At 39.7% G+C, this 115343-nt stretch carries 100 protein-coding genes and 1 pseudogene (2 of these 101 running past the window's edge); 57 read left to right on the forward strand and 44 right to left on the reverse strand.

The genetic code is table 11. From position 1 onward, the window contains the following. The 3 genes from M5E07_RS07865 to M5E07_RS07875 all read left to right on the forward strand — a co-directional run. On the forward strand, nucleotides 1–440 hold the end of the coding sequence (locus M5E07_RS07865; protein WP_252223521.1) for a flavin reductase family protein. 586 nt of this gene lie to the left of the window's left edge; 440 of the gene's 1026 nt are visible here — the last part of the coding sequence; its start codon lies off the left edge, out of view; the stop codon is at nucleotides 438–440. A gap of 24 nt (nucleotides 441–464) precedes the next feature. Then, entirely contained in the window at nucleotides 465–1607 is a 1143-nt protein-coding gene (locus tag M5E07_RS07870; RefSeq protein ID WP_252223523.1) for a fatty acid desaturase family protein, read from the forward strand. A 441-nt stretch (nucleotides 1608–2048) separates the two neighbouring features. Next, nucleotides 2049–3092, forward strand: a complete 1044-nt coding sequence (locus tag M5E07_RS07875) for a 3-deoxy-7-phosphoheptulonate synthase (RefSeq protein ID WP_252223525.1) — start codon at nucleotides 2049–2051, stop codon at nucleotides 3090–3092. Nucleotides 3093–3145: 53 nt separating this feature from the next. On the opposite strand, the gene M5E07_RS07880 is transcribed toward M5E07_RS07875, so the two are convergent. From M5E07_RS07880 to M5E07_RS07900, 5 genes are all read right to left on the reverse strand, one after another. Further along, nucleotides 3146–4321: an MFS transporter gene (locus M5E07_RS07880; protein ID WP_252223527.1), complete on the reverse strand. Its 1176-nt coding sequence runs from the start codon at nucleotides 4319–4321 to the stop codon at nucleotides 3146–3148. 257 nt (nucleotides 4322–4578) lie between these two features. Next, entirely contained in the window at nucleotides 4579–4953 is a 375-nt protein-coding gene (gene gcvH, locus M5E07_RS07885; protein ID WP_116761136.1) for a glycine cleavage system protein GcvH, read from the reverse strand. 70 nt (nucleotides 4954–5023) lie between these two features. Then, on the reverse strand, nucleotides 5024–6052 hold the full coding sequence (locus M5E07_RS07890; protein ID WP_252223529.1) for an AraC family transcriptional regulator: 1029 nt from the start codon (nucleotides 6050–6052) through the stop codon (nucleotides 5024–5026). 142 nt (nucleotides 6053–6194) lie between these two features. Further along, nucleotides 6195–6647: a MaoC family dehydratase gene (locus M5E07_RS07895; protein ID WP_116761140.1), complete on the reverse strand. Its 453-nt coding sequence runs from the start codon at nucleotides 6645–6647 to the stop codon at nucleotides 6195–6197. After that, nucleotides 6647–8500 carry an ABC transporter ATP-binding protein gene (locus M5E07_RS07900; protein ID WP_252223531.1) on the reverse strand — a complete coding sequence of 618 codons (1854 nt, stop codon included), beginning with the start codon at nucleotides 8498–8500 and terminating at the stop codon, nucleotides 6647–6649. Before M5E07_RS07900 ends, M5E07_RS07895 begins: the two co-directional genes overlap by 1 nt. Before the next feature lie 299 nt (nucleotides 8501–8799). Here M5E07_RS07900 and M5E07_RS07905 point away from each other — a divergent pair, with 299 nt between their 5' ends. Together M5E07_RS07905 and M5E07_RS07910 are read left to right on the forward strand one after the other, a co-directional pair. Continuing rightward, a complete protein-coding gene (locus tag M5E07_RS07905; protein ID WP_252223533.1) occupies nucleotides 8800–9027 on the forward strand; it encodes a hypothetical protein in 228 nt (75 codons plus the stop codon). 212 nt (nucleotides 9028–9239) lie between these two features. Further along, entirely contained in the window at nucleotides 9240–9434 is a 195-nt protein-coding gene (locus M5E07_RS07910; protein WP_116761147.1) for a hypothetical protein, read from the forward strand. Nucleotides 9435–9523: 89 nt separating this feature from the next. On the opposite strand, the pseudogene M5E07_RS07915 reads toward M5E07_RS07910, so the two are convergent. Beyond that, nucleotides 9524–10282, reverse strand: a pseudogene (locus M5E07_RS07915) (IS982 family transposase); the annotation flags it as partial. A 58-nt stretch (nucleotides 10283–10340) separates the two neighbouring features. Beyond that, nucleotides 10341–10556, reverse strand: coding sequence for a hypothetical protein (locus M5E07_RS07920; RefSeq protein ID WP_252223535.1), 216 nt, complete (start codon nucleotides 10554–10556; stop codon nucleotides 10341–10343). Between the two features lie 554 nt (nucleotides 10557–11110). On the opposite strand from M5E07_RS07920, the gene M5E07_RS07925 reads away from it, so the two are divergent. Together M5E07_RS07925 and M5E07_RS07930 are read left to right on the forward strand one after the other, a co-directional pair. Continuing rightward, nucleotides 11111–11722 carry a LysE family translocator gene (locus M5E07_RS07925; protein WP_252223537.1) on the forward strand — a complete coding sequence of 204 codons (612 nt, stop codon included), beginning with the start codon at nucleotides 11111–11113 and terminating at the stop codon, nucleotides 11720–11722. 117 nt (nucleotides 11723–11839) lie between these two features. Beyond that, the gene (locus M5E07_RS07930) at nucleotides 11840–12160 is read left to right on the forward strand and encodes a hypothetical protein (protein WP_133243154.1); all 321 of its coding nucleotides are present in this window, start codon (nucleotides 11840–11842) and stop codon (nucleotides 12158–12160) included. 99 nt (nucleotides 12161–12259) lie between these two features. Here M5E07_RS07930 and M5E07_RS07935 read toward each other — a convergent pair whose 3' ends face one another. Next, nucleotides 12260–13546, reverse strand: a complete 1287-nt coding sequence (locus tag M5E07_RS07935; protein ID WP_116761155.1) for a mechanosensitive ion channel family protein — start codon at nucleotides 13544–13546, stop codon at nucleotides 12260–12262. Nucleotides 13547–13832: 286 nt separating this feature from the next. On the opposite strand from M5E07_RS07935, the gene M5E07_RS07940 reads away from it, so the two are divergent. Next, nucleotides 13833–15989, forward strand: a complete 2157-nt coding sequence (locus tag M5E07_RS07940; RefSeq protein ID WP_434087799.1) for a TonB-dependent siderophore receptor — start codon at nucleotides 13833–13835, stop codon at nucleotides 15987–15989. A 55-nt stretch (nucleotides 15990–16044) separates the two neighbouring features. On the opposite strand, the gene M5E07_RS07945 is transcribed toward M5E07_RS07940, so the two are convergent. The 6 genes from M5E07_RS07945 to plsB form a co-directional block, all read right to left on the reverse strand. Beyond that, complete coding sequence (locus M5E07_RS07945) at nucleotides 16045–16581, reverse strand: DUF2058 domain-containing protein (RefSeq protein ID WP_252223540.1); 537 nt, start codon at nucleotides 16579–16581, stop codon at nucleotides 16045–16047. A 17-nt stretch (nucleotides 16582–16598) separates the two neighbouring features. Further along, a complete protein-coding gene (locus M5E07_RS07950) occupies nucleotides 16599–17267 on the reverse strand; it encodes a YoaK family protein (RefSeq protein ID WP_252223542.1) in 669 nt (222 codons plus the stop codon). Between the two features lie 52 nt (nucleotides 17268–17319). Further along, nucleotides 17320–18513 (reverse strand): serine/threonine transporter SstT, encoded by a 1194-nt coding sequence (gene sstT / locus M5E07_RS07955; RefSeq protein WP_252223544.1) that lies wholly within the window; start codon nucleotides 18511–18513, stop codon nucleotides 17320–17322. A 230-nt stretch (nucleotides 18514–18743) separates the two neighbouring features. Continuing rightward, nucleotides 18744–20477 carry a SulP family inorganic anion transporter gene (locus M5E07_RS07960; protein ID WP_252223546.1) on the reverse strand — a complete coding sequence of 578 codons (1734 nt, stop codon included), beginning with the start codon at nucleotides 20475–20477 and terminating at the stop codon, nucleotides 18744–18746. Nucleotides 20478–20555: 78 nt separating this feature from the next. Continuing rightward, nucleotides 20556–20876 (reverse strand): ArsR/SmtB family transcription factor, encoded by a 321-nt coding sequence (locus M5E07_RS07965; protein ID WP_116761168.1) that lies wholly within the window; start codon nucleotides 20874–20876, stop codon nucleotides 20556–20558. A 174-nt stretch (nucleotides 20877–21050) separates the two neighbouring features. Further along, a complete protein-coding gene (plsB, locus tag M5E07_RS07970; protein ID WP_252223548.1) occupies nucleotides 21051–23552 on the reverse strand; it encodes a glycerol-3-phosphate 1-O-acyltransferase PlsB in 2502 nt (833 codons plus the stop codon). Nucleotides 23553–23773: 221 nt separating this feature from the next. On the opposite strand from plsB, the gene rutD reads away from it, so the two are divergent. The 8 genes from rutD (at nucleotide 23774) to cysK (ending at nucleotide 31251) form a co-directional block, all read left to right on the forward strand. Beyond that, nucleotides 23774–24589, forward strand: coding sequence for a pyrimidine utilization protein D (rutD, locus tag M5E07_RS07975; protein WP_252223551.1), 816 nt, complete (start codon nucleotides 23774–23776; stop codon nucleotides 24587–24589). Nucleotides 24590–24929: 340 nt separating this feature from the next. Continuing rightward, nucleotides 24930–26048, forward strand: a complete 1119-nt coding sequence (gene rutA, locus M5E07_RS07980; protein WP_252223552.1) for a pyrimidine utilization protein A — start codon at nucleotides 24930–24932, stop codon at nucleotides 26046–26048. Beyond that, a complete protein-coding gene (rutB, locus tag M5E07_RS07985; protein WP_252223554.1) occupies nucleotides 26045–26800 on the forward strand; it encodes a pyrimidine utilization protein B in 756 nt (251 codons plus the stop codon). Before rutA ends, rutB begins: the two co-directional genes overlap by 4 nt. Before the next feature lie 15 nt (nucleotides 26801–26815). After that, the gene (rutC, locus tag M5E07_RS07990; RefSeq protein WP_252223556.1) at nucleotides 26816–27205 is read left to right on the forward strand and encodes a pyrimidine utilization protein C; all 390 of its coding nucleotides are present in this window, start codon (nucleotides 26816–26818) and stop codon (nucleotides 27203–27205) included. 146 nt (nucleotides 27206–27351) lie between these two features. Next, nucleotides 27352–27807 carry an NADH-dependent FMN reductase RutF gene (gene rutF / locus M5E07_RS07995; protein WP_416333180.1) on the forward strand — a complete coding sequence of 152 codons (456 nt, stop codon included), beginning with the start codon at nucleotides 27352–27354 and terminating at the stop codon, nucleotides 27805–27807. 32 nt (nucleotides 27808–27839) lie between these two features. Then, on the forward strand, nucleotides 27840–29198 hold the full coding sequence (gene rutG, locus M5E07_RS08000) for a pyrimidine utilization transport protein G (protein ID WP_252223561.1): 1359 nt from the start codon (nucleotides 27840–27842) through the stop codon (nucleotides 29196–29198). A gap of 58 nt (nucleotides 29199–29256) precedes the next feature. Next, nucleotides 29257–30096 (forward strand): NAD(P)-dependent oxidoreductase, encoded by an 840-nt coding sequence (locus M5E07_RS08005; RefSeq protein ID WP_252223749.1) that lies wholly within the window; start codon nucleotides 29257–29259, stop codon nucleotides 30094–30096. Between the two features lie 156 nt (nucleotides 30097–30252). Continuing rightward, nucleotides 30253–31251: a cysteine synthase A gene (cysK, locus tag M5E07_RS08010; RefSeq protein WP_252223564.1), complete on the forward strand. Its 999-nt coding sequence runs from the start codon at nucleotides 30253–30255 to the stop codon at nucleotides 31249–31251. Nucleotides 31252–31314: 63 nt separating this feature from the next. Here the strand turns inward: cysK and M5E07_RS08015 are convergent, their stop codons facing one another. The 5 genes from M5E07_RS08015 to M5E07_RS08035 form a co-directional block, all read right to left on the reverse strand. Then, the gene (locus M5E07_RS08015; RefSeq protein WP_252223566.1) at nucleotides 31315–32217 is read right to left on the reverse strand and encodes a hydroxymethylglutaryl-CoA lyase; all 903 of its coding nucleotides are present in this window, start codon (nucleotides 32215–32217) and stop codon (nucleotides 31315–31317) included. Further along, nucleotides 32214–34202, reverse strand: a complete 1989-nt coding sequence (locus M5E07_RS08020) for an acetyl/propionyl/methylcrotonyl-CoA carboxylase subunit alpha (protein ID WP_252223575.1) — start codon at nucleotides 34200–34202, stop codon at nucleotides 32214–32216. The genes M5E07_RS08015 and M5E07_RS08020 overlap by 4 nt, the downstream gene beginning before the upstream one ends. Nucleotides 34203–34221: 19 nt before the next feature. After that, nucleotides 34222–35016 carry an enoyl-CoA hydratase/isomerase family protein gene (locus M5E07_RS08025; protein WP_116761192.1) on the reverse strand — a complete coding sequence of 265 codons (795 nt, stop codon included), beginning with the start codon at nucleotides 35014–35016 and terminating at the stop codon, nucleotides 34222–34224. Nucleotides 35017–35026: 10 nt separating this feature from the next. Further along, entirely contained in the window at nucleotides 35027–36679 is a 1653-nt protein-coding gene (locus M5E07_RS08030) for a carboxyl transferase domain-containing protein (protein ID WP_252223751.1), read from the reverse strand. A gap of 90 nt (nucleotides 36680–36769) precedes the next feature. Beyond that, nucleotides 36770–37966, reverse strand: a complete 1197-nt coding sequence (locus M5E07_RS08035) for an isovaleryl-CoA dehydrogenase (protein WP_116761194.1) — start codon at nucleotides 37964–37966, stop codon at nucleotides 36770–36772. A 143-nt stretch (nucleotides 37967–38109) separates the two neighbouring features. Between M5E07_RS08035 and M5E07_RS08040 the strand changes: the two genes are divergently transcribed. From M5E07_RS08040 to M5E07_RS08060, 5 genes are all read left to right on the forward strand, one after another. Further along, nucleotides 38110–38739, forward strand: coding sequence for a TetR/AcrR family transcriptional regulator (locus M5E07_RS08040; RefSeq protein WP_252223578.1), 630 nt, complete (start codon nucleotides 38110–38112; stop codon nucleotides 38737–38739). A 103-nt stretch (nucleotides 38740–38842) separates the two neighbouring features. Next, a complete protein-coding gene (locus M5E07_RS08045; RefSeq protein WP_252223580.1) occupies nucleotides 38843–40534 on the forward strand; it encodes an AMP-binding protein in 1692 nt (563 codons plus the stop codon). A gap of 97 nt (nucleotides 40535–40631) precedes the next feature. After that, complete coding sequence (gene bioB, locus M5E07_RS08050; RefSeq protein WP_252223753.1) at nucleotides 40632–41624, forward strand: biotin synthase BioB; 993 nt, start codon at nucleotides 40632–40634, stop codon at nucleotides 41622–41624. Nucleotides 41625–41706: 82 nt separating this feature from the next. After that, the gene (locus M5E07_RS08055) at nucleotides 41707–42384 is read left to right on the forward strand and encodes a class I SAM-dependent methyltransferase (protein WP_252223582.1); all 678 of its coding nucleotides are present in this window, start codon (nucleotides 41707–41709) and stop codon (nucleotides 42382–42384) included. Between the two features lie 57 nt (nucleotides 42385–42441). Further along, entirely contained in the window at nucleotides 42442–43239 is a 798-nt protein-coding gene (locus tag M5E07_RS08060; RefSeq protein ID WP_252223585.1) for a thioesterase family protein, read from the forward strand. A gap of 15 nt (nucleotides 43240–43254) precedes the next feature. Here the strand turns inward: M5E07_RS08060 and M5E07_RS08065 are convergent, their stop codons facing one another. Together M5E07_RS08065 and M5E07_RS08070 are read right to left on the reverse strand one after the other, a co-directional pair. After that, a complete protein-coding gene (locus M5E07_RS08065) occupies nucleotides 43255–44244 on the reverse strand; it encodes an ABC transporter substrate-binding protein (protein WP_252223587.1) in 990 nt (329 codons plus the stop codon). A 3-nt stretch (nucleotides 44245–44247) separates the two neighbouring features. Beyond that, nucleotides 44248–44835, reverse strand: a complete 588-nt coding sequence (locus tag M5E07_RS08070; RefSeq protein ID WP_116761208.1) for an ANTAR domain-containing response regulator — start codon at nucleotides 44833–44835, stop codon at nucleotides 44248–44250. Nucleotides 44836–45305: 470 nt separating this feature from the next. On the opposite strand from M5E07_RS08070, the gene M5E07_RS08075 reads away from it, so the two are divergent. From M5E07_RS08075 to M5E07_RS08140, 14 genes are all read left to right on the forward strand, one after another. After that, nucleotides 45306–46646 (forward strand): MFS transporter, encoded by a 1341-nt coding sequence (locus M5E07_RS08075; protein WP_252223589.1) that lies wholly within the window; start codon nucleotides 45306–45308, stop codon nucleotides 46644–46646. Nucleotides 46647–46671: 25 nt separating this feature from the next. Beyond that, a complete protein-coding gene (gene nirB, locus M5E07_RS08080; RefSeq protein WP_252223591.1) occupies nucleotides 46672–49218 on the forward strand; it encodes a nitrite reductase large subunit NirB in 2547 nt (848 codons plus the stop codon). Between the two features lie 14 nt (nucleotides 49219–49232). Continuing rightward, entirely contained in the window at nucleotides 49233–50852 is a 1620-nt protein-coding gene (gene nirD / locus M5E07_RS08085; RefSeq protein ID WP_252223593.1) for a nitrite reductase small subunit NirD, read from the forward strand. A 59-nt stretch (nucleotides 50853–50911) separates the two neighbouring features. Continuing rightward, nucleotides 50912–53692 (forward strand): nitrate reductase, encoded by a 2781-nt coding sequence (locus M5E07_RS08090; protein ID WP_252223595.1) that lies wholly within the window; start codon nucleotides 50912–50914, stop codon nucleotides 53690–53692. Next, entirely contained in the window at nucleotides 53689–54300 is a 612-nt protein-coding gene (gene mobA / locus M5E07_RS08095) for a molybdenum cofactor guanylyltransferase (protein ID WP_252223597.1), read from the forward strand. The genes M5E07_RS08090 and mobA overlap by 4 nt, the downstream gene beginning before the upstream one ends. 128 nt (nucleotides 54301–54428) lie before the next feature. After that, entirely contained in the window at nucleotides 54429–55439 is a 1011-nt protein-coding gene (moaA, locus tag M5E07_RS08100) for a GTP 3',8-cyclase MoaA (RefSeq protein WP_252223599.1), read from the forward strand. 1 nt (nucleotide 55440) lies between these two features. Beyond that, nucleotides 55441–55704: a MoaD/ThiS family protein gene (locus M5E07_RS08105; protein ID WP_252223601.1), complete on the forward strand. Its 264-nt coding sequence runs from the start codon at nucleotides 55441–55443 to the stop codon at nucleotides 55702–55704. 5 nt (nucleotides 55705–55709) lie between these two features. Beyond that, the gene (locus tag M5E07_RS08110; RefSeq protein WP_416252178.1) at nucleotides 55710–56240 is read left to right on the forward strand and encodes a molybdenum cofactor biosynthesis protein MoaE; all 531 of its coding nucleotides are present in this window, start codon (nucleotides 55710–55712) and stop codon (nucleotides 56238–56240) included. Between the two features lie 22 nt (nucleotides 56241–56262). Next, nucleotides 56263–57186: a bifunctional molybdenum cofactor biosynthesis protein MoaC/MoaB gene (gene moaCB / locus M5E07_RS08115; protein ID WP_252223602.1), complete on the forward strand. Its 924-nt coding sequence runs from the start codon at nucleotides 56263–56265 to the stop codon at nucleotides 57184–57186. Further along, nucleotides 57186–58412 (forward strand): molybdopterin molybdotransferase MoeA, encoded by a 1227-nt coding sequence (locus M5E07_RS08120; protein WP_252223603.1) that lies wholly within the window; start codon nucleotides 57186–57188, stop codon nucleotides 58410–58412. Before moaCB ends, M5E07_RS08120 begins: the two co-directional genes overlap by 1 nt. A 42-nt stretch (nucleotides 58413–58454) precedes the next feature. Then, nucleotides 58455–59219 carry a molybdate ABC transporter substrate-binding protein gene (modA, locus tag M5E07_RS08125; RefSeq protein ID WP_252223604.1) on the forward strand — a complete coding sequence of 255 codons (765 nt, stop codon included), beginning with the start codon at nucleotides 58455–58457 and terminating at the stop codon, nucleotides 59217–59219. A gap of 10 nt (nucleotides 59220–59229) precedes the next feature. Next, nucleotides 59230–59913 carry a molybdate ABC transporter permease subunit gene (gene modB, locus M5E07_RS08130; RefSeq protein ID WP_252223605.1) on the forward strand — a complete coding sequence of 228 codons (684 nt, stop codon included), beginning with the start codon at nucleotides 59230–59232 and terminating at the stop codon, nucleotides 59911–59913. Nucleotides 59914–59916: 3 nt separating this feature from the next. Next, the gene (locus M5E07_RS08135; protein ID WP_252223606.1) at nucleotides 59917–60555 is read left to right on the forward strand and encodes an ATP-binding cassette domain-containing protein; all 639 of its coding nucleotides are present in this window, start codon (nucleotides 59917–59919) and stop codon (nucleotides 60553–60555) included. 113 nt (nucleotides 60556–60668) lie between these two features. After that, the gene (locus M5E07_RS08140; protein WP_016168010.1) at nucleotides 60669–61562 is read left to right on the forward strand and encodes a LysR substrate-binding domain-containing protein; all 894 of its coding nucleotides are present in this window, start codon (nucleotides 60669–60671) and stop codon (nucleotides 61560–61562) included. A 65-nt stretch (nucleotides 61563–61627) separates the two neighbouring features. Here the strand turns inward: M5E07_RS08140 and M5E07_RS08145 are convergent, their stop codons facing one another. The 4 genes from M5E07_RS08145 to M5E07_RS08160 all read right to left on the reverse strand — a co-directional run bounded on the left by M5E07_RS08145 (nucleotide 61628) and on the right by M5E07_RS08160 (nucleotide 66762). Next, nucleotides 61628–63439, reverse strand: coding sequence for a monovalent cation:proton antiporter-2 (CPA2) family protein (locus M5E07_RS08145; protein WP_252223607.1), 1812 nt, complete (start codon nucleotides 63437–63439; stop codon nucleotides 61628–61630). 243 nt (nucleotides 63440–63682) lie between these two features. Continuing rightward, nucleotides 63683–63844, reverse strand: a complete 162-nt coding sequence (locus tag M5E07_RS08150) for a hypothetical protein (protein ID WP_165492945.1) — start codon at nucleotides 63842–63844, stop codon at nucleotides 63683–63685. Between the two features lie 231 nt (nucleotides 63845–64075). Then, a complete protein-coding gene (locus M5E07_RS08155) occupies nucleotides 64076–64864 on the reverse strand; it encodes a crotonase/enoyl-CoA hydratase family protein (RefSeq protein ID WP_434087800.1) in 789 nt (262 codons plus the stop codon). 482 nt (nucleotides 64865–65346) lie between these two features. Beyond that, nucleotides 65347–66762 carry an aspartate ammonia-lyase gene (locus M5E07_RS08160; RefSeq protein ID WP_116761238.1) on the reverse strand — a complete coding sequence of 472 codons (1416 nt, stop codon included), beginning with the start codon at nucleotides 66760–66762 and terminating at the stop codon, nucleotides 65347–65349. Nucleotides 66763–66902: 140 nt separating this feature from the next. On the opposite strand from M5E07_RS08160, the gene M5E07_RS08165 reads away from it, so the two are divergent. Continuing rightward, on the forward strand, nucleotides 66903–67775 hold the full coding sequence (locus M5E07_RS08165) for a LysR substrate-binding domain-containing protein (protein ID WP_252223610.1): 873 nt from the start codon (nucleotides 66903–66905) through the stop codon (nucleotides 67773–67775). 177 nt (nucleotides 67776–67952) lie between these two features. Here M5E07_RS08165 and M5E07_RS08170 read toward each other — a convergent pair whose 3' ends face one another. Then, the gene (locus tag M5E07_RS08170) at nucleotides 67953–68888 is read right to left on the reverse strand and encodes a LysR family transcriptional regulator (RefSeq protein WP_252223612.1); all 936 of its coding nucleotides are present in this window, start codon (nucleotides 68886–68888) and stop codon (nucleotides 67953–67955) included. A gap of 89 nt (nucleotides 68889–68977) precedes the next feature. Here M5E07_RS08170 and M5E07_RS08175 point away from each other — a divergent pair, with 89 nt between their 5' ends. Together M5E07_RS08175 and M5E07_RS08180 are read left to right on the forward strand one after the other, a co-directional pair. Then, on the forward strand, nucleotides 68978–69622 hold the full coding sequence (locus M5E07_RS08175; protein ID WP_252223614.1) for an alanyl-tRNA editing protein: 645 nt from the start codon (nucleotides 68978–68980) through the stop codon (nucleotides 69620–69622). After that, a complete protein-coding gene (locus M5E07_RS08180) occupies nucleotides 69619–70257 on the forward strand; it encodes a LysE family translocator (protein WP_116761246.1) in 639 nt (212 codons plus the stop codon). The genes M5E07_RS08175 and M5E07_RS08180 overlap by 4 nt, the downstream gene beginning before the upstream one ends. A 295-nt stretch (nucleotides 70258–70552) precedes the next feature. Here the strand turns inward: M5E07_RS08180 and M5E07_RS08185 are convergent, their stop codons facing one another. The 8 genes from M5E07_RS08185 to M5E07_RS08220 all read right to left on the reverse strand — a co-directional run bounded on the left by M5E07_RS08185 (nucleotide 70553) and on the right by M5E07_RS08220 (nucleotide 80264). After that, nucleotides 70553–72307, reverse strand: a complete 1755-nt coding sequence (locus M5E07_RS08185; RefSeq protein ID WP_252223616.1) for a tannase/feruloyl esterase family alpha/beta hydrolase — start codon at nucleotides 72305–72307, stop codon at nucleotides 70553–70555. Between the two features lie 34 nt (nucleotides 72308–72341). After that, nucleotides 72342–72734 (reverse strand): PaaI family thioesterase, encoded by a 393-nt coding sequence (locus M5E07_RS08190; protein ID WP_252223617.1) that lies wholly within the window; start codon nucleotides 72732–72734, stop codon nucleotides 72342–72344. Nucleotides 72735–72787: 53 nt separating this feature from the next. Beyond that, entirely contained in the window at nucleotides 72788–73324 is a 537-nt protein-coding gene (locus tag M5E07_RS08195) for a DUF3237 domain-containing protein (RefSeq protein WP_252223619.1), read from the reverse strand. Between the two features lie 53 nt (nucleotides 73325–73377). Beyond that, on the reverse strand, nucleotides 73378–74631 hold the full coding sequence (locus M5E07_RS08200) for an OprD family porin (RefSeq protein WP_252223621.1): 1254 nt from the start codon (nucleotides 74629–74631) through the stop codon (nucleotides 73378–73380). An 82-nt stretch (nucleotides 74632–74713) separates the two neighbouring features. Beyond that, nucleotides 74714–75853 (reverse strand): acyl-CoA dehydrogenase family protein, encoded by a 1140-nt coding sequence (locus M5E07_RS08205; RefSeq protein ID WP_252223622.1) that lies wholly within the window; start codon nucleotides 75851–75853, stop codon nucleotides 74714–74716. 74 nt (nucleotides 75854–75927) lie between these two features. Continuing rightward, nucleotides 75928–77814 carry a feruloyl-CoA synthase gene (locus M5E07_RS08210; protein WP_252223624.1) on the reverse strand — a complete coding sequence of 629 codons (1887 nt, stop codon included), beginning with the start codon at nucleotides 77812–77814 and terminating at the stop codon, nucleotides 75928–75930. A 77-nt stretch (nucleotides 77815–77891) separates the two neighbouring features. Next, nucleotides 77892–79343 (reverse strand): aldehyde dehydrogenase, encoded by a 1452-nt coding sequence (locus M5E07_RS08215; RefSeq protein ID WP_252223757.1) that lies wholly within the window; start codon nucleotides 79341–79343, stop codon nucleotides 77892–77894. 87 nt (nucleotides 79344–79430) lie between these two features. After that, a complete protein-coding gene (locus M5E07_RS08220) occupies nucleotides 79431–80264 on the reverse strand; it encodes a p-hydroxycinnamoyl CoA hydratase/lyase (RefSeq protein WP_252218397.1) in 834 nt (277 codons plus the stop codon). Nucleotides 80265–80519: 255 nt separating this feature from the next. On the opposite strand from M5E07_RS08220, the gene mhpT reads away from it, so the two are divergent. The 3 genes from mhpT (at nucleotide 80520) to M5E07_RS08235 (ending at nucleotide 83099) form a co-directional block, all read left to right on the forward strand. Then, on the forward strand, nucleotides 80520–81746 hold the full coding sequence (gene mhpT / locus M5E07_RS08225; protein ID WP_252218398.1) for a 3-(3-hydroxy-phenyl)propionate transporter MhpT: 1227 nt from the start codon (nucleotides 80520–80522) through the stop codon (nucleotides 81744–81746). A 67-nt stretch (nucleotides 81747–81813) separates the two neighbouring features. Beyond that, nucleotides 81814–82290 carry a MarR family winged helix-turn-helix transcriptional regulator gene (locus tag M5E07_RS08230; RefSeq protein WP_252218400.1) on the forward strand — a complete coding sequence of 159 codons (477 nt, stop codon included), beginning with the start codon at nucleotides 81814–81816 and terminating at the stop codon, nucleotides 82288–82290. Between the two features lie 113 nt (nucleotides 82291–82403). Further along, on the forward strand, nucleotides 82404–83099 hold the full coding sequence (locus M5E07_RS08235; protein ID WP_252218401.1) for a GntR family transcriptional regulator: 696 nt from the start codon (nucleotides 82404–82406) through the stop codon (nucleotides 83097–83099). 48 nt (nucleotides 83100–83147) lie between these two features. Here M5E07_RS08235 and M5E07_RS08240 read toward each other — a convergent pair whose 3' ends face one another. Next, nucleotides 83148–84092 (reverse strand): PDR/VanB family oxidoreductase, encoded by a 945-nt coding sequence (locus M5E07_RS08240; protein ID WP_252218402.1) that lies wholly within the window; start codon nucleotides 84090–84092, stop codon nucleotides 83148–83150. A gap of 10 nt (nucleotides 84093–84102) precedes the next feature. Next, nucleotides 84103–85179, reverse strand: a complete 1077-nt coding sequence (locus tag M5E07_RS08245) for an aromatic ring-hydroxylating dioxygenase subunit alpha (RefSeq protein ID WP_252218404.1) — start codon at nucleotides 85177–85179, stop codon at nucleotides 84103–84105. 502 nt (nucleotides 85180–85681) lie between these two features. Between M5E07_RS08245 and M5E07_RS08250 the strand changes: the two genes are divergently transcribed. Together M5E07_RS08250 and M5E07_RS08255 are read left to right on the forward strand one after the other, a co-directional pair. Then, on the forward strand, nucleotides 85682–87028 hold the full coding sequence (locus M5E07_RS08250) for an MFS transporter (protein ID WP_252218406.1): 1347 nt from the start codon (nucleotides 85682–85684) through the stop codon (nucleotides 87026–87028). 33 nt (nucleotides 87029–87061) lie between these two features. Beyond that, on the forward strand, nucleotides 87062–88345 hold the full coding sequence (locus M5E07_RS08255; protein WP_252218408.1) for an OprD family outer membrane porin: 1284 nt from the start codon (nucleotides 87062–87064) through the stop codon (nucleotides 88343–88345). 139 nt (nucleotides 88346–88484) lie between these two features. On the opposite strand, the gene M5E07_RS08260 is transcribed toward M5E07_RS08255, so the two are convergent. The 3 genes from M5E07_RS08260 to M5E07_RS08270 form a co-directional block, all read right to left on the reverse strand. Beyond that, complete coding sequence (locus M5E07_RS08260) at nucleotides 88485–89690, reverse strand: MFS transporter (RefSeq protein ID WP_252218410.1); 1206 nt, start codon at nucleotides 89688–89690, stop codon at nucleotides 88485–88487. A gap of 290 nt (nucleotides 89691–89980) precedes the next feature. Continuing rightward, nucleotides 89981–90382 (reverse strand): rhodanese-like domain-containing protein, encoded by a 402-nt coding sequence (locus tag M5E07_RS08265; RefSeq protein WP_116762980.1) that lies wholly within the window; start codon nucleotides 90380–90382, stop codon nucleotides 89981–89983. Between the two features lie 290 nt (nucleotides 90383–90672). Further along, nucleotides 90673–91095 carry an Lrp/AsnC family transcriptional regulator gene (locus M5E07_RS08270; protein ID WP_252218412.1) on the reverse strand — a complete coding sequence of 141 codons (423 nt, stop codon included), beginning with the start codon at nucleotides 91093–91095 and terminating at the stop codon, nucleotides 90673–90675. Between the two features lie 211 nt (nucleotides 91096–91306). On the opposite strand from M5E07_RS08270, the gene M5E07_RS08275 reads away from it, so the two are divergent. The 6 genes from M5E07_RS08275 (at nucleotide 91307) to M5E07_RS08300 (ending at nucleotide 97967) form a co-directional block, all read left to right on the forward strand. Beyond that, complete coding sequence (locus M5E07_RS08275; protein WP_252218413.1) at nucleotides 91307–91462, forward strand: hypothetical protein; 156 nt, start codon at nucleotides 91307–91309, stop codon at nucleotides 91460–91462. 70 nt (nucleotides 91463–91532) lie between these two features. After that, nucleotides 91533–92762 carry an aspartate aminotransferase family protein gene (locus tag M5E07_RS08280; RefSeq protein WP_252218417.1) on the forward strand — a complete coding sequence of 410 codons (1230 nt, stop codon included), beginning with the start codon at nucleotides 91533–91535 and terminating at the stop codon, nucleotides 92760–92762. Then, nucleotides 92763–93800, forward strand: a complete 1038-nt coding sequence (astA, locus tag M5E07_RS08285) for an arginine N-succinyltransferase (RefSeq protein ID WP_252218419.1) — start codon at nucleotides 92763–92765, stop codon at nucleotides 93798–93800. It begins immediately after the preceding gene. Then, complete coding sequence (gene astD / locus M5E07_RS08290) at nucleotides 93797–95263, forward strand: succinylglutamate-semialdehyde dehydrogenase (protein ID WP_252218420.1); 1467 nt, start codon at nucleotides 93797–93799, stop codon at nucleotides 95261–95263. The genes astA and astD overlap by 4 nt, the downstream gene beginning before the upstream one ends. Before the next feature lie 521 nt (nucleotides 95264–95784). Continuing rightward, on the forward strand, nucleotides 95785–97248 hold the full coding sequence (locus tag M5E07_RS08295; protein WP_252218421.1) for an amino acid permease: 1464 nt from the start codon (nucleotides 95785–95787) through the stop codon (nucleotides 97246–97248). A gap of 248 nt (nucleotides 97249–97496) precedes the next feature. After that, complete coding sequence (locus M5E07_RS08300) at nucleotides 97497–97967, forward strand: hypothetical protein (RefSeq protein ID WP_252218422.1); 471 nt, start codon at nucleotides 97497–97499, stop codon at nucleotides 97965–97967. A gap of 265 nt (nucleotides 97968–98232) precedes the next feature. Here the strand turns inward: M5E07_RS08300 and M5E07_RS08305 are convergent, their stop codons facing one another. Beyond that, nucleotides 98233–99300 (reverse strand): asparaginase, encoded by a 1068-nt coding sequence (locus M5E07_RS08305; protein WP_116762994.1) that lies wholly within the window; start codon nucleotides 99298–99300, stop codon nucleotides 98233–98235. A 304-nt stretch (nucleotides 99301–99604) separates the two neighbouring features. Between M5E07_RS08305 and M5E07_RS08310 the strand changes: the two genes are divergently transcribed. The 3 genes from M5E07_RS08310 (at nucleotide 99605) to M5E07_RS08320 (ending at nucleotide 102424) form a co-directional block, all read left to right on the forward strand. Next, nucleotides 99605–100897 carry a dicarboxylate/amino acid:cation symporter gene (locus tag M5E07_RS08310; protein WP_116762996.1) on the forward strand — a complete coding sequence of 431 codons (1293 nt, stop codon included), beginning with the start codon at nucleotides 99605–99607 and terminating at the stop codon, nucleotides 100895–100897. A 1021-nt stretch (nucleotides 100898–101918) separates the two neighbouring features. Further along, nucleotides 101919–102143 carry a hypothetical protein gene (locus M5E07_RS08315; protein ID WP_252218424.1) on the forward strand — a complete coding sequence of 75 codons (225 nt, stop codon included), beginning with the start codon at nucleotides 101919–101921 and terminating at the stop codon, nucleotides 102141–102143. Between the two features lie 167 nt (nucleotides 102144–102310). After that, nucleotides 102311–102424, forward strand: coding sequence for a hypothetical protein (locus M5E07_RS08320; RefSeq protein ID WP_116763000.1), 114 nt, complete (start codon nucleotides 102311–102313; stop codon nucleotides 102422–102424). Nucleotides 102425–102538: 114 nt separating this feature from the next. Here M5E07_RS08320 and M5E07_RS08325 read toward each other — a convergent pair whose 3' ends face one another. The 3 genes from M5E07_RS08325 to M5E07_RS08340 form a co-directional block, all read right to left on the reverse strand. Next, a complete protein-coding gene (locus M5E07_RS08325) occupies nucleotides 102539–103936 on the reverse strand; it encodes an aminotransferase-like domain-containing protein (protein ID WP_252218425.1) in 1398 nt (465 codons plus the stop codon). Between the two features lie 225 nt (nucleotides 103937–104161). Further along, entirely contained in the window at nucleotides 104162–105166 is a 1005-nt protein-coding gene (gene cydB, locus M5E07_RS08335) for a cytochrome d ubiquinol oxidase subunit II (protein ID WP_252218427.1), read from the reverse strand. After that, nucleotides 105159–106628 carry a cytochrome ubiquinol oxidase subunit I gene (locus M5E07_RS08340; protein ID WP_252218429.1) on the reverse strand — a complete coding sequence of 490 codons (1470 nt, stop codon included), beginning with the start codon at nucleotides 106626–106628 and terminating at the stop codon, nucleotides 105159–105161. The genes cydB and M5E07_RS08340 overlap by 8 nt, the downstream gene beginning before the upstream one ends. A 292-nt stretch (nucleotides 106629–106920) precedes the next feature. Between M5E07_RS08340 and M5E07_RS08345 the strand changes: the two genes are divergently transcribed. The 4 genes from M5E07_RS08345 (at nucleotide 106921) to M5E07_RS08360 (ending at nucleotide 110926) form a co-directional block, all read left to right on the forward strand. Then, nucleotides 106921–107736 (forward strand): hypothetical protein, encoded by an 816-nt coding sequence (locus M5E07_RS08345; protein WP_252218431.1) that lies wholly within the window; start codon nucleotides 106921–106923, stop codon nucleotides 107734–107736. Between the two features lie 962 nt (nucleotides 107737–108698). Then, nucleotides 108699–109376, forward strand: coding sequence for a ribulose-phosphate 3-epimerase (rpe, locus tag M5E07_RS08350; protein WP_252218433.1), 678 nt, complete (start codon nucleotides 108699–108701; stop codon nucleotides 109374–109376). A 28-nt stretch (nucleotides 109377–109404) separates the two neighbouring features. Beyond that, nucleotides 109405–110469, forward strand: coding sequence for a uroporphyrinogen decarboxylase (hemE, locus tag M5E07_RS08355; RefSeq protein WP_252218434.1), 1065 nt, complete (start codon nucleotides 109405–109407; stop codon nucleotides 110467–110469). A gap of 19 nt (nucleotides 110470–110488) precedes the next feature. Continuing rightward, a complete protein-coding gene (locus M5E07_RS08360; protein ID WP_252218435.1) occupies nucleotides 110489–110926 on the forward strand; it encodes a MarR family winged helix-turn-helix transcriptional regulator in 438 nt (145 codons plus the stop codon). A 116-nt stretch (nucleotides 110927–111042) separates the two neighbouring features. Here M5E07_RS08360 and M5E07_RS08365 read toward each other — a convergent pair whose 3' ends face one another. Beyond that, the gene (locus M5E07_RS08365) at nucleotides 111043–114522 is read right to left on the reverse strand and encodes an indolepyruvate ferredoxin oxidoreductase family protein (RefSeq protein ID WP_252218436.1); all 3480 of its coding nucleotides are present in this window, start codon (nucleotides 114520–114522) and stop codon (nucleotides 111043–111045) included. Between the two features lie 203 nt (nucleotides 114523–114725). On the opposite strand from M5E07_RS08365, the gene M5E07_RS08370 reads away from it, so the two are divergent. Continuing rightward, nucleotides 114726–115343: the 5' portion of a LysR family transcriptional regulator gene (locus M5E07_RS08370; protein WP_252218437.1), read on the forward strand. 321 nt of this gene lie beyond the right edge of the window; only the first 618 of its 939 coding nucleotides appear in the window; it begins with the start codon at nucleotides 114726–114728; the stop codon falls past the right edge of the window.

Below are 115343 nucleotides of genomic sequence, written 5' to 3' on the forward strand. Positions count from 1 at the left end.
CATTGAAAAATAAGCAATATCTTAGTGAATCTCTACTTCAGCAGCTCGTACCAGACTATCAACAGCGCGAGTGTTATGCCTGTGGTGCGAATAATATGATGAAGCATGTGCAGCAGCTTTATGCTGATCAAAGCATCTCGCATTTGCTCAAGACAGAATATTTTAAGATCCAGATTGATCAAACACTCGAAGCGCAACCTGTGACTTTCCTCCGTGCACAACAAGAGTTTTTAGCCACAGATAATTTGTTGGAAAGTGCAGAAAAAGCAGGGCTTAAACCCGCACATGGCTGCCGTATGGGAATTTGCAATACTTGTTCTTGCACCAAAGTACAGGGGGTAGTTCGAAATGTGCTCACGGGCGAAATTGATGAGCAGCGTAATACTCAGATCAAACTGTGCATTTCACAGGCGATTAGCCCAGTTGTGATTAATTTATAAAAGTTTAATGTAGGGACAAATAAAATGAATAAACCCGTTAATTTCCAAAGCAATAGCAAATCTCAGTATCTAACAGATGAAGAAATTCAGTCCTTTGGAGAAAAGATCGAAGCCATTCGTCGTGAAACGATGCAAAGTTTAGGTGAACCAGATGCTGCTTATATCTATAAAATCCGAAATTTTGTCCGCTATAGTGAAATTGCCTCACGCGGTATGTTGATGTTCGCTGGCTGGTTACCACCTGTTTGGTTATTGGGGACAGGGCTGTTGGGAATTTCTAAAATTGTTGAAAATATGGAGTTGGGGCATAACGTGATGCATGGTCAGTTTGACTGGCTGAATGACCCAAGCCTAAATGGTGCAAACTATGATTGGGATACCATCGCAACAGGCGATGATTGGAAATATACCCATAACTATGTTCATCATACTTATACCAATATTGTTGGAAAAGACCACGACGTCGGCTATGGCCTAATTCGAGTAAGTGAAAGCCAAGCTTGGGAGCCAAGATTTTTATTCAACATTCCTTTAGCCATTCAACTGATGATTTTTTTTGAATGGTATGTGGGCGTACAAAATTTACATTTGGAAGATGTACTGGCATATAAAACCAAAACATGGCGTGAAGTTTGGCAAGATTCAATCAAATTACGCAAAAAAGTAACGCGCCAAGTGATTAAAGACTATGTCTTTTTTCCATTGATTGCGGGACCAAATGCCATTCCAGTTTTTGCAGGCAATGCCGTAGCCAATGTGATCCGTAGTTTATGGGCATCAGCAGTGATCTTTAATGGACATTTTACCGAAGATGCAGAAACCTTTGAGTTAGACAATACCGAAAATGAAACTCGGGCAGAGTGGTATTTACGCCAAATTCGGGGTTCGAGTAATTTTTCGGGTACGCAAGGGCTACATATTTTAAGTGGGAATTTAAGCCATCAAATTGAGCACCATCTATTTCCAGACATGCCTGCCAATCGTTATGCAGAAGTAGCTCCAAAAATTAAAGCATTATGTGCCGAGTATGGAATTCATTACAATGAAGCCAGTTTCACCAAACAGTTTGCAAGCGTTTGGGTTCGACTCGCCAAATGTTCATTACCCAATGACTGGAAGGAGCAGTTGAAACTGACTATGCAAAAGAAATTGAAGCGATGGGGTTAAAATCTCGATCATTCAATGGATTGATAAGTAAAAGTTGCTCTAGACATAACTATTATTCCTAAAATAAAGGTTGTCAAAGGCAGTAATAAGGCGTATTTTTAATTTCAGATACTTTTTTGATGAAACAAAGATGTTAAAGCAACCTTTAATCGCAAACGCTTATTTTTATTTCTGGCAGTTTAGCTAATTGCCTGAATGCGTTTGGGCAAAATAAAGGTTGCCCACCAGTTGATACCTGATCGGCAACCCCGGTCAGGTTTTTTTATGCTTTGTTTTTTATAATTTTTTTAGGAGATTCACATGTACGCATTTAACACTTCATATTTTAGCAACGGTTATTGGTTTTACTTTAGTCAGCTTATGACTCAATCCTTATCATCCCATAGACCCAAAACGCACAAATAAAAGATCGGACTGAACAACAGTCCAAAGGAAAGACCAATGAATGCTTTAAATACTGCACTACAACATCAAACGAATACACAAGAAGCTCTATTGAGTTTGCCTCAGCAACTCAAAGCACAACTTCCTCTTTCTGCACTACTTGCGGCTCAGATTGCTGAACATCGTCAAATTATTCAAAATATTTTATCTGGTGAAGATTCACGCCTATTGGTGATTACAGGACCATGTTCCCTTCATGACCCTGTCGCAGCTTTGGAATACGCGCAAAAACTACAACAATTACAAGCGCAAGTTTCTGATCAAATTTTTCTAGTCATGCGTGCTTATATTGAAAAACCACGTACCACAGTGGGCTGGAAAGGTTTTATGTACGATCCTGACTTAGATGGTTCATCGAATTTACAATCAGGTTTGGAACAGTCTCGTCAGTTATATTTACACATTATTGAAATGGGCTTGCCAATTGCGAGCGAAATTTTAAGCCCAATGGCTACAGCTTATTTTGATGATTTATTGGCATGGGGAGCGATTGGTGCTCGCACCAGTGAATCACAAATTCATCGTGAAATTTCGAGCCAAATGCCATACAGCATTGGTTTCAAAAATGGTACGGATGGTTCAATTCAAATTGCGTTAGATGCCATTCAATCGGCTTCAAATGCGCATCAATTCTTGGGAATGAGTCAGTCAGGTTTACCTTGTATGCTTCAATCTCATGGTAATCCACTTGCACATTTAATTTTACGTGGCTCAAATACAGGTCCGAACTATCAGGCAGAAGAAATCAACAAAATTAAGGCCAAAACCAAAGGGGTTTTACCTGCTTTAGTGATCGATTGTAGCCATGGTAATAGCAATAAGAAGCCACAATTGCAGTCAGAAGTGCTCCGTCAAATTGTGAGTGAGCGTGAGCAAACAAATGTTCGTGGGGTTATGCTAGAGAGTCATTTGGTCGAAGGGAATCAAAAGATTTCATGCGACATGATTTATGGTCAGTCTGTAACAGATGGTTGTATTGGTTGGGAACAAACTGAACACCTATTGTTAGAAGCTGCACAACAATTAAGAAAACTACAATAATAAAATATTGATTGTAAAAAGCCTCTGAAATCAGGGGCTTAATTTTTTGTATGCTATTTTGTTGTAGTGACCACACAGAATTTATAAAACAATAAGCTCAGTAATACGATGACCGCACATAAGAGATAGGACATGCTATAACCCTGTGCTGTGATTAAAATACCTAAAAGTATTGAACCCAATGCAATGCCTAAATCGTAAAAAGTGAAAAAGGTGGATGTTGCATGACCAATCCGTTGAGGTGCAGCGCGTTGAATAGCCAGCGTTTGCAGGCAGGGTTGCACAGAGCCAAATCCCATACCAATAAAAATAGCTGCAAACATAAATCCAATTAAACTATTGATTTGGCTTAATACAATAAGACCCACTGAAAACAAAGCTAAAGCTGGGTAAATGACATAGCTTGGACCCTTACGGTCATAAATTTTTCCAGTGAAAGGGCGTAGGCTCATCATCGAAATTGCGAAAACAATAAAAAATAGACTGGCATAAGCAAGTAAGTTTTTCGATGCGGAATAGGTCGAGATAAATGACATAATGCTGGTATAAGCAAATGAAACCATCATCGCCATAATAGAAACAGGCAGCGCTTTCTTCTCAATAAAATCATGAATCGAGAGTTGTCTTTTCTGTGGAGCTAGCGTGTTCGAAGTCGTCGTATGAATGGGGATTAAAAAACAGAAGATAAAACCGAGACAGACAATTGCAGCGAGAATACTTGCAACAACAGCATAGGACAATGGTTGAATGAGTGATAAACCAATGAGTGGACCTAAGACAATGCCCAAATTGACTGACATGACGAAATAGCCCATACCTTCGCCACGGCGTGAATCTGGAATGAATTCGTTGGCAATAGGCACAGTGACTGTGGTTAAAATACTAAACCAAATTCCATGTAAAAAACGTAGCCAGAGTAAAACCTCTAGATTATCTGCAAAGATGTAGGCAACGGAAAATAAACAGAACAGAAGCTCAGAGATAAAAAGTGTTTTTTTTCGACCAAACTTTTCAATGATTAATCCACTGAAAGGGCGTACCGCAATAGAAGATGCCATAAATAAAGTCATGGCCAATCCTGCTTGAGCAAGGCTGCCATGTAAGTCTTGTAAAATATAGATGGGCAGAATTGTGGTTTGCGCAAAATAAAAGATAAATAGAAATAAGTTATTGGCTAGACACAGTATAAAAGACTTATTCCAAAGCTGAATTGTAGATGAATGCGACATAATTGACCCAGAAGTAGAAAGGGAATCATGACAATGTGGCTATCACTATTTTTATGTATTCCCTGAGCATACCAAGGTCATGAAGATGAGGTTTAATCATAACCAAGTAAAGATGAAAAATAAAGTAAATTGATATTTTGATATATTTATTTATATTAATGTCTTTTATATTTAATAAAATTATCGTTATTTGATATTGGCAGGTTTTAAATATAAAAAATCAGCCCGAAAGCTGATTTTTAAGAAACAAGGATAACTTAGAGTCCTGCTTCATAGTCCGCACTAGACAACAATGTGTTTACATCATCGATGTTATTTGGTTTGATTTTATAAATCCAACCTTTGCCATAGGGTGCATCATTGACAAAGTCAGGATCATCTTCCAGTGCTGTATTTACTTCTACGACAACCCCAGAAATAGGCGCATGAATGTCAGAAGCTGTTTTCACAGATTCAACAACACCTGCTTGTTCACCAGCAGTCACTTGTTGTCCCACTTCTGGCATTTCGACATAAACTAAATCGCCTAAGGCATCCTGCGCATGGTCTGAAATCCCAGTTACAACAAGATCACCTTCAATTTTCACCCACTCGTGCGTGCTCGCATATTTCAAATCTGAAGGATGATTCATGATGACTCCTTAAAAGTATTCATTTATTTTTGTCATGCTTTATACATGTTTTTACATAAAAACAAAAGGCTTATAGGTATGGATCTTTACGCCAATTACTTGGGCTACGTCCACTCCAACGTTTAAAAGCACGACTGAAATTGGCAACATCACTATAGCCCAGTTCATCTGCAATTTGTTCAAGGGTGTAATCCGTTCGGGAGAGTAGCGACGTTGCATGTCGATAGCGTACTTCATCGACAATCGTTGAAAAAGAGGTTCCTTCGGTCGCTAACTGGCGCTTCAAGGTTCTATCAGACATATGTAAGCGATAGGCCACATTTTCAATACTTAAATAATGCTGCTCTGAATGCGTCAAAATGTCGCGAACCGCCATAGAGAGCCGTCTGCGCTCACCTAAAGCCGAAAGTTCGGCTTCACATTGGTTAATTGCAATTTGACTCGCAATCGGGTCAGCATTCATCATTTTCAATGCGAGGTATTTTTTGTCAAAGCTCATCAATAAATGAGGTTGATCAAAACGAAATTGATGATTTGGGAACTTAGTAATATAGCGTTCAAAACCTTCAGGTTGGGTGAAATCAAAATCAATCTCACCACCTAAATCTGTTACCCCTGTAATGGCTTTGGCCATAGAAATGATACCAATGATTAATGCAATACAAATTTCTGAACGTAAGGGTTCTATATTGACATCACTTCTGAGCTGCAAAGTTGCTTTTTCAGCAAAAGTAGAAAAATAGATTTGTAAGAAGGGCAATCTTAATTGCACAAAGCGGTTGGCGAGGACAAGGGCATCGGTAATATCATTTGCGGTCATAATGGCATAACCAATAAAACCATGAATAGAAATACGCATTTGCGTACCCAAATGATAACCAAGTGTTGATTCACCTGTCAGGGTCAAGGCATGTTGAAGTAATGCATTGGCGACTGAAGTCGAGATTCGAAAATCTGGCTCCGCTAATTTTTCACTATTGAGTTGAAACGGGGCAAATAAAGTATCTGCATTATAACCCCAGCGTGACACGACATCTAAAAGTAACAGACCATAGACTCCAGGAATTCCTTGGTCTTGTCTAGACGAAATAGTATTCATGCGCGATCCATTGCACGTTTAATGTTGTTATATCAATCAGTTTTTATATTGGCATGAAACAGAAGCAGGTGCCTTATAAATTGTTCGACAAACCGAACAAAGCTGATTCTAAAATCATGTGTGATTTTAGAATCATCATCTTTTAAAGATCAGGTCGATAGTTTTTACTAAACACTAAAATTTTGGTATTGCCCAGTAATACCGCTTCACCATTTTGATTGAGTGTTTCGGTGGTGTAACTCACAATAGCTCGATCAGGTTTGGATTTAGACGGTTTAATTTCAGTTATTTCTACCTCAACATGAATCTGGTCACCTGCGCGGGTGGGTCTAGGCCAACGGACTTGAGCTTCGGAACCGATTAAGCCATACGCTACAGGAAAACATTCTGTCCACAATCGCATGGTTACCGCAGAAGTATGCCAACCACTGGCAGCTAATCCTTTAAAAATAGGATGGTTAGCTGCCGCTATCTCGTTGGTATGAAACGGTTGCGGATCAAATTGATGCGCAAAATGCTTAATTTCGTCGACAGTCATTTCATAAGCACGGCTTTTAAAGCGATCACCGACGTGTAGATCTTCCAAATACAACATCAAGCACTATCCTTATTTTTCAGTTCATGTTGTTCAATTAAAAAACCGCCAGTTTGGCGTTGCCATAATTGCGCATAAATACCATTCAAGGCAACCAATTCATCATGCGTACCTTGTTCTGCAATTCGGCCCTGATCTAAGACAATCAGACGGTCCATTTGTGCAATGGTAGAAAGTCGATGTGCAATTGCAATAACCGTTTTATCTTGCATTAAATCATCCAGACTGGACTGAATTGCAGCTTCAACTTCAGAGTCTAAAGCACTGGTCGCCTCATCAAGAATCAGAATAGGGGCATCTTTTAAGAATACTCGTGCAATTGCAATACGCTGACGTTGACCACCCGAAAGTTTTACCCCACGTTCGCCGACATAAGCGTCATAACCTTTATGACCACGAAGGTCGGTCAGTTGTGGAATAAAGTCTTCTGCTTTGGCTTTACGAACGGCATCATACATGTCTGCATCACTGGCATCTGGGCGTCCGTATTTAATATTTTCTGCAACGGTACGATGCAATAGCGATGTATCTTGCGTGACTAAGGCAATACTTTTACGCAAGCTGTCTTGGCTTACATCCTCTATATTTTGTCCATCGATTAAAATACGACCTTGGTTGATGGTATAGAAATGTAATAACAATTGAATCAGCGTAGATTTTCCGGCACCAGAACGCCCGACAATACCAATTTTTTCACCTGGACGTATGGTGAGATTAAAGTGATCAATGACATTTTTTTCATTATAGGCAAAACAGACATCTTCAAACTTAATTTCGCCGTGTTTCACCTCAAGCGTAGTTGCATTCGGTTTATCCTGAATACTAATAGGACGCCCTAATGTTTTCATACCATCTTGAATAGTGCCGACATTTTCAAATAAAGCAGATGTTTGCCACATCATAAATTCGGCAATACTGTTGAGTTTTAAAATCATGGCGGTAGTTGCAGCGATAATCCCCAGCTCTGCACGACCTTCCATCCACAACCATAAAGCTGTTCCAAGTACACCTGCATAAAGTACAATACTGAGTGAGTTAATGCTTATTTCATAACCTGAACCCAATCGCATTTGTTTATATACTGTTCGCATAAACTCTTGCATGGATGACTTGGCATACTCACTTTCACGACCAGCATGAGCAAACAGCTTTACCGTTTGAATATTGGTATAGGCATCGGTTACTCGACCGGTCATGACCGCACGAGCATCGGCTTGTTCATTTGAAATTTTGCTGAGTCGAGGGATGAAATACCACGCTGCGAGCAGGAATAAAGCCAACCAGACCAATAGGGGAATAATCAGAAATGGGGAGATTGAGCCGAGTACAATACTGACTGTAAAGAAGTAGATCAGAACATAAGCCAGCATATCGCCTAAAATCATCCAGAATTCACGCACCGCAAGGGCTGTTTGCATGACTTTGGAAGAAAGTCGCCCTGCAAAATCATTATGAAAGAAATCAAGACTTTGCTGTAATAATAAATTATGAAACTTCCAACGCAGACGCATTGGGAAGCTGCTAAATAGAATTTGGTGTTTAATAATGGACTGAAAGTTAGCAAAAAAGATATTGCCCAGCAATATCATGCTTAGAAGCATTAAATTTTGTCGATGTTGTGCCAAAAACGTATCGGGTTGACTTTTACTGAGCCAATTGACTAAGTCGCCAATTTTGGCATACAACAAGGCTTCAAAACTTGCAGCGCCTGCGGTACAAAGCACTAAAATAAGCAGGTAAGGACGTATGCCTTTGGATGCACTCCAGACAAATGCAAAGAAAGTTGTAGGCAGTGGATCTTTTAAACCTTGACTAGGATAGGGATCTACACGCTTTTCGAACCATCTAAGCATTAATATTAACCTCTTGGTAAAATTGCATAATTTAGAAATAACAATAAGATAAATAAAATTTTCACAAGAAAAAAGTCGGGATTGTATTTTCAAAGATAACGGATTAGGAAGATGAAAACGTTCATTTGTCCTAAATTCATATGTAAAAGTACAACCGAAATTTGTTTGAATTCATTGTAATCCATATCAATCTAACGCACCATCATAAAGTCAGCTAACACGGATGGTGTTGATGTTCACATTTTTGTCATGTTTTTCAATTATAAAAAAGTAAGCCTAATCCGAAACTTTAAAAACACATGAATGATTTATCTGTAAAGAAAATAAACAAGCAAATTGACGAATTTACACAAACTGGAAAAATACCAAGCGAGTTAGTTTTTGGCTATAAAACTTATGCGGTACTCATGCAAGATGATAAATTCGCAGATCAAATCATGAAAGGAAATGAAAATCCAATCTGTAGATTTTATAAAAAACTCAGAATTACTTTGGTTACGGATAAACACTATTTTCAAGTGAAATAACGGGGAATTGAATTGAAAAATAATGATCGGTTATTTCTATAAAAATATATTTTAATATAGAATACTCCGTCAATAATTATTAGAAAAATGTGCAAAGAGTCGTATTTTTTTGGAAAAAAATGATAAAATTTTTATCGATACAGGCTTATTGATAACTTTAATACCCTGTAATTGTTAACTTAAATAATTGAATCAATAATAAAGGTGACAATATGAGAGGATGTGTAGAACGATACGATTCCCAAACACAATTGGGCATGATTCGTGATGAGTGTGGTGAATGGTTCTATTTTGCGGTGGAGCAATGGAACGATCCTAATAATTTACCTATTGATGGTCTAATTGTTGATTTTGTCATAGACGGTGCTGACGTAACTTCTGTTTGGGAAGTAACAAATACGCATTAATTTTATTTTCAGCTTTATCCACTCTTCAAAAAACATTGAATCAGGTCTACTTAGGTAGACCTGATTTATTAATCTACCCCGAATCCTGTTTAAGCCAATGATTCTATAATTTGAATGGTTGGCTTATTTCGGTGATTTAATTGGTATGCACATAAAAATGTATAAATACCCGCTAAATAGCCTGTAACACTTCGGGCTCTAGTCGTCACTAGATTGTAAGTCCCTTTCAGCAAGCTGAATAAAGTTTCTATTTTATTACGTTGTTTCAGATGGTGTTCATCTGCTTTTGAGCACAGTATAGATTGCATGTTCTTTCGATGATAAGTAATTAAATCAGTGCCTTGTACTTTTAATCTGCTCTTTAATTCCTGACTAATATATTCTCGATCAGCATAGAGTTTAACTTCTAATCCTCCGACTAATTGCTCAACCATTCTGATATCTGCTGTATGTCCATTCGATAAAGCTGTACTCACAATCTCTCCTGACGAATTCATCATTCAACGTAGCTTAGAGCCAAAGAACCACCCCATGGAACTTTTTCCACGTGTTACAGTTGCAATTGCTGCTAGGGATTTATGTCGTTGAATCCGCTGATTTTTATAGACAGTTAATGTCGTTGAGTCAATCCATAAATATTGTTTGTATTGACCTTTCATCAAAGCTATATGTAAAGCATGTAGTGCTAATGGATGTATATTCATCAGGTGAATCATACGTTGGTAACAAGGCAAGCTTTTAAATAAATGACTTTTATCCTGTTTCAACTATGAGAAAAATGCTTTGAAATGATTGAAGTGAGAACACTTATACCAAATGGCGATAAAGGTGATTTCTGAGATACTCAGGTGTATAAAAAAAGCCTCAGCAAGATATTGGGGCTTTTTTTATACATCAGTGAACATTTTACTGATTTTTTTGATCTTTTTTCCGTTGTATATCTTCGTAATCCTTCTGATTTTGTTGGCGCTGTTGATCTGGTCTATAGTGTTGATGTTGTTGATGAGCTTGCTTTTGTTGCTGATCCTGTTTGTTTTGATGATATTGCTGATCTTGCTGTTTTTTTTCGAGCTCTTGATCAATTTCTTGTTGCCTATGTTGATCACTTTCTTGATTAGCCATGCTAAATCCATCCATTTTAAAATGAGCTAATGATAAATTTACATATTTATCATTATAAAGCTAGCCACTTCATGTGACATTTTTTTTCATTGTAAAATGCGTGATTTTAAATAAAAATATATGATTAATTAGGATGAAGTTATTTAAATTTTTTTTAAATATAAATTACATTAGCTACTTGATAAAACATATTTTTTTTATTTTAAATGATTTAGGTTTTAATTGAATTTAAGTGTCTGCATAATAATTTTAGTGGTAATTCATATTTTTCAGTATTGTGATGTCCTGAATTTTTTCGGGTACAAGCCGATAAAACTCTCACGGGTGAATTGTCTGTATTAGTTTGGGTTATAAAAAGATATCCAGGACTGCACAAATGGCACCTAGCATGAGGTGAGAGCTCATTAATTGTTGTAACTACGGTTTCCTGTATCTCTCTTACAGAATTTGCCTTGGTATCCATTTATATTAGGGGCTTAAGCAAAATGCTTGCTAAATATGGATGAATCCACTATTGATTGTGCTCATACTTAAAAAATTAAGTTAGATTAGACATGCTTGAAATACTCATCCCTTATACAATTGCAATCGTTATTTTGACCATTACCCCAGGTTTAGATACCACGTTAATTATTCGTACAGCCACACTTGAAACCCGTCAAAAGGCTTTTCAAACGGCATTAGGCATTAACTTCGGGTGCATGGTATGGGGAATAGTTGTTGCATGTGGGTTGGGGGCATTATTGGCAACCTCTGAACTTGCTTTTAATGTCTTAAAATGGATTGGAGCTGCTTATTTGGCTTGGCTAGGATTAAAGTTGTTGGTCAAGCCACGTAGTAATCTAGAAAACAACATGGACATACAAAGAACAACTAATTGGTTCTTAAAAGGATTTTTTTGCAATATTCTTAATCCCAAGGTTGGGCTTTTTTATATCACTTTTTTACCGCAGTTCATTCCAAAAGATGTAACCCCATTTATTTGGATTATGGGACTGGTTGCCATACATGTTGTGTTAGGGTTCCTGTGGTTAAGCATACTTATTGTTATGATGCAGCCAATTTCTAGGTTTCTTAAACAGCCAAAGATTGTGCGATGCTTAGATCAAATTACAGGAGCTATTTTCTTGTTATTTGCCCTAAAGCTTGTAATGAGCAAGCGTTAGTTAAAGTTATGAAACAAAATAAGAAGGCAATACTTTTATTTTAGTCCAACAAGAAATTACAGCAGCTTCACACTCTGCTTGTTAAAATGTGACTAAAGCACATAAAACAGGTGCATTATGAAAAAAATAATAATGTGTTGCTGTTGTTTGTATTCTGGAGCGGTATTTGCATCTGTTCAAGATAACATTAGCTTTTGCCAAGCAATTGCGATTGTTGCAGGGAATGTGATGCAAGAAAGACAAGATGAAGTTCCGCTCAGCCTCCAGAAAAGTATTGCTCTTGAATATGAAGACGGGGCAAGAGAGCTGTATGAGGCAATTGTAGAAGATGCTTATGATTTACCTATACTTCTCAACGAAACCCAAAAGCAGCAAGCTGTAGAAAGTTTTAAATTAGAATATTTTGATTATTGTGAACATGCCGAAGCCAGTGAATAATTTTCAGGTAGAATAACTTAAATCAAGTATTTTTACTGTTTCCTTGAATAGTACATTTGAGTTAAAAAATCCCCTCACAAAAAGTAAGGGGATGCATGATTAAATATGGGATTTAGTACGGTCTAGCAGATAGTCATTCGGTGCATGTACTGAATGTTGTGCTAAAACGTTCATGTCTGAACCTGAAGGCGCTTGGTAAATTCTTAAACCGAACTCAGGTAAAATTGCAATTAAATGATCGAATATATCAGCCTGAATGGCTTCATAGTCTTTCCACACCGTAGTATTGGCAAAACTATAAATTTCCAGAGGTAGACCTTCGCTGGTTGGTTGTAATTGACGCACCATAATGGTCTGATTTTGTGCAATACCTGGATGTTGTTTTAAATAAAACTCAACATAGGCGCGAAACGTCCCCAAATTAGTCAGACGACGTTGGTTATAAACGGCCTGATTTGAGAGTTGCAAATTAAACTCTTCTATTTCTTCTTGTTTGGTATTTAAATACTGATCTAAGAGTAAGAATTCCTTCAATTTCTGTTGTTCTTCCTTATTCATAAAGTGTACGCTACTCTGATCAATAAAGATCGCGCGTTTTATACGACGTACACCTGCTTGTGCCATACCACGCCAATTTCTAAAGGTATCCGTCACAAGTTTATTGGTGGGAATGGTGGTAAAAGTCTTGTCAAAGTTCTGAACGGTGACTGTATGTAATGACATATCAATGACATCACCATCTGCATTTAACGAAGGCATTTCAATCCAATCTCCAATGCGAACCATGTCATAAGATGAAATTTGTACAGAAGCCACCAAGGATAAAATGGTATTTTGGAACACCAACATCAATACGGCTGCCATCGCACCAAAACCAGCGAGTAGTGTAAAGACATCTTTTTTCAAGAATGTGCCAATAATCATCAAAGCACAGACCACAAAAATGACCAGTTTCACCAACTGCAAATAGCCTTTAATCGGCTTGTTTCTGGATTTGGGATTGCGTTGATAAATCGCATTAAAGATATTTAAGCTTTCACCGATGGCAAGCGCGAAGGTGAAAAAAATAAAAGCTTGTGTCGCCATTTGTACCAAGCTAATAATTTTCACGGATAAATGAGGGATTGTCACAATACCATTCATGATGACTATGGCAGGAACAATATTGGCAATTCTACGAATGACATTATGTTGAGTCACGATATCGTGATTGGTAAATTTTAGTTTGGAGATGACTTTACGAATACCGCGAACAACAATTTTTTTCGCAATAAAATTGGTTAAAATCGCGAGTAATATCAATAGGCTTAAAGATAAAGACATATCTAACCAAGCATATTGATTTGACCACGCTGTAATACGTTCAATAAAAGTAAAATGCTCCAAAGTTTTCCTCAATTCCAATTTTTAATCGATTTATATTTTATAAATTAACAGCTTCAGAATGAAGTTGAATAACATTTCTTAAACACACCATAATTTTTTCAAGAGTCTCTAAAGGCTAAAAAACCGCCTGAATTTTTCTATTTTGATTAAAATAATTAAACAAATATAGAGATTTATTTAAAATATTTACATAAGATAAATAATAAGTATTCTCATTATTGATGACTGGCGCTAGAATGTGCCGCAAATTTAAAGTATTTCCTCCCAAAATCGAGTTTACAACCTAGTGAAATCATTACATCCACTGAGCCTAAGCATTAAAGTTTTTTTAGGATTGACCACTACACTCAGCCCAATATGGGTTTATGCAGCCGAAATACAGACATCTGAAATATTAGAAACCATTCATTTAACTGCAAAACAATCGGAACATAAGAAAATAGGGCAGCAAACTGCAAGTACCTTAAAGGGAAAACAAAAGAATTTAGAAACACCGCAAACGGTGAATGTGGTTTCAAACCAATATATTGAAGATTTTAAGCCTGCAACTTTAGATGCAGCATTGACTCAAGTCAGTGGGATTACGCAAGGCAACACTTTGGCGGGGACTCAAGACACGGTAATGAAACGGGGTTTTGGTGATAACCGTGATGGTTCTATCATGATTAATGGTATGCCAATTGTACAAGGTCGTGCAATGAATGCTGCAGTTGATCAAGTTGAAGTACTGAAAGGACCAGCATCACTTTTATATGGCATTATGGACCCTGGTGGCGTGGTCAATGTGGTGACGAAAAAACCACAACGTGAACAAGCATCTGAAGTTTCTATTTATGGTTCAAGCTTTGGAAATGGAAAAAATGGTTTAGGTGGTAGCGTGGATACCACAGGTGCTATTGGTCAGAGTAATTTTGCTTACCGTTTCATTGCAGATTATTCAGACCAAGATTATTGGCGCAATTTTGGTTATAACCAGCAAACTTTAATTGCACCTTCATTGGCGTGGGATAACGGTCAAACTCAAGTGAATCTAAGCTATCAATATCGTGATTTTGATGTGCCTTTTGACCGTGCGACAGTTTTTGATCCGACAACCAATAAGGCATTGCCTATTTCAAAATACACGCGTTTAGATGAAGCTTTTAACCAAACCAATGGTGAAGATCATCTGGCTCAGTTGAGTATAGATCATCAAATCAATGATCAATGGTCAGGACATTTGGGTTATAGCTATAATTATGAGACTTATGATGCGAATCAATTACGTATTACCAAACTGAATACCAGTAATCATACAGTTACACGACGGACTGATGGCACATTGGGCGCAGAAAGTGTTGATAGTGCAGGCCAAGCGTATTTAGAAGGGCACTTTAATGCGCTCGGATTTAAACATGACCTTCAAATTGGTTCTGATATCGAATACCGAAAATATTATCGACCAAACATGGTTCGAGGTGAAAACAGCACACTTGATTATTTAAATCCTGTTTTTGGCAAAGTGACTGCATCTAGCACTATTGATACGAATGCCAGTGAACAAACTGATAAATTGCACACTTATGGCTTCTATTTACAAGATGCGATTCATTTAACAGATCAGTGGATTGCCGTTTTAGGTGGTCGATATACACATTATCAGCAAATGGCAGGACGGGGACGACCTTTCAGCATTAACACCAATACCAATGATGATGCATGGTTACCACGTGCAGGTTTGGTCTATAAATGGAATGATCAGTTATCTGTATACACCAGTTATACTGAGTCATTGAAACCAAACTCTTCAATTGCGCCGTTAAGTGGCGGTCAAATTGATTCAGATGTACAACCTGAAAAAGCCAAATCCTATGAGGTTGGTTTGAAATATGAATTAGATGATCGTCTAAAGGCCAATTTTGCTTTATATGACATTAAAAAACGCAACGTACTGGCCAGTGTAACCAACACTACAACGGGTGAGAATGAGTTACATACCTCTGGTGAAGTGGGGTCTAAAGGTTTGGAATTTGATCTGACTGGTCAAATTACCGATCAGCTTGATGCTACATTCACATACGCTTATACAGATGCCAAGGTATTACAGGATGAAGATACTGATTTAATTGGCAATCGCTTAAATAATGTGGCCAAAAATACCGCTTCTTTAAGTTTTGCCTATGATTATGGACAACTAGGCAATGGCAATTTACGCATGGGAGTGAGTGGTAATTATGTTGGTAAGCGAGCAGGCGATACTGAAAATAGCTTTACTTTACCAGACTATACGGTCGCTCATGCTTTTGTTAGTTATGACACCAAAATTGCCAAGCAAGATATTAACTTTAAATTCAATCTCGATAATCTCTTTGATACGACCTATTACACAGCCAGTGTCAGCAATTTAACGGTTTCACAAGGTGATGCGCGTCAGGCGGTATTAAAAGCAACGATGAAGTTCTAAAACATTAACCCTTGAACTTCAGACTAAAAAGGGCGTCATCATGACGCCCTTTTGATTACCACATTAAATCATCTGGAATGACATAAGCTGCATAAGGATCTTCTTCATCTGTCACTTGCTCATTCTTTTCAGAATTGTTCACAATAATGAAGCCCGTCATTTTTTCATTAATACGATCTGCCAGTGCTTTAGGCAAGTATGCATAGCTGTCTAGATCTTTCGCAATCACTAAACTGCCAGATACCAATGCGTTATACACTTGCTGCTGTAAATACACTTTTTTGATTTTGGTTTCATCAATGAATTGATAGACCACATCACCAGCAACATCTTTAATTTTATGTTGTTGAATCATTTGCACAATTGCAGCTTTTAATTCTTTCTCTTGTAAAATACTTTTCTTTTCTTGCTCAAGAGCTTGGTCTTTTGCCATTTTATCTTGTTTGTCTTGAGCAATTTTTGCTTTGATATCAGCATCGTCATTTTGTCCAGTGCGTTGCTCATGCACCGCCTGTTTAGACAGTTTTTTTGCCTTTTTATTGTCTACCAGACCCGCTTTTAATAACTGTGCCTGTAAAGCATTTTTAACCATAATAAATTCCAAAAGGGTTAATGATGACGATATTGAAAGTAAATGATCCAGTACACCAGACTTAAGCAGAAACTTAAAGCGACTGGAATGAGATACGCGTTTAATTTTAAATAAGGATAAATCAGGCTTGCAACCAGTCCACCTAGCAGAAAGCCAAATAAAATGAGTAAATGCAAAATTATTCGCCGCCGCCCAACTTTTAAACCGATCAATCGGTAGCCTAAGGCAAGCCCCAAGTCGGTGAGAACACCAGATAAGTGGGTGGTACGAATAATAGTCCCCTTATAATGGCTGACCATTGCATTCTGGATTCCCATAGCCGCACAAGCCCACAACAAAGCATAACGCGGTAAATAAGGCAAAATGAGCCAACACAGTAGGATAAAGAGAGCAACTAGACTCAGTGGAACACCATAGCGTCGACCCAGTTGGAACGTGCTATTTCCAAGTATAAGTCCGCTATAGCAAGACCCTGCGACATAGCAGAGGATAACCAGAAGGAGATAGAGAATTGAAGCAGGGTCCCAATGGACAATTGCCATCGATAACATACTCACGTTTCCAGTCATGTGAGAAACAGACTGGTGCAATACTGTCACCAGTCCGAGTACGTTAATCATGCCCGCATTAATTGCGAGAAAGAATGCCCCTAGTTGCATCCAAAACGGTAAAGTTTGAAATGGCATATCGCGATACAACCATCCAATAAATGTCTAAATTATTATTTATAAAATAATATTAACGTGACGCACGATCAACTGCTACCGTAAATAAAACATCTGTAGATGAGTTTAATGCAGTTTCAGTTGAGTCTTGTAGAACACTAATAACCATACCAATAGCGACCACTTGCATTGCGATATCAGAAGAAATACCAAATAAACCACATGCAACTGGAATTAACAATAATGAGCCACCTGCAACACCCGATGCACCACAAGCCGAGATTGAAGCCACAACAGATAAAATTATCATGGTGGTAAAATCAACTGAAATACCTAAAGTATGAACTGCTGCTAAAGTTAATACCGTAATGGTCACTGATGCACCTGCCATATTGACTGTCGCACCTAAAGGAATGGCAACACTGGCTGTAGCTTCATTTACTCCTAAGCGTTTTGCTAAATCAAGATTGACTGGAATATTTGCAGCCGAACTACGGGTAAAGAATGCAGTAATCCCACTTTCACGTAAGCATTGCAATACAAGCGGATAAGGATTTTGACGAGTTGTTAAAGCAACCAAAATTGGGTTAATCACCAACGCAACAAAGAACATTGTTCCAAGCAATACCGCTAAAAGATGCGCATAAGCAGACAAGGTTTTTAAACCAGAATCTGCAAAAGTTACAGCGACTAAACCAAAAATACCGACTGGTGCAAAGTTAATCACAATACGGATGACATGATTCACTGCATTCGCCGCATCTGCAATAAACACTTTGGTGCTGTCATGTGCGTGACGGAAAGCTACACCTAGTGCAATCGCCCAAGCTAAAATACCAATAAAGTTGGCTTCGCTAATTGCTGTAACAGGGTTTGCAATAAAACTTAAAAGTAAATTCTTTAAAATCTCTGCCAAATTTCCTGGTGGTTGTAATTCACCTTGTGCCGGAACGTCCAAAAATAAAGTACTTGGGAAAACCAAGCTCGCAGCCACAGCACTGAACGCAGCTAGCAACATGCCCACTGCATATAAGATCATAATTGGGCGAAGGTTTGCACTATGTCCAACTTTAAAATTGGAGATGGATGCCATGACCAAAACGAAAACTAAAATAGGCGCAACGGATTTTAGGGCCTTAATAAATAAGTCACCTAAAAGGCTCAAATAAGGAGCAGCATTAGGGAATACAAAGGCAACGACCATCCCTAAAATAATGGCGATGAGGATTCGCGTAACTAAACTTAAACGCGCAAAAGCTGAAAACATAGGTTAGCCTTGTCAGTATTACGAGGGCAGAGAGTTAAAAATTAAGTGTGCAATTCTATACCTAAAATTTAAAATGGATAAAAGATATTTTGATATAAAAACTAACTTATTCTTTTTAAAGTTGATATTTTCTGATTTAAAACGAGGAAAAACCGAATTTTATTGCAAAAAATTGATTTTAGAATGTCGTTCATCTGAAATAACAGCTTTGAAATTATTTACTTAGCTTTTCAAGTTAAACTTAAAAATTCTGGATTTAAAGCCTGAATGGCTTGGTAATGGGTTAAATGAATACGTCCATCTAACTTCTCATAAAGTCGGGAATGAATGAGTTTATCCATTACAGGTCCCTTGACTTCGGAAAGATGTAGTTCGATATTGAGTTTATGCAGTTCGGCATCTAATTCTTCTAATACTTCCAAGGCACTATAATCAATACTACTTACTCCAGAGCAATTTACGATTACAAATTGCACATGTTTCTTTTCACTGACCGCATTAATAAAGAAGCTTTTAAAACTACTGGCATTTAAAAAGTTCAGACCTTCATCAATCCGCAGGGAAAGAATCGTGTCTACTGTTTTGACGGGATAGCGTTGTTGATTCCGAAAATGCTGTGTACCTTCAACCAATCCAATGACAGCCATATGCGGACGACTAATACGCCAGAGCATTAACAGAAAGGTTGAAATAACCCCTAAAATTAATCCTGTAGAAATATCGATGCAAATCACCCCAAAAAATGTAATCCACATGGCAATACCATCTGCTTTAGAATAATGCCATGTTTCAAAAAAGGGTTTTAAATCAACTAATTTCCAAATTGAAACTATAATCGTTGCAGCGAGAATAGCTAAAGGGAGGTTTTTAAAAAATCCAGTAAAGAATAAGCTGACAACCACTATAAAACAGGACGATAAAATACCAGCCATTGGCGTTTTGGCACCAGCATCGGCATTTACGACGGTACGTGACAAACTTCCAGTGACTGGAAAAGCAGAGCTTATGCCTGCACTCAAGTTGGAAAGCCCGAGAGCAATCAGTTCCTGATTGCTATTTAAAGCGCTACGTTGTTGTAACGCTGTTGCCTGAGCAATTGAAAGTGATTCGACAAAGCTAATCATGGCAATCATGCTTGCGCCAGGTAGAAGTTGTAGCACTAAATCCCAACTCCAGTTCGGAACACTTAAAGGTGGGAAGCCAGATGGGATTGCACCTACCGTTTTAATTCCAACATTTTCAAGTTGTAAAACAGAAACCAAAGTAATAGACAAAACCACGAGAAGCAGCGGTATCGCTTTAATCAAAAAGCCTGAAAATTTAAACCGTTGTTGGATATGACCTAAGTTTAGCAATTTGGGTATATAAATTAAGAACAGCATGGCTGCCACGCCAAATAGCAAAGTGCCCCAATGTGTTTGGTTCGCATGGTGGTAAAAGCTAACGATCAGTTCAAGAATGTTATTGGATTGTAGTGGTATATCCAGTAAGAACTTGATTTGCCCCAAAGCAATGAGTAAAGCCGATGCAATGATAAAGCTATGGATGACAGGGTGGCTGATCAGTTGGATGAGAAAACCAAATTTAAAGATGCCCAATAAGAAAGAAATAATCCCGACCATCATTGCTAGTAAACAGGCTGCTTGAATATATGCTTCTGAACCTGCCTCAAAAAATGGCGTCAGTGTGGCAAAGGTCATCATCGAAATAATGGCCACAGGGCCAATCGAAAGTGTCGGACTACTGCCAAAGAATGCATAAACAATCATGGGCAACATGCTGGCATACAAGCCTGTAATTGGAGGTAAACCTGCGAGCATTGCATATGCCATGCCTTGTGGCACCAGCATGGCAATTACAATGACCGAGGAAAGCAGATCAGATTTAAAGTTGGAAAAATTGTATTCTGCAAGCCAAGTAGAAGCTGGAAAATATTTTGAGTATGATTTCTTTGAATTAGACATAGGCTGATCTAAAGCGTAATTTTGAATATATTATGCACAGAAATCACAAGAAGAAAGAAAATAGAATAATGATTTTATTTAACTTAATACAGTCTTGGTACAATACAATTCATATAAGGTTTGCAGCACCTGTACTAATTTTTCATCTTTAATCGAATAAAAAATTTGTTTGCCATCACGGCGTGTGCTAACCACATCACTTTTTCTTAACATCATGAGTTGCTGAGACAGCGTAGGCTGGGTAATTTGTGTGATTTGTTCAATTTGCGAAACATTCAGTTCTTGTTTTGCCAAATGACATAAAATGAGTAAACGGTCCGTATTAGCCAGTGATTTTAAAATACTCACCACATGTTCAGCGGAATTTCGCATCGATGTAATTTCAAAATCATTTTCCATTGGTACATCTCATTAAAATCAGCTCACTATTATAAGCGTACAATGTGCAGATTACATGTAGCTAAAATTTCAATCTAGATGGTTTTTAATGAAAACAATTATCAGATTTTCTTATAAGTAATGCTGATTACAGCATGCAATTTGATTAAAATTACATGCTGTAATTGATGGCGCTTAACTTTTTTTTACTTTTACACTGTCATAGAAATGTTTAAGTTCTTTTTCATTAAATAGGCTTGCATGATCAAATGCATCTTGGTGATCTTGCGCATACCATGCTAAACGATGTTGCATTTGGGGTACAAAATCTGGAGCTAGTAGCAGATGTTCACGGGTAATTTCGGCAAGTCCTAGCTTTTTCAAGGTCGTTAAATAGCCTTTTAAAGTAGCACTGTCAAAATAGTAGCCTTGAGTAATGACTTTGTTTTGACTTAATTGCTGCAATGCGGCTTTTGCCATTTTCTCAAACACTTTTTCTGAGAAGGTTTGCGTATTTGCATAGTGAGTGATTAAGCTCTGCATCACAATAAAGTTATTTAAGCTACGCTCAGACAACGCTGCAAGCGTTTGTAATCCTGCGACATGGGCTGGCAATTGCGCGACTTGCGTTGCATCACGCTCAATCCATTGCGAATCCACAAAATGATCTAAAATAGCGTAGATCTGCATTTCGACATCTTCTGGTTGCCATTTTAAGAAGAATTCTTCTTGAATAAATGGATATAAAGACTGTACCAATTGAATTAACTGAGAAACCTCAATTTTTTCATAATGTTGGATAATACGTGCAACCAGAGCAGGTAAAATAAAGCAATGCAGAATGTTATTACTGAAATAGCTCAATAGAATTTTTTGGCTCTCAGCAACGCGAACCCATGTTTCTGAATTTTGATGATGGATTTCAACTTGCTTTAACTTTAAGGCGTATTGAATGATTTCTGCACTAGAAAGTTCAGAAATAATCATTCGATCATCATAACGGTTGTGTTGCAGTAATTTCCGATATTGATCAAGCGCCGTAACTAAACTTGATTCAGTCAATTGATGTTCTGGTGCGTTCAGTAAAATTAAAGAAATAATAGAAATCGGGTTTATCACCACAGCTTTATTGATATTTTCTAAAATCGATTGTGCTGTTTGATCGACTGTATTAACCACTGAAGCAGGCAGTTTATCATTGAGTTTTAGTTTAATTTTTTCAGCATCTTGCTGTTTTAATACATCATCCAGAAAAATAGGTTCGCCAAAGTTAACATACACTTGACCAAACACTTTCTCAATTTTACGCGCTGAACTTAAAATTCCCCAAAGTGATTCAGCTTCTTTGGGTTTACCACTGAGTTCATTTAAGTATGAAGTGCCTTCCAATAGTTTTTCATAGCCAAAATAAGTCGGAATAAAAACAATAGGTTTGGAATTCCCTCTTAAATGGCTTTGAATGGTCATCGACAACATGCCTTTTTTGGCTGGTAACAATAACCCCGTACGTGAACGTCCACCTTCAATAAAATATTCTAAAGGGGTATTACGCATTAGTAGACTATGTAAATATTCTTTAAATACCGAAGTATACAGTTCATTACCATTAAAGCTACGGCGAATAAAATAAGCACCCGCACCACGAAAGAGTTGACCTACAATCGGTAAATTCAGGTTAATACCTGCGGCAATGTGCGGCACCATCAAACCACGGTTAAAAATTACATAAGACAGCAATAAGTAATCAATATGGCTACGGTGGCAGGGGGTATAAACAATTTCATAGTCCTGAGCCAATTCACGTACTGTATCAAAGTTATGAACTTCAATGCCGTCGTAAAGTTGAGTCCATAATTTGGTTAAAGCAAGATAGCCAAAGCGTAACGTGGAATAGGAAAAGTCAGACGCAATTTCAGTTAAATAATGACGTGCACGGTTTTCAGCTTCAAACATACTGATATTTTCATCAATACTTTCTTTTCGAATGGCATGTTTAACGCCATCACTAATTAAAAGGTTATTAATGACATTACGACGGTCTGATAAGTCTGGCCCTAAAATTGCCTCTTTATATTTATTAAAGTTGGTATTCAGCTCTTTCATTATGTGGTGAGCAGGCGAGAAATTTGGACTCACTTCCTTTGCTTCAGTAAGTAACTTTCTTAAGGAAAGTGGCTTATGAAACTCTAGATAGTTTTCACGACCATACAATGAAATATTCATGGCTTGTTTGAGTGGAGATGGTGTTGACCATGCATCAGCAAATAAGGCTTTATACCAAGAATCTTCGTATTCTGGTGCACGTCCCCACAACATAGTCACAGGCACTAAATCGACATCCAATTCTGGGTTTTTATCCAGAACTTCAATTAAATGAATAAGTTTTTCAGGATAATGTAATCCTTGTTTAAGATGGTTCTTTTCATTCAAAACTAAAATGGAATCTTCTTCTTGAACCGTTCCAATCTTTAAGGGCTGATAGACTGAAGGTAGCTGTCTCTTTTGCGCTTCATGATCAATCAGTACAGTATTACTGAGCGAGGCATCTTGTAATACATAGCAAATAGGGGTGTTGGACGAAGCTGAATATTGCTGTTCCAGTTCAGAGGTCGTGCCTAATACTTGTGGACTCACCACTTTATTTAGAATTTTCTGTGTGAGTTGACGATAAAATTGGCGATAACCTTTATTGGACATTGTTATTCCTATGAACCATGTTTCGGAGATTATTTTGTTCAATCTTGTCTAAGAATACAAATGCTTTTGTTGCTAAATAGAACATAAAGCATGTAACAGATCGTATCTTTAGAAAATACGACAATAAAGATCAAAACGTTTTTTGAATCATTGAAGAAAAGTAAATGGGCATATTTCTTGCTGAACCCAAGAAAGTACATTTTTCTTAGAGATCAATCATTATGCATTATCAGGTTTTTTCTTCACAAAAAATATCCGCTGAATATATCATTTTATCGGCAGGTTTAGGTGGACATGGACAGTTTTGGACATCGCAAATACAAGCACTACAACAACATTTTCATGTGGTGATTTATGATCAAGAGGGCTGTCATAAAAATGCGGCCATCCTTAATGAAGACTATAGTATGACCCACTTAGCCAAACAGGTCATGGATTTATTATCTATCTTGAATATTCAAGAATTCCATTTTGTTGGGCATGCGTTGGGTGGTTTTATTGGGGCGGAACTGGCTGTTTTACTTGAAAAATCTGAAAAAACCATGTTGTCTCTCACGGTTATCAATGGCTGGCAACAGTTAGATGCACATACATTCAAGTGCTTTAGTACACGAATCGCGTTATTACAATATGCAGGTGTCGAAGCGTATGTCCGAGCGCAAGCATTGTTCTTATATCCGCCAGCATGGATTTCTGCACATATTTCAGATTTAGAAATTCAGGAAAATAAGCAGATCGAACAATTTCCTCCTTTACTTAATGTCTTCACTCGACTGAATGCTTTAATGCGTTATGAATTGAAGGCTGAAACGATTTCGAGTTTAAATAAAATTCCACTGTATTTAATCGCGACTGAAGATGATTTCTTGGTTCCTTATCAACAAAGTTATCAATTAAAACAGCTATTTCCACATGCTGAATTAGATGTGCTGCCGCATGGCGCGCATGCAGTAACGGTTACGCAACCTGAAATATTCAATCAATTGTTATTAGAAAAACTATTGAAGAAACCTGCTGAAAATTTAGCTGCGAGTTAACAGACGAGATTCATCTCTAGCACTCTATAGGTTGATATAAAAATTCAAAAAGGCACTACTTAACTCAGTGCCTTTTTCTTTTATTTATTTTTCCATTTGGTCAAAAAAGTGCACACATTTAGATCATGACTCACAAAAAAAGTGCATGTGAAAAATAGTTAATTTACCCTTTGGTAAAATACGTAAACTTTATAATGATTTTAAATTATTGATATAAATAGAAAATATAAAGTTGGCACACTCCATGCACTCATAAAATTAAGAATATAAAAATTTATACGCCAGAAAATAACAGGGTATAGGTTTTTAGAAATTTCATAATTGAATGAGGATGTAACACATGAAAATAGGTGTCTTTTGCCCAATAGGAAACAATGGCTGGTTACTTTCTGAAAATGCGCCACAGTACATGCCGAGCTTTGAACTCAACAAAAAAATTGTACAACGTGCTGAGCATTATGGTTTCGATTTTGCCTTGTCAATGATCAAACTGCGTGGCTTTGGTGGCAAAACTGAATTCTGGGATCACAACTTAGAAACCTTCACACTTATGGCAGGCTTAGCTGCAGTTACCAGCAAAATTAAAATTTATGCTACCGCAGCAACTTTGGTGATGCCACCTGCAATTGTTGCACGTATGGCTTCGACTATTGACTCCATTTCAAATGGTCGTTTTGGCTTAAATGTCGTGACTGGCTGGCAAGCGCCTGAATATACGCAAATGGGCATGTGGCCAGGTGATGAGTATTTTGGTAAGCGCTATGACTATTTATCTGAATATGTGCAAGTTCTTCGTGAACTGTGGGCTACAGGCAAATCTGATTTCAAAGGTGAACATTTTGAAATGCAAGATTGTCGTGTCAGCCCAACACCACAAGCGGATATGAAAATTATCTGTGCAGGTCAATCGGATACTGGGCTGGCATTTTCTGCGCAATATGCAGATTACAACTTTGTCTTTGGTAAAGGTTTAAACACACCAACCGCTTATGCAGAAATCAATGATCGCCTAAAAGCACATACGGATAAAACAGGACGTGATGTTCAAACTTATGTGTTGTTTATGGTGATTGCTGCTGAAACTGATAAACAAGCATTGGCAAAATGGCAAAGCTATAACGATGGCGCAGACATGGAAGCAATTAACTGGCTGATGAATCAAGGTGGTAAAGACACTACTTCAGGAACCGATACCAATATTCGTCAAATGGCATCGAGCGTATCTCCCGTCAATATCAACATGGGCACCTTGGTAGGTTCTTATGAAAAAGTCGCAGCCATGTTGGATGAAATTGGTGAAATTAAAGGTACAGAAGGCATTTTATTAACTTTTGATGATTTCGTTCAGGGCGTCGAGGATTTTGGTCAAAAAATTCAACCGCTTATGCAATGCCGTCAAGATGTTGTGATGGATCTGGCGGAACAAGCACCTGTCACAGTTTTGGAGAAATCAGCATGAGCCAAGTCAATACACATACAGTTATCAGCGATTTTACTGAAGCCACAGGGCAAGGCAAAACCTTAAAAGCAGAACCTGAAAATATTCAGTTTGCACCTGAACAAACGGCCCTAATCGTCATTGATATGCAGAATGCCTATACCTCAATGGGTGGCTATCTGGATTTAGCTGGTTTTGATGTTTCAGTGACCCAACCTGTGGTGCAAAACATTAAAAAGGCAGTTGAAGCAGCACATGCAGCCAATATTCAAGTAATTTACTTTAAAAATGGTTGGGATGATCAATATGTCGAAGCGGGAGGACGTGGTTCACCGAATTTCCATAAATCCAATGCGCTCAAAACCATGCGTAAGCAACCTGCACTTCAAGGCAAATTACTGGCAAAAGGTGGTTGGGACTTTGAGCTGATCGATGAATTACAACCTTTAGCGCAAGACATTGTCATTGAAAAACCTCGTTACAGCGGTTTCTTCAATACCGCATTGGACAGCATGTTACGCGCCCGAGGAATTCGTAATTTAGTCTTTGTTGGCATTGCGACCAATGTTTGCGTGGAATCGACCTTACGAGATGGCTTTTTCCTCGAATACTTCGGGGTGGCATTAAAAGATGCGTGTTATCAGGCGGGTTCAGCAGAAATTCAAGCTGCAAGCCTCTACAACATCAAAACCTTCTTTGGCTGGGTGTCCGATACGCAAAGTTTTGTCGACACTTTTGTTCCCAATACCAACCCACTTGCAAAATCTGCCTAATACGGAGCGATCACGATGCCGAAACAAGTCATTATTCCAGCAGGAACATCAAAACCTTTAGCACCCTATGTTCCAGCCACCAAGGCAGACAATATTGTGTATGTCTCAGGCACATTGGCTTTTGATGAAAATAACAATGTGGTTCATGTCGGTGATGCGGCTGCTCAAGCACGACATATTTTAGAAACCATTCAATCAGTATTGAAAGAAGCAGGTGGAAGTCTGGATGATGTGACCTTCAACCATGTTTTTGTCAAAGATTGGGCGGATTATGCTGCGATTAATCAAGTCTATGCCGAGTATTTTCCAGGGGATAAGCCTGCACGTTACTGCATTCAGGCGGGTTTGGTGAAGCCCGATGCCCTCGTTGAAATAGCCAGTGTTGCCCATGTCGCTACTGCTTAGGTAGTAGCGAGATCAGCCCCGATAGGAGAATAAACATGAATGCAGAATTACTCAAAAGTTTAATCAAAGAAGAATGTTTAGAAAAAATCTATAACACGCAAAAAACCACGCATATTGAAGTCGATCAGAAAGCATTCCGCGAAGGCATGTCAAATCTGGGCGCTGCGGTGAATGTGATTACTACTTCTGGACCCGCAGGTGTCGCGGGTTTTACCGCCTCGGCTGTGTGTAGTGTGACTGATACACCACCGACGTTGTTGGTATGTCTCAATCGTTCTGCATCTGTATTTGAGACTTTTAAGACCAATAAAGTGTTATGTGTGAACACCTTAGCTTCACATCAGATGACACTTTCCAATGTTTTTGGTGGCAAAACGCCAATGCCTGAACGCTTTGCTGCGGGTCAGTGGGAAACGTTGGCTACTCAGGCGCCTGTTTTACAGGATGCCTTGATTAGTTTTGACTGTGAAATTGTGCAAAGCATGAGTGTGGGGAGTCATGATGTTTTGTTCTGTCAGGTCAAAGCGATTCAACACAATCAGGGCTTAAATGCGTTGATGTATTTTAACCGTGCTTATTGTGAACCACACCGTATGTGCTAAAGACCAAACCCTATAAGAAGGAGGGGAAACCCATGCAAGAAAAACAATCGTGGTTTCCAAAATTTAAGCCTTACCAAGGCGACTTAGATACAACACCTGTTCAAATTGATGAATATCTCCCAGTCGGTCGCAGTATCATTCTAGGCTTACAACATGCTTTTGCCATGTTTGGAGCAACGGTACTGGCGCCTTTGTTGATGGGCTTCGATCCTAATTTAACCATCTTTATTACAGGGATAGGCACGATTTTATTCTTCCTGATGACGGGGGGTCGTATGCCAAGTTATCTGGGCTCAAGTTTCGCCTTTATTGGGGCAGTCGCGGCCGCAACAGGTTACGCAGGTGCAGGTTCAAATCCGAACATCGCTTTAGCCCTTGGGGGAACAATTGCTTGTGGTCTGGTGTATGCAGGTATTGGTCTTGTGGTGATGAAGACGGGAACAGGTTGGATCGAAAAGTTGATGCCGCCGATTGTCACAGGTGCCATTGTCATGATCATTGGTTTGAACCTTGCACCCATTACCATTAAAAGTGTATCTACCAATACATTCGATACGTGGATGGCGGTGATTACCATTGTCTGTATTAGTGCTGTTGCAGTGTTTACTCGCGGCATGGTGCGTCGTTTGTTGTTACTGATTGGGCTGTGTTCTGCTTATTTTGTATACTTCTTGCTTGCGAATGTCATGGGTTGGGGTAAACCGATTGATTTCTCAATCATTGGCAATGCTGCATGGTTTGGATTACCGACGTTCCATGCACCCATCTTTAACGCAAATGCTATGTTACTGATTGCACCTGTCGCGATTATTTTAGTGGCGGAAAACTTGGGACATTTCAAAGCAGTTTCAGCCATGACAGGGAAAAACCTGTCGCCGTATATGGGCCGCGCATTTTTCGCAGACGGTGTGTGTACTTCTTTATCCGCTTCGGTTGGTGGTACAGGCATGACCACCTATGCAGAAAATATTGGCGTAATGGCAGTCACCAAAGTCTATTCAACCACCATTTTTGTAGTCGCAGGGATCTTCGCTATTTTACTTGGTTTATCACCAAAATTTGGTGCCGTGATTAGCACCATTCCAGTCGCATTGTTAGGTGGAGCATCTATTGTCGTATTCGGTTTGATTACCGTCGCTGGAGCAAAAATCTGGGTCGATAACAAAGTTGATTTTACCCAAAACAGCACCTTAATTATTGCAGCCGTGAGTTTAATTATGGGTGCAGGCAACTTCAGTTTACACATTGGATCATTTGACTTGGGCGGTATTGGTACTGCAACACTGGCAGCAATTCTACTCAACCTCTTCTTAAACCGTGGTGAAGAGACTGTAGCAAAAGTTCAAAGTGTGGAAAGTGAAGCGAACAACAGCGTTGTGCAAGGTTCTTAATGAACCTGAATGGAGAGATCAATTGAGTCAAAGTATTGCTTTTATTGGATTAGGTGCGATGGGTTGGCATATGGCTTCCCATCTTCCCAAGCTCGGTTTACCCGTGTATGTCTGGAATAGAACGACCGAAAAAGCCGAACAGCATGCACAGCAATTTGCTACACAGGCTGTGAGTTTGGAACACGCCGTGCAAGCCGATTTTATATTTTCCTGTTTGCCAACCAGTGCGGATGTTGAACAACTGATTGCTGAATTTCAACCCAAAAAGGGCAGTATCTGGATTGACTGTACCAGTGGTGTGCCAGATTCAGCACGCAAGTTATCTCAGCAGCTTGAGCAAAATCAGGTTGCATATTTAGATGCACCTGTGTCGGGTCAAACGATTGGCGCGGAACGGGGGACCTTAACCGTGATGTTAGGTGGAGATGAACAAGCTTATCAGCGTGCTTTACCGATTATTTCTGCATTTGCAGGCTTGGTTGAATATGTTGGATCTAGTGGTTCAGGGTTTGCGGTGAAAGCAGTGAATAATGTGTTGATGGCCACCCATTTGTGGGCTTTGGCAGAAGGACTCACTATTCTGAAGCAGCGACAGGTTGATGTTTCAGCGGCATTGAATTGTATTAATCATTCAAGTGGTAAAAGTACGGTGTCTGATTCGATCATGGCGCAAAAGGTATTGAACCGTAGTTTCCCTAAAACCTTTGCTTTGAATTTATTGCAAAAAGATATTGGTATTGGCTTAGATTTAGCACAACAACAGGATTCAAACGTGCCAATTTTTGAAAGTATTCAAGCGCTGTTTAAGGAGATTCCAAAAGCGCAAGCTGAGCAGATAGATTTTACTGCGGCTGTGTCTGTACTCGAACAATGGAACCAAACGATATTAGAAGCCTAAAGTTGCAATGGCATAGGGAAATGCCGAAATCTAGATCTTCACGAAGAAGGTTTTTAAAACGAAATCTACAGAAAATGCTCAGTGTCATCTGTATTTCAGCAAAATTGGTTGTATCATGATTCTGTTATAAATAGTCAATAAACTTAGGGATATAACATGAGTACTGATTCAGCCTTTCCAACACCAAATAATTTAGGTATCGCAGTTTATAGTAACAATGCCGAAGCGATTGGTAATACACCATTAGTACGCATTAATCGTGTCATTTCGGGTGGTGCAAATGTATTTGCCAAAGTTGAAAGCCGAAACCCTGCTTTTTCAGTGAAATGTCGTATTGGTGCGGCACTGATTGCCGATGCAGAAAAACGTGGCGCGTTAAAAGCAGGTATGCATATTGTAGAACCGACCAGTGGTAATACAGGAATTGCTTTAGCATTTGTTGCTGCGGCAAAAGGCTATGAGATTACTTTAACCATGCCAGCAAGCATGAGTATTGAACGTCGTAAAGTGTTAAAAGCATTGGGTGCAAACTTGGTATTGACTGAGCCAGCGAAAGGGATGAAAGGTGCAGTAGACGAAGCAGTACGTTTAGCCACTGAGCAACCTGAACATTATTTCCTTCCACAACAATTTGAAAATCCAGCCAATCCACAAATTCATGAAGACACGACAGGCCCTGAAATTTGGGCAGCGACCAACGGTCAGGTCGATATTTTAGTGGCAGGTGTAGGTACAGGTGGCACAATTTCAGGGATTTCACGTTTCTTTGAAAAAGTGAAAAACCAGCCAATTTACTCAGTTGCAGTAGAACCTGCTGAATCTGCAATTATTGGACAAACCAAGCGTGGTGAAGCGATTACTCCTGCACCGCACAAAATTCAAGGCATTGGGGCAAACTTCATTCCAAAGAATTTGGACCTCGATTTGGTGGATGAAGTTATTGCGATTACTAGCCAAGATGCAATTGACTGGGCGCGTAAAACTGCGACTCAAGAAGGAATTTTAGTGGGTATTTCTAGCGGTGCAGCGATGGCAGCGGCAGCACAGTTGGCAGCGCGTCCTGAAAATGCAGGCAAGAACATTGTGGTGATTTTACCTGATAGCGGTGAACGCTATTTATCTTCAGTTCTATTTGAAGATATTTCTGCTGATTAAGTTGGTTTGATCTGTATAAAACGTAAATCAGCCGCTGAATAAGCGGCTGATTTATTATTTTTATTAAGCACAACGCGTTTGCAAATAGGCATTGGCATAATTCGAGGGATTTTTTCGGTCTAAACGTTGACTAATGTTTTGACTGGCTTGCATCAGCGCATCAACATGAATCCCTGTTTCAAAACCCATGCCATTGAGTAAATACAATAAATCTTCGGTACTGACATTCCCAGAAGCACCTTTGGCATAAGGACAGCCGCCTAACCCTGCAATTGAAGAATCAAAAACACGAATACCTTGTTCTAAGGATTGATAAATATTGGCGATGGCCATGCCGTAGGTATTGTGAAAATGTCCTGCCATAAATTGAGCATCCAATTCACTTAAACAGGCTTCCCACATGTTTTTGACACGGTTAGGGGTAGCTGTACCGATGGTTTCACCCAAAGACACTTCATAACAGCCCATATCAAATAAACGGGTCACGACTTTGCTGACTTGTTTCGGATCAATTGCACCTTCATAGGGGCAATCAACCACACAAGACACATAGCCACGAACTTTAATGTCATGTTCTTTGGCGGCTTTTAGAATATCGGCAAATTTTTCAAAGCTTTCATCAATTGAACAATTAATGTTTTTTTGCGTAAAGCTTTCAGAAGCTGCGGTAAAAACCGCAACCTCTTTACAACCGACAGCCAAAGCAGATTCAAAACCTTTCATATTCGGCGTGAGCAAACTGAATTGAACATTCGGGTCTTTGGGCAATTGAGCATACAGTTCATCACTCAATGCCATTTGCGGCACCCATTTGGGTGACACACAAGAACCGACTTCAATGGCTTTAAGTCCCGTTTGCATTAAATCCAGAATCAGTTGTTTCCGATCTTGAAGGGTGAGTGAGGTTTTCTCATTCTGCAAACCGTCCCGCGGACCGACTTCGACAATTTTTACAAATTCAGTCATGCCACTTCCTCTGCTAAAGCCTGAAATTCCACCAGTTCATCACCTGCTTTGACTTGATCACCAGGTTGGAAGTAGGCTGAAGTAATTACACCATCGCGTGGAGCACGAATAGCATATTCAATTTTCATGGCTTCTAAAGTCAGTAAAATGTCATCCTTTTTCACTTGTGAATTGGCTTCTACCAAGACTTGGGTAATCACGCCCGGCATTGGCGCTTTCAGATTGCCCTCATTTTGTTGAGTATCGTCATGACCATAGTTTGGACGGATATAAGCAAATTTATGCGTTTGCCCATTTTCGAAAACAGTTAAATGGTCTGCATCAATGCTAAATGCCAATTTTGATTGTTTGCCATTCAGATTGAGTTGGGCTATATGTGCATCTAGCAGTTGACCTTGAATAGGGTATTCCTGCCCCTGATAGTGTGCAATAAAGCCGTTATCGATAGCAGTAAAACGTACCTCAATAGCTTGTTGATTCAGTTGCAATTTTATGCCGTATTGAGTCTTCACATTGACACGCCAAAGCGGTGATGATGACCAAACAGGATTTGCATTTCGCTGCTGATGAAAACGCTTCAATAGTTCAATAAATGCCGCTGATACAATGGTTTCGGATGAAGCAGCTTCCGCATTCATTAAAAACGCATCTTCACGTTGAATCAGATTGGTATCCAGTTTGGCATTTTTAAATGAATCACAGCGAATGATACGGTCCAAGAAGGCAATGTTATTGCCTAAGCCTTCGACATGAAACTGACCTAAAGCATGATGCATTTGGACCAATGCCGCTTCACGGTTTTCACCCCAAACAATTAACTTGGCAATCATTGGGTCGTAGAACGTGGTAATTTCATCGCCTTCAACAATTCCACTATCCACACGGACATGCTGATTTTGATTTGGATAATGTAAATAACTAATTTGACCAATCGCAGGAAGGAAGCCTTTTTCAGGTTCTTCTGCATAAACTCGCGCTTCAATTGCATGACCATGAATTTGTAATTCATGTTGTTGCTTCGGTAATGGTTCACCATAAGCGACACGTAATTGCCACTCGACTAAGTCTTGCCCTGTAATCATTTCTGTTACAGGATGTTCTACTTGTAGGCGCGTATTCATTTCCATGAAATACGCCGTACCATCTTGTTCCACAATGAATTCAACCGTACCTGCACCGACATAATCTACCGCACGTGCAGCATCAATTGCAGCTTGACGCATCGCCTCCAGTTTATGCTGTGGCATCAGTGGAGCAGGTGCTTCTTCTAATACTTTTTGGTGGCGACGTTGTACTGAACAATCACGTTCGAATAAGTGTACATAATTACCGTGGGTATCGCCAAAAACTTGTACTTCAATATGACGCGGTTGTATCACATAGCGTTCAATCAATACATCATCATTGGCGAAGCTTGATTTGGCCTCACTTTTACAAGATGCAAGGGAACTTAAAAAGTCAGCTTCACGTTCAACCAAACGCATCCCTTTACCACCACCGCCTGCGCTGGCTTTAATTAACACAGGATAACCAATTTGGTCTGCTTGCTGTTTTAGGAAAGCTGCATCTTGATTGGTGCCATGATAGCCAGGCGTAAGTGGGACACCTGCTTTTTCCATAAGTGCTTTAGAGGTTGCTTTTAGACCCATAGCTAAAATGGCAGCAACAGGAGGACCAATAAAGGTAATGTTATTTTTTTCACAAGCTTCTGCAAACTGGTCATTTTCAGACAAAAATCCATAACCCGGATGAATTGCTTGTGCGCCAGTAGTTAGAGCCGCTTGAATAATACGGTCAATCTGTAAATAGCTTTGAGAAGCAGGGGATTCACCAATATAAATGGCTTCGTCTGCTTGTTTGACATGTTGTGATTGAGCATCGGCATCTGAATAGACGGCAACTGTCGCAATGCCCATTTTTTTCGCAGTGCGAATAACACGACAGGCAATTTCACCACGGTTTGCAATTAGAATTTTTTCAAACATTGTTCTGTCCTTATTATCGTTATGCCGTTGCCTTAATCCAAGCTGGGCTATGTTTGTTTAAAAAAGCATTCAGTCCATTTTTTGCTTCTTCACCTTGACGCACATGGGCAATATGTTGCGCGGTTTTAAGCAATAGGCTTTCATCGACACTTTGTTGATTCACCATTTGAATCAGTTGTTTCGACGCAGCTTGTGCTTCAGGTCCACCCAATAATAAGGCTTGTATCATGTCATCAATTTTGGCATCCAGTAATTCAGGTGTGGTCACTTCATGGACTAAACCAATTTGTAGCGCTTGCTCAGCCGTAATACGTTCTGCTGTGAGAAAGTAACGTGAAGCCTGACGTGCGCCAATTGCACGAATTACATACGGGCTAATGGTTGAGGGTGCCAACCCCAAACGGACTTCTGACGTTGCAAATTTTGCATCTGTACTGGCTACACAAATATCACAAGCAGAAGCGAGCCCCATGCCACCACCAAAGGCGATGCCTTGTACACGGGCAATGGTTGGTTGCTTTAAAGTTGCTAAGCTTTGCAGCATTTTCGCAAGTTTTAAAGCATCTGCTTCATTGTCTGCTTGAGAGGCTTGTCCTGCTTGTTTCATCCAGTTTAAGTCAGCACCAGCAGAAAAGCTTTTACCACGACCCGCCAAAACCACCACGCGAATATCATGACGTTCATTCAACTGTTGAAAGCAGTGATGTAGTTCCTCAATCACTGTCGTGTTGAACGCATTATGAAGTTCAGCGCGATTAATCCAAACCGTTGCTACTTGCTGTTGCTGTTCGAGTTGTAAAAATTGATAGTCCATTTTTCACCCCTTACATGCGGAACACGCCGAACTTGGTTGGTTGAATTGGCGCCGTCAGTGCCGCAGCCAAACTTAAACCCAACACTTGACGAGACTGAGCAGGATCAATTACACCGTCATCCCACAAACGTGCAGAAGAGTAATATGGATGACCTTGACGTTCGTATTGATCACGAATGGGTTGTTTGAATTCATCTTCTGCATCGGCAGACCAAGATTCACCTTTTTGTTCAATTTGGTCACGTTTGATGGTCGAGAGTACACTCGCTGCTTGTTCGCCCCCCATCACCGAAATCCGAGAATTTGGCCAAGTCCACAAGAAGCGTGGCGAATAAGCACGACCACACATACCGTAGTTTCCAGCCCCAAATGATCCACCAATAATCAAGGTCAGTTTAGGTACATTGGCTGTGGCAACCGCCATCACCAGTTTGGCACCGTGTTTAGCAATCCCTTCATTTTCGTACTGACGTCCGACCATAAAACCCGTGATGTTTTGTAAGAACAATAATGGAATATTGCGTTGTACACAGAGTTCAATGAAGTGCGCGCCTTTTTGCGCTGACTCAGAGAATAGAATCCCGTTGTTGGCAATAATTCCAACAGGCATACCGTAAATTTTGGCAAAGCCCGTAATTAACGTTGTTCCAAAACGTGCTTTAAATTCGTCTAAACGCGAACCATCGACAATACGGGCAATAATTTCACGCACATCAAAAGGTTTACGGGTATCACTTGGCACAATGCCATAAAGTTCTTCGGCAGGGAAAAGTGGTTCTTCAATTCCTTCTGCTGTTTTATTCGGTTGAATATTTAAATTCGCTACAATATTTCGCGCAATCTGAAGGGCATGTTCGTCATTCTCTGCCAAATGGTCAGCGACCCCAGAAAGGCGAGTATGCACGTCGCCACCACCAAGGTCTTCACTGCTGACCACTTCACCTGTCGCAGCTTTTACCAATGGTGGACCACCCAAGAAAATAGTGCCTTGGTTACGTACAATAATGGTTTCATCCGACATGGCAGGAACGTAAGCACCACCTGCGGTACAACTGCCCATTACCACTGCAATTTGAGCGATACCTAAGCTCGACATACGGGCTTGGTTATAGAAAATACGCCCAAAGTGATCACGATCTGGAAACACTTCATCTTGCATAGGTAAATACGCACCGCCTGAATCCACCAAGTAAATGCAAGGTAAGCGGTTTTGTTCTGCAATTTCTTGTGCACGTAAGTGCTTTTTCACCGTAAGAGGGTAATAAGTTCCGCCTTTCACCGTTGCATCATTGGCAACGATCATGCAGGTGACACCATTCACTTGACCAATCCCAGCAACTACGCCCGCAGCAGGAACATCATCGGCATAGACTTTATGTGCAGCCAATTGCCCAATTTCTAAGAAAGCTGTACCTGCATCAATCAGTTGATCAATACGGTCACGTGCCAACAATTTGCCACGAGCAATATGTTTTTGGCGCGCATTTTCACCACCACCTAAGGCAATTTTTTGGCTGATTTGTTTTAAATCTTGTACCAAATTCAACATCGTTGCCTGATTGTTTTTAAATTCTTCACTGCGGCTGTTAATTTTGCTTTGCAGTTGATTTAAATCTGTAGTTCCGCCAGCAAAAGTGATGTTCTGATTGGTTTGTTTTGGCATTTTCACCAGATTCAACTCTTCATGACTGCTTTGCATTTGGGTTTGTAATTGATTCATAGAAACTTCCTTGTATAAAGTGAGCCAGAAGCGTTAAGCCGTTTCGTTAAATAATTCACGACCGATTAACATACGGCGTATTTCAGAAGTTCCTGCACCAATTTCATAAAGTTTTGCATCACGCCACAAACGACCTGCTGCAAACTCGTTGATATAGCCATTGCCACCCAATGCTTGAATGGTTTCACCTGCCATCCACGTTGCTTTTTCAGCAGCATAAAGAATGGCACTAGCAGCATCTTTTCGTAAGCTACGGCTATGTTCAGCTTTGTCGCATTCAGCACCCACCGCATACACAAGCGCTTTACAAGCTAACCAAGTTGAATACATATCGGCAATTTTGCCTTGCATGAGCTGGAACTCACCAAGTGCTTGTCCAAACTGTTTACGATCATGAATATAAGGAATCACGGTGTCCATGCAGGCATCCATAATGCCTAGAGGACCAGCACTGAGTACCGCACGTTCATAATCCAGACCGCTCATGAGCACTTTTACGCCATTTCCCACACCGCCGAGTACATTTTCTTTTGGCACTTTAACGTTGTCGAAAAACAATGGATACGTATTTGAACCACGCATCCCCAATTTATCGAGATGGTTCCCATGGCTAAAACCAGGCATATCTTTTTCAACCAAGAATGCCGTCATGCCTTTAACGCCTGCTTGTAAATCAGTTTTGGCATAAACCACCAAGACATCGGCATCACCACCATTGGTAATCCACATCTTTGAGCCATTTAATAGGTAATGATCGCCTTGTTCTTCTGCTTTTAATTTCATGCTGACCACATCAGAACCTGCATTTGGTTCAGACATTGCCAATGCACCTACAAATTCACCAGAAATAAGTTTAGGCAAATAACGTTGTTTTTGTTCTTCATTACCATTTCGCTTAATTTGATTCACACATAGGTTAGAATGTGCTCCGTAAGATAATCCTATAGCGGCAGATGCGCGTGAGATTTCTTGCATAACAATAATATGCGCTAAATAACCGAGGTTAGAACCACCATACTCTTCGCTTACTGTTAAACCATGTAAGCCCATGTCACCCATTTTCTTCCAAAGGTGTGCAGGGAATACATTGTCACGATCCACTTGTTGAGCAATTGGTGCTATTTCTTTTGCACAAAATGCAGCAACTGAATCACGCAGTGCGATCAAAGTTTCATCTAAACCGAAACTTAAGGTTTGTAGGCTAAGTTGTAATGGAACGTGTGCGTTCATGCTGTTCATCCTGAGGTTATATTTGTTGTCCAATAAGCATTGTTGTTGTGCTTGTAGTTTTACAATACATCTATTTTTTAAAAAAGTGAACTAAAATTCACAAAATGATTTACAATTCATTTTATCTGGATGAGAATAAGATTATGAGTTATAAAAGATCGACATTGATGCAAGAGCGAATGGAACAAAATCGACAGTCGATTTTGCAATCTGCGCGAGAACTTATTGCTCAAGGGGGATTTAAAGATGCCCAAATTCAAGCGATTGCGGAACGTGCAGGCGTTTCTAGTGGCTTGGTTTACCGCTATTTTGATAATAAAAGTGAAGTCTTAATTGAAGTGTTGTCTGAAGCGATTCAGCATGAAATTCATATTTTGAATACGATTGCGAGTAGTGGAGAGCTAACGGCACAACAAAAATTACATAAGGCTGTCACGACCTTTGTTAAGCGGGCACTCAATAGTCCTCAACTGTCGTATTCACTCATGTTCGAACCTGTAGATCCAATTGTTGAGCATGAGCGTTTTCGCAGTAAACAGTTAATTAAACAAACAATTAACGAGATTCTTGCCGAAGGGAAAGTCAATGGTGAGTTCGGTTTTGAAGATTTAAATACGGTGGCGTTATGCATTGTCGGAAGCATGACTTTTGTCGTAATTGAACCTTTAAATCCATCTCGTAATGTCATGTTTGATCAAAACTACAAAGATTACTTTGTGAAACAGGTTGCAGACTTTTGTGTACAAGCTGTGCAATTACAGGAACGTAATTAAATAGTCTTATATGCAAAGGAGGGAAATCCGTACAAAGTAATCTCTGTGATCAAAATAAAACAGTAAGAATCAGAATTACAAAGAATCAAGGAGAGTGATTCAAATGACACAGGTACGGTTAAGCTATGCGTATGGAACCAGCAGTCAACCTTTATTAGGCATGACCATTGGTGAAAAATTTGATCAGGCATGTGCGCAATATGCAGATCAGGATGCTGTGGTCAGTGTGCATCAGAATGTACGGTTAAGCTATCAAGAGCTACAAGCACAGGTGAATGCTTTTGCTTGTAGCTTACTCAAACTGGGGTTCAAAAAAGGCGATCGTCTTGCCATTTGGTCACCCAATTGTGTGGAATGGACTATTACTCAATTCGCTGCATTTAAAGCAGGTATCATTCTTGTTAACCTAAATACTGCGTATAAAAGCAATGAACTTGAATACGTGCTGAATAAGGTGTCGTGTAAAGGTTTAGTTATTGCATCGCAATTTAAAACCACAAATTATCAAGAGCTTTTAACCAAAATTGCACCTGAGCTGCAAGAAGCTGAAGATAAAATCTTAAATGCGCTACGTTTACCTCATTTAAAACACGTGATTAAAATTGATGAAGCAGTGCATACAGGTATTCATCGTTTTCAAGATCTGTTGGGACAACCTACCGCAAAACAACTTAATCATTTAGAAGTGGTTGCAAGTGAGTTGCAGTTTGATGAAACCATTAATATTCAGTTTACTTCAGGAACGACAGGTAACCCGAAAGGCACCATGCTCACGCACAATAACATTTTAAATAATGGTTATTTTGTGGGTGAAGCGATTCATTTAACTCCGCAAGATCGCGTGTGTATTTCAGTACCATTATTTCACTGTTTCGGCATGGTGATGGGGAATTTAGCCTGTATTACACATGGTTCAACCATGGTCTATCCATCGGCTGTATTTAATCCATTAGACACCTTAAAAGCCATTCAGCAAGAGAAATGTACAGCAGCTTATGGTGTGCCCACCATGTTCATTGCCACTTTAGAGCATGAACAATTCAACGACTTTGATTTGAGTAGTTTACGTACAGGCATTATGGCAGGTAGCCCGTGTCCGCGCGAAATCATGCAACGTGTCATGGAGCGAATGCACATGACGGAAATTACCATTTGTTATGGCATGACCGAAACGGCACCTGTAAGTGCGCAAAGCTCGACCAGTGATACGGTTGAACAACGCGTCGGAACAGTAGGTCGCGTACATCCGCATTTAGAAATCAAAATTGTGGATGAAGCAGGCAAAGTCGTACCGCGAGGCAAGCTAGGGGAATTGTGTGTTCGTGGTTATTCAGTCATGTTGGGTTATTGGGAAGATGGTGAAAAAACCCAAGAAGTGATTGATAACGCACGTTGGATGCATACAGGCGACATCGCTGAAATGGATGATGACGGCTTTGTAAAAATTAAAGGTCGTATCAAAGATGTGGTGATTCGTGGCGGTGAGAACCTGTTTCCGAAAGAAATTGAAGATTTCTTATATACCCATCCAGATGTCAGCGATGTACAGGTCATTGGTCTACCAGATGCACGTTATGGTGAAGAACTATGTGCCTGTATCATTTTACATGAGCACCATGAAACCACGGAAGAAAGTATTCGACGTTACTGTGCCGAACATATTTCACACAATAAAGTACCACGTTATGTGCGTTTCTTTACCGAGTTTCCAATGACCGCTTCAGGTAAAGCACAAAAATTCCGACTTCAAGAATTTATGCGTAAAGAGCTGAATTTACTGGAAGATATTGCATAACGTGATCTTCCGACTTGGAGTTTCCCTTTACTCTGCTTCAGGGTAAAGGGAGAAAACGAAAAAGTCTGAATAATTCAAACAGAATAAGGAAATCATGATGGAACTTCGTCACGATTGGACTCGCGCAGAAATACAAAATCTATATCAGCAACCCTTTTTAGATTTGGTTTTTCAGGCACAACAAATCCATCGACAAAATTTTAATGCGAACCAGATTCAGGTCAGCACTTTATTATCGATTAAAACAGGGAAATGCCCTGAAGATTGCAAATACTGCTCTCAATCTGCACGTTATGATTCAAAACTAGAAGCAGAAAAGCGTATTGCTGTAGACAAAGTGATTAGTGAAGCCAAAGAAGCATTAGCGTCTGGTTCTTCACGCTTCTGCATGGGTGCTGCATGGCGTAACCCGCATGAACGTGATATGCCTTATGTACTAGAAATGGTTCGTGAAGTAAAAGCTTTAGGTTTAGAAACTTGCATGACTTTAGGCATGTTAAACCAGTCACAAGCTGAACGTTTAAAAGATGCTGGACTCGATTACTATAATCACAACCTTGATACTTCGCGTGAGTATTATTCAAATATCATCAGTACCCGTACTTTCGATGATCGTTTAAATACGCTTGAATATGTACGTGGCGCAGGCATGAAAGTCTGTAGTGGTGGTATTGTTGGTTTGGGTGAAGACACTGCTGATCGTATTGGTCTATTACTTGAACTTGCGACTTTACCTATTCACCCAGAATCTGTACCAATTAACATGCTGGTTCCAATTGAAGGCACCCCATTGGCAGATGTTGAAAAACTTGATGTGACTGAATGGATTCGTACCATTGCTGTTGCACGTATTATTATGCCAAAAAGCTATATTCGACTTTCTGCGGGTCGTGAATCATTGACTGATTCAGACCAAGCCTTGGCATTCATGGCTGGTGCAAATTCCATTTTCTCAGGTGAAAAACTGCTGACGACGCCAAATGTCGCACAGGGCAAAGATCAACAATTATTTCAAAAATTAGGTTTAACGGTTGAAAAGACAAAACCATCCATTGCGGAACTGACTTTGGATGCAATGTCGGTGGCTTAAGCAAAATCTGAAAGCAGTACGCAATGATGAAAAGCATTTAGCACATTCATATCGTCTGCATAACAATTAAATAGAGTGCAATATGGCGAAAGACTTTAATAACCAACAAGTAGTGGATGGATACGATGAACATATCCGCAAGCTTATTCCAGGCTATGAGTTAACGCATCAGCAAATCGATGCCATTTTAACTCATCATTATGCCGAACAAGAACATGTAGACATTCTGGTGGTGGGCTGTGGAACAGGATATGAAATTCAATATTTGGCGCAAAAGCACCCAACTTGGAACTTTACTGCGCTAGATCCATCACATGTCATGTTATGTAAGGCAAAGCAGCATCTAGAAAAGCAAGGTGTTTTAAGCCGTATTCGCTTTATTCATGGCGATACAAAATCCATTGGTACAACTCATACTTTTGACGCGGTATTATCTATTCTGGTGGCTCATTTTATTCCATTGGAATCAAAGCAAAACTTTTTTAAAGACATTTTTACTCAACTAAAGCCCAATGGAATGCTGCTGACTTATGACTTAATGAAAGAAACAGAAGCACATGAGATTTTTGTACTGAAGCAACTTTGTGAAAATAATGGCTTAACCACAGTTCAAAGTGAAAAAATGGTTGAACGATTACAGCAAGATTTTTTTCTTGTCTCTCCACGAATGGGGCAGCAGCTCTTATCCAATGTTGGGTTTAAAAAAGTTAAAACCTACAGCCAAATTCTAAATTATTACGGATTTTGTGCAGTGAAATAATGCCCATTGAAACAACAAACTTAATTAAGGAATACACAAAAGAATAAGGATATGAATATGCCTGCTTATTATCGTTTAATACAACGCGAACAACATGCGGATGGAAGTGTAACTGCACATTATCAATCAAACATTCATGCGCAAGGTGCTTGGAATCCGCATGAGCAACATATGGCGCCCGCAACAGGGGTGATTTGTGCAGAGTTGGAACAGTTTTTACCTCGAGATGACATGCGAATAGGGCGCATTAGCCTCGATATTTTTGGTTTAATTGGATTTGGCGATTTTAGTATTACCACCCGTATGATTCGAGGTGGAAAAACCATTGAGTTGATTGAAAGCGAAATGCAAGCCAATGGTAAAACCTGTATTGTTGCCCGTGCATGGAAAATGCTTACACAGGACACGCATAGTATTGCGGGACTTGAAGACCAAAAAGTTCAGCATCCAGAGCAATTACCTATTTGGGATGGCATGAAATGCTGGCCAGGTGGATATATTCAGAGCATTGAAACCCGTACGGAAGCGTCCCGCAGAGCAGGAAAAGGACTCGTTTGGCTCACCAACCCATGTAATATGGTGGAAGGTAAAACCACGTCAGATTTTGTCAAACTCATGGGTATGGTGGATACTGCAAATGGTGTTGTGCCACGCCAAGACCCCCAAGCGGGCTGGGCATTTCCAAATTTAGATTTACAAATTCATCTGTATCGCATTCCTCAGGGACAATGGTTAGGTTTAGACGTCGAACAGCAATATGGTACAGATGGCATTGGTTTGACCAGTGCTGTCCTGCATGATGTACATGGCCCTTTTGGTCGCAGCGAACAAATCTTAACCTTGCGAAAACTCTAATCTAAGCCATAAAAGCTAAAGTTGAATGATACATTGCTGACTTAAGTTTTTAAGCTCAGCATGATCCACTTGAACATTGCTCCATTTCGCCATTTGCTGAATCAGCCATTCAAAATCTTCAACTTTAGGGATGGCTGTATCATGTATGAAATTTCGAATAATATTTTGAATTTTATAAAATTCTTGAACATGGATACGATCTGAACATTCAAATTGTAAAACTTCATATTCAGTTAATAATGCCCAAATTTGGCTAAAATTCTGCATGGTTTTGATTTCACGCTGGGCTTTTTCAATGGCTTGAGTAATTGCTTGTAAGGTATTCGGATGTGCTGTAGCCCATTCTTTGGTCACAGCTAACACTTTATCGGCAATTTCAGGAATGATATTCTGGCTAGAAGCCACGATCTGACTCAATCCCAAGACTTCACCTTGAGTATTCCAAGGCTCCCCGACACAGAAACCATCAATCACATTATTGCTCAATGCTTCTACCATATAAGGTGGCGGTAAAATTCTGAGTTTAATGCTTTGGGCTAATTCTGCATCTGCCAATGCGAGCCATTCACGAATGCAAAAATGATGAATGGAATTGGCAAATACATGTGCCAATTGAATATTTTGTCCGTTTTGAATCGCTGTAACAACTTTAGCCGCGACTTCCGTTGCGGTGTCGTTATGGGTAATGCCCAGATCAAAACATAATTTCTGACTTAAACTGATATAAGCGCGATTTACACTTAAAACCAAAGGTGTTTGAAACGGAATGCCAATATGATCTGTGCCTATTGAGGCTGCGGGTAAAATACCTGATAAACAGTGTGCTGCATCTAATAATCCAAAAGCCAAACGGTCTCGCAGACTGGCCCAAGAGGCTTCTTTAACCAGTGTGACATCTAATCCAAGCTCATCAAAATAACCACGATGTTTTGCCCAAAGTATAGAAATACAATCAAGCAATGGAATATAGCCAAGTTGAATATGTGTTTTTTCTAATGTAGACATGGCTTAATCCTTCAACTTGGTTTGTAGTAATTCTTGCGCATCGAGAAGGCGACGTGCCATTTCTCCCATAGTAATTCGATGGCTCATGGCATTTTTACGGAGTAATTGAAATGCTTGATCTTCAGTGAGTTGATGCAGTTGCATCAAAAGAACTTTGGCTTTCTCGACATCTTTACGATCTGCCAGTTTATTCTGGGTTTCCTTTAAATCTGTCAGTAATTTCTTATGCTTTTTGAATTGCTCAATAGAGATCTCTAAAATACTGTCCAATTTTGCAGGATCAATACCATCGACAATATAAGCGGTAATTCCAGCATCAATGGCACTTTTAATCATCTCTTTTTGGCTGTTTTGGGTAAACAGCACCGTAGGTAAATCAAACTGGCTCACACAACTTTCAATAATGTCACGGTGTGGATGATCCATATCCAGCAAAATGACATCGGCCTGTAAGTGCTCTAATTTGAACATATTTAAATGATCGATGGTTAAGCAGGCCACCACGTCAAAATCGTGCTGAAGCAGTGAATCTTTTATATAGTTGGCACGATCTTGATCATCATCAATCAGGGCAATTTTAAGCTTTGGCATATTTGAGCTATCGCTATTGGGCTGCTAATCAGGGCAGAACTGATGTTTATTTTGTAGCATTAACAAGCAATAAACATGCCGATGTACCATTTTGGTGATTAAACATACAAAACAATACAAATAAGCACATCCTAAAATTTATCTGTGCACCATTACAAAGCAAAATGTGCAATTTAGTGGCAGAAGCTCAAATTCCGATGTTTTTCTAGTAATTATCCAATACTTGAGATTGAACATAATTTCAGCTTTAATATAAGAAAACATAGTTATTTATAAATTTATAAAAATAAAACAGCAACTTAAGTTAATGGTATTAATATTGGCATAGCAATTGCATTATCCCTTATGAGTCAAAGACGACTCTTAAAAATTTGCAAGACGGCCAACGATGTCCGTTCTGATCGACCTGTAAAGCAGATCACTCTGCCGAGTGGGAATTTATATACGTTCAGTTCAGGAAGGAGAGGGTTATGTCTTCAAATTTATATGAGAAAAAAGCCACAACAATAAGTCTTTTTAATTTTAAGACTTCAGCGATGCGGGCCTTCCACATGAGTTGGCTCGCCTTTTTTGTCTGTTTTTTTGCATGGTTTGCCTGTGCACCACTCATGCCTGTGATTGCAGGCGAATTCCATCTGACTAAAGATCAAATCGCGAATATTAATATTGCAGCCGTTGCGATTACGATTTTGGTTCGCTTGATTGTTGGTCCACTCTGTGACAAATACGGTCCACGCAAAACTTATACTGCATTACTTATTCTTGGCAGCATTCCTGTATTTGGTGTTGCATCGGCCAACAGTTATGAATCTTTTTTATTCTTTAGGCTGCTCATCGGTGCAATTGGCGCAAGTTTCGTCATCACTCAATACCATACCAGCATTATGTTTGCCCCGAATGTTGTCGGGACTGCAAATGCAACTACTGCGGGTTGGGGAAATGCGGGGGGCGGTGCCACACAAGCTTTAATGCCACTGCTACTTTCAGCTTTAGTGATGTTCGGTGTAGAACAAGCTATGGGTTGGAGAATTGCCTTACTGGTTCCTGGCGTCATGATGTTGATTGTGGGCGGGCTGTACTGGAAATACACACAAGATTGTCCGCAAGGCAACTTTAAAGAATTACGCGCTCAAGGCATTCAAGTTGGTAGCGAGAAAAAAGGTGGCTTAAACATCTTAATGCATGCAGCCCGTAACTATCGTGTCTGGATTCTATTTGGCTCTTACGCGGCATGCTTTGGTATCGAAATTTTTATTCATAACATCGTCGCCATGTACTACGTGGAAAACTTTGGCTTTGGACTAAAAGAAGCAGGTTTGGCTGCGGGTATTTTCGGACTTTTGGCACTGTTTGCTCGTGCTTTGGGTGGCATTATTTCTGACAAAGTGGCAACCAAAAAGGGTTTGGATGGTCGTACTAAAGTCTTATTCGGCATGATCCTTATGGAAGGTCTGTTCCTAATTGTATTCTCACAAATGAACACTGCGATATTGGCCATTTTAACCATGACAGTATTTGCTTTGTTTACCCACATGGCTTGCGGCGCAACCTATGCATTGGTGCCATTTATTGATCGTGATGCCTTAGGCGGGGTTGCAGGCATTATTGGCGCAGGCGGCAACGTGGGTGCGGTTGCAGCAGGTTTCCTCCTCAAAGGTGTCTTAGATATTCAAACTTGCCTCATGGTTCTGGGTGGACTGGTGGTGATTGCAGCAAGTTTTGTGCTCATGATTCGCTTTTCGGTTGAACATAAAGAGAAAGAACAACGTCTATTTGAACAAGCCGTGCTTGATCGTAACAACATGGCATAAGTAAAAAAAATTAAGGAGAAAGAATATGAAACTACTTATGATTGGTCACGGTATGGTCGGGCACAAGTTCATTGAGAGTGTACTTGAGCAGGCAGGTGACGAAGTAGAAATTACCATTTTGGCAGAAGAACCACGTTTGGCGTATGACCGTGTGCATTTAACCGAATACTTTTCTGGTAAAACTGCCAAAGATTTATCACTTGCACGTGCAGACTTTGCCGATGCCTATGGAATTGACCTACGTTTAAATACCAAAGCGACTGCAATTGATCCAGAAAATAAATTGGTGACCACCAATCATGGTGAAACACTTAGCTATGACAAATTGGTTTTAGCCACAGGTTCTTATGCTTTTGTACCGCCAATTCCGGGTAATGAACGTCAAAACTGTTTTGTTTACCGTACCATTGAAGACTTAGATGCCATTAAAGCTGCCAGTTTAAATGCAAAAACAGGGGTGGTGATTGGTGGTGGCTTATTGGGACTAGAAGCCGCAAAGGCACTTTGTGACCTGAACCTAGAAACGCATGTGGTGGAATTTGCGCCACGCTTAATGGCCGTGCAAATTGATGACTTAGGCGGCAAAGTACTACGCACTAAAATTGAAAACCTCGGGGTTAAAGTTCATACCCAAAAAGCCACCCAATGTATTGAAGATGGGTCATCCGCAGTTCATGTAATGAAATTTGGCGATGGCTCAGAACTCGAAACGGATATCGTTTTATTCTCGGCAGGTATTCGCCCACGCGATGAACTTGCACGTTTAAGTGGTTTAGCCATTGGTGAACGTGGCGGTATTGTGATTAATGATTATTGCCAAACCAGTGATGAAGATATTTATGCCATTGGTGAGTGTGCGCTTTGGAACAATAAAATCTTTGGTTTAGTGGCACCGGGCTATGACATGGCACGTATTGCAGCCAAGCATGTGATGCAGCAAGAATGCAATATTTTCGCTGGTGCAGACATGAGCACTAAATTGAAGTTGATGGGGGTAGATGTCGCATCTATCGGTGATGCACATGCCATGACTCCAAATTCGTTAAGCTATTTCTATGCCGATGAAGCTGCATTGGTATATAAAAAAATCGTAGTCAATGCAGAAAAAACCCAACTTTTGGGTGCTGTATTGGTGGGTGATGCCAAAGAATATAGCGACTTGCTACAAATGATGCTGAACGGTCTGGCATTACCCGAAGTACCTGAAAGCCTCATCATGCCAGGGTTTACGGACTCAGGCGCCAAAGCAGGCGGTAGCGGTGTCGATTTACTGCCAGACAGTGCCACCATCTGTTCATGTAATAACGTGTCGAAAGCCGATATTTGCCAAGCCATTAGTGACGGCTCGACCTCTTTGGGTGCGTTAAAGAAATGTACCAAAGCTGCGACAGCTTGTGGGGGGTGTGCTCCTTTAGTAACGCAGGTATTGAAGTCTGAATTACAACGTCAAGGCGTCACGGTCAATAATCATATTTGCGAACACTTCCCATACTCCCGCCAAGAGCTGTATCACTTGGTTCGTGTGAATGAAATTAAAACCTTTGACGATTTGATTCATCAGCATGGACATGGTTTGGGCTGTGATATTTGCAAACCAACGGCTGCAAACATCTTGGCATCTTGCTGGAATGATTTCGTACTTGAACCAAGTCATGCAGGTTTACAAGACAGTAACGACTACTACTTAGGAAACATCCAAAAAGATGGTTCTTACTCCGTTGTACCACGTATGGCAGGGGGTGAAGTCACGCCAGATGGCTTAATTGCTGTAGGTCAAATTGCCAAAAAATACAACCTGTACACCAAAATTACGGGCGGGCAACGTGTTGATATGTTTGGCGCGCAAGTGCATCAATTGCCGTTGATTTGGGAAGAGTTGAATGCCGCAGGTTTTGAATCTGGTCATGCTTACGGCAAATCATTACGTACGGTTAAATCTTGTGTTGGCAGTACATGGTGCCGTTATGGTGTGGATGATTCAGTCGGTTTGGCCATTTTCCTCGAAAACCGCTACAAGGGTTTACGCTCCCCACATAAATTAAAAATGGCAGTTTCGGGTTGTACCCGTGAGTGTGCAGAAGCTCAAGGTAAAGATGTTGGCGTGATTGCCACTGAAAAAGGTTGGAACCTCTATGTCTGTGGTAATGGTGGCATGAAACCACGCCATGCAGAATTGATTGCATCTGACTTGGATACCGAAACTCTAATTCGTTATATCGACCGTTTCTTTATGTTCTACATTCAAACAGCGGATCGTTTACAACGTACCAGTGTATGGCGCGACAACATGGAAGGTGGTTTAGACTATTTAAAATCCGTGATTATTGAAGATTCACTGGGTTTAGCCACAGAACTTGAACGTCGTATGCAGCACATTGTTGGGACTTATCAAGATGAATGGCGTACCGCAGTTGAGAACCCTGAAATTCGTAAACGTTTCCAAACCTATATCAATGCCAATGCTGAACAGCAAGCTGATCCACATATTCAATTTACTCAAGAACGCGGACAAATTCGCCCATTAAACAGCGCAGAACGCGCTGAAGACCGTATTCCAATGGTTGAAGCATAATAAGGAGAACTCAAATGACCATTTTAAATGATAAAAATATGCTTCCAGATCAAAACTGGGTTGAAGTTTGTGATTTAAATGACATCACCCCGAATACGGGCGTAGGGGCTTTGGTTGAAGGACAAGCGATTGCTTTGTTCCGTGTTGGTACAGAAAAACGCGTTTATGCGTTGAGCAATAAAGACCCTTTCAGCCAAGCCAATGTCATGAGCCGTGGCATTATTGGCGACTTGCAAGGTGAACGCGTTATTGCATCGCCCATTTATAAGCAGCATTTTAGTTTAGCCACTGGACGTTGCTTAGAAGATAAAGATCAAAAACTATTGGTGTTCCCAACCAAAATTCAAGATGGCCGTGTTTGGGTGTGTCCAACAGCACAAAAAACCTATATCACCAACAATGGGCCTTCTTCAGAAAAAATGAAGTTGGTTTTGGTTGGAAATGGTTTGGCAGGTATGCGTTGTCTTGAAGATTTATTGGATATGGCACCTGATCGTTATGAAATTACCGTGATTGGTGAAGAACCATGGGGCAACTATAACCGCATTATGCTATCGCCCGTGTTATCAGGTGAAAAAACGGTTGAAGACATAATGTTGCACCCACATGCGTGGTATCACGACAAAGGTATGCGTTTTATTGCAGATGATCCTGCCGTGAAAATAGATCGACCACGCAAACAAGTACATACTCAAAAAGGCATTGTGGTGGATTATGACCGACTCATTTTAGCCACTGGGTCTAAACCTTTTGTGCCGCCAGTAAATGGTGCAGACCTAAAAGGCGTCGTAAGTTTCCGTGATATTTATGATGTCAATACCATGTTGGAATATTGTGAAAACAAACGTAATGCGGTGGTGATTGGTGGGGGTTTACTCGGTTTAGAAGCTGCTTATGGCTTAAAACGCCGTGGCATGAATGTTACCGTTTTACATTTAATGAATCGCATTATGGAACGTCAACTGGATGATCGTGCCAGTCAAATGCTTCGTCATAGTATTGAGCAAAAAGGGATTCGAATTATTACCGAAGCCAATACTGAAGAGCTAATCGGTACAGATGGTCAAGTCAGCCAAGTACGTTTAAAAGACGGCAGCGTGTTAGATGCAGATTTGGTGGTCTTTGCAGTCGGTATTCGCCCCAATATTAGTTTGGCACAAAGTGCGGGACTCAGAGCCAACCGCGGGGTGATGGTGAATGACACCATGCAAACTTTTGACCCAAGTATTTATGCAGTGGGTGAATGTATTGAACATCGCAGTCAAACCTTTGGTTTAGTCGAGCCTTTATGGGGACAGGCTTTTATTTGCGCGAGTCACTTGGCAGAACATGGCAGTCTGACCTTTAAAGCCCCAACGGTTCCAACCCAATTAAAAGTCAGTGGTGTCGATGTGTTTTCGGCAGGGAATTTTGAGCCTAAAGATGATTTTGAAGACATCATTTTAAATGACGAAAAACGTCAAATTTATAAGCGCATCATTATTCAACAGGACAAAGTCATTGGAGCCGTCTTGTTTGGAGATACGGAAGATGGCGCTTGGTATGCCGAATTAATTGCAGATCAAACCCCAATTTCCAATATTCGCAATAAGCTGCTTTTTGGTCGGGATTTTGCATTAAAAAAAGTAGGCTAATTCAACAACCATTATATTTTTGCTGCCATGAGTTTTAAGGCAAGAAGAGGGAGCATCGTATGACCAGTATTCCATTTGTGGAACTCCAAAGTTCGACTGCTCCAGTCACCGTGAGCACAAAAACCACCTGTCCGTACTGTGGCGTGGGTTGTGGTGTAGTCGCACATGTTAAACATACGGCGCACGGTCAAGTTGTTAGTGTAGAGGGGGATGTGTCACATCCCTCCAACTATGGAAAATTGTGTATTAAAGGCAGTAATTTGGCGGATACCATCGGGTTAGAAACGCGTTTATTACAGCCCATGCTCGGAAGAAATACACAGCAAAAAATAACAACTTGGGATACCGCACTCAATCAAATTGCGCAGCAATTCCAAACCTGTATAGAGCAATATGGGGCTGAAAGCATCGCATTTTATGTATCGGGGCAATTACTGACCGAAGATTACTATGTGGTGAATAAGTTTGTGAAAGGCTACTTAGGGACAGCCAATATTGATACCAATTCCCGTCTATGTATGTCGTCTGCTGTGGCAGCACATAAACGGGCTTTTGGTGAAGACATTGTTCCTGCCAGTTATCAGGATTTTGAACAAACGGATATGGTGGTTCTGGTTGGTTCAAATACAGCATGGTGCCATCCCGTATTGTATCAACGGATTATGCAAGCCAAAGCTGAACGCGATATTTTTGTGGTTGTGGTTGATCCGCGTTTTACCAGTACTTGTGAACAAGCCGATTTACATTTGCCAATCTTACCGGGGCAAGATATCGCTCTATTTAATGGACTCCTGCAATATTTGCATCAACATGGATGTGCAGATCAATCCTTTATTGATGCATATACGCAAGGCATTGAAGCTGCTTTGCAGAGCAGCCAAGCAGAACAAAATCCAGAAGATGTCGCCCAACAAACAGGAATTACACTAGATAAATTACAACAGTTTTATGCCAAATTTGCACAGACTGAACGAGTAATGACCTTATTTTCAATGGGGGTCAATCAGTCTTCACAAGGCGTGAATAAAGCCAATGCCATTACCAATTGCCATTTATATAGTGGGAAAATTGGTAAAGTTGGGGCAGCACCATTTTCAATGACAGGTCAGCCGAATGCGATGGGTGGCCGTGAAGTGGGTGGTTTAGCCAATATGTTGGCAGCTCATTTAGATATTGATAATCCTCAACATCAGCAATTGGTACAAAACTTTTGGCAAAGTCCAGTCATTGCCAAATCTGCTGGATTAAAAGCAGTTGATTTATTTGAAGCCGTTGAAAGTGGCAAAATTAAAGCACTTTGGATTATGGCCACCAATCCCGTGGTGAGTTTACCCAATGCAGATCAGGTCAAACGTGCCTTAGAAAAATGTCCTTTTGTGGTGGTTTCGGATATTTGCCAAAACACCGATACGACAGCATTTGCCGATGTTTTACTGCCTGCTTTAGGCTGGGGAGAAAAAGATGGCACAGTAACCAATTCTGAGCGACGTATTTCCAGACAACGTGCATTTTTAGATGCACCGGGAATTGCCAAAGCAGACTGGTGGACAGTTTCGCAAGTGGCAAAAAGAATGGGATTCTCTGGTTTTAATTTTGAAAATGTCAGTGAAATTTTTAGCGAGCATGCACAACTTTCAGCCAGTGAAAATGTACCCTTAGCACAACGTGATGAATCAAAGACCTTCCGTTATTTTAATTTACAAGGTTTAACAGGGCTAACAGGACAAGAATACGATGATCTCAACCCCATTCAGTGGCCAGTATGGGATAAACAGCAGTCCATTGAAACGGTACGACAGATCTATTCCAATGGGCAATTTAGCCATCCTGATGGTAAAGCCAAATTTATTGCTGTAGAAAACATTGCTCCTGTAAATGCCTGTACCAGTGAATATCCTCTGGCTTTGAACACGGGTCGTATCCGTGATCAGTGGCATACCATGAGTCGAACAGGATTATCGGCCAACTTAAGTACGCATCGTGCAGAACCATTTTGTGAGATTCATGCGCAGGATGCTTTGAAATATGGCTTGAAAGAAGGTGACTTGGTCGAAGTTGCATCGACTTGGGGACGCTGTGTTTTAAAAACTGCTATTTCTCAAGGTATTCGTCGTGGGCAAGTTTTTGCCCCCATCCATTGGAACGATCAGGTCGCTTCAGATGCCCGCATTGGTCGCGTGGTCAATCCTGTGGTAGATGCTATTTCAGGTGAGCCAGAATTTAAGCACACACCCGTGATGCTGCAACCTTTTTATACGCAATGGCAGGGCGTATTTTATGCCCGCAATGAGTACGCCGCTATGGTCAAGGCCTCTATAGAGGCCTGTGTGTGGTGGACCAAAGTGACCACTGCCAAAGCTGTTCGTTATGAACTGGCAGATCGCCGTAAATACGATGACATTACCAAACATTTAAAAGAACTTTTACCATTTCAAGATGAAAGTTTTGAATGGCTAAATGTCGATGATCATTCGGCACAAATCAGTCATAGCATCGTCTTAAAAGATGGCATTCTGATTGCCAGTTTATATATTGCCCCACGTGCTTTATTGCCAGACCGAGATTGGGTTGCAGGGTTATTTAAGCGTGAGCGATTGAGTGCCATGCATCGTAAAGCATTATTGGCGGGTCAACCGATTTCGATGAACAACAATGAAGGCCCATTGGTGTGTAGTTGCTTCAAAGTGGGTAAAAATCGAATTATTGAAACCATTAAAGAGAAAAACATTAGCAATGAAAAGCAAGTTACAGCTTGCTTAAAAGCTGGAGGCAATTGTGGTTCTTGCTTACCTGAAATTCGCGGCTTAATTAAAGCCTGTCAAACGGAGGATGTGGAATGATTCAAACTTATCCTGCCACTGATCTTGTCATTCTTGCAGGAGGACAAGCGCGACGTATGAATGGGATGAATAAACTTTTACAAACCTTTGATGATCAGATTCAACTTTTAAAAATTCATCAAACCCTAAAGCATAAAGTGAATTCTATCTGGGTGAATAGTCATCGTGACTATTCACTTTACCGCGCATTGGTACCGAGCATTGCCTATTATCAAGATGAGGAATCTGGATTTTTAGGTCCACTGATGGGCATGAAAAGCGCTTGGACACATGTCTCATCGGACTATGTTCTATTTATTCCGTGTGATGTGACCTATATTCCATCCCGTGTGCTTGAGAAACTTCACACCGTACTGGCAAAAAACGCACAGGCAGAAGTAGCTTATGTTGAACTGAATGGACGCGCACTATATCCGTTCTGTTTGTTAAAGCGTAGTGCACTAAAGCAACTACAACAGCATATCGAACTAAAACAGTTCAGTCTGAAAAAGTGTTTTGCTGAACTGCACCCTCAAGTCGCAAGGTTTAATCATAAAAACCTATTTTTTCACAGTATTAACTCACTCGATGAACTACAACAGTACCAACAATTAAAATTTCTTAACTAAACCCAGAGATAGCACAAAGTTGGAACACTTATTGCTACTTAATTCATAGTTATTAGCACAATGAAAGTGCAATCAGTAAATAAGCACAATCTTTGTGCACTCGGTCATTCCCACATGGAATAACACGCATGACAGTATCTATGGTAGAAACCCGTGCTGCATTTATAGATCAATTTGGTCGCAGCAAGCGTAAACTTAGAATTTCAGTGACAGATCGCTGTAATTTTAAGTGTGTCTATTGCATGCCTGAACATCCTGAGTGGATGAAGAAACATCAAATTTTGAGTTTTGAGGCATTGTTTCAGTTTTGCCAATTTATGGTGCAAAACGGGATTGAACATATTCGTATTACAGGTGGGGAACCTTTAATGCGTCAGGGTGTAGTGCATTTTGTTGCTGAGTTACAAAAGCTGAAAAAAATCGGACTGAAACAAATTTCGATGACCAGCAATGGTCATTACTTAAAAAAATATGCGCAAGATTTAAAACGTGCAGGGCTAGACAATATTAATGTCAGTTTAGACAGTTTAGATGCGGCACAGTTCTTTCAGCTCACCCAAAAACAACTTCAGCCTGTATTGGAAGGCATTCAGGCGGCTTTAGACGTCGGTTTACCAATTAAAATCAATAGCGTACTGATACAAGGAAAAAATGAAGATCAAATTATTCCCTTGGTGCAATGGGCAAAAGACCTCGCTATTCCACTGCGTTTTATTGAATTTATGCCTTTAGATGGAGACCGACACTGGAACGCTGACCATGTGGTCAGTGAACAGCAAATTTTAGATACGCTTGCAACCAAATTCAGCATAAAACCTTTAACAGGCAATACTCGAAGCCCAGCCAGACAGTATTGGGTCGATGGGCATCAAATCGGGATTATCTCCACCATTACCCATGCTTTTTGTGGTGAATGCGATCGTGTCCGACTGACTGCTCAAGGTGAATTTTATAACTGTCTATTTGCCACACAAGGGCTAGCGCTTAAAACTGAAATTGAGCAACTTCAGACGAAACAAAATGCAAGTCTGTTACAGCAGAAACTTGAATCTTATATCTGGAACAAAAAAGCGGGGTTTCATGCCATTCAGGCACAGCAAACCTATAGAAAAATTAGTATGCACATGATCGGAGGTTAATATGTTGCAATCAAATTCAACCATCCAAATTAAAATTGAAGCTTATGGTGCAGTTGAAAAATTATTGCCTGCAAATCTTGTGATTTACAGCCCACCCCATAGTGATATCGGGGCAGCCTTAAGCCAAGTCATGACACTTTATCCTGAAGCAAAAAACCTGATTGAACGCTGTGCTTGCGCAGTGGGTGAAGACATTATCCCGCGTCATTTCGTTATTGAACATGCAATGACCCTCGTATTGCTATCGCCAGTGGCGGGAGGTTAAGTCTGATGAGCCTGAAAAATTTCCCACGAGTTCAAACCACCGCATTAACGCAAAGTGATTTTGATGGTATTCAACATTTTCCTGAATGTGGTGGTATTGGCATCTTTATCGGGACAGTACGTAATCACCATGAAGGCAAAGCGGTCAAAGCATTGAAATATACCGCTTATGCACCCGTTGCCGAAAAAATGATTCGTGCCATTGAGCAAGACATTCAAGCTAAATATCAAGTGTCTTATGTTCGGGTGGTTCACCGCATTGGTGCTTTAGATATTGGCGATACTGCAATTATTGCCATGGCTTATGCAGCACATCGCCGAGAAGCCTTCCAAGCCTGTGAAGAAGCAGTGGAACGGGTTAAGCATGAAGTCCCTGTCTGGAAAGAAGAGTTTTATGCAGATGGTTCGAGTCAATATGTAGAAGGTTGCTGTATCCGTAAAGATTATGAGGATGTAATCCCCGAAACAACGCCTGTTCAGTCACATACTCATCATGGATCATGTTCACACCATCAAACAAAAATGGCTTCTGTTTAATATTTAGCAATAGGAAAGCGTCATGAAAAATGTAGGCATGAAAGCCGAAAGCTATAGAACCGCAGTAGCAACAGGTATTTTGTATGCGCCTGCACATTGTATTGAACTGCTCCGTAATGGCAATACTGAAAAGGGCGATGCACTAAAAACTGCCCGTATCGCAGGAATTCTTGCAGCAAAGCGTACCGATGAACTGATTCCCTTGTGTCATCCCTTACCTATTTACCGTGCAGATGTGGAATATGAACTATTCGAGCAACATGTCTTCATTACAGCAACAGTTGAAACGATTGGTCCAACAGGCGTGGAAATGGAGGCATTAACCGCGGTGAGTCTAGCGGGATTAACACTCTATGACATGCTCAAACCACATTGCGAACCAGAAGATTTATGCTTAGACCAATGTAAACTGGCGAAGAAAAAAGGGGGCAAGTCTCATTATACTCGCGCGCTAAAAGATGCCATTCCTGCTTCAATCATTGTCCTCTCCGATACGGTTGCCGCAGGCAAAAAGCCAGATACCGCAGGCTTAAATGTGTTGGAAATCCTTCAGGAAGCCAATTTTAAAGAGATTGCGTATCAGGTGATTCCAGACAGTCCTGAACAACTGTTGGCATTAATCGAACAGCAAAAAAATCATTATCCTCTTATTCTGACCGTGGGTGGAACGGGGCTTGGTCCGAAAGATCTTACCGTAGAAACCTTACAGCCATTAATGAAACGTGAAATTCCGGGGTTAATGGAAGCCTCTCGGAGTTTTGGTCAGAAACGCACACCTTATGCAGCGCTTAGCCGTGGTGTTGCAGGTTATATCGACCAGAGTTTAGTGATCACTTTACCGGGAAGCCGTCAGGGTGCGAAAGAATCCCTCATTGCAATTCAACCTGCATTAATTCATCTGTTTGATGTACAGAAAAATATTCCCCATGCAGGAGGGTATCAATAATGTCGGGTTGTGGTGCTGAAACAGGATTGATGAGTGTAGATCAAGCCCTTGCGACTATTGTAGATCGGGTTCATGCATTAGCCAGTGAAAGTATTCCATTGCGACAGGCATTGAATCGATACTTAGCAGCAGATATTCACTCTGAAATTGATTTGCCCTTGTTTAGTCAAAGTGCGGTTGATGGTTATGCCATATGCAGCAATCAGTCAGTCCTAGAGAATTCCAAGTTTGAATTGATTGGTGAAATCCGTGCGGGGCAAGATCAAAACTTGCAACTTGAAAATGGACAGGCACTACGTATTTTCACAGGCGCAAAAATCCCTGAAGGTACAACAACCGTTGCACGGCAAGAAATTGTCACACCATTGAGTCCTGATCAAATTCAAATCAATATCGCCTTAGAAATGCATGCCGATATTCGTGATATAGGAGAAGAATTGAGTCGTGGACAATTACTGGCAAACCAAGGACAGCATTTAAGTGTTGGGGCAATCGCTGCACTGGCGATGGCAGGAGTTCAACAGGTTGAGGTCTATCAATTTCCCAAAGTTGCTGTGGTCATTACTGGAGATGAAGTCGCTAAATCGATAGATGATTTTAGTACGGGAAAAATTTTTGATGCGAATGCCCCGTTAATCCAAGCATGGTTTGAACAACAGCAGCAAAACGTCAACATTTATCATGTCGAAGATACCGAACTGGCGCTACAACAATTGATTCAACAACTCAAACAAGAGTGTGACGTGATTTTGACCACAGGTGGGGTTTCGGTCGGAGACTATGACTTTGTGCGACCTGTGGCATTAGCGCAAGGCTTTCAGCAAATCTTTTGGAAAGTGAAACAGAAACCCGGTAAACCGATGCTATTTGCAGAATATCAGCGGTCATCAGGCGACTTTTGTTATTTATTAGGACTGCCGGGTAATCCTGCTGCTGTATTTGTTGGTATGCAAATTTATGCCTCAACCTTATTACAGGCATTGCAAGGGCAGCCCAAGTTACCTAATTGGTTCAGTGCAACTCTGAAACAATCGGTTAAAAGTGATTCGAGAGAACGTTTTCTAAGAATGTATGCTTATTTTGAACAAGGGCAATTATGGGTCGAAAATTTATCGAAACAGCAATCACATATGTTGAGTAATTTGATGAGTGCCAATTGTTTGATTCGAATACCCGAAAATCAGGTTTTAAGTGCAGGATCAACGGTACAAGGGCTTTTCCTTTAACTTCACGATAAGATCATCTCTAAATGGAGGAGTTGTCATTCAATGAAAATTAAACATGTATTCATGATTGTCATAGCCTCTATTTTGAGTATTCCTACACATGCCAATACGGTAAAAGTCTATGCCGCAGCTAGTTTAACCAATGCTTTAACTGATATTTCCAAACAGTATCAAGCACAATATCCAAAAACTAAAATTGTGCCTGTGTTTGGTGCATCTTCTGCCTTAGCCAAACAGATAGAAGCGGGAGCAAGTAGCGATATCTATTTCTCTGCGGATCTAGACTGGATGAATTATCTGGTACAAAAACAGAAAATTAGCGGTAAGCAAGTCCGTCCTTTTTTATTGAATCAATTGGTGACAATTAGCCCGCGTCAATTAAATATTCCGTTTCAAGCCAAACCACAATTTAACTTTGCAGGGGCATTTCAGGGATACCTGTGTACAGGGCAAATGGAATCGGTTCCTGCGGGGAAATATGCCAAGCAAAGTTTAATTAAACTGAATTGGTTGAATGCGTTGAAAGGTCGAATTGTAGGAACTGATGATGTGCGCGCTGCTTTGGCATTTGTTGAACGTGGGGAATGTGCTGTTGGAATTGTCTATAAAACTGACGCACTCATTAGCCAGAAAGTTAAAATTATTGGGACTTTCCCAGCCAATTCACACCATCCGATTATTTATCCCATTGCACTGACTCAGCAAGGCGTAGCAAATCAGGATGCCAGACTATTTGAACAATATGTGCGTACTAACAGTCAAGCAAAGCAAATTTTTCAACGCTATGGTTTTGTTTTAAAACAATAGGACTGAATCCATGTTAAGCCCAGAGGAACTCAGTGCATTATATTTATCAGCCAAAGTCGCGTTATTTGCGACCTTGCTGAGTTTGCCTTTTGCCATTGCTTTGGCTTGGGTTTTAGCACGTTATGAGTTTCGGTTTAAATTTTTGTTAGAAGCCATCTTACAAATGCCAATGGTCTTACCGCCCGTAGTTTTGGGCTATTTACTCTTGGTTTTATTTGGGCAACAAGGCTGGATTGGGCGCTACTTAAATGAACTGGGTATTCAAGTGGTTTTTAACTGGAAAGGCGCCGTACTCGCCTCGATGATTGTGGCTTTTCCCTTGATGGTACAACCCATTCGTCTGTCTTTTCAATTGATTAATCAACAGCTTGAACAAGTGGCGGCAACTTTAGGAGCAAGCCCGATACGGGTGTTTTGTAGTATTAGTTTACCTTTGGCAATTCCCGGCATCATTATTGGGAGCATCTTATGTTTTAGCCGTAGTCTGGGTGAGTTTGGGGCAACCATTACTTTTGTTGGCAATATTCCAGACGAAACACGCACGATACCGATTGCAATTTATTCATTTCTGCAACAACCCAACGGTGAAGAAATGGCAATGCGCTTAGTTGCACTTTCTATCCTGTTGGCCTTTAGTGCATTAATTGCCAATTATGTGATTTTGCAGAAATATCAAAAACGATTAGGAGTTTAAGTCATGTTGAGCTGTAAATTCCATTATCAACGAGCTGATTTTAATTTAGATATTCAACTTGAAATGCAGCACCCAATTTTAGGCATTGTCGGTTCATCGGGAAGTGGTAAAACCACCTTGCTCAAAAATATAGCAGGATTACTCAATCCGCTATCGGGTGATATTCAATTGGGTTCTCAAACTTTATTTGCTTCATCTCAGAAAATTAACTTAGCCCCTCATCAACGGCAAGTCGCTTTAGTCTTTCAACAAGCTTTGTTATTCCCACATTTAAATGTTCAACAAAACCTAAAATATGCAGAAAAACTTCAAGATCCTCAAGATATCAAATTTCACTCTGCACAAATTATAGAATTACTAGAATTAGAACATCTGATTCAACGCAAAGCCCATCAACTTTCAGGGGGCGAAGCCCAGCGTGTTTGTATTGGACGTGCATTATTGTCGTCACCCAATTTATTACTTTTAGATGAACCACTTACAGGTTTAGATCGTCAACTCAAGCAACAAATATTGCCTTTCTTAAAACGCATTAAAGATGAACTGGATTTACCTATGATTTATGTCACGCACCATATGGATGAATTAAAAAGTTTAGATGCGGAGATTCTCACCATGCATGAGGGAAAATTATTGGCTTAGAGTCTTAAGAAAATACATACAATCACAGAAAAAGATAGAATTTGATATTGGCGTAAATCTGAAAAAAAGCGATGATATGCGCTTATTGAAATAAAATCAGGATTTCTATTTTAGTGTTCGAACTTGACTGTAAACTTCTCAGCATTTTTTTCTATGTGTATAAATTTAAAAGTGTTTCGGTTGCTGCAGAACAACTCTGCATGAGCCAACCTGCGGTCAGTAATAGCTTAAATAAAATTCGTCAACATTATAACGATCCGTTATTTTTACGTATTGGCAATGAAATGATGCCAACGGAACTTTCCAAACAGCTCTTTCCTTTGGTGAGTGAAGCCTTAAACCGAATTGAATTAATTAATAATTTCACCATCGATTTTGATGAAATGAATTCACATCAGCAATTTAACATTGCGATGACGGATGTATCACATTTAGTGTTGCTGCCAAAGATTTCACAATACTTAAAACAGCATGCCCCCCATGTAAGATTAAATGTACGCCCGATTACCTCTGAAACCAGTTATCAAATGGCAAATGGCGAAATTGATCTGGCAATTGGTTTCTTGCCGCACATGGAAAATGGCTTTTATCAACAATTGTTATTTGAACAATACTATGTGGTGATTGCCGCGAAAAACCATCCTCGTTTAACGCCCAATCATTTAACCATTGAACAGTATTTGGCAGAGTCACATATAGATATTGATGCTGGTATTGGTCATTATCATATTGAAAATGAGCTGTTAAATTTAGATCTAAAACGCAATATTATCATGCGCTTACCAAGCTACTTGGGTGTGGGTTTGGTGGTGCAAGAGTCCGATGCGATTGCCACTGTGCCTTATTACCTGAGCGAAGTATTATTGTCGCGCGGTAATTTACAAATTTTTAATGCGCCTATTTCATTTCCGACGTATAGCGTAAAACAATTTTGGCATATGTCATGTCATCATAAGACCAGCCATCAATGGCTAAGACAAATGTGCCATGAAATTTTAGCGCGATAAAAATTTCTAAAAATAAAAAGAGGTCTCATTAGGCCTCTTTTTATTTATGAATTTTATAATTTTGATTACTGTTGTGTGTCGCATTCATTAATAATTTGCCCTGTATGCTTAGGCGTGATTAATGGTGCAGTCGGGCGTGGGCCTGTGTACTGTAGGCCAATTCCTGCATAAACATCATCTGCTGCAACTTCTGTTTCAAAGCGTTCTTTATCACGTTCTCGGATTTCACGACTAATTTCTTCAACCTCGGTTAGGTCAACGCCAAGCTCTTCTAAAATCGCACCACCAAATACCATGGCTGACTCAAAAGTCTCCCGAATCATGTAATCCACATTTTGTTTGGCCAAATGTAAGGCATGCTCACGGTCATAGGAGCGTACCAACAGTTTAGTTAAAGGAAATTCATGCTGTACCAACTCTACAATTTTATTGGTGGTGTCTTTATGGTCTACACACACCACAATCGCTTCAGCGGTGTCTGCTCCTGAGGCATGTAAAATATCTAAACGGGAACCATCACCATAGTAAATGGTAAAACCGAAACGTTCCGCGTTTTGAATCATGTCAATGTCATTATCAATAATCGTGACATCCACCCCTCGTGCGAGTAGCAATTGACTGGTCACTTGCCCGAAACGACCAAAACCAATCATCAGGACTTTAGCCGAAAGACCATCTGCAATGCAGATATTGTCTAATGAAACTTGTGCTGTTTTTTGGGTAAATCGTTTAAATAAAATACCTAGAATTGGTGTAAGAATCATCGACAAAACCACAATGGCAGTGAGATTTGAACGTTCTACAGCACTAATCACTTGTGCGCTCATTGCTGCTGTGAACAGCACAAAAGCAAATTCACCACCTTGCGCCATCAGTAATGCACGATCAAGTGCTTCGATATGCGGGCTTTTGGTTAAACGCGCAGTAAGATAAATCATGACCGCTTTAACAAACATCAATGCAATGACGGCACTGAGAATGAGCGGCCAGTTATTTTTCACCACGTTTAGGTCTAGGGACATGCCAACGCCGAGGAAAAATAAGCCAAGTAAAATCCCACGAAATGGCTCAATATCAGCTTCAATTTGATGACGGAAGGTTGATTCTGAGAGGAGTACGCCCGCTAGAAAAGCCCCCATTGCCATAGAAAGCCCACTGATTTGCATGAGTAAAGCTGCACCCAATACCACCAATAATGCCGCTGCGGTCATCACTTCACGCGCTTTCGCGGCAGCCAATAAACGGAATAGGGGATTGAGTAACCAATAGCCAGCAGCAATTAAGCCTGCAATTGAAATTAAACCTATGCCAATGTTTTGCAACCGTACTGAGGTACTTTCAACGATATGATTCGGCGCAATAAACGCCACAATCGCAAGTAAAGGTACAATCAGCAAATCTTCAAATAAAAGAATAGAGACAATTTTTTGTCCGCGAGGTTGTGCAATATCGCCACGATCGCCCAAAAGTTGCATTACAATCGCGGTGGAAGTGAGGACAAAACCAGCCGCACATACAAAACTCACTTGCCAAGGATAACCATAAATTAAGCCAACACCAGTCAGTCCAAGTGAACACGCGATAATTTGCAAAGTTCCGAGTCCAAAAATCTCCTTTCTTAAACTCCATAAATGTGAAGGACGCATTTCTAGCCCAATCACAAACAGATACATCACAATACCCAGTTCAGCGATGTGTAAAATTGATGCTGAATCATAGAAAAAAGCCAGACCAAATGGCCCAATAATTAATCCTGCAATTAAATAGCCCAATACCGAACTCAGCCCCAAGCGTTTAATCACTGGCACAGCGATGACTGCAGCAGTCAGCAAGATTACTGGGGAAATTAGACTGATAGAATCCGCTTCTGCACTCATATATTTCACATATTTATTGAATTATTTTGAAAAATATTAACTGATTATGCGGTCATAGGACATCATAATTTGAGCTTGAATCAGATTGAAGTGCAGAACTATAGACGCCAAATTGGCTTTAAGAATATTTGATGAGTCTGATTTAACATCATCATTTGTATTGCATCAGAATCAAATTTGAAGATTTCGATTCTGATGCAAATATCACGCAGGGTCGTGTTAGAGTTATTTTGTACTGTGATATCAAGGCATAAATGCAGAGTCGGCATTCACCACAAAAATTACACAGATACAAAAAAATGCGCAGTATAAGAAAAACCAAACAATCATTCGCTTAAAGGCTTTATCTGAAATAGAACTGTCCGCATATTTTTCTGGCTTTCTTGAACCTTGATCATCATTCATCACAAAACTCACTCTATTATGGCTTGTAATGATTATGGCTAAGTTTTGCAGACTGAAGTAGATACACTTTTTGCATAAAAAACTATAACAGAAGAAAAGAATTTCAAACTTCTGTTATGTTTTTTCATGTGAGCGATCCATGTTTTAAAGGCATTTTATGACTTAAACCTTATCTGGCGTGAAGTATCTGTCTTTTATTGAATAAAGGTTTCGGGTCTTGAATAAAGCATTCTATTTTCCTTTAAACTCAGGTTTTCTTTTTTGTACCATTGCCATAACACCTTCATGTGCATCTTCTGACTGGAACAAAGCAGGTAAGTAGGATGCTAAATTTTGTAAGGCATACGCTGTGCCTTTTTGTTGTGCTTCCTGAGCAGAGCAGATTAAAGCTTGAACTGCCAAAGGTGCTGCTGTAGAAATTTCCTGAGCAATTTGAGTTGCTCGAGCAAGCTGTTGACCGCAAGCAACTTTCTCAGAAATAAGATTTAAAGCTAAAGCAGTGGCTGCTGTAAAGTTTTTCCCGGTCAATAGGTATGGCATCGCTTTTTGCCAACCTGCTGCTTGGACAAAGCGCACTGTGGCTCCACCAAAAGGCATAATGCCACGCAATACTTCCATTTGTGCAAACGTACAATCTTCACTGGCAATCACAACGTCGGCATTTAACATCAGCTCAATTCCTGCGGTAAAACAGGTGCCTTGTACAGCAACAACGACTGGCTTGGTTCTGGGTTTACCACTTACTCCCCAAGGGTCAATTTGATCCGCCGTAAAATTAAAAATACCTTGAGCCAATTTATCTTGCAGTTCAAGCAAATCTAGGCCTGCTGTAAAATGATCACCATGTGCAAAAATAATTGCACATCTTAAAGATGGGTCTGCTTCATATTCAGTGAGTGCCTGAGATAATGCCAAGATCATATGACTATCAAAAGCATTTCGTTTACTGACACGGTCTAAACCAATGAATAAAAGATGATCTTGGACTTCACGACTTACGGTTCCATTTATTTTATTCATCGTCATACACCTGAGTTATTTTGTTTAATAATGTTCTTTTATTATGGAATGACTTTGATGAAGATAAAGTGAAAAACTGTATGCAAATGATATAAATCGGCTCCACTGCAAAAATTACAGTAGCATATAAAATTGTTTTTAAAGTCCGATTAATATTAGCTCAATTAAGTGGATTTTGCTTCTGGGAAGGTACAACCGCTTTTAAACCTGCCAAAAAAAAGGTTTTAAAATGTTGAGCCAATTGCTTGGCTAGTATGGGATATAGGATATGGGATGCATATTTTGGCAGCTTGGCTATTTCGACATCGCTTATCCTAAGAGTGAAGAGCAGTTTTCATATTCCTACATTCTGTAGAGCTTTTATTGATTTGAATGAAAACTCAATGGCGATGCAACTTTTGCTTATTGAATTGATTGGGTAATACAGACAAAAAAAGGAACTTATGACTAAGTTCCTTTTTTTGAGCTATTACATAAAAATATTATGTAGATTGCTTAGGATGTACCATGTTTTGTACTGAAAGTACATCTGCTAAAACTTCATCAGAAAGCAAGTTTTCAGCTTTAATGAGCGCAAGAATACTTTGACCAGATTCGTTCGCTTCTTTGGCAATACGAGTCGTCGTTTCATAACCAAGGTATGGGTTCAATACAGTAATAATACCAATTGAGTTATCTACCAAGTGTTGGCAATGTTCAGCATTCGCAACAACATTTTCAATACATTTCAATTGGAACATACGCATTGCTTTACCCAACAAGTCAATTGATTCGAAAAGTTTAAAGGCAATTAAAGGTTCCATTGCATTTAACTGTAACTGACCCGCTTCAGCAGAAAGGGTAATCGCTAAGTCATTTGCAATAATTTGGTAACACGCCAAGTTCATTGCTTCAGGAATTACTGGGTTCACTTTACCTGGCATGATTGAACTACCTGGTTGGCGTGGTTCTAAGTGAATTTCATTTAGACCTGCACGTGGACCACTCGACAATAAACGTAAGTCGTTGGCAATTTTAGCAAGTTTAGTCGCCGTACGTTTTAAGAAGCCTGACAATAGAACGAAATCGCCCATGTCTGAAGTTGCTTCAATTAAGTCAGGAGAACTTGAAATGTTCTTTTGCGTAATTTGCGACAACGCTTCAATTGCATGTAAACGGTATTCAACTTCAGTGTTAATACCTGTACCAATTGCTGTACCTGCTAAGTTCACAACACTTAATGCATTCGGCATGATGCTGTAAAGCATATTCAAGTCATTTTGTAAGGTATTAGCAAATGCACCAAACTCTTGACCTAAAGTCATAGGCACAGCATCTTGTAACTGGGTACGACCCATTTTTAAGATATGCGCAAATTCTTCAGATTTCGCACGGAAGCTGTCAATTAAGCTTTGGAACGGTGTGTTAAGTTGATCTAAAGAAAACAATAAACCGACTTTAATGGCTGTAGGGTATACGTCATTGGTTGACTGTGACATATTTACATCATTATTTGGGTGTAAATATTTATATTCGCCTTTGGCATGTCCCATGTATTCCAAGCCAATATTTGCAATTACTTCATTTGCATTCATATTGGTTGAAGTACCAGCACCGCCTTGAATCATATCAATTGGGAATTGGTCATGATATAAATCATTCATCAACTGCTGGCAAGCATGTTGAATTGCATTGTATTTATTTTCTTCTAATTTATTTAGTTTAAAATTTGAAACTGCACATGCAGATTTAACCATCGCCAACGCTTTAATGAAAATTGGGAAATGGCTTAATTTATTCGGACTTAAATTGAAATTTTCCAATGCACGAAGTGTTTGTACACCGTAGTAACAATGGAATGGGACTTCTTTAAAACCGAGTAAATCTTTTTCAGTCCGTGATTTAATTTCAATATTCATTAAGAAATGCTCTATAGCGGGAATAATTTTATCTTAGAGCGAGAAGACCTAGCCTGACTAATGTAAAAAAATATTTATTCATGCATTTTTTGCATAACACTGTATAATTATTAACATCGCTTAGATTATGGACAGCGCAAATGTCATTGGAAATTCGTTGGATTGAGGATCTACTTGCTTTAGAACAAGAAAAATCTATCTCAAAAGCGGCCGAACTCAGACATGTAACACAATCTGCCTTTACACGCAGAATTCAAGCTATTGAAGATGCTTTAGGTTTTCAAATTTTAAAACGCTATAGCAAAAATGTTGACTTTACGGATGCTGGTCAAATTCTGTTGTCATCTGCAAAAAATATACAAAATCAATTAGATACAACAATTAAGTATCTGGAAAAAAATATTAAAAACAATGAACTTTCTATTAAGTTCGCAGTATCTCATTCATTAATTACCCAGTTTTTTCCCAATTTCATTCACAATTTATATACAGATATTAAAGATCTGCAACTTGAAATTATTGCAGCCAATATGAAACAGGGCATGCGACTATTGAAAGAAGGTTCATGTGATTTCTTAATTTGCTATTGTGATGAAGAAACTTTAAAACAGTTAGACCATGCAATTTTTGCATTTCATAAAATTGTGAAAATGGAAATTTTACCTGTTGCTTCTGCACGTGATAAATATGAAAAATACAGTTTAGAGCAAAATTTTCCGTTGTTGTCTTATAGTAAGCAAGCTTATTTAAGAAAATGTGTTGATCGTGAAATTGAAGATAAACTGGATTATCGAATTTTATATGAAACAGACAATGCTGGAGATCTAAAAGCTTTGGTTTTACAAGGACTAGGCGTTGCTTGGTTACCTAAACTTTTAGTAGAAGAAGAAATTGCTGAAAATAAATTGCGCGTCTTAGATGGTTATCACTTCTTTCAAGATGTTTATCTTATTCGCAGTAAAGTTATATATTCTCAACGTATGGACTATATCTGGAATACTTTAATTAATTAATAATATTTAGGCATTGTATAAATCATTTTTTATCTATTAAATTTTTATTTATACAATGCCTAATTTTAATATTTTGAGCATAAATAACACACATTAATCTTTATTTTTTGTCGGTGTTCACATTTCTAAATTTCCCCATTGATTGCTTTATCGTACAACTTTTTGAATGTTTTTTTATCAATCTGGTCTTAACAATGTGGGTTCTTGTTCCAATTTTTGAGCAAGAAATTCAATTAATACTTTTAGTTTTGGTGGCAAATGTTTTGTCGCAGGGTATAACAGCCATGCTCCACCACTATAATAGGTTTTAAAATACCAGTCTGGCAAAACTTGAACTAACTGCTTATTTTTCATTGCTTTATTTGCTACAAAGAACGGCAAACTGGCAATTCCAAGATGCTGTAAAGCAGCATCAAGTCTTACTCCAGTATGATTCGCTGCGTAGCGACCTTTGACATGGACTGAAAGGCTTTTGTTTCCTTGTTGAAATTTCCATTTTGAATCAATTGCTTGCTCACCCAAATAGATACACTGATGTTCTTTCAAATCGTGTGGATGCTGAGGTGTACCAAACCTTGATAAATACTCAGGGGTTGCACAAATTACATGGTCTATTTCTAAAAGTTTCCGCCCCATCAAACCATCATGTGGCTTTTCCGTAATACGAATAGCAAGGTCGACTTGATCTTCAATTAAATCAACATAACGATCTTCTAATAGTAGTTGAATATCAATTTTAGGATAAAGTCTCAAAAATTCAGGCAAATAGGGGTGAATTAGATAATGCCCAACTGCCTTAGGCACACTCATTCGAATTTGACCTTGAGGTTCTGAGTGAAATTTTTCCGAACTTTCCATCACAGCTTGAGCCGCATTTACCATATCTAGACATCGATCATATACGGCTTGCCCACTTTCACTTATGCGTAACTTACGGGTGGTTCTTTGTAGTAGTCGGGTCCCTAATGCTTTTTCTAGGCGTGAAATCGCTCGACTGATTGCAGAAGGCGTTGTTCCAAACTGACGTGCCGTTTCAGAAAAACTGCCTGTTTCAACCACTTTTACAAATGTCACCATTTCATTCAGTAAGTTTAAATTTTGATTTGTGCTCATGAGGCAAAAGTTATTTGATAATTTTCTGGATTATCACCCCATAGACAAAGTTATACAATTTTTTCATATTTAGATACTGTTGTTATTTCATGGTAAAAAATCTTTATTTATCTGGTGTTACTGAAAGTTACGTCGAAGTTGTGGCTTGTACTTTACTGGAAAATGGTCAATTTGAAATTAAATTAGAGAACACGCCATTTCATCCTCAAGGAGGAGGGCAACCGAGTGATACTGGATATATTGCAGAAAGTGAAGTTTTGCATGTGGCATTTAAAAATGGAGCCATTGTTCATCTATGTAACCGTGCTGTAGCTTTAGGTCAGGTATATGCAAAAGTTGATATTCAATCCCGTCAACTCCATAGCCGGTTACACAGTGCAGGACACTTAATTGGGCATATTATTGAAACTTATGGTTGGCAGCCAATCAAAGCACAGCACTGGCCCAATGATGCAAAAGTGCAGTTTTTAGCAACTGAAAAGTGTGAGCTTCTAGATTCTATTTATTTACAAACCTTGATTCAGATGTTTGTAGATGCCGATTTACCAGCAAAACTTACGCTTAATGAAGCTGGATTTCGTGAAATTCAGTTTGGTGAATTGAATGCTTATCCTTGTGGTGGAACACATGTCCAATCTTTATCTGAAATTGGCCCTGTCGACATTCTTAAAATGGAAATGAAGAAAGGGAAACTTTCTGTACATTACGCTTTAACTACAGGTATTTCTGGATGAGTGTGTATTACCATGAATTTCTAACCTTAGCGCTCATACATTTTCTTGCAGTGATTATTCCAGGTCCCGATTTCATTATTAGTGTGCGGCAAAGTACTCAACATGGTTATCGGATTGGTTGTATGACAGCCGTGGGAATTGGTTGTGGCATTTCCGTTCATGTGTTTTATACCCTCATGGGGGTTGGACTGGTTCTGTCACAAAATCATATTTTCATGAGTCTTTTTCAAATCATTGGTGCCTTATATTTACTCTATTTAGGCTGGAATTGTTTGAAAGGAGGGTCGAGTCCAATTGAAATCAACACGGATGTTGCTTCTGGATACACAAAAATGTCTTATCATCAGGCATTCATGACAGGTTTTTGGACCAATGCGCTGAATCCTAAGGCAACCATTTTTTTCTTGGCCATTTTCACCAGTATAGTCAGCACAACAACGCCGTTATACATACAGATACTGTATGGTGGATGGATGTGTCTGGTGAATACTTTGTGGTTTATTGTTGTCAGTTTGATTTTTACGCGGCCTAAAATCAGATCAGGCTTTCTAAAATATAATTCTATTTTAGAAAAAGTGATGGGGCTATTATTGGCAGCAATCGCAATACGGTTAATTTTAGGGATTGAGTTCTAATCATCAATAAAGCACAACGATATGATAATACGATTGAAATAAACTCAAATCTTTAAAATTCAACTAGGTGAGAGGTTTTAAAACACCTAGTTTTTCAATTCAGATTGTTTGATAGATGCAGTCAAGAGTCTAAACTCTTCTAAAATTTTTGACTTTACACCGACAAGATCGAACGTTCGGGGGAGAAGTCATGTTTGAGGAAGATTTTTAGCCATTCATTATAAATAGTCTTAGCCTGACACAAAGAAAGAGCTAATTTTTCGCTCTTTCTTTGTGTCTAAACACTTATTTTTGATTACAATTTACAGCTAAAATTCTCGGCTTGCTCACTGTCGCCCTGACTGTTATAACGTGCAATCAAAGGATATGGACAAAGTGGACGAGTGCGGTTTGCTGACCAATCGGTAGGCAATTCAGTATTCACTTGCCCACTGGCATTGCCTTCACCCCGTGCGCCAGCAATGATTCGATCTGGTGCCTGACCATATTCAACCCAGTTAACCAATGCTGTTAATGCATCAAACTGATCGGTTGCGATGCCACCACGAGAGTGATTCATACCCGGAACACGAAAAAAACGGACAAAACTTAGAGCATTGCCAGAGGCATTATTTTGATATTTTTGCAGTAATTTATCGTACCAGTTCTGGGTATCATCTACAGAAAATACGCCATCGGCAGTGCCCTGAACTACAATCATTTTGCCACCACGTTGATGCAACTGATCCAAATTTAATTCGTCAGGTGGAATCATAAAAGACATCGCACTTTCTTGATAGGTTTCATTCGTTGCCGATAATTTTGCATAGTCCACGTCAAAATTAAAATTGAAGGCAAATTGTCGAGAGTTTTGCATCATGCTTGGATCTGGTGGAACCTGAAAAATAATTCCGACAGCCACAGGGTCACGCGCTGTACCGACAGAGGAGTCAAACTTCCAACTGGCCCAATTACTGCCCATCAGCCCAGGGTCAAATGGTTGTGTGGCATACAGTGCCTCACCAGTCGAATTGACGGGACCACGATAAATATTTACAAGCACGTCAATTTGATCTGTAGATAAACAACTTCCATCTCGTGTGCTAGAACATACTGGAACATCGCGGTGAATATCAAAAGCAGTACGACAAGCTTCCACATCTTGGACTAGGCCATCGTTAACACCATCTAAATCATCGCATTGATTTAAAATGGATTGCGCTAACAGTTTGCGTTCCGATAGCGTGAGGGCTGTACTTAAATCATTTTCATCCGTAGCTACACGGCGCAATTGTTGTGCGGTATAGAGTTGAGCCGCAGCAGCACGTGGTAGATGAAAACCCGGCGTACTGGCAAGAATACCGTCATACTGATCTGCTAGACGGGTTACAGCCATCATGGCATGGCGACCACCGTTTGAGGTTCCACCTGCATAAGAACGGTCTGGCAGTTTTCCATAAGCAGCTTGAATCAGATTTTTTGCCATGGGGGTAAGTTTGGTAATCGCACCGTACCCGTAGTCAATTCGAGCTTGTGGGTCTAAGCCAAACAAAGGATTTTGTGAAGCGTTGTGTCCAGCATCGGATGAAATAACAGCAAAGCCATCATGTAAGGCATTGGTCAATGGACCACCGCTGCCCACTTGCCCCGTTGCTGTGGCAATATTGCCATCAGTTCCACCATTACCCTGATAAAGAAAGCGACCATTCCAGTCTAATGGTAAGCGCATTTCAAAACCAATTTGATAGCTTTGACCATCTACGGGACTGACGCGTGGATACATATAGCCTGTAATCAAGCAGTGTGCCGCAATATCTTGACCTGCAACTTTTAAGCTACCTGCCGTTTCTAAGCTTGCAGAAGTGATATTGGTGTTTGAATATTTAAACCCTTGTAAATCCGCGCATGAACCTTTTAAGTTGGTTCCGACGGCTGGAGCAAGTTGCGGAATTGTGGCTGTAGCTTGTGTCGTATTTGGGCTGTCATTATCGCCACAGGCTGAAAGACCAATACATAAGGTCAATACGCTTAACGGTATGAACCCATTTTTTTGTTTTAAGTTTTTTTGCATGATTGAAGTTCCATATCAAACAATGTCGTATAGGTTAGGGGCTAAGTACCATGAAATTTGCGGTACTTCTGGCAATGAGTTTGTCGTTTTGCCATGCTTCGCTTTCAAGGCTAAGAATAGCTCTGCCTTGTTTGGTAAAGCGACATTTGGTGAGTACAGTTCCCACTTGGCAGGGACGTAAAAAATCCATAGTCAGGTTAATAGTGGTTGCTGGGGTTTGATGATTGGCAAGATAAGCAAATAGCCCCATCACATCATCCAACATGGCGCAGACCATCCCGCCTTCTACACTTCCTCGAGGATTGGTAAAGCTGTCTAGCGCCACGTAGCTAATTTCCAGTTCAGTTTGATCTGCATTCCATTGAATATTGTGACCTCCCAGATGATGGTGGATGGGAGGCAGGTGTTCTAAAGTTTTCAGCGTCATTTCGAAAGATCCTTGTTTCAAATGAAGATGAGAAAAATGAATAATTTGCCTGATCACTGAAGCGTGTAAGCGTCATAAATTACGGCTTTGCCTAAACGCATGGCACTCCCGACGGCTACCGTTTGGTTCAACCAAGCATATTGGGGTGAGCTGGTTTCAAATTGCATGGTGATTTTGAAATAGTATTTGTTCGGATCGACATCTTGACCCTCTGCAAGTTGTTTCAATACTTCGGTTGATCCATATCGATAACCTTTGGTTTGAAGATAAATCAGCGCGCTATCTTCAGTTTCAAGTAGGTAGCGAGTATCAATAATGGCGAGGCCTTTGCTATCGACAATTTGCCAGTCGGCACCATTATTTAAAATGCGACCTTTAAACGCGTTGCCTACAAATGATCCACCCGTGATTGGAATAATGCGGCGTTTGCCACCATCACTGGTATTTCCCAGCTCCCAAACAGGCGCATTCAGATCGACACTAAAAGTAGCCAAAGGTTTAAGATGAAGTGCTGGTGGATGGTATTGAGTCTCAGCATAGGTCTGGCTGAATAAGCTCAATCCAAAGCAAAGACCGAGTATGTTTTTCATCAGATTTCTCTCGCAAAAAAGAGGTTCTGGCAGCAGCAGAACCTCTGTAGGCATTATTTAAATTTCCATGTGTAGTCGATGTTGAAGCGTGTTTCATTGGACGGTTTGATGTTGGCGGTCGAGAGCATATTGTTGTCATACATCGCGTAACGGGCACGTAAACCTAGATTTTTTAATGGTCCGTTTTGTACGGTATAACCAATGTCGAAATCGGTTTCATGTTCTTTTAAATCGGTTCCACCCAAATTTGGCGCATAAATATTGTCACCTGTGGTGTAACGGGTCATAAAGCGTAAACCCGGTACATAGTTTTTGAAGTCATATTCATAACGGAAGCTGTAAACACGCTCTTTAGGGTTCAAAAACTCCGCAGGCCAAGTGTCAATTAGCAGCCCTGTTTCTCCGCCTGTTAAATAGGGAAATGCGGTGTCGCCATTATGATGGAAGGTCGCCAAAATAAATTTGTGGTTCTGGTGTTTCAGTTCAAAATAACCATGAATCAGATCATTATCCACCAAACCAGCTTTGGCTTGACCTTCATCACGGCTGCGGTAGTAACGTAATTGTGAACTTAAATGATTGTTCTCATTGAATTTGTGATTATAGGTAATCCCAAACATAGATTGGTCATATAAGTCTTCGACATTCATATAAAAACTGGTGAGTTTAGTATCGGGGATGAGCTGGTAATGTCCTCCCAAATAATAGAGCCCATCTGTTTCTGCACTTTTAAAGCGCCCATTTACGCCTGATATTTTAATGTTTTCGTAATTGGTTGAATCACGATGATTAACCTTGTCGATATAAGCCGATTGGAAATCGAGATTTTGAATATCTTTCGATTCTAAGGAAATGCCTCGATAGGTTTGTGGTAATAAACGGGCAGGTGAGGCAACCAGTACAGGATTCATTGGTCGAAGTGTTCCAACCTTTAATTCAGTTTTACTGATTTTAGATTTACCTGTGACCCCAATTTCTCCATAACCAGAAGCAGGTTCATTGGTCACAGTATCCCGCGGTAAATTTCCTGTTCCTGCATAGTCCGCACTGGCATCCAGTTTAAACCCAGCCGTCGCTAAAATATCCATCCCAAAGCCAATTGCTCCTTCGGTATAGCCTGAATTGGCTTTTAGAATAAAACCTTGCGTCCAATCTTTAGCGGCTGGGTATTTGGACTGTTCTTGATAATCGCGGTCAAAATAAAAATTTCGTGTAGTTAAATCGACTGTGCTGTTATCAATAAAGCTACCTGAAAATACTGAACTGGAGAGCATAAGGGTAGAGTACATCCATAATTTAGTCTGCATTGCATTTCTTCCTGAAATATCATTGTTGTTTTACATTCAGACCTCGGATCGAAGTCTGTTCTTCATTTCTTGTTTAAACGAATTATTTTCCGAGCATTTCCCGCGCGACAATTTCTTTCATAATTTCATTGGTGCCACCGTAAATTTTTTGCACACGAGCATCGACAAAGAAACGTGAAATTGGGTATTCCTGCATGTAGCCATAGCCACCAAACAGTTGCAGTAATTGATCAATCACATCGCATTGAGTATCGGTAATAAAGCATTTCAATGCAGCGACATGGCTCACGCTTAAAGCATCTCGACTGTATTGTTCCGCACATTGATCGACAAAAGCCTGAGCCGCTTTGGCCTTAATTTGTGTGTTGGCCAATACAAAACGCGTGTTCTGCATGTGGCTTAAAGGCTGACCAAAGGCTTTACGTTGCTGGACATAATCACTTGTGATTTCAATAGCACCTAAAATCGAACCCAAAGCCATCATAGAAATACTTAAGCGTTCACGAGGTAACTCCTGCATCAGGTAGGCAAAACCTTGACCTTCTTCTCCCAATCTTTGACTCTTGGGCACTTTGACCTGATCGAAAAATAACTCAGCAGTGTCTTGAGCATGGAGTCCAATTTTTTTCAAAGATCGCCCTTTTTCAACACCTTCTAATGCAGCATCAACCAATAACAGGGAAATGCCTTTTGCTCGTGCTTCAGGATTAGTCTTTGCCACCAAGACAATCAGGTCAGCATGTATCCCATTGGAAATAAAGGTTTTTGAACCATCCACCATATAATGATCTTGATTCAGAATAGCCTGAGTACGAATGGCTTGTAAGTCTGAGCCTGCATTGGCTTCGGTCATGGCAATGGCTGTGACGACTTCGCCAGTAACCATTTTGGGGAGCCAATATTGCTTTTGTTCTTCACTGCCTAAGTTTTGGATATATGGAGAAACCAGTTCATTTTGTCCACCGATTGCAACGGCTAAAGAGGTAAAACCTGCTTGCGCAGTTTCCTGTACTAACATGAGTGAATAGTGCACAGGAGCACCGTAACCACCATACTCTTCAGGAACATCGACACATAAAAAGCCGTTTTCACCCAACTGGTTCCATAATTGTCTTGGAATCAGACCATCTTCTTCCCATTGTTCATAATGTGGAGCGACATATTCTTTTAGAAAGCGTCGATAATTATCGCGAAACAGTTCAAATTCAGTATCTTGTTGCATACTTAACCTTTTTTTGGCAAAAGTAAGGGTAAAGCCCAAAATAAATTGAGCTTTTTTACTGTTATTTCAGTGATTTAGTTGTTTAAAGTTGGAATTCGAATAATCAGCGAATTCTCGGTTTGTTTTTGATACAACTCTTCAATTTTCTCGGCACGACGCTTAATGATATTGCCTTGATTGAGATTGCCTTTATCGGTGACTTCACCCGCATCCAGTTGCGGTGGTTCAGTTTGCAGATACAGCATAGAGACGCGATTGGAACTTCCTGTTGCATCTTTATTGTAGTGCATTAAAAATTGACGGAACCATTGCTGGATTTTTGGGTGTTTCAAAATTTCTTCAGCGCGATGTTCTGATAAAGACAGCCCTGCATAATCGGCACAGGCATCCAGTTTCGGAAAAATTAAAAAGCCAATTGCGTTTAGGTTAGACCCCGTAATACAGACATCTTGAATCAGTAAATTTCCTTGAATTAGCACTTTATTGCGTAAGGTGCCAACATTTACAAACGTGCCTGTATTGAGTTTAAAGTCTTCTGCAATACGGCCATCGTACATCAAGCCCTGAGTTGGATCATTGACATCGACCAAGCGAACCGCATCTCCAGTATGGAAAAAGCCTTCTTCATCAAAGACTGTACTTTGCTGATCTTCATTTAAGCGCCAATAACCTTTCATGACGTGTTTGCCACGGACACAAAATTCAAGTTTGTCGCCATAAGGAACTAATTTAATTTCGCAGCCGGGTGCTGGGTAGCCAATAAAGCCTGCCATAACACGCGGGCCTGTGGTAAAGGCACAAGAGGGCGCTGTTTCGGTCATGCCAAGTCCACTCATAATGCGGATTTTTTCACCGCAATGTTGTTGTGCAATTCGGTCTAGTCGGTTCCAGCCTGCTTCGGATAAAGCAGCACCGGCAAAAAATAAAATTTTCACTTTGGCAAAGAAGCAGTCACGCAGTTCAGCATCTTTTTCCAGTGCATCGGTGAGTTCTTCCCAACCTTTGGGTACATTTAAATAAACTGTGGGTGAAATTTCTTTTAAGTTTCGAATCGTCTCATCGAACTTGCCTGCAACAGGTTTACCATCATCGATATAGATAGTGCCGCCGTTATATAGGGCGATACCGACATTATGGCTACCGCCAAAGGTATGATGCCAAGACAACCAATCGAGCAATACAGGCGGTGTTTCTTCAAACTCTGGGAAAGTTTGTAATAACATTTGCTGATTTACACTTAACATCAAATGTGTAGTTGGGACAGCTTTCGGTAGTTTAGTCGAACCTGAGGTAAACAAAAATTTGGCAATTTGATGTTCATCTAAACGTTGATAATGCTCCTGCACATTGGTGACAGGCGTATCTAAAAGTGATTGAAATGAAGTGCAACTTTGTTCACCTAAAATCCCTTTATTGGTAACAACTTCGATCTCCGTTTGGGTGCAACTTTGAATAGCTTTGGCAAAGGCTTGACCATCATTGGCATAGACCATGCCCGGAGTAAGCACATCGAAAACATGTTTGAGTTTACCAAAATCTTGTGAAATCAGTGAGTAAGCAGGGGATATGGCAGAAAATGGAACACCAGCCAACATCGCAGCCATCGACAGCGTTAAATGCTCAAGATCATTGCCCGATAAAATAAGTAAAGGGCGCTGTTCGCTCAAATTGCGATTATGTAAGGCTTGGGCAATATGCCATGCACGTTGTAAGGTGTCAGCATAATTGAGCTTGACCCACTCACCTTGAGCATTTCGTTTTGCCGCAAAAATATGCTCTGGTTTAGTTTGCGCAAAATGAATCAGACGATCAGTCAGTTTTTGTGGGTAATTTTTAAGTTGTTCTTTGGGATGAAGATACAAGACCTGATCTTTGTAAACATAATCGACATCATGACTTCCCAGTTTTACAAAGCGCTCGCGATCTTGTGATTGAGTGGCATTCATTTGCATTGGTTTCACTCCATGGAAAGCGCATCACTGCGCTTTATATTTTTGCTTCATGCATTTTTATTGAATATTAAGGTCAAATCCAATTACTAAATTGGATAATGACGCGGTTGTGTTTGTATGGTGATCCAACGCAATTCTGTAAATTCTGCAATCGAAGCCTTACTGCCAAAGCGCCCGTAGCCACTGGCTTTGGTTCCACCAAAAGGCATTTGTGCTTCATCGTGTACGGTTGCACCATTAATATGACAAATGCCTGAGTCAATTTGTTTCGCAACATCCAGTGCTTGTGCAATATTTTGACTAAACACGGCAGCAGATAAACCAAACTCACTGTCATTGGCAAGGGCAATGCCTTCTTCAATACTGCTAAAGCGTTGTACCGTGCAAACAGGGCCAAAAGATTCTTCACGATATAGCAGCATTTCGGGTTGAATATTTAAAACCAAAGTTGGTTGCATGGTGGTGTTTTGTATATGAATGCCAAGCGGTAAATTTGCACCTTTGCTTTGCGCATCCTCTAGTAAGTGTCGAATGCGATTTGCTGCACGTTGGCTTTCCAATACACCAAGAGCATTCCCTTTAAAGGTTGGATTTCCTGCATGAATGGTACGGGTCTTTTCAATCAGTTTTTCAACAAATTGATCGGCAATCCCATCTTGAACAAGTACACGTTCAGTGGACATACAGATTTGCCCTTGGTTGAAAAAAGCACCAAACGCAACTGCATTAACAGCTTCATCAACATCAGCTTCATTCAACACTACCACAGGCGCTTTTCCACCAAGTTCGAGTAGAACTGGTTTTAAATATTTGGCCGCTGTTTCTGCAATAATTTTCCCGACTTTAGTGGATCCCGTAAAATTAATTCGTTTGACCGCAGGATGAGAAATTAAGCGTTCCACAATTTGTGGTGCATCTTCAGCAGCATGAGTAATGACATTTACCACACCATCGCCAAGACCTGCTTCATGCAACACTTGACCAATTAAACGCTGTGTTGCAGGGCAAGCTTCGGACGCTTTGAGTACCACTGTATTACCGCAGGCTAGTGGCATCGCCAACGCACGGGTGGGTAAAATCACCGGCGCATTCCATGGCGCTATGCCAACCACAACCCCACACGGAACACGGATCCCCATTGCCATATTGCCCAGCACATCGGACGGAATAAGGCTGCCATCCATTTGTGTGGTCATGGCTGCTGCTTCACGTAACATATTGGCAGCAAGGTGGACATTGAACCCATACCATGTCGCAGTTGAACCTGTTTCACGCATCCCAATTTGAATAAATTGATCCGTTCTGGCATCCATCAAGTCCGCTGCTTTGAGTAAACGTAAGCGGCGTTCAGTAGGAGAAAGTTTCGACCAAATAGGAAAAGCCTTTTCCGCAGATGCTATTGCTAAATCAACATCGGCTAATGTCGCAGCCGCTGCAATACTGGCGACTTGACCATCAATCGGACTGATCCGTTCAAACGTTGCCTGATTCGATGCATCGACAGATTGCCCGTGAATCAGCAATTGCACCTTATGAATGTTTGATGTGTCTACAGATTCATCTTGTTTTAACTGTACATTGTGCATGGGTTGTATCCTTACTTAACCATTTTAAAAAACCAGAAATTAGCCAGTACGCTTGTAGCTTTGTAAACCCGGTTTAATAGATTTTTCATCTAGGAACTGTTTCAGACCTTCTTGGCGTCCGCCTTCGGTATCGCGATGGTTACATTGATCTAACTTGGCATATAAATAATCTTCATTTTGATCCCAAGTGAGTTCACGACAGCGTTTAAAGCCATTTTTAGCAGTACGCAATACCACAGGGTTTTTCTCTAGCAAAATATTAGCAAGTTCAGTGACTTCGGCTTTAAGTTGAGCCAAAGGTACACTTTTATTGACCAAGCCCATATTTTCCGCCTCTTTTCCACTAAAAGTCTTGCCCGTCATAATGTAATACAGCGAGGTACGGTGTCCAACAGTATCTGCCATTGCTTTACTGACCAAGTTACCCGGTGGAATCCCCCAGTTAATTTCAGATAAACCAAAGGTTGCTTCGTCTGCTGCAATGGCAAGATCACAGGCCACTAAAGGGGAGAAGCCACCACCGAAACACCATCCATTGACCATAGCGATGGTTGGTTTTGAATACATACGCAATAATTGCCACTGCCAGCGACAAGAATCACGACGGATACGTTCTTGTACAATTTCTGGTTGACTATCTACTTCACGGAAATATTCTTTCAAATCCATGCCTGCTGTCCAAGAGTCCCCAGATCCGGTTAATACCAACACGCGAGCGTCTTGATCAAGTTCTAATGTTTCGAGAACATCAATCATTTCACGGTTCAATGTTGGGCTCATGGCATTTTTCTTTTCTGGGCGGTTAAAAATAACCCATGCAATACCATTTTCAATTTGTACATCAACAGTTTCCCAACGGTTTTCATATGTCATGTGCTTGCTCCTTGAATGACAGTCTGGTTGTTCTTCACCTAAATTAATATCAGTTAAACTTACATTCAAGTGTTTTTTGAATTATTTTGCATAAATTTTTTATACTATTGAAAAATATAATTAAAATAATTTTTATAAAAAATAAATGAATTTTGGTATTGATTTTTAAATCAGCCTAACTGATATTTTATAGGTGTTCGATGAACAGCACAAAACAACAAGATTTCATGGAAATATCAAAAGAAGGATTTAGTTATGGATAAAGTGCATCAGCCCTCGGGAAGGGCCAAACTCACTTTGCTGTTATGTTTTGCAATCGCAATTTTTGAAGGTTTCGATCTTCAATCTATGGGAGTTGCCGCCCCACGTATGCGTGCAGAATTTATGTTGGATAATGCCCAAATGGCTTGGGCCTTTAGTGCAGCGATTATCGGAACTTTACCAGGTGCGATTATCGGTGGGCGGCTTTCCGATTATATTGGTCGTAAAAAAGTATTAATTTTCAGTATTTTGCTCTTTGGCGTCATGTCGTTAGTAACTGCCTTTGCTGCAAATTATGAACTCCTGTTAGTCATTCGTTTTCTGACTGGATTGGGTATGGGGGGTGCTTTACCCATGATGATTACTTTGGCATCCGAGGCAGTTTCATCTGACCGTAAAGGTACCGCAGTCAGTATTATGTACAGTGGTATTCCATGTGGTGGCTTACTCACTTCTGTGGTTGCGATGCTTTTGGCTGGCGATGCAGAATGGCGTCATATCTTTTATGTGGGAGGAATCGCACCAATTCTATTAATCCCACTATTGATGAAATATCTACCTGAATCAACGGATTACATAACCCATAAAACCCAATCGGCAACGCCTTTTTTTGAAGTGTTATTTGCTAAAGAAAGAAGAATGTCGACCATTCAAATTTGGATCAGTTTCTTCTGTACGTTGGTGGTGTTGTATTTCTTGCTGAATTGGCTGCCTCTATTGATGGGTGCGCAAGGTTTAACCAAACTGCAAGCCAATTATGTGCAAATGGGCTATAACATTGGTGGTGTTTTTGGCTCAATTTTGATGGGCATGATGTTAGACAAAATGCGCATGAGTTTCGTAATTAAATTTATTTATCTCGGCATTTTGGTATCCTTGTGTTGTCTGTCTTTTTCTCCAACCGTAGCAGTGCTAGCACTCTCAGCAGTGGGTTGTGGGTTATTTATTGTCGGTGGACAGTCTGCATTATATGGACTTGCTGCCATTTATTACCCAGCAGAAATGCGAGGCACAGGTGTAGGTGCAGCCGTAGCTGTTGGTCGAATTGGGTCTTTTGCAGGTCCACTCCTTGCTGGTTTTTTACTGTCATTGGGGCAAAGTGCTACGATTGTGATTGGTTCAAGTATTCCAGTGATTCTGATCGCAGCGATTTCTGCTTTGATGCTTGTCAGAAAGCCTAAACAGCCTGTACAGTTAATACAAAGTACGACAGCTCGTTAAATACAAAGAAGTATGAGAGTCCAATCTCATACTTCTTTTTTAGTTTTAGATTTTATGATGAAAAATTATGATGCGTTCAAATACCGTTGATAAAAAAACAGAAGATGGCCCACGTTTAAGCTATACCATCGCACGTATAGACCGAGTAATTAGTAAATATTTAACAGAACATTTAAAAGATTTAGACATCACTTTACCTCAGTTCACCGCACTCTCTGTTTTGGCCTCTAAAAATAATTTATCGAATGCTAAACTCGCAGAACGTTCATTTATTAAGCCACAATCGGCCAATAAAATTTTGCAAGATTTATTGCAACAGCAATGGATTGAGAAAACCCCAGATCCAACCCATGGTCGTCGTATTTTGCTTACAGTGACAGAAAGTGGTTTGGCTAAATTAACCGAGTGTAATGCGGTAGTGGAAGCGTTGGAAACTAAAATGTTGCAGGGGATCGATATGAACTTGGCTTATTTAATTCGCAATAATTTAGACATTATGGTCAATAACTTAAAACAATCCAAAGTTGAAGCAGCTTCAGAGTGAGCCAAGATGAGGCTTTAATATACCCATGCATAGATGTAGATGTTTTCTCTGTTAGAAATGTATTGTCACTTGATGATTGATCTTGCTAGCATGACTTTGAAATCTTTGAACAAGTGTGGCTAGGGATGTCTTCAGGGCAACAAGTTTTAATTAAATTAAGAAAAATGATTATCGCGGGTGAGCTTGAAGGCGGCAGTCGCATTGCTGAAATTCCAACAGCAGAGTTGCTTGGGGTATCCCGTCAGCCTATTCGTATGGCCTTCCGCTTGCTGGAACAAGAAGGGTTGTTAATTAAAAACCCGACACGCGGTTATACGGTACGTGAAATCTCAAATGAATTGATCAATGATGCTTTGGAAGTTCGTGGAGTACTGGAAGGTTTAGCTGCCAAAACCTTAGCAGAACAAGGTTTATCGGAACAGCAGCAGCAAACTTTAAAAAACTGTATAGAACAAATAGAGCAACTCTTTGCAGAACACACTGAATTTGGGGATGAGGAATTAGAGCGTTATCATGAATTTAACGTAATTTTCCATGACACGATTATTCAAGGTGCGCAAAATATTGCGCTTATTCAGGCCTTAGCAAAAAACAATCAATTGCCTATGGCTTCCGTTCAAGCCATTACCTATGACGAATCACGCGCTTTATCTGAATACCGTCGCTTACACTACGCGCATTTGCAGCATTGCTCTATTTATGAAGCTTTACTCCAGCGTCAATCAGGCCGTGCCGAAACTTTAATGCGAGAACATAGCAGTGTTGCGTTGTTGGGGGAGACGGTCAAAAACATATTGACTGAGGTGTAATGAAAAACTCCCGCTCAATCAGTTTGAGCAGGAGTAAAACGAGTGTTCCTATAGCTCAATCACCAAATGTTTAGATTTAGCGCGAGAGCAGCAAGGTGTGAACTGATTGTTCAAGGCACGTTCTTCGTCCGTCATAAATACGTCCCGATGATCTGGAATACCAGAAACAACACGGGTAATACAAGTACCACAGATGCCTTGTTCGCAGGATACAGGCACATCAAAACCATGCGCTAACAAGGCATGAGTTACAGTCTGTTCTGGGTGAATTTCAATTCGCTGTCCTGTGCCAGCAATTTCCAAAGTAAATGCTTCATCATTTTCCTGCTTACTTTGCTGTGCTACAAAATGCTCTTGATGCAGTTGTTCAGGTTGCCAACCTGCTGTTTCAGCCGATTGCATGACAAATTGCATAAAGCCTGTTGGCCCACAGACATACAAATGTTTGCTCGCATCGGGTTGTTGCAATACGTTTGCCATATCACATTCAGTATCAACCTGATTTTGAATGTGAAAATGAATCTGTTCTGGAAAGAGTTGGGTTAAATTGCCATAAAAGGCGATCATTTCATGGCTACGTACAAAATAATGCAATTCAAATGGAATGTTCTGTGCTTTTAAACGGTAAGCCATTGAAAGAATAGGGGTAATCCCAATACCTCCTGCAAACAATACAGCTTTTTTTGTATTGTCATGCAATGCAAATAAATTACGTGGCTGTCCAATACTTAATACATCACCTTCTTGATAGTCATTATGTATGCAGCGAGAACCACCACGTGAATTTTCATCGTGTAACACCCCAATCACATAGCGATTGTTTTCACTCGAACAATTAGAAAGTGAATATTGCCGTGTAAGTCCATTTTTAAGATGTACATCAATATGCGATCCAGCCTCAAATGACGGCAGGATCGAACCATTTGTGGAAATAAGTTCAAAGGCACGAATAGAAGGGGTAAGCTGATGAATTTTATTGATAATCACGTCCATGTTTTTATCCTTAAATCACATGAATATTTGGAAATTTAGTCACTTCAGGTTTTACCGCAGCCTGTCTTTCTTCATTCAGTAAGCGCTCAATAATTTTGCGTGATTGAACTCCACCAGCATCAATGTTCAACATCAGTAATTTGCGCTGCGGATTATTGAGAATGTTTTGTTGTTGTTGCTCTAACATTTCTAAATCTTCCGTAAAGATTTTGCCTTGTCCTTCACGAATTTGATCCGTCAATTCTGTATTTTCAGGCTGGAAGTTACGTGCCATGCCCCAAAAATACCAATGTGAAGTCTCAGTTTCAGGCGTAATAAAATCCACCACGATTGAAGACACTTTTTTGTCTTTAGGGGCGTCATAGCCACCATGACCTGCATGTGCAACACCTACTTCAATATGTACATTACTTGGGGCGAAGAAATGACAACGCTGCCAACGATCTACAGGGATATCATCTGCGAGCTTATTACCACGAAGTGCCATTTGCCAAAAAGGAGGAGCAATCACATTGTCCATATAGCGTTCGGTAATGACATGATCACCCTCTACTTTGGTGATTGGCAGTGATTCATCAATTTCTTTTTGACCAATGCTGCTAGAGTGTACATAGGTTTCATGGGTTAAATCCATGAGGTTATCAATCATTAGGCGATAGTCACAATGAATGTGGAATAAGCCACCTCCATAGCTCCATTCAGGATGATCTGCCCATTCTAGTTCGGGAAGTTTGGATTCATCAGCTTGATCTTTATCATCAGGCCAAACCCAAATAAAACCGAACTTTTCCACCACAGCATAGGCTTTATTGCATGGGAAACTGTTCACGCGTTGTGCTGGCATTGCTACAGTTTTTCCTTCACAGCCCATGACCAACCCGTGATAGCCACAAACCAAATTACCATCTTCAACATAGCCGAGTGAAAGTGGTGCACCACGATGCGGACAGAAGTCCTCGACAGCAGCCACTTTGTTTTCTTTGCCACGGTAAAAAACTATTTTTTCACCGCAGATAGTGCGACCTAATGGCTTGTCTTGGATTTCTTCGGGGCGGCATGCAACATACCATGCATTTTTTATGAACATTATGATGACTCCGTGTCAATTATTGGATCCAATTTATGTCGATTTAATGGTCTTGTCAAATGTCATCTGGCATTTTTTATGATTTTTAGTTTGTAAGTTATTGGTTTTAGCAAGTTACATATTTTATGAAGCTCACTTTATGGATCCATTTTACCGTTAGATTTGGATTCTTGGTTTTCTGACAAATGGATCCATACATCGTGATTTTGAAACTTTTAAAATCATTTTCGCCTTTATGCTAATAATCATGCCTAATTAATAATTTGATTTATATGAGTTTTTAACTATGTGATAAAAAACCAAATAAATTAGTTGATTTTATGGATCCAATTATACAGTATAGAAAAAGAGCAGGATGCTTCATAAAAATGATCTGTCCATCGGATCACTTTCATTCTTAATTATCCCTTCTAGGCAATTATGGATATGGATATGCATAATCACCCAATGTTGTGTTCCCACATGGTCGTGTGTATTTCCGTTCCTAATTGGGAGTTACACAATGCAAAGAAATGTTTTAGATGAGATTAACCATAATAAAATGAGCCGTTACCAATGGTTCGTGATTCTGATTTGTCTATTTCTGAATGTCATTGATGGTTTTGATGTCATGGTGATGGCGTTCACAGCACCTTCAGTATCCGCAGAATGGACTTTGTCTGGTGCAGAAATCGGGATATTACTCAGCGCAGGCCTATTTGGCATGGCCGCAGGTTCCATTTTTTTGGCACCGTTAGCAGATAAAATTGGTCGCCGTTTCTTAATTCTGATTTGTTTGATTATTGCAGGATTAAGTATGTCCGCATGTGCATTGGTTCAAAATCACATGATGTTGGCTATTTTACGTTTTATTACAGGTGTTGGCGTTGGAGGGATTCTGGCGAGTAGTAACGTACTGGCAAGTGAATATGCAAATGCACGTTGGAGAAGCCTAGCCGTAAGTTTAATGTCTACAGGTTACGGCATTGGGGCAACTTTAGGTGGTGTATTGACGTTTTTCTTAATTGAACATTTAGGTTGGCGTTCAGTTTTTCTAGCAGGTGGTATAACAACGCTGATCATGTTCATCTTTGCTTTGTGGTTATTACCAGAATCGCTTGATTATTTATTGGCAAAAAAACCTGTACGTGCGCTGGAAAATACCAATACGATTTTGCAACGTATGCAGTTGAAACATTTACAGGTGCTACCAGAGTATGCGCAAGTTGAACAGCAAAAGGGCAGTGATGTAGCAAAACTGTTTCGCGGTCATCAGGGAGTTCAAACCTTATGTTTATGGTTCGCCTTTTTCTTGGTCATGTTTGGTTTTTACTTTGTGATGAGTTGGACACCTAAAATTTTAATTGCGATGGGCATGTCGCCAGATCAAGGCGTCAGTACAGGAATTTTAATCAGTATTGGTGGTATTTTTGGTGCAGCGATTATTGGGCTTTTAGCTTCACGGATTAAAATTTTCTACGCGCTCAGCTTATTTTTAGGCTTAACAGCACTCTGTATATTCTTATTTGTTGCCGTTTCATCACAAGTCAGCATTGCACTACTGGTGGGTTTATTACTGGGTACACTCATTAACGGCTGTGTTGCGGGACTTTATTCAATCTCACCGACCATTTATGAGGCAGAGATTAGAAGTCGTGGTGTAGGTTATGCAATTGGGTTTGGGCGAATTGGCGCCATTTTATCTCCAACCATAGCAGGTCTATTTTTAGATCAAGGTATGAAGCCACAGTATCTTTATGTGTACTACGGCATTGTATTTATCTTGGCAATTTTTTTGATTTTAATCTTGGGTCAAGCGGTGTATCGACATCAAAAAACTCAAAATTATTCACTCAATACATCCATCTAAACATCTGTTTTAAAATTAAAAGTTGAGATAAAAATGAAAAAGACATCTTTATGGATGGGGATCTGCTTGTGCCCAATTTTTGCCAACATGGCACATGCGCAGTTCATTGCAGATAGTCAGGCCGAAATTACATTGCGAAATTTCTATTTTGATCGGGATTATAAAAAAGATCCTTATCCTTACACTGCTGCTCGAGATTGGGCTCAGGGTTTTATCTTTAAAGGACAATCGGGTTATACCGATGGAACCTTAGGATTTGGTGTAGATATCCTAGCAATGGCTGGTTTTAATTTATTGGGAAGTCAAGCAGATGATTACGCACGAACGGGCTTATTGGCTGTCAATTCGGACAATTCAAGAGACGATTATTATGGAAAAATTGGTGTAACTGGAAAAGTACGATTGAGTAAAAATGAACTTTATGTGGGAGATCTGGTTCCACAACTTCCGACAATTTTTTCTTCTCCAGCAAGATTATTCCCGCAGACTTATCGTGGTGTGAGATTGGTTTCTACAGAAATTCCTAAGCTGCAATTGGAAGGGTTTTATGTTGATAAAGTCCGCCAACGCGATTCTATTCGCTATACCGATGTGGGTATTGATAACATTAATCATCGTTTTGATCGGGCTGCAACGACTGATCATTTCTATACGCTTGGGGGAGTTTACCAACTCAGTGATGCCTATCGCATCCGTATGTATCATGCTGAATTACAGGACATTTACCAACAGCAATTTCTGGGTATTCTAGGTAAGCATCCTATTTCAGATCAGTATAATTTCTTAACGGATGTTCGCTTTTTTAACAGTAATGATACGGGAAGTGAAAAAATAGGCGCTGTGGATAATCGTCACTTAAGTGGGTTGTTTGGTCTCAGCATGCAGGGGCATACGCTCTCGATTGGCTATATGCAGTCTTTTGGTGATACAGGTCTGCCATTTTTATCGGGTGCGGAAAGCCCAGTTGTGCTTGATTTTATGAGTTCGGATTACTCCAACAAAGATGAAAAAGTGGTTTCTTTACGTTATGACTATGATTTTAAAAATGTTCATCTAGGTGAAAATTCGCTCAATGGTCTGCGTTTTATGACGCGTTATGCCAAAGGGGATGACATTGATTTACTAACATACGGTGACCGACGTTTTGAAGAAGAATCCTTAGAGTTTGAGCTCGGTTATCGCATACCAGAAGGGCGTTTAAAAGGCTTGGGGCTTAGAACGCGTTTTTCTCATTATCGAAATGATATGCCAACCAATATGACCTTCCATTCTACGAATGAAACACGTATTAATGTGGATTATAGTTTTAAATTTTAATACAATTTTCTTCTAGTTTTTTAAAAGATAGCTTATTCATATTACATATGAATAAGCTATCACACACCAATTCAACTTATAAAATTAACTTATATAAATCAACAACTGAGTCAAAAATCAATTTACCAAGAACAAAACTTCATTCGGTTTTTGACATTGTCCTATAAAAACCCAAGATACCCAAAACAGGACCCAATAAAAGAATCCAGGCAGAATCTAAACCTATCTGATCAAAAGCATAGGTCGTAAATGCAATGGATACGATGGTTATCGCAAAGCCAATAGAATTCTGAATAGAGAGTGCTGCACCCAGTTTTTCTGGAGGACAGGCAACCGAAGCCTGTGCAGAAAATTGTGGTGAATCTGCAATGACAGATGCACTCCATACAATTAGAACAATCAGCAATGACCACGCAGGTAAATAACGCCAAGCCAATGCAAAAATCAGACAACATAGACCAGAGAGAAATAAAGCCCCCATAGCAACGCGATCACTGCCATACTTCTTTGACCAATATCCACCTAAAATACAGCCTATAGCACCACATGCCATAATTAAAAATGTCGCCAATGGCACATTCGATAAGCCGAGGGCTTTTAAAACACCTGAATGAGCAATAAAAAGAGGCAAAATGGTCCAAAAAGCATATAACTCCCACATGTGACCAAAATATCCGAGTGCGGAGGCTTTAAATTTTTTGATTTTAAAGACTTGGAATGCATTTCCAGTCACTATTCTTTTTTTAACGACCTGCGCAGGTTGGTCATCACCCAATATAAAAATAAGCAATGCAGCAACTAATGCCAAAATGGATGAGAAAGTAATCACATAATGCCAGTTTAAATTGGCTGATAAGCCATTCAGGGCATGGGGTAATGCCGTACCCAATGTAAGCATGGCAACCAAAAGTGCTAAAACTGCTCCGGCTCGATGAGGTGCCCATTGCACCACCAACTTCATCCCAATGGGGTAGATGCCAGCCAAACACAGACCCACGCAAAAGCGGTAGATCATGCCATCGATTAAACCCTGTGCTAACCATGCAAAACACAAATTAAACAATGCACCCAACAGTGCTGCACCCGTAAAAATAGAACTCGCTTTAAAACGATCTGCAAAACCCGTAAAGGCAATCAAGAAGGTTCCAAGAATAAAACCTGCTTGTACAGCATTGGTTAGCCAACCGATATCTGCAACTGTAATATGCCATTCTTGAATTAAATTGGCTGCTGCACTATTTGCACTAAACCATAACGATGTCCCAAAAAGCTGGGCAAAAGTAATAATCAGGATTGCATGTGAAGAAAAGAAGTGATGGGCTTTACCGTGCATCTTAAAATCCATACTCGCTATCCTTAGCTTGTTCGTGTGAATAAGGTCCTTTTTAGACCAATACGATTCTGTTCTTATGTAAATAAAACTTTCATTGCCTTATTCATTTTATCGGTATTTTATTATTGTAAAATCTGATTTTCATCATAAAAAATATAAGCACTGCTATTGAAACGACTTATGATAGAGAGTGATACAGTCAAGATTTAATCATGGAAATACAGGTGATTAAATCCAAGAATGATTAGAAAAGAATAGAAGAAACTGGACTTTTAGCATTAGAACAATTTCTTCTAGATGTCTTAACCCGCACAACCACAATCGATACTCGTTCCAGCACGAGCATTATCACCCATCGTTTGGTAGCCATCTCGTTTCCACCAGTCCAAACCACCAATTAGTTCTTTGACCTGAAAGCCTAAAGTCGACATTTTCAGCGCCGTTTTGGTCGAGGCATTACAACCTATACCATCACAATAAGTGACATACAACACAGTTTGATCCAAATGAGCTAATGTCTCCTGCGTAATACTTCGATGCGGAATATTAATTGCATTTGGAATGTGCTCATGTTGATAGGCTATAGCACTGCGTCCATCAACTACAATAATCTTTTGTCCCTGACTTAATGCTTCAAATAAATCCCAAGAGTCCATTTCATAATTTAACTTGGCTTGATAAAACTCTAATTGTGATACTGTCATACTTATATTTCCTTGCAACTCATAAGATTATCTCGCTTACATCCTAACATTGCTTTTCATTTTCTAAAGTATTTTAAATACCATCTTCTTCATTCACCCCAACAGGTTGTTTTAATGGTAAGAAAACTTCAATTAAGGGCACTATTTCATTGTTTAAAATACTTAATAAACAACTGATCAAAGTAGAAAAATTTTAATTTATAAGAAAAAAATAAAACCTAAATTTTATCTATATTTAGAGTTCTTCAGCATTTTGATTACGAGAATATCCAAATTAAGTTTTATTAACATTAGGTTTTAAAAGTCGAGAGCAAGATACTCGTTTCACTATTATAAATACCAGAAATGCATCGAATTCTTTCTAAGACTTTATCAAAATTCTCTAGCGAATCCGCTTGAATTTCAACCAAAATATCCCATTTCCCATTGGTTTTATGTAAGCGTTCAACGGCTGAATCTAAACGTAATTCACTAATGACCGATCTGGCTTTAGTACCTTCTACCATGATGCTCATCCAAGCACGAATAATATTTTTCTCTACATCTGGACGGTATCGCACAGTATATCCTGTGATGATGCCAGAGGACTCCATATAGTCAATTCTGCTCTTGATGGTTGGACGAGATACCCCCGTTTTTTCCGCCAAATCTGTGACAGACATTCGAGCATTTTCTTTTAGCAAACCGAGAATTATTTGGTCTATTTCGCTCATTTTGCATCCTGCAATTGTCAATTTGGAAAAAAATAATTCATTTTAGAAAAAACTACAAATTTTTTAAGTCATTTTGATCCTTAATAATAGAAAAATGCGCTAAGCCTGCTGATGATTCGGTTTTATTTCAGACTTAAATTTAGTTAGAGATCCAAAGTCTCGCTAAAGGGTTTTAAGCGCAGATGGAAGCTTAGGTCGTTAAGGAAAAAAGATGACTAACACAGAAAATTATACTGGCAACGCGATTGTAGGTTCTTTTCCTCAATCCAGAATTTCACGCGGTCTAAAACCGTCTTCGTCATTTTTTATTTTCTATAACGCTTATAGCTACACGGAATTAGGGCACATCGCACTGCCACATGAATGAATATCTAGACCCATTTCAGTAAGCCACTAACGATAAAACGAATTTAAAACCTATTGGAGAGAATAGCAAAATGAATAACTTAGCAGTGACGCGTAAAAACTTTAATGATTGGATGGTTCCAGTTTTTGCCCCAGCAAATTTTATCTTAGTGCGTGGTCAAGGTTCTCAGGTTTGGGATCAAAATGACAAGCAATATATTGATTTTGCAGGTGGCATTGCAGTAAATGCATTAGGTCATGCACATCCAGTGGCAGTTCAGGCCTTAACGGAACAGGCGACTCAACTTTGGCATATTGGCAATGGTTATACCAATGAACCTGTTCTTCGTTTAGCAAAGCAGCTCGTTAAAAACACATTTGCAGACAAAGTTTTTTTCTGTAATTCAGGTGCAGAAGCAAATGAAGCTGCTTTAAAACTTGCACGCAAAGTCGGTTTGCTCAGTGGTCATGCAAATAAAAATCAAATTGTTGCGTTTAAGAATGCATTTCACGGCCGTACTTTATTCACTGTGACCGCAGGTGGTCAGCCAAAGTATTCTCAAGATTTCGCACCGCTACCAGAAGGTATTCAACATACTGCATTTAATGATTTAGAGCAGGCAAAAGCCGTGATCAATGAAAATACTTGTGCCGTTATTGTTGAACCTATTCAAGGTGAAGGCGGCGTACTTCCTGCTGATCTTGAGTTTTTAAAAGGCTTGCGCCAACTCTGTGATGAACATGGCGCCGTCCTGATTTTTGATGAAGTCCAAACAGGTGTTGGGCGTACAGGCTCTCTCTATGCCTATATGAATACAGGTGTTACTCCTGACATTCTAACCACTGCCAAAGCTTTAGGGGGTGGCTTCCCAATCGGCGCGATGATTACCACAAATCAATACGCCAATATGTATGCAGTGGGTGATCATGGCACAACTTATGGCGGCAACCCATTGGCTTGTGCAGTGGCAAATGCGGTATTCGAATTTATCAACACGCCAGAAGTTTTAGAGGGTGTTCAGCAACGATTTGATTATTTTGTCACTGGTCTAAATAAGATTAATGCGAAATTCAATGTTTTTGAGCAAATTCGTGGTCAAGGTTTACTCATCGGATGCGTCTTGAAAGGAGAACATGCAGGGCAAGCCAAAAATATTGTCAATTTAGCAGGTGAGCAAGGCTTACTGGCGCTGGTTGCAGGTCCAAATGTTGTTCGTTTTACACCTTCACTCATTATTCCATTTGAAGATATCGATGAAGGGTTAAGCCGTTTTGAGCAAGCTCTTGAAAAATTTTCACACGAATTGAAGGAGTGTGCATAAATGATGATTATTCGTTATATCCGAGAAGATGATATCAATGACATCTATCAGCTTGCTGAAAAAGCAGGTTATGGGCTTACTTCATTACAGCCCAACTTGGAAATTTTGGCAGCAAAACTGAAACGCGCTTGCGATACCGTGCGCGGCAAACTGAGCAAAGCAGATCAAGGCTATTTCTTTGTTTTAGAAGATACCAGCATTAACAAAGTAGTTGGGCTCTGTGGGATTGAAGTTGCTCTGGGCTTAAGTGAGCCTTGGTACAACTTCCATGTGGGCACTCAAGTACATTCTTCAAAAACACTCAATGTGTATAAAGCACACCAAACCTTGTTTTTAAGCAATGACCATACTACGTGTAGTGAATTATGTACGTTGTTCCTCGATCCTGATTATCGTAAAGAAATGAACGGGAAGTTTCTTTCAAAAATCCGCTTCTTGTTTATTGCAGCATTCAGAAATATTTTTGAAAAACGCATTGTTGCAGAAATGCGCGGATATTCGGACGAAGTCGGCAACTCTCCGTTCTGGGATGCAGTCGGACATAAGTTTTTCAATATGGAATTTAGGAAAGCTGATTATCTTAGCGGTACAGGACAGAAGTCTTTTATTGCAGAACTGATGCCACGCTATCCGTTATATGTCGATATGTTGCCTGCAGCAGCTCAAGAAGTGATTGGCAAAGTCCATCCCAATACCTTACCTGCTTATAAATTATTGTTAGGTGAAGGTTTACGTTTCCAAGGTTATGTCGATATTTTCGATGGTGGCGCGACTTTAGAAGCTGATGTAGAGAACTTACGTTCAATTAAAGAAAGTACTGTTCTTCCAATTGAAATTGTTGAAGCAGCAACTTTGAATGAAGCTGAACCGTATTTAATTTCAAATGACCATTATCAAGACTACCGTGGCCTTTTGATTCAGCATGATCCTGAGCAAAAAAACATACAGTTAACGCAAGCGCAGGCTGAGCAACTCAAAGTAGCTCAGGGTGATGTGGTTCGTGTGTTGTCCTTAAATCCGAAGGAACACAAAGCATGATTCAGGGCAAACAATTTATACAAGGACAATGGCTGAATGGGCATGGTGCAGAATGGATCAAAACAAATCCAATCAGCAATCAAGCACTCTGGACTGCTCAAGCAGCCAACCAAGAGGATGTCGAAAAAGCCACACTTGCTGCACGTCAAGCCTTTCCTGCATGGGCGAAATGCGCATTAGAACAACGTATCGAGATCATTGAACGTTTTGCAGCATTATTGGAGCAGAATAAAACTCGTCTGGCGGAAGTCATTAGCCAAGAAACCAGTAAACCCCTTTGGGAAACACTGACCGAAGTTCAGTCCATGATTGCTAAAGTGGCAATTTCTGTACGTGCTTACCATGAGCGAACGGGCGCTAGCCAAACTGTCATGGCAGATGGCGTTGCATCATTACGCCATCGTCCGCATGGAGTATTGGCTGTATTTGGACCTTACAATTTTCCAGGTCATTTGCCCAATGGGCATATTGTTCCCGCCTTAATTGCAGGAAATACCCTCGTATTTAAGCCCAGTGAATTAACCCCATGGACTGCTGAAGAAACAGTAAAACTTTGGCAGCAAGCAGGTTTGCCTGATGGTGTTTTAAATCTGGTACAAGGGGGGCGCCAGACAGGTGAAGCACTGGCAGCTTCAGCACAAATTGATGGTTTACTTTTTACAGGTAGCGCCAATACGGGTTATCACTTGCATAAACAAATGGCGGCTAGTCCAGAGAAAATTCTTGCTTTAGAAATGGGAGGCAATAATACACTCATTATTGATGAAGCTGTTGATGTAGGCGCCGTGGTTCATTTGGCGATTCAGTCTGCTTTTGTTTCAGCAGGGCAACGCTGTACGTGTGCTCGCCGAATTTTGGTGAAAGAAGGTGCCAATGGTGATGCCTTTGTTCAGCGCTTTGTTGAGACTGCACAAAAATTAGTAGTAGGTCACTGGAATCAACAACCACAGCCATTTATGGGAGGGGTGATTTCATCTCAAGCTGCCGATCTGATGCTGAAAGCACAACAACAATTATTAGCTCTAGGGGCGACTGCGCTGTTAGAAATGACGCGTCCTAATGCTGAAAGTTCACTACTTACGGCTGGAATTCTTGAGGTTACAAAAGTTGAAGTCCCCGATGAAGAATACTTCGGACCTTTAACCACTATCTGTCGTTATAAAGACTTTGATGAAGCCTTAAGTCTTGCAAACCAGACCCGTTTTGGGCTGTCTGTGGGTTTGGTTTCACCAAATCGGAACTTGTTCGATCGCTTAATTATTGAAGCGCGTGCAGGAATCGTGAACTGGAATAAACCATTAACGGGTGCATCCAGTGCTGCACCTTTTGGAGGTGTAGGGGCTTCTGGGAATCATCGTGCAAGTGCTTTCTATGCAGCCGATTATTGTGCGTGGCCTATAGCTTCATTAGAAAGTGACACAGTTATTTTACCTGAGAAGCTTTCACCTGGTATTTGCTTATAAATATCAGGGTTTATAAATACTCAGGATATTCATAATAGAATTGGTAGTTTTTATTTTAAACTATCAATTCTTAAAATAAAGATCACTAGACTAATGGATAATTGCAACTATTTACTCGAATATTTTTTAGCTAAATGTACATTTTTAATTAAACAAGTGCTTTTAAATTAAGCAGAAATAAAGAGCAATTAAACAAAAAAGTCTAAAGTGTGCGGTATGATCCACCAGAAATTTTATTCAGTTAAATATGCTACTAAACCATATTTAACCTGATTATTAATTAGTCATTTATTTGAATTTTTATTGGAGTGATTATTGGGTTTTAAATAAGTCATATTTAAGTCATCCATTTAATTAAAAGCGATCAAGCAAGACTTAAGAAAGCAGAATAAATGGATTTTTACTCTCAATTATTTAAATTAATTTTATGTTGAATTTAAATAAATAAGATTATTCATTATGTGGGTTAAGTCGTTATTAAAGGATTTGTAACGGTTGTTATAAATTGGAGTAAACATTACATGAGTAAGAACAAGGGAAAGCAATTTCTAGAAGGAGACCTTCTTGGAAGTCAGCACATGACTGAACAAGATGAAGAAAAATTGCAACGCTCATTGACAAATCGTCATATCCAGATGATTGCCATTGGTGGTGCAATTGGTACTGGATTATTTATGGGTTCTGGTAAAACACTGAGTATTTCAGGAACTTCGATTATTCTGACCTATTTAATTATTGGATTTTTCTTTTTCTTTGTTATGCGTGCAATGGGAGAACTATTGCTTGCAAATACAAATTTTAAAACCTTCGCCGATTTTGCGACCGCATATTTAGGCCCATGGGCAGGTTTTTTTCTAGGTTGGTCTTATTGGTGTAACTGGATTATTACCGCTATTACCGATGTTATTGTAATAGGGGGGTATATGCAATTCTGGTATCCCGATATGCCTGTATGGATACCTGCGTTTGCTTCACTCGCCATTTTGACCATATTAAACTTTGTTGCAGTAAGAATGTTTGGTGAATTAGAGTTCTGGTTCTCCCTAATTAAAATTGTTGCGATTATCTTATTTATTGTCGCGGGGCTGTATTTAATTAGTACCCACTATGTTTCTCCAAATGGTGTGACAGCATCTTTCTCACATTTATTTGAAAGTGGCTCCATGTTCCCATACGGTTTAACTGGTTTCTTGGCTGGCTTCCAAATTGCTATTTTTGCTTTTGTCGGTATTGAATTGGTCGGCACCACTGCTGCTGAAACCAAGGATCCACACAAATCACTCCCTAAAGCCATCAACTCTATTCCATTAAGAATTTTGTTGTTTTATGTAGGCTCATTGGTTTGTATTATTGCTGTGACGTCTTGGGCACAAGTTTCACCAGAAAAAAGCCCATATGTAGAAATGTTTACCCATGTTGGTTTACCCATTGCAGCAGGCCTAATTAACTTTGTTGTTGCAACATCAGCTCTTTCTTCTGCAAATAGTGGTATTTTTGCGACCAGCCGTATGTTATACGGTTTATCTTTAGAAAATGATGCGCCTAAAAGCTTTAGCAAGTTGTCAAAACGTAAAGTTCCGATTCGTGGTTTAGTTTTCTCTATGGTGTGCGTAACACTTGGAACATCAATTCTATTTATTGTGCCAAATGTCATGACTGCATTTACGATTATTTCTGCATTAACGTCAATTTTATGTATTTTTACATTTATGTTGATTGTACTTTCTTATATTGCATATCGTAAAAAAGACCCTGAATTACACCTCAAATCAAATTATAAGATGCCTGGCGGACTCTTCATGGCATGGTTTACTATGTTGTTCTTGGTTTTCACGATTGTCATTTTAGCTTTAGATCATGATACTTTAATTGCACTTGCACTTTCTCCAATCTGGTTTGTGGGTCTCTTTATTGGTTACCGCTATAAAAAGAAAAAAATCTTAAAGCTTAATCTATTAGATCAAGGCAAGGTAGATTACGTTTAAAACGTTTCTCTAAAATTGATTTGAATAAATAGCTAGAACGAGATGCTCTAGCTATTTTTTTAATGAATAAACTCTAAACTCTAAACTTTAAATAAGATACTGATATGAATAAAGTCACCTAAAAATAAGGATAAAATTCAATAAGATTTGTTTTATTTAAAATTATTTCAGCTCTTCTTTTTCTGAAAAAAAAGGCTTAGAGTATCTCTATAACAATAATCTTCTCAAGGATCGCGGGGAGTCAGAAAATGAACAATATCCAGAAAATAATTTATGCTTTATGTTTCATTGGCCCATTTTTTTCTATAGCTCAAGCAGAAACCTTATCTGAACATTCTGATTTGGCAAGTATTACGGCTAGCTCTGGAGAAAGGGAATCGAATCCATTAGATCAGTATGCAACAGACACCACAACATTTTCTAATGCAGCGTTATCTATCGCGTCCTTTTCTGCCTTGGCTCAGTATGAACGTGCTAGTAATAAAAAAAATGAAAGCATGCAAATGCCCCCCGAAATAAAAAATTTAGAAGAAACAAAAGCAAATGCAGCAAACTCTGTCTTTCGCCGATACAACTATCTATTGACCAGTCGCTCAGCAGATTATAGCTCGAAGACCAATTATTGGTGGAATGCCAGTAATTATAGTTGTATTGCAACAGTTACATACAATGGACGAATTAATGCTGTGAATAGAGTCAATTCTTCTGATTGTCAGTGACATTTTCAGTCTTGATAGAGCAGGATGAGTAAGATTTAAATTATTTTTGCTGAGTGGCGATTGGCAAAATATTACAAACTTTAAAAAATATATTTTTTAGATACAAAAAAAGGGCTAGAAAATAACAAAAAACATCACAAAAAAGGCTTCTTAGAAAAAGGCCGAGTGATTGAAAATATGAAAATTAAAAAAATAAAAGGCAGATTCATCTAATTTTTGCTGAATCTGCCTTTGATGTTTTAGATCAATAACGTTAATTTAACGCTTAGTAGTTCCAGAACATGTTTTGAATTTCTTTTGCATCATTGGTTTTGGTTAATGCTAAAGCCATTAAAAGACGGGCTTTTTGTGGATTTAAATCATGTGCTGCAATCCAACCATATTTATCATCAGGTTGTTCGGCATTACGAAGTACAAACCCTTGCGCAACACGTGATGAACGTACAATTTGAAGACCTTGTTCATCATGTAATTTTCTTACTTCAGGAACTAGATAATTCGCCATTGAACCATTACCCGTACCTGCATGAATAATCGCTTTTACGCCAGCTTTAGCAAAAGCTTGGTATGCATCAGGCATCATATTGTCCGAACCATACACAATCTGTACACCTGGTAATGCATCGCCCTGAATTTTTTCGATATTAAATTCAGAATTATTGGTATGTTTTTTTACAGAACTTCTGAACCAGTAAGGTTTGCCTTCAACCAAAGTTCCCAAAGCACCCCATTGGCTTACAAAGGCATGGGTATGAATGTTGATTCCTTTTGTAACATCACGTGCAGCAAAAATCGAGTCATTCATTAGCACCATTACGCCTTTGTTTTTTGCTTCATTAGATGAAGCAAGCGCAACTGCACTATACAGATTTAAAGGACCATCTGCCGATAGAGCAGTGGATGGACGCATAGAACCTACCAATACGATTGGCTTGTCTGTATGAACAACTAAATTAAGAAAGAATGCTGTTTCTTCCATGGTATCAGTACCATGAGTAATCACTACGCCATTCACTGAAGGTTTCTTGACCAGATCATTCACTTGACGGGCTAAAGACAACAATTCCTTGTCTGTAATACTTTCAGATGCAACTTGAAGTGCCTGAATACCTGTAATATTCGCCAAATCGTTTACTTGAGGAACTGCTTTAATTAGCGCATCAACAGGTACTTTTGCAGCACTATAAGTTGCGCTGTTCGTTGAACTTGCACCCGCGCCTGCAATAGTGCCACCAGTAGCAACAATAACAACATTGTTTTTTGCATAAAGCGACATAGATGATGCAAGGAGGGTAAGTGCCAAGCCGCACGATTGGAGAGTTTTACTTATCATTAACCAAATCCTAGTTCTGTCAATTCCACTAATTGTAATGTTTGATTTCAACAAACACATTTCATATTTAAGTTTCTTTAATTCAAACAGTCATTGGCATTTTGTATAAATACTTAACAATCACTATGCATTTTTTGCATGGATAAATACTTTTTTGCATTGTTAATTTGAATTGATATTGTTTAGATTCTGCCAAGCACCCCTAAGTCAAATGGATATTTGGCATAGTAGGAAGAAAATCATAACATCCTATAAAACAATAGGATGTTTTTATCGATTTTAGGGTATTAAAAGGAAATTTTATATGAATCAGAAGAAACTATTAAAGTTTATTCTAGTTGCCATGGTATCAGGAATATTAATTGGTTGGCTTTTTCATAGCAATTTGAGCATTACTCAGGCTGAAAACATCGCTTCATATTTTAAGATTCTTACAGATGTATTCTTAAGATTAATTAAAATGATTATTGCACCATTGGTATTTGCGACGATTGTCTCTGGTCTCATCTCAATGGGTAAATCATCATCTTTAGGTTCAATTACACTTAAAGCAATGAGTTGGTTCATTGGCGCTTCACTTATTTCTCTACTTTTGGGTATGGGTCTAGCCAATTTATTTCAACCTGGCGCAGGTATGAATCTCCCAATACCTACTGCACCAGTTGATGTAGGTGTAACAGCAACGAATCTAAGCTTACAAACCTTCATTACGCACATTTTCCCAAAAAGCTTCGCTGAAGCCATGGCGAATAATGAAATTCTACAGATTTTGGTATTCTCCATTTTCTTTGGTTCTGCATTAGCATACGTCCATCATCAGCAAGATGAAGGTACGGTAATTGCAAAAATTATTGATGAATTGTGCCGTGTCATGTTCCGTATTACAGATTATGTCATGACATTTTCACCAATTGCTGTATTCGCAGCAATTGCATCGGCCATTACCTTAAAAGGCCCGCAAATTATTCTCGACTATAGCGTTTTTATTGGCGAGTTCTATGCAAGTTTATTGATTCTTTGGGTAATCATTATTGGTGTTGGCTATATTTTTCTTAAAAAGGATGTTTTCCGTTTACTTAAAACAGTACGTGAACCAACCCTTTTAGGTTTTGCCACTGCAAGTAGCGAATCAGCTTATCCAAAGCTTATGGTTGCTTTAGAAAAATTTGGTGTACCTAAGCGTATTATTAGTTTTGTACTGCCATTAGGTTATTCATTTAATTTAGATGGCTCAATGATTTATATGTCTTTTGCGGTGTTATTCATTGCACAAGCCTATAACATTGAATTAAGTCTATCTCAGCAAATCTTAATGCTTTTAACCTTGATGATTACCAGTAAAGGAATTGCAGGTGTATCTCGTGCTTCATTGGTGGTTATTGCGGCAACATTGTCGATGTTTAAACTACCAGAAGCAGGCATTTTGCTTATTCTAGCAGTTGACCATTTCCTAGATATGGGACGTACCGCAACCAACATTATTGGTAACAGTGTTGCAACTGCTGTAATTGCTAAAACTGAAGGCAATAAAGTTGAAGAGCACGAAAGCGTTTTGGCGCAACCGCTCATTCCAAATGATCAAAATGCATCATCCTAAGCAATCAAAATCATTGTATTGTTGAAAAGACATCGCTTAGGCGATGTCTTTTTTTTATAATAAAAAACAATAATTTACAATAAGGTTCAAGGGTTGGTGCTAAACGTTTTCACTTTTTCTTATTATAGAATAAGATAAGCAGCACAAGAATGATCGCCATGATGAATGTAATAATAATTGTTTCCATAGCTTGACCTATTTGGTATAGATTCACTCTAATTTTAACATAGACTTAAAGACTCAGACCACTTTTTCCTTGAGAGTTAAGTTTTAAGTTACACCCATGTTTATTTGCCTTTACACTCAATGCTTTCATCAGATTGATCTCTGTTTAGAGTTAATTCCAATAAACAGTAAGAACATTGAATAGATTTTTATATAATAAATTTGCTAGAGAAATAAAAACTCGTTGATTACATAATATGTGGGATAAGTTAGACCTGAAGTGTGTTGTAAGTTACTCTGCATATTTTACCCTATACTGCCCGAATCACGGATAGCCATTGATTTAAGACACGAGAGAATAGAACCCTCTGTTGAGTGACCATACAAAGTGTATAAGACTGCTCCTTATGTTTGGTAGTCTCTAATTCTTTTGTGTAATTGATGATCACTTTCTCCAATTTTTATCAATTAATTCGGAATTTATAGAGTAAAACTTATGTTACATAAGAATTTTTTCTGTTTAACTCAGCATTGCCGAAAGTCGCTTAATTACATATGTGTTCTCATTCCTATGATTACACAGCTTTTTTGCAGTATTAAAACTTAAGAATAGTCATCTATTCAAAAGCACGCTGTGCTAGCAATGAGCTTAGGCAAGGTCCACATTCAATATAGACTTCTTTTATGGCTGTAAAATTGTTAAATTAATAAAGTAGGTTTAATCACAAAATGATCAAAAATAGAGAGCTGTATCAATAAAATTAACTGTGAATCACTACAGGTGATGAAGACAAAAACTGAGGATGTTGTTCAAAACAACGCCTCTAAATTTATTCCGTGACTTAGAATATTCCTTATGTCAAATTTTATCATTATTGCTAAGCAATCGGGCAGAGAAGTGTATTATGGCACTCGCGAATGTAAGCAAACCATACTGGGTTCGCTTCCAGAGTGGTTGACTAGCTTAAATGATGGTAATTGTTATTATACGGAAAAAAGAGCAAAGGAATTGGTGCTACTTTTGCAGTCCCATTATCAGAATTCTGATCAAATCACGGATATTTCTGTTCAAGAAATATAAAGCATTCTATCGATTATTTTCCAGATACAACAATAAGCCAAAAACCAATGTTTTGAATGATATACATATCCTATCTGTTATATTGATTTCAGCGTGAACTGTACCTATTGTTAAATTTTATAGGTAGTAAAATAACCACAAAGTTAGCGCAGCTCTAGGTATTCACAATGAATTTTTTACTTAAAAAAAATAAGGCATGGTTTGTATTCTTTATCATTACCTTATATTCATTTCTCGGGTTCTTCATCGGCTTCATTATCTGGGAATATTTTTTAAACTAAGCTCTCCTTTTACTAGCAAGACAAAGCCCGCTTATAAATAGATAAACACTTTACATATTTATATTGCTCGGAACGAATCGAGTAAATCTTTATATATTTGCTGAGCAAAATGAGCTATCGCTCTGAAATCTGGGCGATCAAAATATCTAATTTTTTGATCATTTCATCGTTCATTTCGAAAGAACAGTTGATACGAATATGGTTTTGCTTTTTATTTTTTCGATAAAAAAGAATACTGGGTGCCACACCAATATCATTCAAAATCAGTTTTTCATAAATGCGACTGCTATCGATATGTTCTGGTAGGGTAATCCATAGAAAATAGCCTGATGGATAATAACTGACCTGACAGTCTTCGGGTAAAGCCTTTATTAGATATTGATAATATTGGTTTTTTAACCGTTTCAGTGTATTTCTCAAGCTTTTTAAATGTTTTTCGTAATGGCGATGCGTCAGATAATCTGCCAGTGCATTTTGAATAAAGGAGTTTACCGAAATGGTGCTCATTAATTGTACATGCTGTATATGTTCAGAAAATTTTCCCGCATAGACCCAACCTACACGAAAGCCCGCACCCAGCGTTTTAGAAAAAGAAGAGCAGTGTAGTACCAAATTTTGCTGATCATAATATTTCATTGAAAGTGGCTTTTTTTGATCGTAATAAAGCTCCTCGTAAACATCATCTTCAATTAAATAAATTTCATGCTCATGTAAGAGTTTTGCCAGTTCAAATTTTATGTCTTCATTCACCGTAAATCCAATTGGATTGTGGCTATTCAGCATAAGCAAACAAACTTTAATGGGGTAGGTTGTGATTGCTTTTTTAAAGGCTTCCAAATCTAAGCCATGTTCGGGATGCTCTGGAATAGTAATGACTTTTAAACCCAAATTTTCAGCAGCTTGCCATGCACCATAGAAAATAGTTTCTTGTAGAAGAATATAATCGCCTGCTTGAGTCATGGCTTTCAGTGATAGATTTAATGCATCTAAGCCGCCAGAAGTAATGACGATGTCTGAAGGATCGGTTGGAATGCCTTGCATGCAATAACGTTGGGCAATCTGTTTTCTTAATTCATAATTACCAGGAGGCAAACTCGGCGTTTGCTCATAGCTAATACGGTGCTTCGCCTGTTGCGCTAAGGTTTGCATCAGCTTAGGGGAGTAAAGTAATTGACTATTCGGAAATGCGCTCCCCAAAGGTACAATTTTTTCAGATTGAATTGATTTTAAATATCTAAAAACCAAAGAGTTGATTTCTATTTTTTCATTCAAAACAACTTTTTTGGCCAAGGCAACCTGTAACGGATTTTCAGCCACAAAATAGCCTAATTTCTCTTTTGAATAGATAAGTCCTTGTGCTTCGAGTTCTTGATATGCATTCATGACAGTAATCAGGCTAAATCCTGATGCTTCGGCTTGTTGGCGTAAAGAAGGAAGCTTTTCGTGTGGCTTCCAAGTCCCCGTTTCAATCAGATGTTTTAGACTTAGTGCAAGTTGTTCTGATTTATACATAAGGTGTCATGCTCATATAAGAAATGGATAGCTGTATTCACACAGCTATCCAAAGTTTAAAGTAGGAGGTTTATGATTAATATGCAAAGCTTAACAAAAGTCTAAAGAATCCAGCAATTAAGCTAAGTGATAAGAAACCTAAACACCATAATAAAATGAACCATGCTGTTGGACTTAATCGATTTTGCAATTTTTGCATTGGATTTTGCATTGTCGTTATCTCCATTAATGATAGCCTTCATCACCTATACGCACTTTGTCACGAAATACCCAATAGGACAAAAAGGTGTAGATCAAAATAATTGGAATTAGAATGATGGCGCCCACCAATGCAAATTTCATACTGGATTCAGGTGCCGCTGCTTGCCAGATGGATACAGAAGGAGGAATGATATTTGGCCACAAACTAATCACAAAGCCTGTAAATGCGAGGAAGACTAAACCTAGTGTGAAAACAAAAGGTTGAACGTCTTTTTGTTGAGCACATGCTTTAAGAATTAATCCAGATAAAATCAGAACCAAAACAGGCACAGGGCTAAAATAATAAAGATTCGGCAGGCTAAACCAACGCTGCGCAATTTCTGGATGGCTCAATGGTGTATACAAACTGACCGCACCAAAGACAACCAATAAAACCATGATCAGCTTGGGCATCAAGCCATACATTTTGTGTTGTAAATCTGCCTCGGTTTTCATAATCAACCATGCACAACCTAAGGCTGCATACATAATTACAACGCCAAACCCGACAAATATTGAAAACGGTGTTAACCAATCGAGTGCACCACCACTATAAATGCCATTCTGAGTTTCAACCCCTTGAATATAAGCACCTAAAATGACACCTTGGAAGAAACTTGAGAAAAAAGAACCACCAATAAAAGCCAAATCCCAGAGGTATTTAGTACGATGTGCTTTAAAACGGAACTCAAAAGCCACGCCTCTAAAAATCAATGCCACGACCATCAGAATGATTGGCATATACAGTGCAGATAGAACCGTTGAATAAACCAAAGGGAAGGCGGCAAATAATCCTGCTCCGCCTAAAACCATCCAAGTTTCATTGCCATCCCATACAGGTGCAACCGTATTCATCATTACATCGCGTTCTGGTTGCCCTTGAATGAATGGGAAAAGAATACCTATGCCAAGGTCAAAACCATCCATGACCACATAAATTAATACACCCAACCCAATAATACCGACCCAAACTAAAGCCAAATCAATCATGGTGCTTCTCCTTGTGATCAAGGTTATTATCGTTTGGCAGGCCTTCAGTTGTATCGATAGCTTCATCAACCGCACTTAAAGGTCGCATTGGTGTTTTAAAATGCCCCACACCTGCGGGATGCGTATCTATGCTGTCTATAGCGGTTGGACCAGCTTTGATCAAACGCAACATGTAGTAAATGCCTGCACCAAATACAACGGTATAGACCAGTACAAAAATAATTAAACTGATACCCACTTGATTAGCGGTGACCGTCATGGACAAGCCATCTTTGGTACGCAAAACTCCATAGACCACCCAAGGCTGACGACCAACTTCTGTTGTGACCCAACCTGCAAGTAAGGCGATGTAACCCGTTGGTCCCATAATCGTGGCGAACTTATGAAACCAACTGCTTTCATAGAGGTTGCCTGTTTTACGCAGCCATAATGCTGTGAACGACATTAAAACCATAAGTATGCCTAGCCCAACCATAACTCGGAAACTCCAAAATACAATTGGAACATTCGGGCGGTCTTCAGGGGCAAAATCTTTTAAACCTGTCACTTTGCCATCTACAGAATGGGTGAGAATTAAACTACCTAAATTAGGCACACCAATCTCCATCATATTCCGTTCATTTTCCATATCAGGTAAGGCAAATAACAGTAAAGGCATGCCATGATCATGATTGGTTTCCCAATGACCTTCTATCGCAGCCAATTTGCTCGGTTGATGCTCTAAGGTATTCAAACCATGTTGATCCCCAATCGCTACTTGCAGACAGGAAGTTGCAAGCACCATCCATAGGCCCATCGAAAAGGATTTTTTTACCAATTCATCACGGCGCCCTTTGAGTAAATGCCATGCAGCAGTGCCCACCACCAATAATGAGGACACAAGGAATGCTGCCGTTGCCATATGTGCAAAGCGATATGGGAAAGAGGGATTAAATACAATAGCCCACCAGTCAGTAGGCACAATAATGCCATTTTCTATGGCAAAGCCTTGTGGTGTCTGCATCCAACTATTGGATGACAAAATCCAAAACATGGAAATACAGGTTCCAATAGCGACCATAAGGGTTGCAAAAAAATGGGCTTTAGGATGCACACGTCCCCAGCCGAACAACATGATGCCTAAGAAGCCCGCTTCAAGGAAAAAAGCACTGAGGACTTCATAAGTGAGCAAAGGCCCTGTGATGGAACCTGAAATTCGTGAAAATTCACTCCAGTTGGTGCCAAATTGATATGCCATGACGATGCCAGAGACAACGCCCATAGCAAAAGCCACAGCAAAAATTTTGATCCAATACTTGAAGAGATCTTTATAAATCGGATTTTGAGTACGTAACCATTTCCATTCAAGCAGGGCTAGAAAGCAGGCTAAACCTATCGAGGTGGCTGGAAATATAATATGAAAAGAAACGGTGAAAGCAAATTGAATTCTAGCCAGTTCTAGCGCAGTTAACCCAAGGCTCATAGGAACCTCCACTGCAAACCATAGCAAAGAGGGTTGAGAGAAACACAGCGTAGTGCAGTGTAATGACAAACTATAGATCGTTTCATAAAAACTACCTACTTTGAATAATTGCTTAGATTTTGCAGGACAATAAACTCAAGCTGTAGGTACAAAATGCCAATAATAAAAATATAACAGAACTAAAAAGTTCTAGCATTTCTGTTATATTTTTATTTATAGTTTTTTGTAGCTACTTATGACAATCAAATAAGATGAAAATAGGTCGAAATAAGTCAATTTGGTCGGTCATGAAATGTTTGTAACTCAGAGTTTAAACAGTATTCCTGAAATTGTTGAAAATGAAATTTTTTCCGAAGTACTGCAAAAGAAGCTTGCGCAACACTATGTCAACTTAGAGGCAACATTACTTCGGGCTAAAGTTTTACGCGAGCTCTCAAAATCTAAAGTGCACTATATTGTTCAATCTGCAATTCAAGCACATCAGTACAATGTGGCGTATTTATTTTCTCCTTTTGTTCTTGCAAACCTGAACCAAAAGGTCATCTACCAGAGTTCAGCAACCAATGCTGTTTTGAATATTTTAAATCCATATTATCAGACAGGGAAAAGCCAAAATCTTAAGGCTGATGCCGCGCTGGAAGCACTCAATCTGTATTTAGATTTGAGTTATTTAGAGTTTAATGCTGTCGATTTCTTTTATTATTCATTACTTAAAGCTTTCTCAAGAACAGATGTTTCGCATATCTATCTCATTACTGACTTAAAACTGAATAGACAAAAGATAGAAGAACTTGAGAAATTTTTAAAAATTCAGATTCATATTATTCAATCTGATCCATGCGACCAGATCACGCATTGCGCTGAACTCGATATGCGTAAATTATTGTTTAAACGTAAAGATCAAACTTATATTGAAATATGTGAAAAATTTTCAAAATTAAATGCGCAATTACTTTATGCAAATGGAAGTTATAGTTTGGAACAGGCATCCCGACTGATTGAAGACATGTTTTATGCAGAACATATTTATGAAAAATTATCGGTTTATGCTGAATACATTCAGACTTGCTTACAGAAGGATGTCTCAGGTCTAAAGATAACGGCTTAACTTACTGCGGCTAAAACTCTGTTCAGGCATCTAGCAAAAAACTGAGCGGTAAGAAGTAGATATTTGCGTTTGCTCAATGCACTACCACTTATTTAATCAAATACTTACGCTCAAATGAAAAAATCTATCATCAAGGCGGGGCGTTTCGGCTGTATGTTATGGTGTCGCTGGATTATTGGCTTTAAAAGATGAGCAAGGGCAACCGTTAATTACATATCATCAAATTACAGGATTTTGCAACGAAGAAGTATTGTTAAGCATGGAAGGAACCTATAGCTGTCTAAACTCAGGAGGTTTTAAACAATTGTTTAAACCTAGTGACAGTATTTTTTAAATATCCTATTTGACATAAAACCATTTGAGATGCAATTATCCAAAATATTACTTTGCGCACAAAGTAATATTTTTGTAGAATAACGGCAGAATTATAGAAGTACAAATTATTGGAATTTTTTAAAATGAATCGTTCTATAGATATTTTATTGAAAATAAAAAAATGGGGAACGCTAACTTTATGATGAAAGCCAATAAAGAAAAAACTTCCAAGAATTAAGAAATGCTTTGCCAGAATATGTTGATATTTTTTATGCGCTCAAAGTTAATCCGAACCTATCGGTTGTCAAATTAATTAAGTCTTACGGCGGCAACACAGAAGTATGTTTTAACGATGGCGACATGATCCTCGGCTCACTTTATCAGAACCAATTCAGTCGACTGATGAACAAGCCGGTTGCTTTCTAAACCCAATTATTGTCCTTTGACTATTCTACTTGGAACAAGTTGATTATTTGTTGGTGATAAATTTCGCTCAAAGTCCCAGTATTTAGGAAGCAATGCAAAAGTAAGCGGGTACGAAGGTGGTCATCACTTACATTTAGAAAACTTAAGTCACGAGATGATTTTGGATATCAAATCCTCTTTTGCAAATCATTGATAACTATTTTTATATTTAGGCTCTTTATATGAATGACATTTGGATTGCTCCCTCAATTCTAGCAGCAAATTTCGCCCGTTTAGGTGAAGAAGTGAAGTCGGTATTAGATTCTGGTGCAGATATGATTCACCTTGATATTATGGACAATCACTATGTTCCCAACTTAACCATGGGGGCCCAAGTTTGTTCTGCACTTAGATCTGAAGGAATTCAAGCACCGATAGATGTGCATCTCATGGCTTCACCAGTGGATTCCTTGATCGTTGATTTTGCAAAAGCGGGTGCAAACTATATCTCTATTCACCCTGATGCCACTATCCATTTAGATCGTTCAATTCAGCTCATTAAAGACCTAGGATGCAAAGCTGGTTTGGTGTTCAACCCAGCAACTTCGCTTGATTCATGCAAGTATCTGATGGATAAAATCGATTTAATGCTCATTATGTCGGTAAATCCAGGATTTGGCGGACAAAAATTTATACCTGCTGTTCTTCCTAAAATTGCTGAGGCACGAAAGTTAATCGATTCAAGTGGTAGAAATATTCGTCTTGAAGTGGATGGTGGCGTGAATGCGAGTAATATCGCTGAAATTGCTAAATGGGGCGCAGATACATTCGTAGCTGGAACGGCGATCTTCAATACTTCTAATTATCAAGAAGCTATTTCAGAAATGAAAAATGCTGCGAATCATAATCGAATTAGCTAAATCCCCATCTATATAATTAGAGTCTCAAATGACAAACTTTGCACCGCTTAAAAATACTAACTTTATTAGAGCCTTACAAAAACAACCCTTAGATCGAACACCAATCTGGATGATGCGCCAAGCTGGGCGCTATCTTCCTGAATATCGAGCAGTACGTAAAATGGCAGGAAATTTCATTAATTTGATGAAAACACCTGACTATGCAACTGAAGTAACTTTGCAGCCTATTCGACGTTATGATTTAGATGCAGCGATTGTATTTTCTGATATTTTGACTATTCCTGATGCAATGGGCTTAGGTTTATATTTTGAAGAAAATCATAGGCCTAAATTCAAAAACCCTATACGTTCTGAACAAGCGATCAATAATTTAGAGATTCCTTCCCAAGAATCTTTATCTTATGTATATCAAACAGTCAGCCAATGCCGTCATGAGCTCAATGGTCAAGTTCCACTGATTGGTTTTTCTGGAAGTCCGTGGACATTGGCTTGTTATATGGTCGAGGGACAGGGTTCAAAAGATTTTATAATTATAAAAAGTATGCTTTATAGCAACCCGAAAATCTTACATCAATTACTAGAAAAAAATGCTCAAGCCGTTGTACAGCATCTTAAATGTCAGGTGGAGGCTGGTGCACAGGCCATCATGATTTTTGATACGTGGGGAGGGTTACTAAGTCGAGCTGCTTATCAAGAGTTTTCTCTCAGGTACATTACCTTTATTTTAGATATTTTAAAAAACCAGTTAGGTGAGCGTTCAGTTCCTTCAATTGTCTTTACAAAAGGAGGTGGTCAATGGCTTGAAGAAATGGCAGGATGTGGAGCTAATGCTTTAGGACTCGACTGGATGACTGATCTGGATTTAGCACGTCAGCGAGTGGGTTCTAAAGTTGCCTTACAAGGTAATCTCGACCCCGCAGTATTACTTGCCCCTGATTCTGTCATTCAAAACGAAGTGAATAAAGTCATGACATCTTTTTACGGAAAACAAAAAGATGATACAGGTTTTGTGTTTAACTTGGGGCATGGAATTTCGAAGGAAACAAACCCAGATTCGGTGTCCGTGTTAATTGAGGCTGTTCATCGTTTTTAATTTTTTCAGGACATAACAGATGAGTTCGATGCTAGATACATTTAATTTTGACAAAATGCTCTGTTTTACACTGTATTCGACGACGAATGCTATGATGCGAAACTACACCAAACCATTATCTGAACTTGGAATAACATATCCTCAACTTCTGGTGTTGGCTGCTCTTTGGAATCAAAATCACTTGTCATCTAGCGAACTGAGTGAGCAAACTTTGTTTGATCTTGGTTCACTCACACCGATCATTAAACGACTTGAAAAAGCGGGTTTTATTGTAGTAGCTGTAGATACTCTTGATCGTCGCCGTAAATATATTTCATTAACCGAATCTGGTCAGGATTTAAAAGGTCCTGTCGCAAAAATCTTCCAAGATACCAAGTGCAAACTCAATCTTGATGAAAATGAAGTGGATTCGACTTTAAAAGTCTGTGCAAAAATTAAATGTGAACTCAAGCTTTAGACATGTTAGCTATTAAATTGTAAATATAAAGTAGCTGAACCTGATCTATAACCTGAGTCTCAATACAACCAAGTTTGATCCTGTATCAGCTACTTATTTAGATAAATCCCTTTCCTTTATTCATGTTCTTTACGAAGACTCAATGAAAGTTCATCCCAACGTTGTATCGCCGTGTCCATCGCTTGCATTTTAACATGACCAAAACCGCGTACATCTGCTGGTAATTGAGCGATTTGCTCAGCAATAGATAAGTCATAACTTTCAGGTGCAGAGCTAATGGCTTTGACAAATGCGATATAACGATCACGCCACGCATGTTCTTTTTGACGTTCTTGTTGTAAAGCAAATGGATCAAGGAATGTTTCTCTAAGCCACTGTAATCGACCAAGAATCATCATTGGAATACGCATCCAATATCCGAAAGCACGTTTGCGTATAGCACTATGAGCACCCAAAGCAGGAGGAGCTAAGTGATAGGTTAAACGTAGACCTTGACCGAACTGGTTTTCAATCGTTTGTTTAAAGCTTTTTCCTGTGAGTAAGCGTGCAACTTCGTATTCATCTTTATAGGCCATGACTCGATATAGCTGTGTCGCAATGGTTCCAGCGAGTTCTTCGGGCAATACTTTGGCAGCTTGTTCCACAAGTGTTCGATACTGAGTTGCATAATCTTGATTCCAATACTCGACCAGACGCGCAGAACGATCTTCAACGAGTTCGGCCAACGTGGTTGGTTTACGCGTTGTTGGTATGGTTGCAATAATGCGTTTGGCTAAGTCAGGGTCACTCATCAGATGACAACCGATGCGAAAAGCTTCAAGGTTTTTTTCAGCAGCCGTACCATTCAAATGGATTGCCTGCTCAATACTTTCACGCTTCAACGGAATCTGACCTGCTTGCCAAGCCATGCCAAGTAATATCTGATTTGCAAAGATCGCATCACCCAGCACTTGTGTGGCAATTCGTGTTGCAGGTAAAGATGTGAGTTTTCCTTGTGCGGTTCGACCACGAAGTCGATGAATCAAATCTGTAATTGGGGCATACCAATCACGAGACCCAAGGAAATCAGAAGTAGGGGAACCATCTTCATTGACGATGACAACAGCATCCGCTTTTAAACGAGAAAGTGCTGCATTGCTGCCTGCGACAATGGCATCTGCACCGATTAATAAATCACATTGACCCGCAGGGATTTTGGTTGCAGAGATTTGCTCATCTTCTGTCGCAAGTTGTATGTAGGAATAAACCGTGCCCCCTTTTTGGGCCAGTCCAGCCATATCCATGATACGTGCCGCCTTACCCTCCAAATGAGCAGCCATTCCCAATAAAGCACCTGCTGTCACCACACCTGTACCGCCAACACCACCGACCATAATACGGATGGGTTGTTGATCCAGTTCAGGAAGGATGGGTTTTTCTGGCCAGCCAGCTTCTATACCTTTAAATATTTCTGGACGTTTCATATCGCGGGTATGCACCGTCACAAAACTTGGACAGAAACCTTCGACACAAGAAAAGTCTTTGTTACAACTGCTTTGATTGATTTGACGTTTCGTTCCTAACGCTGTTTCAACAGGTTCGATAGATAAACAGTTGGACTTTTTAGAACAGTCGCCGCAACCTTCACAAATCTCACTATTGATAAAAACTCGCTCTGCAACATCGGGATAAGCATTGCGTTTACGACGACGACGTTTTTCACTGGCACAGGTTTGAACATAAATTAATGCTGTAACCCCAGAAATCTCACGTAATTTGCGCTGAACATCATCTAGTTCATTTCTGTGGTAAATCTCGACGTGAGATGCAATACCTTCTTCGGCATGAATCAACTCTGGTTCATCCGTGACGATCACTTGTTTTGTGATGCCTTCTGCATCAAGTTGTCGTGTTAGTTGTGCCACGCTAAGATGACCATCGACATGCTGTCCACCCGTCATGGCAACGGCATCATTGTAGAGAATTTTGTAGGTTATATTGAGTTTTGCAGCAATCGCTTGGCGGATGGCCAGATAACCTGAATGGAAATACGTTCCATCGCCTAGATTGGCAAAAATATGCTTTTCATTGGTGAAATGAGAAGCGCCAGCCCAACTCACGCCTTCACCACCCATTTGCGAGAACGTTTCTGTACCACGATCAAGTGAGACCGCAATAAAATGACAACCGATGCCACCTAATGCTCGACTACCTTCAGGTAAGGCAGTGGATGAATTGTGAGGGCAGCCGCTACAAAAGAAAGGTTTGCGTTCTGCAATATCCAGAACACGCCGTGACTCGTACTCTGCCTTTTGTAAGAGCTCAACTTTATTTTGAATTTGTGTTTTTAAACTTTCGGGAAGATCTAATTTTAAGAATCGAGCGGCCAACATTTTTGCAATCGGTTCAGGTTGGAATTCATAGTGACCAATTAAAGGCGCTTCATCAATCGATGTACTCCATTCACCTTTACCATCACAGGCTTTACCGATGATACGAGGGCGTTTGCCATCTGGCAGCGCATAGAGTTCATCTTTAATTTGTGCTTCAAGAATCGGGCGTTTTTCTTCTACAACAATCAGTTCTTCTAAACCTTCGGCAAATTCACGAAGACCTTGCGGCTCTAAGGGCCAAATTAAAGCAACTTGATACACTCGAAGACCAAGCTGTTGGGCTGTTTCGCCTTCAATTCCGAGAATACGTAAGGCTTCAATCGTATCTAAATAACCTTTACCACTGGCTGCAATACCAATACGCGCATCAGCACAATGCCATGTCACCTGATTCAGTTCATTTTCGCGCGCATAAGCCAATACAGCGGGTAAGCGATATTTATACAGACGTTCTTCTTGTTGAATGCCGTGATCTGGCCAACGAATATTGACACCATCTTCAGGCATTTGAACATTTTTAGGTAAAACAGGAGTAATTCGATCTAAATCCACATGAACAGAAGCAGAGGTTTCAACGATTTCACTGACTAACTTCATCGACGTCCATACACCAGAAAAACGTGACATTGCGACCGCATGTACACCTAAATCAAGAATTTGTTGTATGGAAGTCGGGTAAAAAATTGGAATGCCGCAACCGATCATGACATGTTCTGACTGGTGTGGAATACTCGAAGATTTACAAGAATGGTCATCCCCAAAGAAGGCAACCACACCACCTAACTCTGATGTTCCTGCAAGATTGGCATGACGGAGAACATCTCCAGAACGATCTACACCCGGACCTTTGCCATACCACCAAGCGGTCACACCATCGTATTTACCTTGACCTGCAAGGTTGGCTTGTTGAGTACCCCAAATTGCAGTAGCAGCGAGATCTTCATTTACGCCAGGTTGAAAAACCACATGATGGTCTTTGAGTATGCCTTCAACTTGCCAGAGAAAATTATCATAGTTTCCGACAGGGGAACCACGATAACCAGAAATAAAACCAGCAGTATGATAACCGTTTAAAGTATCTCGCCGTGTTTGCGCAAGGGGTAAACGCACCATGGCCTGAATACCTGTCATGTAAGCAGTACCGTCATCACTTAAATATTTATCTTCAAGCGATACATCCTTGGTTGGAATTTTATGTGGAGTAAATTTTGTCGCGATATTCATTTATTTCTCCTTGGAATTTTGTAGTTCGAGCTACTTTCTTTTCTCAACATCCCGTTGAATATTTGGAGTAAATGACATACTAGAAAAAAGATTGATCAGTTCATTTAGGACAATAAAAACTGCTCAATGTATGTACATTAATGTCATTGTGATTGATCCAGACTGGTGCAACAATGCGTAATTAAGAAAAACATATTTACGTTATGCGCAAAAATCTTGATGGTGGATTACTCCATGCAATGCATGCTTTCCTAAAAGTCATTGATAGTGGAAGCTTTACCGCTGCCGCAGAGCAGATGGAACTGACAACAGCGCAAGTGTCCCGACTCATTAGTGAATTAGAAGGGCGTTTAGAAACAAAATTACTACAACGAACCACAAGACAGCATGCGTTGACCGATATTGGTGCAACTTATGCAGAGCAATGCCGTCAAGTGCTGGCAATGGTGGAAGAAGCCGAAGCGCAGGCGATGGGAATGGCGACCAAACCACAAGGGAAGTTACGTGTTTTGAGTATGGCCAGTTTTGGGCATCATTATGTGTCTCCAATGATGGCCGAGTTCTGTCAAACCTATCCAGAGCTTACAGTTGAGTACCGTACTTCGCAGAATGTCCCCGACCTTTTAGGTAAGGGAATTGATGTCAGTTTATATCTTACGGAATCTTTGGCTGACTCAAGATTTATGGCGCGTCAAATTGGGACAATATTTTCATTACTTTGTGCATCACCAACCTATTTAGAAAAATATGGCGAACCAAAATCATTAGATGATTTACAAAAACACGCATGTTTAAGATTGGTGAACCCATCTATTACACCG

The sequence above is a fragment of the Acinetobacter tibetensis genome (assembly GCF_023824315.1).
Lineage (GTDB): Bacteria > Pseudomonadota > Gammaproteobacteria > Pseudomonadales > Moraxellaceae > Acinetobacter > Acinetobacter tibetensis.

Excerpts from the sequence above, each read along its gene's own strand:
- M5E07_RS07870 (WP_252223523.1), top strand. The coding sequence starts at position 465 with ATGAATAAACCCGTTAATTTCCAAAGCAATAGCAAATCTCAGTATCTA.
- M5E07_RS07875 (WP_252223525.1), top strand. The coding sequence starts at position 2,049 with ATGAATGCTTTAAATACTGCACTACAACATCAAACGAATACACAAGAA.
- M5E07_RS07880 (WP_252223527.1), bottom strand. The coding sequence starts at position 4,321 with ATGTCGCATTCATCTACAATTCAGCTTTGGAATAAGTCTTTTATACTG.
- gcvH (WP_116761136.1), bottom strand. The coding sequence starts at position 4,953 with ATGAATCATCCTTCAGATTTGAAATATGCGAGCACGCACGAGTGGGTG.
- M5E07_RS07890 (WP_252223529.1), bottom strand. The coding sequence starts at position 6,052 with ATGAATACTATTTCGTCTAGACAAGACCAAGGAATTCCTGGAGTCTAT.
- M5E07_RS07895 (WP_116761140.1), bottom strand. The coding sequence starts at position 6,647 with ATGTTGTATTTGGAAGATCTACACGTCGGTGATCGCTTTAAAAGCCGT.
- M5E07_RS07900 (WP_252223531.1), bottom strand. The coding sequence starts at position 8,500 with ATGCTTAGATGGTTCGAAAAGCGTGTAGATCCCTATCCTAGTCAAGGT.
- M5E07_RS07905 (WP_252223533.1), top strand. The coding sequence starts at position 8,800 with ATGAATGATTTATCTGTAAAGAAAATAAACAAGCAAATTGACGAATTT.
- M5E07_RS07910 (WP_116761147.1), top strand. The coding sequence starts at position 9,240 with ATGAGAGGATGTGTAGAACGATACGATTCCCAAACACAATTGGGCATG.
- M5E07_RS07920 (WP_252223535.1), bottom strand. The coding sequence starts at position 10,556 with ATGGCTAATCAAGAAAGTGATCAACATAGGCAACAAGAAATTGATCAA.
- M5E07_RS07925 (WP_252223537.1), top strand. The coding sequence starts at position 11,111 with ATGCTTGAAATACTCATCCCTTATACAATTGCAATCGTTATTTTGACC.
- M5E07_RS07930 (WP_133243154.1), top strand. The coding sequence starts at position 11,840 with ATGAAAAAAATAATAATGTGTTGCTGTTGTTTGTATTCTGGAGCGGTA.
- M5E07_RS07945 (WP_252223540.1), bottom strand. The coding sequence starts at position 16,581 with ATGGTTAAAAATGCTTTACAGGCACAGTTATTAAAAGCGGGTCTGGTA.
- M5E07_RS07950 (WP_252223542.1), bottom strand. The coding sequence starts at position 17,267 with ATGCCATTTCAAACTTTACCGTTTTGGATGCAACTAGGGGCATTCTTT.
- sstT (WP_252223544.1), bottom strand. The coding sequence starts at position 18,513 with ATGTTTTCAGCTTTTGCGCGTTTAAGTTTAGTTACGCGAATCCTCATC.
- M5E07_RS07960 (WP_252223546.1), bottom strand. The coding sequence starts at position 20,477 with ATGTCTAATTCAAAGAAATCATACTCAAAATATTTTCCAGCTTCTACT.
- M5E07_RS07965 (WP_116761168.1), bottom strand. The coding sequence starts at position 20,876 with ATGGAAAATGATTTTGAAATTACATCGATGCGAAATTCCGCTGAACAT.
- plsB (WP_252223548.1), bottom strand. The coding sequence starts at position 23,552 with ATGTCCAATAAAGGTTATCGCCAATTTTATCGTCAACTCACACAGAAA.
- rutD (WP_252223551.1), top strand. The coding sequence starts at position 23,774 with ATGCATTATCAGGTTTTTTCTTCACAAAAAATATCCGCTGAATATATC.
- rutA (WP_252223552.1), top strand. The coding sequence starts at position 24,930 with ATGAAAATAGGTGTCTTTTGCCCAATAGGAAACAATGGCTGGTTACTT.
- rutB (WP_252223554.1), top strand. The coding sequence starts at position 26,045 with ATGAGCCAAGTCAATACACATACAGTTATCAGCGATTTTACTGAAGCC.
- rutC (WP_252223556.1), top strand. The coding sequence starts at position 26,816 with ATGCCGAAACAAGTCATTATTCCAGCAGGAACATCAAAACCTTTAGCA.
- rutF (WP_416333180.1), top strand. The coding sequence starts at position 27,352 with ATGTCAAATCTGGGCGCTGCGGTGAATGTGATTACTACTTCTGGACCC.
- rutG (WP_252223561.1), top strand. The coding sequence starts at position 27,840 with ATGCAAGAAAAACAATCGTGGTTTCCAAAATTTAAGCCTTACCAAGGC.
- M5E07_RS08005 (WP_252223749.1), top strand. The coding sequence starts at position 29,257 with ATGGGTTGGCATATGGCTTCCCATCTTCCCAAGCTCGGTTTACCCGTG.
- cysK (WP_252223564.1), top strand. The coding sequence starts at position 30,253 with ATGAGTACTGATTCAGCCTTTCCAACACCAAATAATTTAGGTATCGCA.
- M5E07_RS08015 (WP_252223566.1), bottom strand. The coding sequence starts at position 32,217 with ATGACTGAATTTGTAAAAATTGTCGAAGTCGGTCCGCGGGACGGTTTG.
- M5E07_RS08020 (WP_252223575.1), bottom strand. The coding sequence starts at position 34,202 with ATGTTTGAAAAAATTCTAATTGCAAACCGTGGTGAAATTGCCTGTCGT.
- M5E07_RS08025 (WP_116761192.1), bottom strand. The coding sequence starts at position 35,016 with ATGGACTATCAATTTTTACAACTCGAACAGCAACAGCAAGTAGCAACG.
- M5E07_RS08030 (WP_252223751.1), bottom strand. The coding sequence starts at position 36,679 with ATGCCAAAACAAACCAATCAGAACATCACTTTTGCTGGCGGAACTACA.
- M5E07_RS08035 (WP_116761194.1), bottom strand. The coding sequence starts at position 37,966 with ATGAACGCACACGTTCCATTACAACTTAGCCTACAAACCTTAAGTTTC.
- M5E07_RS08040 (WP_252223578.1), top strand. The coding sequence starts at position 38,110 with ATGAGTTATAAAAGATCGACATTGATGCAAGAGCGAATGGAACAAAAT.
- M5E07_RS08045 (WP_252223580.1), top strand. The coding sequence starts at position 38,843 with ATGACACAGGTACGGTTAAGCTATGCGTATGGAACCAGCAGTCAACCT.
- bioB (WP_252223753.1), top strand. The coding sequence starts at position 40,632 with ATGGAACTTCGTCACGATTGGACTCGCGCAGAAATACAAAATCTATAT.
- M5E07_RS08055 (WP_252223582.1), top strand. The coding sequence starts at position 41,707 with ATGGCGAAAGACTTTAATAACCAACAAGTAGTGGATGGATACGATGAA.
- M5E07_RS08060 (WP_252223585.1), top strand. The coding sequence starts at position 42,442 with ATGCCTGCTTATTATCGTTTAATACAACGCGAACAACATGCGGATGGA.
- M5E07_RS08065 (WP_252223587.1), bottom strand. The coding sequence starts at position 44,244 with ATGTCTACATTAGAAAAAACACATATTCAACTTGGCTATATTCCATTG.
- M5E07_RS08070 (WP_116761208.1), bottom strand. The coding sequence starts at position 44,835 with ATGCCAAAGCTTAAAATTGCCCTGATTGATGATGATCAAGATCGTGCC.
- M5E07_RS08075 (WP_252223589.1), top strand. The coding sequence starts at position 45,306 with ATGTCTTCAAATTTATATGAGAAAAAAGCCACAACAATAAGTCTTTTT.
- nirB (WP_252223591.1), top strand. The coding sequence starts at position 46,672 with ATGAAACTACTTATGATTGGTCACGGTATGGTCGGGCACAAGTTCATT.
- nirD (WP_252223593.1), top strand. The coding sequence starts at position 49,233 with ATGACCATTTTAAATGATAAAAATATGCTTCCAGATCAAAACTGGGTT.
- M5E07_RS08090 (WP_252223595.1), top strand. The coding sequence starts at position 50,912 with ATGACCAGTATTCCATTTGTGGAACTCCAAAGTTCGACTGCTCCAGTC.
- mobA (WP_252223597.1), top strand. The coding sequence starts at position 53,689 with ATGATTCAAACTTATCCTGCCACTGATCTTGTCATTCTTGCAGGAGGA.
- moaA (WP_252223599.1), top strand. The coding sequence starts at position 54,429 with ATGACAGTATCTATGGTAGAAACCCGTGCTGCATTTATAGATCAATTT.
- M5E07_RS08105 (WP_252223601.1), top strand. The coding sequence starts at position 55,441 with ATGTTGCAATCAAATTCAACCATCCAAATTAAAATTGAAGCTTATGGT.
- M5E07_RS08110 (WP_416252178.1), top strand. The coding sequence starts at position 55,710 with ATGAGCCTGAAAAATTTCCCACGAGTTCAAACCACCGCATTAACGCAA.
- moaCB (WP_252223602.1), top strand. The coding sequence starts at position 56,263 with ATGAAAAATGTAGGCATGAAAGCCGAAAGCTATAGAACCGCAGTAGCA.
- M5E07_RS08120 (WP_252223603.1), top strand. The coding sequence starts at position 57,186 with ATGTCGGGTTGTGGTGCTGAAACAGGATTGATGAGTGTAGATCAAGCC.
- modA (WP_252223604.1), top strand. The coding sequence starts at position 58,455 with ATGAAAATTAAACATGTATTCATGATTGTCATAGCCTCTATTTTGAGT.
- modB (WP_252223605.1), top strand. The coding sequence starts at position 59,230 with ATGTTAAGCCCAGAGGAACTCAGTGCATTATATTTATCAGCCAAAGTC.
- M5E07_RS08135 (WP_252223606.1), top strand. The coding sequence starts at position 59,917 with ATGTTGAGCTGTAAATTCCATTATCAACGAGCTGATTTTAATTTAGAT.
- M5E07_RS08145 (WP_252223607.1), bottom strand. The coding sequence starts at position 63,439 with ATGAGTGCAGAAGCGGATTCTATCAGTCTAATTTCCCCAGTAATCTTG.
- M5E07_RS08150 (WP_165492945.1), bottom strand. The coding sequence starts at position 63,844 with ATGAATGATGATCAAGGTTCAAGAAAGCCAGAAAAATATGCGGACAGT.
- M5E07_RS08155 (WP_434087800.1), bottom strand. The coding sequence starts at position 64,864 with ATGAATAAAATAAATGGAACCGTAAGTCGTGAAGTCCAAGATCATCTT.
- M5E07_RS08160 (WP_116761238.1), bottom strand. The coding sequence starts at position 66,762 with ATGAATATTGAAATTAAATCACGGACTGAAAAAGATTTACTCGGTTTT.
- M5E07_RS08165 (WP_252223610.1), top strand. The coding sequence starts at position 66,903 with ATGTCATTGGAAATTCGTTGGATTGAGGATCTACTTGCTTTAGAACAA.
- M5E07_RS08170 (WP_252223612.1), bottom strand. The coding sequence starts at position 68,888 with ATGAGCACAAATCAAAATTTAAACTTACTGAATGAAATGGTGACATTT.
- M5E07_RS08175 (WP_252223614.1), top strand. The coding sequence starts at position 68,978 with ATGGTAAAAAATCTTTATTTATCTGGTGTTACTGAAAGTTACGTCGAA.
- M5E07_RS08180 (WP_116761246.1), top strand. The coding sequence starts at position 69,619 with ATGAGTGTGTATTACCATGAATTTCTAACCTTAGCGCTCATACATTTT.
- M5E07_RS08185 (WP_252223616.1), bottom strand. The coding sequence starts at position 72,307 with ATGCAAAAAAACTTAAAACAAAAAAATGGGTTCATACCGTTAAGCGTA.
- M5E07_RS08190 (WP_252223617.1), bottom strand. The coding sequence starts at position 72,734 with ATGACGCTGAAAACTTTAGAACACCTGCCTCCCATCCACCATCATCTG.
- M5E07_RS08195 (WP_252223619.1), bottom strand. The coding sequence starts at position 73,324 with ATGAAAAACATACTCGGTCTTTGCTTTGGATTGAGCTTATTCAGCCAG.
- M5E07_RS08200 (WP_252223621.1), bottom strand. The coding sequence starts at position 74,631 with ATGCAGACTAAATTATGGATGTACTCTACCCTTATGCTCTCCAGTTCA.
- M5E07_RS08205 (WP_252223622.1), bottom strand. The coding sequence starts at position 75,853 with ATGCAACAAGATACTGAATTTGAACTGTTTCGCGATAATTATCGACGC.
- M5E07_RS08220 (WP_252218397.1), bottom strand. The coding sequence starts at position 80,264 with ATGACATATGAAAACCGTTGGGAAACTGTTGATGTACAAATTGAAAAT.
- mhpT (WP_252218398.1), top strand. The coding sequence starts at position 80,520 with ATGGATAAAGTGCATCAGCCCTCGGGAAGGGCCAAACTCACTTTGCTG.
- M5E07_RS08230 (WP_252218400.1), top strand. The coding sequence starts at position 81,814 with ATGATGCGTTCAAATACCGTTGATAAAAAAACAGAAGATGGCCCACGT.
- M5E07_RS08240 (WP_252218402.1), bottom strand. The coding sequence starts at position 84,092 with ATGGACGTGATTATCAATAAAATTCATCAGCTTACCCCTTCTATTCGT.
- M5E07_RS08245 (WP_252218404.1), bottom strand. The coding sequence starts at position 85,179 with ATGTTCATAAAAAATGCATGGTATGTTGCATGCCGCCCCGAAGAAATC.
- M5E07_RS08250 (WP_252218406.1), top strand. The coding sequence starts at position 85,682 with ATGCAAAGAAATGTTTTAGATGAGATTAACCATAATAAAATGAGCCGT.
- M5E07_RS08255 (WP_252218408.1), top strand. The coding sequence starts at position 87,062 with ATGAAAAAGACATCTTTATGGATGGGGATCTGCTTGTGCCCAATTTTT.
- M5E07_RS08260 (WP_252218410.1), bottom strand. The coding sequence starts at position 89,690 with ATGGATTTTAAGATGCACGGTAAAGCCCATCACTTCTTTTCTTCACAT.
- M5E07_RS08265 (WP_116762980.1), bottom strand. The coding sequence starts at position 90,382 with ATGACAGTATCACAATTAGAGTTTTATCAAGCCAAGTTAAATTATGAA.
- M5E07_RS08270 (WP_252218412.1), bottom strand. The coding sequence starts at position 91,095 with ATGAGCGAAATAGACCAAATAATTCTCGGTTTGCTAAAAGAAAATGCT.
- M5E07_RS08275 (WP_252218413.1), top strand. The coding sequence starts at position 91,307 with ATGACTAACACAGAAAATTATACTGGCAACGCGATTGTAGGTTCTTTT.
- M5E07_RS08280 (WP_252218417.1), top strand. The coding sequence starts at position 91,533 with ATGAATAACTTAGCAGTGACGCGTAAAAACTTTAATGATTGGATGGTT.
- astA (WP_252218419.1), top strand. The coding sequence starts at position 92,763 with ATGATGATTATTCGTTATATCCGAGAAGATGATATCAATGACATCTAT.
- astD (WP_252218420.1), top strand. The coding sequence starts at position 93,797 with ATGATTCAGGGCAAACAATTTATACAAGGACAATGGCTGAATGGGCAT.
- M5E07_RS08295 (WP_252218421.1), top strand. The coding sequence starts at position 95,785 with ATGAGTAAGAACAAGGGAAAGCAATTTCTAGAAGGAGACCTTCTTGGA.
- M5E07_RS08300 (WP_252218422.1), top strand. The coding sequence starts at position 97,497 with ATGAACAATATCCAGAAAATAATTTATGCTTTATGTTTCATTGGCCCA.
- M5E07_RS08305 (WP_116762994.1), bottom strand. The coding sequence starts at position 99,300 with ATGATAAGTAAAACTCTCCAATCGTGCGGCTTGGCACTTACCCTCCTT.
- M5E07_RS08310 (WP_116762996.1), top strand. The coding sequence starts at position 99,605 with ATGAATCAGAAGAAACTATTAAAGTTTATTCTAGTTGCCATGGTATCA.
- M5E07_RS08315 (WP_252218424.1), top strand. The coding sequence starts at position 101,919 with ATGTCAAATTTTATCATTATTGCTAAGCAATCGGGCAGAGAAGTGTAT.
- M5E07_RS08320 (WP_116763000.1), top strand. The coding sequence starts at position 102,311 with ATGAATTTTTTACTTAAAAAAAATAAGGCATGGTTTGTATTCTTTATC.
- M5E07_RS08325 (WP_252218425.1), bottom strand. The coding sequence starts at position 103,936 with ATGTATAAATCAGAACAACTTGCACTAAGTCTAAAACATCTGATTGAA.
- cydB (WP_252218427.1), bottom strand. The coding sequence starts at position 105,166 with ATGATTGATTTGGCTTTAGTTTGGGTCGGTATTATTGGGTTGGGTGTA.
- M5E07_RS08340 (WP_252218429.1), bottom strand. The coding sequence starts at position 106,628 with ATGAGCCTTGGGTTAACTGCGCTAGAACTGGCTAGAATTCAATTTGCT.
- M5E07_RS08345 (WP_252218431.1), top strand. The coding sequence starts at position 106,921 with ATGTTTGTAACTCAGAGTTTAAACAGTATTCCTGAAATTGTTGAAAAT.
- rpe (WP_252218433.1), top strand. The coding sequence starts at position 108,699 with ATGAATGACATTTGGATTGCTCCCTCAATTCTAGCAGCAAATTTCGCC.
- hemE (WP_252218434.1), top strand. The coding sequence starts at position 109,405 with ATGACAAACTTTGCACCGCTTAAAAATACTAACTTTATTAGAGCCTTA.
- M5E07_RS08360 (WP_252218435.1), top strand. The coding sequence starts at position 110,489 with ATGAGTTCGATGCTAGATACATTTAATTTTGACAAAATGCTCTGTTTT.
- M5E07_RS08365 (WP_252218436.1), bottom strand. The coding sequence starts at position 114,522 with ATGAATATCGCGACAAAATTTACTCCACATAAAATTCCAACCAAGGAT.